Origin of the sequence: Povalibacter sp. (assembly GCF_036520495.1) — a bacterium.
Classification (GTDB): domain Bacteria; phylum Pseudomonadota; class Gammaproteobacteria; order Steroidobacterales; family Steroidobacteraceae; genus Steroidobacter.
In genome coordinates this window covers 56,989-147,433 of the sequence record NZ_DATDJO010000055.1, presented here as the reverse complement: position 1 = coordinate 147,433, position 90,445 = coordinate 56,989, and the positions used below count along the sequence as shown (strand labels likewise).

Genomic DNA, 90,445 nt, shown 5'->3' with positions numbered 1-90,445 from the left:
ATGCACGTGCAGGCATTCCAAATCTTAACGACGCGAGAAACCGCCGCCGCCACCGCCGCGAGGCTTGTCCTGTGCCTCGTTGACCTTGAGCGGGCGACCGCCCATGTCATGGCCATTGAGGTTCTGCATCGCGCGCGCCGCATCGGAGTTCGGCATTTCCACGAAGCCGAAGCCGCGGGGCTGGCCGGTGTCACGATCCATGATCAGGGCCACGGAATCGACGGTGCCGTGCTGTGCGAACAGCTCGCGAACTGCATCTTCGGTAGCGGAAAAAGGCAGGTTGCCAACGTAAAGCTTACTCATTAAATCTCACTCACTGGTAAACGCGAAACGCGATGTGATCGCGACGTGTAACGCGTATGAAAGGCAGCAGCGAACACACGCTGTTCGCCTGGTGCGGAAACGATTCGGTTTACTTGAGTTGGACCGGATGTCGCAGAACGCGGCCGGTCAAAAAAAAGAAAAGGGAAAGGTTCAGACCGGAGGCAGTGTACTGCTTCCAGAGCAGCTCTGCTTGCCTTTATTGAGCGCGGCTACTTTGCGCTTGTTTCCGCGCTGTCGGTTACTGGGCGATATGCCGCTTATTCCTTGCTCGCAGCGGCCTGCGTTCTTGCGATTGCGTAGTCCACTGCATGGCCGAGACCGAGCTGTGTCGCCTTCGCGCGAATGTCGTGCGGATTGCGATGCAGCTGCGCTGCAATTCCCATCAGGATTTCATCCGCGTGCTGCCAGCCGCGAGCGACTTTACGTTCGAGCATGGACTCCAGGCGCGTCTCGTCCTCCGGCTGCCATGGCTGTGGCGCCTGATCAGCGTTCCTGAGCCGAACCTCGGCAGCGTCCGCTTCACGCAGCGCCCGTGTCAGTACGTCGATGAGGACGCGCTTGTGCTCGGATGGAACGTCACTGACGACGATGAATCGCAGCGCCGCATGCATGGCCGTTGATTCAGGTGTGTTTGACATGGCCTCTTGTAGCACGACCTGCCAATTGCTGGCGGTCTTCGTTGCCGTCACTGCCCTAGTCTCCGCCTGGCCTGAAGATGAACTGATCATCAGGAGAAACGGCATCGGGAGTCTCATTGAAAGTGGCATTGATGCGCGATTATTCAAGGGCCGCGGCGGATTGACGGTCCTGCTGTCGCAGCCGCAGCATGGCGGCACGAATTTCCATGGCCGGGGCGACTGCTGTCCATCGCTGTGACCGGGCAGCGCTTCCGATGCCGGAGCAATCATCATGAGATCACTTGAGGGATGGCGCGCGATGCGTCGCGGGCTGTGCGTCATTGCGCTCGTCGCTTGCGCTGCCGCACAGGCGAGGGAGGAGCGAATCGGGCTGGTGCTGGGCGGCGGCGGAGCGCGCGGCGCGGCGCATATCGGCGTACTGAAAGTTCTGGAGCGGGAGCGCATCCCCGTGCACGCCATTGCCGGCACCAGCGTCGGAGCCATCATCGGCGGTCTGTACTCGGCCGGTTACTCTCCGGACGAGATCGAACAGATGATCGGCTCCATCGACTGGATCGACATCTTTCACGACGACACTGCCCGCGCCGATCAACCGATGCGTCAGAAGGAGACCGATCTCGGTTCAGTGGCCAGCCTCGAAATCGGCATCGTGAATGGCCAATTGGCGATCCCGACGACGCTGGTGCGTGGGCAGAAGCTGGGCTTGTTGCTGCGGCGAATGTTTCTTGGCCGCAGCAATGTCGAGACCTTCGACGACCTGCCGATTCCGTTTCGCTGTGTTGCGACGGATATCGGAGTCGTGAAGCCCGTTGTGTTCAGTTCGGGCGATCTCGCGCTTGCCGTGCGGGCGAGCATGGCAGTACCTGGCGCGTTCGCGCCCGTCAGACACGACGGGAAGGTGCTCGTGGACGGCGGGATCGTCGACAACTTGCCCATCGACGTGGCGCGGCAGATGGGTGTCGATCGTCTGATCGTCGTCGATGTCGGGCAGCCCCTCGCGCCCGCAGATTCGGTCAATTCAGGATTCCAGGTGATGCTGCAGATGATCGGCGGCATGATGCGCGATCGCACCGAGGAGCGTCTCGCCACGCTGACCGAGCGCGATATTTTTCTGCGACCGGAGATCAAGGATGTTTCGTCGGCGAGCTTTCCGCGTGCCATAGACGCTGTCGGGCCGGGTGAGCTGGCAGCGCTCGCGGTGGTCGACAAGCTGCGGAGCTTTTCCGTTTCCGAAACGCAGTACCAGGCGTGGCGAACGAAACAGCATCTCCCCCGCAGCGCGCCCCCCGAGATATCGTTCGTAAACGTCGATTCATCGCGCAGTGCGACGGCGGAGTTCGTCCGCGATCGCATTTCGGTGGAACCCGGTCAGACCCTGGATATCGAGGTGCTGGAGAAAGACATCAAAGGTGCGTTTGGACGCGGCACTTACGATGCCATTACCTATCACCTGGCCACCAACGAGCACGGTGAGACCGGACTCGATGTCATCCCTGTCGATACGTCGCTGGGCCGCACGATCTTCAGGACGGGTTTGCAGATTCACGACGACTTTCAAGGCAACGACGACTATCAGCTGAACATCGAAAGTCGCGTTACCGGGCTGACCGAGAAAGGAGCGGAATGGCGCAGCTTCGTGGGAATGGGGCGCATCACGGCGCTCGAAACCGACTTTTATCTGCCGTTTGCTCGACGGGGCAACTGGTTTGTCACACCGCTGGTCAGCTACTACGCGCTGAATCAGCCGTTGGTGGGCGAGCAGGCGCCCTATCTGGATCGGACCATCGCGCAATACCGGGTCGAAACCTGGTACGGCGAATTCCGCATCGGCCGTGATTTCAGCGATCGTTTCCGTATGTCTGTCGCTGCGCTGCGCGGCCAGGATCACGCTGAACTCGAAGTGGGCTTACCCGACTTCTTTCCGCCCTCACTCGTGGTCGACGTCGGCGGCGTCAACGCGACGCTGCTCTGGGACAGTCTGGACAATGTCCGTTTCCCGCGGCACGGCATGCGAGCCGAGGTGAGCTACACCTCCTATGGCAAGCACATGGGCTCGGATGAGGACGGCAATCTGCTGCGCGTGAGCATCGACAAGGCGTTCACGAGCGGCCGCAATACACTCATGCTCGGTGGCCGGGCGTCGATTGCCAAAGACTCGGTCGGCGCACAGCAGTCCTCGTCCACACTCGGTGGTCTGACCTACCTTTCCGGTCTGCACGATCGCCAGTTGCTGGGCGACCAGATGCTGCTGTTGCGATCTATCTACTATCGACGACTGACCCAGCAAGGTCTGCTGTTCGATATGCCGCTGTATCTCGCGGGCAGTCTCGAGGGCGGCAATGTGTGGGACGAATACGATGATGTTGCAGTCGACGACCTGATCGGTGCTGCCAGCGTGTTCCTGGGCGTGGATCTGCCGATCGGGCCACTGCAGTTCGGCTACGGACGTACCTTCGACGGACGCAGCGCGATCTACCTTACCTTCGGCTCATTGGTGTTGCCGGGCTATCGCTGATCTGCCTAATCGTCTTTCGTCATGCGGGCCAGGCGCTGAGTGGCGTCGCGTGTCACGTCCGGACTGCGTTCGGGCGGTGCGAATGAGTGAATGCCGGCCGCTCCGATCGGAGTCACCAGGATTTTTGTGCCCGGATAGCTGATGCATGCGCTCAGCAGCACTGCGCCAATGCCGATTCCCATGCTTCGAATTCGTTTCATGCCCGCACCTCACGCTTGCTGTCTCAAGCATTCAACGCGCGAAAGCGGCAAGGGGTCGGGCGAAAAGGTGACAAAGCGCCGGCAGATTTCGGCGCCCGGCGACGTGGCCGGATCGACCACATAGAGCTGTGAGCAGGAACCGGAGAAAGTTACGGGGGACACGGGGATCACGGGAAGTCCTCTCCATTCTGAACCCTGTGTTCCCCGTGTCCCCCGTGGAGATCTCTCTTCTGATCTTTGCGCGTGAGATGTCCGTCAGATCGTGAATCCCTCGCGCGATAACGGCAGTGAGCGGACTCGGTGTCCTGTCGCCGCGAAGATCGCGTTGCAGACGGCGGGGGCGAGGGGCGGCAAGGCGGGTTCGCCTACGCCCGTCGGTGAGAAGTCACTCTGAATGAAGTGCACATCGACCTTCGGCGCCGAAGGCATGCGCAGAATCGGATAGCGGTCGAAGTTGGTCTGCTGGATGCGGCCGTTCTCGATGCCGATCTCCAGTCCCATCGCCGTGCTGAGTCCGTCGATCACCGAGCCTTCGCACTGGTTCTCGGCGCCGCTCATATTGATGACCGGTCCGATGTCGCCCGCGACCACGACGCGGTGGACGGTGATTTTCTTCTTTGCATCGACGCTCACATCCGCGACTTCGGCGAAGTGGCCTGCATGGCTGAAGTGGAAGGCGAGGCCGAGGCCGCGGCCTTGCGGCTGTGCTTTCCCCCAGCCTGCTTTCTCGGCGGCGAGCTTCAGTACGGCGATGGCGCGTCCCGTGTTCAGTGAGTACTCATTGCCTGGCGGCAGCCAGCGCGGCTCTCCCATCAGCTCGATGAGGAATTCCAGATGATCGCGTTTCGCGGCGGTGGATAGTTCATGCAGGAAGCTTTGAATCGGGAACGCAATGCCGCACGAACGTGGCGCGCGCCATGGACCGCACGGAATCTGCAGGGGCAGCTTGGTCTGGGTCAGTCGGAAGTTGGGAACCAGCAGCGCGGGAAATTCCTCTGCCCCGATGTCGCCGCCGCTGACTGGCCGCTCGCCATCGGCAGAGAACGTAATGAAATGATCCTGCCACGCCACGAGCTTGCCCGATTTGTCGACGCCGCCCTTGAATGAATGGAAACCGCCGACGCGAAAGAAGTCGTGCTGCATGTCGTCTTCGCGCGTCCACTGCAGCTTCACCGGCACGCCGGCCTGTTTCGAGATCTGTGCGGCTTCGCACATGTAGTCGTTCATCAGTCGACGACCGAAGCCGCCGCCGACGCGCGTCTGGTGCAGCGTGACTTTCTCTGGCGCAATGCCGAGGACGCCGGCCACCAGCCGTAGTGCGCCGTCGGGTGTCTGACTCGGCGACCAGATTTCCACCGCACCGTCGCGGAACCATGCCGTGGTGTTCTGCGGCTCCAGCGGCGCATGCGAAAGGAACGGATACGAGTAGAAGGCTTCGACGCTGTTGCTGTCGGCAATGGCCTTGTCGAAGTCGCCAATCGTTTTCAACGTCTCCGCGCCAGCCTGTGCCGAAAGCTTCTTTGCTTCTGCGGACGCACCGGTCCAGCTGTCCTTCGACGCATTGGATTCGTCCCACTCGACCTTGAGCTGACGACGTGCGCTGATTGCTGCCCAGGTGGAGTTGGCGAGAATGGCAACGCCGGGCATCACTTCCGTCGGCTTGCCCGTGCCTTCGACCACGAATGCGTTGGTCACGCCCGGCAGTTTTCTGATCTCGTCGAGATTGGCCGAGCGAACCTTGCCGCCGACGGCGGGGCATTTCTCGAAGACCGCGAACTGCATGTTCGGCACGACCTGGTCGATACCGAACAGCGGCTGACCCGTGACGATCTGCAGGTTGTCGACGCCGGTGATGCGCTTGCCGAGCAGCTTGTAGTCTTTGCGATCCTTGAGCTTCAGTGTTTTCTCATCGGGCACCGGCAGTTCGGCCGCCTTCGTCGTGAGTTCGCCATACGTGAGCGACTTGCCGCTGGGCTTGTGAGTGACCACGCTGTTGGCTGTGGTGATCTCGGCCTCGGGCACGTTCCATTCTTTGGCTGCCGCCGCGACGAGCATCGCCCGGCCTGCGGCGCCGGCGCGACGCAGCTGATCCCAACCCGTCGGAATCGATCGCGAACCGCCCGCGCTCTGGCGACCGAACACCGCGGGATTGATCGCGGCCTGCTCGACGCGCACCTTCGACCAGTCCGCGTCGAGTTCTTCGGCGATGATCATGGGAAAGGCGGTCTTGATGCCCTGACCGATTTCCGGGCTCTTCGATACGATGACGATCGTGCCGTCCGGTGCAATGCGCAGAAATGCGTTAGGCACGAAGCCCTTCGTGCCGTCGCCGTTCGCGAGCGCCGTCGCCTTGTCGCCGATATAGAAGGCGAGGGCAAGGCCGCCGCCCGCCATGCCGGCGAGCTTCAGGAACGAGCGGCGATTGACGGTGATCGATGCGACCGGCTGCGCTTCGATGCTGCGCATGAGATCGCGCACATACGCATCGGCAGACAGTGCGGATTGTTCCACTGCGCTCATGGGGCACCTCACTCGTGGGTCGTGCCGGCGGCGGCGTGAATGGCTTTGCGAATGCGCTGATACGTGCCGCAGCGGCACAGGTTGCCGCTCATCGCAGCGTCGATATCGGCGTCGGTGGGTTTGGGCGTGCGCTGTAGCAGCGCGGTGGCCGACATGATCTGTCCGGCCTGGCAGTAGCCGCACTGGGCGACGTCGTGGTCGATCCACGCCTTCTGCACTGCATTCAGTTTGCTGCCGTCAGCAAGGCCTTCGATGGTGGTGACCTTCTGGCCCGCGACCGCCGAGACAGGCAGCACGCACGAACGAGTCGGTGTGCCGTTCAGATGCACGGTGCATGCGCCGCACTGTGCGACGCCACAGCCAAACTTGGTTCCGACCAGATTCAGTTGATCGCGCAGAACCCAGAGCAGCGGCGTCGATCCATCGACGTTGCCGAGGTCGTGTTCTCTGCCATTTACGTTGACTCGCATAGCGGTACCTGCGGGCTGGTGTTGTCGATGTCGGCGCGCGTGGATTGTTCCACGGTGGCGCGACGCTAACAACGCCGGTCGTCGGGCGTCGCGCGTATCCGGCCGCAAATGACTGGTGGCGTGATTGTGCCGCAATGATGTTACGAATCGGGGCCGCAGCGTTCGCGGGTATTCGCGTCACGGCACTGTGTGCAGAATTGCCATGAATTCGCGATGCGCGGATAGCATGGCTGGTGGGGCGTAAGTCTGCGGATGGCAGTCACTTGAGTCTGTCGGAGTCATTCGCTTTGTGGGGCCGGCTTCCCCGTGGGATTCCCTCCGGTCACAGCCGGACATCTGAAATGCAGAGCTCGACCATGACCGACAGGCAATCCCGCGGGAAAGCCCGATCCACAGGAAGGCCCGATCCACAGGAAGGCCAGGAAAATCCGGATATCGAGCCGGCAATCGCCATCGTCTGCAAGTCCCAATTCCCCTCGAGGGCGCAGTAGAATCGTCTTGCGTCGCAAAGCTCGCGCGTGATGGAGATGTTCGTGAACGAAAGCGCCCCTTCGGCCGCCATCGACGGCGCCATCCAGGCTGACGCCGTCATCGTCGGCGCCGGTCCCTGCGGACTGTTCCAGATTTTCGAACTTGGCCTGCTGGGCATTCACGCGCATATCGTGGATTCGCTCAAGCATCCCGGCGGCCAGTGCAGCGAGCTGTATCCGGAGAAGCCGATTTACGACATCCCCGCGCTGCCGGTGTGCGGCGCTCAGGAACTGGTCGACCGGTTGCTGCAGCAGGCGAAGCCGTTCAACGCGCAGTTTCATCTCGGCCAGGAAGTCACCGAGCTGACGGTGCTCGAGGATCACACCTTCCTGCTGCGTACGTCGCTCGATACCCGCTTCCACACGCGCACCGTCATCATCGCGGGTGGGCTGGGTTCGTTTCAGCCGCGGCGACTGAGCGTGGAAGGCGCGGAAGCGTTCGAAGGCAGTCGCATTCATTACAAGGTGAAGAGCGCCGCCGAGTTCACCGACAAGCGGCTGGTGATTTTCGGTGGCGGCGATTCGGCGCTCGACTGGACGCTCGAGTTCGCGGGCAAGGCGCGCAGTGTCACGCTCGTCCACCGTCGTTCGGAGTTTCGTGCCGCACCGGCGTCGGTCGCACGCATGCGCGATCTGGTCCAGCATCGCAGCATCCAGTATGTCGAGGCGATCGCGCAGTCCGCCATTACGGAGAACGGTGAGTTTCGCGGTGTGAGAGTGAAGCGCACCGACGGTCAGCTCGAAGAGCTGGAAGCGGATCACGTGCTGGTGTTTTTCGGCCTGCACCCCAAGCTGGGCCCGATCGCGGAATGGGGACTCGGCATCGACAAGCGCGCCATCAACGTCGACACCGAAAAATTCCAGACCAACATTCCCGGCGTGTTCGCGGTGGGCGACATCAATACATATCCCGGCAAGAAGAAGCTCATTCTGTCGGGCTTTCATGAGGCGGCGCTGGCGGCTTTCGCCGTGGCCTCGCACCTGAACCCGGCCAAGAAAGTGCCGCTGCAGTACACGACCACCAGCCCGATCATGCACAAGCGGCTGGGAGTGCCGGACTGAATGAATCCGTTGCTGGCCGATCTGTTGCAGGTGCTGCAGCTGGAGCGGCTGGAGTTGAACCTGTTCCGCGGCGAAAGTCGCGATCCGGGCCATCACCGCGTATTCGGTGGACAGGTGCTGGGGCAGGCGCTGGCGGCTGCCTGCGCGACCGTCGAGGACCGAACAGTGCATTCGCTGCATGCGTACTTCCTGCGTGCAGGCGATCCGGATCATCCCATCATCTATGACGTCGACCGCAGTCGTGACGGCACCAGTTTCACGAGCCGCCGCGTCGTGGCCATTCAGCACGGCCAGCAGATCTTCCACATGTCGGCCTCCTTCCAGGCACACGAGCGGGGAGGAATGGATCGACAGGTCGGGATGCCGGAGGTGCCTGACCCGGACTCGCTGCCGGATCTCGCGACCGCCATCGAGGAGATGGCCAGGAAGGCACCGGACAGTCCCCGGCCGTTCGTCGCCCGCGACCTGCCGATCGAATTCCGGCCGGCCTATCTGCCCGATCCGCTCGAGGGGGTGCCGAAGGACCCGATGATGCGGATCTGGTTCCGGACGGTTGATCGCCTGCCCTGCGATGGCGTCCTGCACCAGGCGCTGCTGGCGTATGCCTCCGACTACTATCTGCTGGGCACCGCGATCCTCGATGAGCGGTTGACCGTCGGTCACGACAACCTGCAGGTGGCCAGTATCGACCACGCGATGTGGTTCCATCGTCCCGCCCGCGCGGACGAGTGGCTGCTGTACGTCCTCGACAGCCCCAACGCCAACGGTTCGAGGGGTTTTGCGCGAGGTAGTATTTTCAGCAGGGACGGGATGTTGGTGGCCTCGACCGCCCAGGAAGGTCTCGTCAGGCGGCGTAGGGGGAAGGCTTAAAGCCAGGCCGGAAATTGCATAAACGACCACCCGGCCGCGACGTTGACGCCGGCCAGGTTCCAAACCGGTGATATCCCGGTATCAGCACATATCCAAACCATATTTCTACGCCCGCGGGGCGGAGGGCTACAGTCCGCGCCATGTATCAGTACGACCAGATCGATCAACAACTTGTAAACCAGCGGGTTGAGCAGTATCGCGATCAGACGCGGCGCTACCTGGCCGGTGAGTTGAGCGAGGAGGATTTCCGTTCCCTGCGCCTGCGCAACGGGCTCTATATCCAGAAGCATGCGCCGATGCTGCGCGTTTCCGTTCCTTATGGCCTGTTGTCGTCGCGTCAGGTGCGCATGTTCGCGCGCATCGCCCGCGAGTTCGACAAGGGCTACGGTCACTTCACCACGCGCCAGAACCTGCAGTACAACTGGCCGAAGCTGGAACAGGTGCCGGACATCCTCGCCCTGCTGGCGAGCGTCGAGATGCATGCGATCCAGACCAGCGGCAACTGCATCCGCAACGTGACGGCCGATCATCTGGCCGGCATCGCGCCCGATGAGTCCGAAGATCCCCGTCCGTGGTGCGAATACATCCGTCAGTGGGCGACGCTACATCCGGAATTTTCGTACCTGCCGCGCAAGTTCAAGATCGCGGTGACCGGCTCGCCGCAGGATCGCGCTGCGTCCAAGGTTCACGACATCGGACTGCACCTCGTGCGCAATGCCGCCGGTGAAGTCGGTTTCGAAGTGCTGGTCGGTGGCGGTCTCGGCCGCATGCCGATGATCGGCCACGTCATCCGTGAATTCCTGCCGAAGCAGGATCTGCTCAGCTACCTCGAAGCCATCCTGCGCGTGTACAACCTCGAAGGTCGGCGCGACAACATCCACAAGGCGCGCATCAAGGTGCTGGTGAAGGCGGTGGGTCCGCAGAAATTCCGCGAGATGGTCGAAGCGGAATGGCAGGCATCGCGCGACCACGCGCCGACTCACGATGCTGTGGGCTTCGCGCGCATCGCTGCTTTCTTCACACCGCCGGCCTACGAAACGCTGCACGACCACGACGTGCTGTCGGGCAGGCCGACCGAATTCCGTAACTGGTATCAGCGCAATACGAAGCGCCACAAGGTGCAGGGTTATCGCGCCGTGTTCCTGTCGCTCAAGTCGCCGCAGCGCCCGCCGGGCGACATCACCGACAGCGAAATGGATCGCGTGGCCGATCTCGCCGATCGTTACTCGCTTGGACTGGTGCGTTCGACGCACGACCAGAACCTGATCTTCGCCGACGTGCGCCAGCGCGATCTGTTCGAGCTGTGGCAGTCGTTGAATGCGATCGATCTGGCAACGCCGAACATCGGCACTCTGACTGACATGATCTGCTGCCCCGGCCTGGACTTCTGCTCGCTGGCGAATGCGACGTCGATCCCCATCGCCAGGCAGATCAACGAGCGCTTCGACAACTTCGACTATCTCTACGATCTCGGCGACATCGAACTGAAGATGTCGGGCTGCATGAATGCATGCGGTCATCACCACGTCGGCCACATCGGCATTCTCGGCGTCGACAAGGGCGGCGAGGAGTGGTACCAGATCACGCTCGGCGGCTCGGCCAGCGGCCAGGATGCTGCGCTCGGCCAGGTGATCGGACCGTCCGTCCCTCACGCGGAGGTGGCTGAAACCATCGACCGCATTCTCAATGTCTACATAGCCGAACGCGAAGAAGGCGAGCGTTTCATCGATACCTTCCGCCGCATCGGCATCAAACCTTTCAAGGCCCGTGTGTATGCGCCGTCTCATCAAGCAGCGTGAAATCGTCGTCGATGACTGGCGCTACGCGGATGAAGATCCCGTCGGCAGTCAGCGTGCATTGATCCTGCCGTTCGCCCGTTGGAAGGAAGAACGCGATCGCTGGTGGCTGTGGGATGGCCGCCTCGGCGTGCGACTTGGTCCGACCGATCAGGTCGCTGCGCTCGAAGCGGATTTCCTGCGCGTGTCGCTGGTCGCCATCGAATTCGGCGGGCTCGCCGAAGGTCGCGGTTACAGCCAGGCACAGTTGCTGCGCAAACGGCACAAGTTCACTGGCGAGCTGCGGGCCGTCGGCAAGATCCAGCGTGATCAGTTGTTCTACATGGCGCGTTGCGGCTTCGATGCATTCGAGCTGCCCGAGACCGCAAACCTCGAAGAAGCCATCCATTCGTTCGATGACTTCTCAGTGGCCTACCAAGGCGCGTCCGATTCTGGCCTGAGCTTGCAGCGTCGAGCTGTCTGAAATTAGTCATCCGCACTGGCTCCCGGTGGCTGATGCTGATTTCGACCGGGTGCCGTAAGGCATTCTTCAAAGAGGCCATTGCGTCAGCGCGCTCTTCGCGACCGGAAGAATAGGGGGAGGGGCTTGGCGGACCCAGCACGTGCCGGGAAAGGCAACGCAGGTGGGCACTCCCAGTCAGAATGGCACCAGGTCGCCGCGGTATGCGACAGCGAATCGGTGCACGACGCCGGCACGGACCCAATGTTGCGGCGACTGTCTTCGACGCTGCGATGAACCAACGGAAGGTCTCGCCAAGACACTCGCCCTGTTCTCACCGGTCGCACGGCCGACAGGCGCGCGCGGTGATCGTGCTGCAGACGGAGTTACCGGTGATCCCTCGGAAGGACCGCAGATGAATTCCTGTGCGGTTTGTGGGCGTCGGTTTCAGCTGACCCGCCTTTCCCGCCGATCTGCGATGATGCGCCGAGCCCACATGAGGAAGTGCGCATGCCGCGGTTGCTCGACACATCGCTCGATGGCTTCCAGGTTCCGGCCGCTGTGCCAGCAGCGGCACTCATCATCGTTCATGGTCTTGCGGAGTATGCCGACCGCTATCGCGCCATCGCCGCGGAGTGGGCGGCGAGAGGCATCTCGACGTTCGCCTACGATCAACGGGGACACGGCGCAACGCCAGGCACCCGAACACATGTCGATCGCTTTTCCCGCTTCGTCGATGATCTGAATGAACTGCTGAGCGCGGTTCATGCGGCCTATCCGCAGCTGTCGGTGTTCATCTGGGGTCACAGCATGGGCTCGATCGTGGCGGTGCTGTCGGCAGCAACGCTGCACCCCGCAATACATGGGGTGATCACCACCAGCAACTCGCTGGAGATATTCCGGCGCGGCACCAATCCACTGAATCCGTTCTTTCGCGTGCTGTCGCGACTGGCGCCGCGCATGCGGATCCCGCTCGGCCTCGACAGCAGGAAAATTTCGAGCGACGAGTCGGTGCAGCACGCCTACGCGACTGATTCGCGCATCCCATCGACGGCCAGTGTGCGACTGATCGTGGAGTTTGCAGCCGCCTGCGAGGCAGCGCGCAAGGTCGCGCCGGGAATTTCGCTGCCTTGGCTCAACGTGCATGGAGCAGAGGATCGGATTGCCCCGGTTGCCGGCTCGAACGCGCTGCACGAACTCCTGGGTTCGAGCGACAAGCGTCTGCAGATTTATCCGGGCCTGCGCCATGAAGTTCACAACGAAGTGCCCGCGGCGCGCAGGGCCTTCGTGCAATTGATCACGCAGTGGATTCTCGATCACGCGGGACGTTCGCCGCAGCGTTAGTGTTTACCCGTATGGGTTCATCCCGTTGGCCGGAACCTTGCGCTCGGTCACACGCTTACCTGACATCGTCAGTCAGAAGCCTTTGGCCGTATGGCAACTCTCGTTCTCAGGCGCAATCAACTGCCATCGCTGGTCGTCTTCATCCTGGTGGTGGCCGCAATAGCGTTCTTTGGCGCGCAGTTCCAGCCGGGCTTCTGGTTCGAACAGCTCGCCAAGCCATCATGGAATCCTCCGGGTGCGCTGTTCGGCCCTGTCTGGACCGTGCTCTACATCGCAATCGCAGTGGCGGGATGGCTGGTATGGCGGTCCGCCGGACGGATCGTGCTGTCACTGCAGATCTGGTTCGCGCAGCTGGTGTTGAACGGGCTGTGGTCGTTTCTGTTCTTCGGTCTGCATCGCCCGGATCTGGCGCTGGTCGATATCCTGCTCCTGCTGGCGCTGATCGTTGCATTCATCGTGACCGCCCGGCATCGCAGCCCGATGGCGAGTTGGCTGTTCGTCCCTTACGCTGCGTGGGTCAGCTTTGCGACCGCGCTGAACTTCGCGATCTGGCGACTCAACAGCGCCTGACTTCGGCCCGGCTCATTCGTGCTCGTGTGTGTAGCGGTCTTATGCTGTCTTTGCTTCGGTCGGTGACACAGCCAGGTCGGTGAACTGCAGCGCTGCGAGCCGTGCGTACAGCTCGTTGCTCGCCAGCAGTTCGGAGTGAGTGCCGATCGCTGCTATGCGACCGTGATCGAGGACGACGATGCGGTCGGCCTTGAGGATGGTGGCGAGGCGGTGCGCGATGATGATGGTGGTGCGGCCCTCCATCAGTTTCTCCAGCGCCTGTTGCACGAAGCGTTCGCTTTCAGCGTCCAGCGAACTGGTGGCTTCATCCAGCAACAGGATCGGCGGATCTTTCAGCAATGCACGCGCGATGGCGATGCGCTGGCGCTGGCCGCCGGACAGGCGTGTACCGCGTTCACCCAGGAACGTGTCGTAGCCTTCGGGCATCTGGCGAATGAAAGTATCCGCGCCGGCTGCGCGCGCGGCGGCCTCGATCTCGGCATCCGATGCCGTGGGGCGACCGTAGCGAATGTTCTCGCGGGCGCTCGCGCCGAACAGCACCGTTTCCTGCGGCACGAGGCCGATGCGCTGGCGCACGTCTTCGGGACGTGCGCGTGTGATGTCGACTCCATCGATCACGATGCGACCGGATACAGGATCGTAGAAGCGCAGCAGCAATTGAAACGTGGTGCTCTTGCCGGCGCCCGACGGACCCACGAAGGCGACGGTTTCGCCCGGGCGGATATCGAGCGCGAAGCCGTGCAGTGCCTGCGTGTCGGGGCGCGAGGGATAGCGGAACGATACCTGGTCGAATTGGATGTGGCCTTGCGCCGGCATCGGAAAGGACTGCGGATCGTCCGGTGCGACGATGGCCGGCTTCGCGTTACGCAGTTCAACCAGGCGTTCCATCGCACCGGCTGCGCGCTGGATCTCGCCCCACATTTCGCTCAAGGAAGCCGCGGCGATTCCGACGTAGACGGCATAGATGAGGAACTGGCTGAGTTCGCCGCCTGTCATCGTGTTGGCGAGAACGCGATGCGCTCCCTGCCACAGAACGAACGTGACGGCGCCGAAAATCATCATCGTGCCTAGAGCCGTCATCAAGGCCCGCGCCTTGGTGCGTTTCACCGCAACGACGAACGATTCTTCGACGACCTTGCCATAACGTTCGGTGTTCAGCCGTTCCAGTGTGAAGGCCTGCACCGTCTGGATCGCGTTGAGTGTTTCGCCTGCCAGGCCGCTGGTGTCGGCGATCTTGTCCTGGGCCTCGCGCGACAGCCTGCGCAGCTTTCTGCCCACCACGATCAGGGGCACGATCACCAGCGGAATCAGCACCAGGATCATGCCCGCCAGCGACGGGCTGGTGGCGATGAGCATGATGAGCGCGCCGATGAGCTGAATGCTCGAGCGCAGCGTGATCGACAGGTTCACGCCGGCGATCGACTGCACCAGCGTCGTGTCCGTCGTCAGGCGCGACAGCACTTCGCCGGTCCGCGTGACTTCGAAAAAGGTCGGATCCATGCGGATGACGCGTTCGTAGATGTCCGCGCGCAAGTCCGCCACGACACGTTCGCCGAGCCAGGTCACGAGATAGAACCGCAATGCGGCGAACAGGCCGAACGCGACGGCGGCAGCAAGGAACGCACCGAAGTACAGATCGATGGTGGCCGTGTCCTGCACCGCCATACCCTGGTCGATCACGCCGCGAAACGCGATCGGGATGATCAGCATCGCACCCGATGCGATCAGCAGCGCCACCAGCGCCAGCGCCAGCGTGCCTTTGTAATGACGCAGGTACGGCCACAACGAACGCAGCGGTTTCAGCGAGCGGGACTTGGGACGGTCAGCAACTTGGTCGGGCATGAGAGGGAGCGAATGAGAAGGCCGGTACACAAAGGAGCACAAAGGAACACAAAAATACTGGGCTCATCGATCTCTTCGTGATCGTTTGTGCTCCTTTGTGTACCTGTGCGTTCCTGCTTCGTTTTTTCTGTTGCCTGATCGTTATCTGTACACGGGCAACTCCACATCGGCGAACAACGCCTCGACGTCCGTCTGCGTCGCGGCATTGCCGGAGCGATCGACGAGACGCTTCGTCAGGTGCGGCGCGAACAGTTGCAGAAAGTCGTACATGTAGCCGCGCAGCAGTGCGCCCTGGTGGAAGCCTATCCAGGTGGAGTGCGAGGGAAACAGGTGCGAGGCGTCGATGGAGACGAGGTCGGAATCCTCACGGGCATCGACTGCCATGCTGGCAACGATACCCACGCCGAAGCCCAGCCGCACATAGGTCTTGATCACGTCGGCGTCGCGCGCGGTCAGCGCCACCTGCGGTGTGATTCCGGCACGGGCAAAAATCTGTTGCAGCGATGATGGGCCGCTGAAACCGAAGACGTAAGTGACGATGGGATATTTGCCCAGTGTCTCGATCGTGATCTTCGACTCGTTGGCCAGCGGGTGCCCGTACGGCACGACGATGCGGCGGTGCCAGCTGTAGCAGGGGAGCAGCACCATGTTGTCGAACAGCTCGCGCGAGCCGGTATTGATGGCGAAGTCGATACGGTCGCGCGCGGCCATGTCGGCGATCTGTTCGGAAGTGCCCTGATGCAGGTGCAGCTCCACGTCGGGGTAACGCTCGCGGAACTTGCGGATGACCGGCGGCAGCACGTATCGCGCCTGCGTATGAGTGGTGCCGAGCGACAGTGAACCGCGGTCATCGCCTTTCTGCTCGTCCGCCAGGCGCTTGATGCTCTGGACCTCTTTGAGGATGCGCTGCGCCCGCTCGATGACCCGCTTTCCGGCCGGCGTGACGCGCGTCAGGTTGCGTCCCTGGCGCAGAAAAATCGGAAATCCCAGTTCGTCCTCGAGCTGCTTGAGCTGTTTGGAAACGCCGGGTTGCGACGTGTGTAGCCGTTCCGCCGCCGCCGTGATGTTCAGGTCGTTTTCGGCTATCGCAGCGAGATAGCGCAATTGCTGTAATTTCATGGACTTGAATCTACCCGATGAACCTCGGGAAAGTCATAACGCGGCCGCATCATGACAGAACAAAAGGGTCTTTCCCCGGTTATAAGCCGGTTAGATACAGTCCCTCACACCTGATACCGGAACAACCCGGTTTCGCCAGCGATCGGATTCGGCCCGAAGAAGAAGGTTCATGACCACTGCCAGCTCCTCTCCCCAGCTTGTCGGCGATGCAGCCGGCAACGCCGATCTGTCCCCAAGGCTGCAGGCCCTGGTCGCAGGTACGTGTGAATTGCTGGACCGTGCGGTGCGCGAGTACAAGGATGTCGTGTACTCGAACAGTCTGGGTGCCGAAGCGATGGTCCTGACCGATCTGATCGCGACCCACGTGCCCGAGATCGAGATTTTCACGCTCGACACCGGTCGCCTGCACGAAGAGACGCTGGCCCTGCTCGATCGCATCGAGCGCCGCTATCAGCGCCGGATCCCCGTGTTCTCGCCGGACTCCGCACAGATCGAGCAGTACGTGCGCGAGAATGGCATCAATGGTTTCTATCTCGGACTGGACGAACGCCAGTCCTGCTGCCATATCCGCAAGATCGAGCCGTTCAAACGTGCCATCGCGGGCCGCAAAGCCTGGGTGACGGGCGTGCGCCGCGAGCAGTCCCCCGAGCGTGCCAGCAATGATTCGATTGCGTGGGACGACCGTTACGATCTCTGGAAGGTCAGCCCGATGCTCGACTGGAAGGAAGAAGACGTCTGGGCGTACATCAAGGCACGCAACCTTCCGTACAACCCGCTGCACGACAAAGGCTTCCCCAGCATCGGTTGCGCACCGTGCACCCGCGCTGTCGAGCCTGGCACCGATGCGCGCTCGGGTCGCTGGTGGTGGGAAAGCCCCGAATCGCGCGAATGCGGCCTGCAGCCGCGTCGTCGTGTCATTCCGATCAAGGTGGAATCGCGCCGCGCGGCTGCGCAATAACGCGCCGGCCGGCGCGCAAGTCCATGGACTACTTTCCAATCTTCCTCAAATTGACCGATCAGCCCGTGCTGGTCGTGGGCGGTGGGGAAGTGGCTGCGCGCAAGATCGACCTGCTGCTGCGCGCGGGTGCGCAGGTCACCGTCGTCGCACCTGAACTGATCGAGTCGCTGATCACACTCGCAAACCAGGGAACGATCCGCTATCTGCAGGGTGAATTCGCACCGGCCCAGCTGACCGGCATGTGTCTGGCGATCGCCGCGACGGACAGACAGCCCGTCAATGCCTGGGTCGCACGCCACGCCGAGCAGCTCAACATTCCCGTCAACGTCGTTGATGACCGCGAACTGTCGCGCTTCATCGTGCCCGCCATCGTCGATCGTTCGCCCGTCATCGTGGCGATCGCCAGCAGCGGCGATGCGCCGGTGCTGACGCGTCGCCTGCGTGAAAAACTGGAAGCTTTCCTGCCGCAGCGCCTGGGTGTACTGGCCGGACTCGCCGGCAGGTTCCGTTCGCTGGTGAAGGCGCGTATCGAAGTGCCTGCCGCGCGACGTCGTTTCTGGGAGAACTTCTTCGATGGTCCGATTGCCGCCGACGTGCTGGCCGGGCGCAGCGGGCCGACGTCCGTCGAGGCGCAGATCGACGCATCGCTGCAAGCAGTGAATGCGACGGATCGTCCTGCCGGCGAAGTCGCGCTGGTGGGCGCCGGACCCGGCGATCCGGGCTTGCTGACACTGCGTGCGCTGCGGGCTTTGCAGAACGCCGACGTCGTGCTGCACGACCGGCTGGTGTCGCCGCAGATCGTCGATCTGGCACGTCGGGACGCCGAGCGCGTCTACGTGGGCAAAGCGCCTGGCGCAACGCACGTCACCCAGGAAAACATCAATGCATTGCTGGTGAAGCTGGCTTTGCAGGGCAAGCGTGTCTGCCGGCTCAAGGGCGGCGACCCCTTCATCTTCGGTCGCGGCGGCGAGGAACTGGAAGCGCTGGCGGCCGCCGGCATCCGCTTCGAAGTGGTGCCCGGAATCACCGCGGCCGCCGGATGCGCGGCGTATGCCGGCATTCCGCTCACGCATCGCGACTACGCCCAGTCACTGACGCTCGTCACCGGCCATTGCAAGGGCGAGACAGACCAGGTCGATTGGGATCTGCTGGCTCGACCGGGCCAGACCGTCGTGTTCTACATGGGTCTGGGACATCTCGACGATATCGTCACCCGCCTGCGTGAGCGCGGCGTTCCGGCCGAGCGGGCTGCGGCCGTCATCGAACACGGCACACAAAGCACCCAACGCGTCATCACCGGAACCCTGGCGGATCTTGCGCAGAAGGTGACGCAGGCACAGGTGACATCGCCTGCGCTATTGATCGTCGGCGAGGTCACTCGCCTGCATGACACGCTGCACTGGTTCAATACGACGGCGCCGCGCGCTGACGAAATCAGCGCGTTCGCTTTTTCCAACGAGGGGAGGCTTTCGGCATGAGCATCCGGAACGGATTCGCCGACGCCATCGGCAACACACCATTGATTCGTCTCAACAAGCTCAGCGATGAGACGGGCTGCGAAATTCTCGGCAAGGCCGAGTTCATGAACCCCGGCGGTTCCGTCAAGGATCGCGCGGCACGCGCCATCATCGACGAAGCCGAGCACAGTGGCCGGCTCCAGCCGGGTGGCACGATCGTCGAAGGCACGGCAGGTAATACCGGCATCGGCCTTGCCCATGTCTGCAATACGCGCGGTTATCGTTGCATCATCGTGATGCCGGACAACCAGGCGAGCGAGAAGTACCAGATGATCGAAACGCTCGGCGCTGAAGTGCTGCGCGTGAAGACGGTCCCGTACTCCGATCCCAATCACTATCAGAAGGTCGCTGCGCAGCTGGCGGCGGAAATGCCGGATGCGATCTGGACCAACCAGTTCGACAACACGGCCAACCGCAATGCGCACGAACAGACGACGGGTCCCGAGATCTGGCAGCAGACCGCAGGACGCCTCGACGCGTTCGTGGCGGCGACTGGCACGGGCGGCACGCTGGGTGGAATCTCGCGCTTCCTGAAGCGTCAGCTCAACGATCGCGGCCGCAAGGTGCACGTGGCGCTGGCCGATCCCCAGGGCAGCTCGCTGTATCACTGGCTGCGGCACGGTGAACTGAAGGCCACCGGCCCCGGCTCCATCACGGAAGGCATCGGCATTGGTCGCGTGACCGCAAATCTCGAAGGTTCGCCCATCGACGACGCCCTGCATGTCACCGATGTCGAATGCGTGCGCATGGTGTATCGGCTGTTGCGCGAGGAAGGTCTGTTCCTCGGCAGCACCAGCGGCGTGAACGTTGCCGCGGCAGTGCAGATCGCAAAGCGGCTCGGGCCAGGTCACACCATCGTCACCATCCTCTGCGACAACGGGGCGAAGTATCAGTCGCGACTGTTCAACCGGAAGTGGCTCGCGGAGAAGGATCTGCTCGATGCCGCCGGTTTCGGACCGTCGGTGGGACAGCCTGCGCTGCACGCGCCCGCTGGAGTGCCCAGCATGCCGCGTCCCGGTGATGACTATCCACAGCGACTGCGGGCCTGATGCGGGAGAGCAGAATTTCACACGGAGAACACGGCGGTTCAGAACGGAAAAAAGAAGTTCTCTCTCCGTGCCCTCGTCCCGCGGGATTTCCGTTGGTCATGAACTCCGTGTGAAATTCCGTATTCCGGGCCCTGTGCAGGATCTTCATCCGCTCAAGTCAGTGCCGTTGGGCTTTGGCCGGACAATCGACGGCACGATTCGATCCCTTGTCATTGGGTCGACGCGGTCCGCAGATCCGAGCTTCAATTCCCGGCGTGACGCGGCGTAGTATCGCGGGATCTGATTCGGAGGGTCCCGCATGGCTTCTCGTCCACGTCTGATCCGTAGCCACCTCCTGCGGCTCGTTTCCCTGTTGAGTCTGGGGGCGTTGTCCGCGTGCCAGACCTCCCAGCGCCTGCAGCCTGAAGTGCCGCCATCGCCCTTGCGTCTGCTCGAATCGCGCGCCCTCGAGCTGCCCGATTCGTGTCAGCCCCAGGGCAGTGTCGTCGTCGATTTCATCGTCCTCGCCAGCGGACAGACTGACGCCATTCGTCCGGCGGCGGCGCCCGAGTGCGTGCAGCAGGCGCTGACGGCCTGGGTCGCTTCCTTCCGTTATTCCCCGATTGGCGCGACCTTCCCAGCGACGGTGGAGTGGTTGCTGGTCGAGGCGAAGAAGGGCTCCTGATCGGATTCTGCGACCTTGCGTTTAGCCACGACGCTGAGGACATGCAGGGTGCGTGACGCATGAAAAGAAAGATTCTCTGGGTGCTGGTTGCGGTGCTGCTGGTCGGTGGCCTCATCGCCTATCTCAAATCACGACCGGAGCCTGCCGACACGCGCTACAGCGGCGCCTACGTGCTCCACGATGGCTTGTTCGTGTTCGTCGCGCCTCGCGAAGGTCGGGCGCTGCGATTCCGGACCATGGCGGGCGAGAGCGGCGCACTGTGGCCGACGGGCGCAAACCGTTTCGAGGGCGGGAAGGGCTGGGCGGAGCGCGGCCCCGCGTACAACACGTTCACGTTCGAGATGGACGCGAGCGGCAAGCCCGTCGCGCTCGTGTGGGAGCAGACCGGTCTCGAGCCGCGTCGCGCGTCGATCGTGAAGTTGCCTGAGCAAATGGCGACGTTTCAAAGCGGCGAGCTGACCTTGCACGGTAAATTGGTGATGCCCGCGACACCGTGCCCCTGTCCGTCGGTTGTCGTCGTGCACGGCTCGGAGAGTTACAGCGCCGTCGAACACTACGCCGAGCCGTACATCTATGCCGCCAATGGCTTCGCCACGCTGGTGTATGACAAGCGCGGCACCGGCAAATCGACCGGCAAATACAGCCAGAATTTTCGCGTGCTTGCCGGCGATGTGCTTGCGGCCGTGAACTGGCTGCGCGATCAGCCGGGAATCGACGCGAACCGCGTGCACCTCGCGGGCTTCAGTCAGGGCGGCTGGATCGCGCCGCTGGCAGCCGCACGCGATGCGAATATCAAGAGCGTGCTGATCGGCTACGGTCCGATGGTGCCCGTCACCGGCGAGGATCGCTGGGGCTATGTCTACGCGCTGCATGAGAAAGGGTTCGGTGACGAGGCCGTTGCCCAGGCAGATCAGATCAACGACGTCATCTCCGATATCTTCGATCTAGGCGCGAATCGCTGGAATGAACTCGCAGCGATGCTGGATGAGTCGCGCGACGAACCGTGGTTCGCAGCGGTCAAGGGCAGCGACTCCTTGCTGGGGATGGTCGCGGATAGCAGGATGCCGTTGTGGATGGCCCGGACCTACCTGTGGTGGAAGCACGGCCGCGACAATCCACCGTTCATCGATCGCCTGTACGATCCTGTGCCCACGCTCGCGGCGCTCAACTCACCGAGCTACTGGATCCTGGGCGGCGCCGATTCGAGCATGCCGACCGAGTGGACCATCGAGCAGCTGGAAAAGCTGCAGAAGCGCGGCAAGCCCATCGACTACCTGGTGTATCCCGATGCGGATCACGGCATCCTGCGCTTCGAAACGGGCAAGGATGGCTCGCGCACGATCATTGGCTACGAGCCGGATTATTTCCGGCGCCAGATCGATTGGTTGAAACGGACGGACCTGTAATACGGCTGCAGCGTCCGGCCGCTATGCTGCTGCGTTTCACGACAGTACTGCGGAATCATGACATCACCCACTTTCGGCGATCTTCTCGAACAACGTTTGTCCCGCCGCCAGGTGCTCAGCGCAGGGGCTGCGCTCGCGCCTCTGGCGGCAGTTCCGGCACTTTTCAATGCGGGCGTGGCGTTCGCGGATTCGCCGAAGCTCGGGTTCACCGCGATCGCCGCCAGCGGCAAAGACGCGATCGCGCTGCCGCCCGGTTACACATACGACATCGTCGCGCGCTGGGGCGACAGCCTGTTTTCCAAAGTGCCGGACCTCGATGCATCGAAGCTCGCGCAGGGTGTGCTGTTGGAAGCGAACGCGGCCGAACTGCAGCGCTCGTGGTTCGGTCAGAACTGCGATGCCATCCACTTCTTTCCGTTCGACGGCAAGGGCGATCGCGGCATCCTCTGTGTCAACAACGAATACACCGACGACGCGCTGATGTATCCGGGTCATCCGGGATTCGACGGCGCGGTGAGTGGCAAGGGCCGTGAATATGTCCGGCAGCATCCGCAGCTGGTCAACGTGTCGATTGCGGCGACCGGCGTCTCGGTGATCGAAGTGGCGTGCGAGCAGGGGCGCTGGCGAATGGTGAAGGATTCGCGCTTCAACCGGCGCATCACTGCCGACACGCCGATGCAGATCCGTGGTCCCGCGCGGGGCGCGGCATTGATGCGGACTCATGCAGATCCCGACGGCATTGCTGCATTGGGCACATTCGGCAATTGCGCGGGCGGCGAAACGCCGTGGGGCACCTACCTGACCGCCGAGGAAAACATTCAGGATTACTTCGGCAACTTCGCGGCGCTGCAGGCCCGCAAGGACGTGGATGCGCATATCGTCGAAGCGCATCGCTGCTGGCGCTTGTGGAAACAGCATTCGCTGTATGGTTGGGAGAACGTGCATGCGCGATTCGATCTGGCGCAGGAACCCTGTGAGCCGTTTCGTTTTGGCTGGATCGTGGAAATCGATCCCCGTGATCCGACGCGCGCACCGGTGAAGCGCACTGCGCTTGGCCGGTTTGCCCACGAAGGCGCGAGCCCCGTGGTCGCGCCCGATGGCCGCATTGCCGTGTACATGGGCGACGACGACAAGTTCGAGTACGTCTACAAGTTCATTTCATCCGGACGGTTCGATGCGAAAAACCCGGGCGCGAATCGCGATCTGCTGGATGCGGGCACATTGCACGTCGCGCGTTTCGACGCCAGCGGCAGCGGACAGTGGTTGCCGCTCGTGTACGACGAGAAGGGCCCGCTGAATGCAGCGGCGGGCTTTCGCAATCAGGCCGAGGTTCTGATCAAGGCGCGTGCGGCTGCGTATGTGCTGGGAGCCACGCCGATGGATCGCCCGGAGGATGTCGAAGCGAATCCAACGACGGGGCGCATTTACATCGCCTGCACGCGCAATGACTCGCGCGAGCCGCAGGCCACGCCACGTGCGTATTCCGGGCGCGAGATCGACCGCGGCCCCAATGCGGCGAACCCGCGCGGCAGGAATCTCTATGGCCACATCATCGAGATCCGGGAAGCGGGCGACGATCACACCTCGCTCGGGTTTTCGTGGGAGGTGTTCATTCTGGCCGGCGATCCGCGCCGCGGCCGGCTGATCACCAGCATTGCCGAGTTGCAGTCGGGCAAGGTCGGCTCGGAAGACACCTATTTTGCCGGCTACACCAAGGCCGCAGACATCAGCGCCATCGGTTCACCCGACAACATCGGCTTCGATATCGCCGGCAATCTGTGGATCGTCACGGATGGCACGCAGCCGCAGGAACTCAACGATGGCTGCTGGGCCTGCCCGACGACGGGACCCGAGCGCGGCAAGCTGCAGCGGTTCATGAGCGCACCGGTGGGTGCCGAAGTGTGCGGCGTGCAGTTCACACCCGACAACACCACACTGTTCTTCAGCATCCAGCATCCCGGCGAAAACGGCAGCGTCGACGCACCGAAGAGTCACTGGCCCGACGGAGGTAATTCGCAACCTCGCTCGAGCGTCATCGCGGTGCGCAGAACGGATGGAGGGAAGGTCGGAAGCTGAGTAGTTGATAGTGAGGGCGAAGCGGAGGACCGGCATCTTCGCTATCAACTTTCAACTATCCACTGCCTAAAGGACTTTCCCCGGATTCATGATCCCCTTCGGATCGAGCGCGTGCTTGATCGATTTCATGACGGACAGCGCGACGGGATTCTTGTAGCGCTGCAGTTCCCCACGCTTGAGCTGGCCGATGCCGTGTTCGGCGCTGAAGCTGCCGCCGTATCTCGCCACCAGATCGTGGACTGCGCGGTTGATGCGCGGGGCGAGTGCTTCGAACGATGCGGCATCGCCCTGCGTGGGCTGGCTCGCGTTGAAATGCAGGTTGCCGTCGCCGAGGTGGCCGTAGGCGACGATGCGTGCTTCCGGTGCGATCTGCTGAATCGCGTCCGACCCTTCGACGATGAAGCGCGGCAACTCGCTGCTGCTCACCGAGATGTCGTGCTTGATGCTGGCGCCTTCGCGACGCTGGCCCTCGGGAATGGATTCACGCAGCCGCCAGAATTTTTCGCGCTGCGCATCGCTGGAGGCGAGTGCGGCGTTGGCGATCAGCCCTTCGTCCATCGCCTTCGACAGTTCCGCTTCGATGCTCTCGTGCAGTCCGGTGTCGTAGCCGCCGCTGCCGATCTCGAGCAGCACGTACCAGTTGTAGCGTGTGTCGAACGGATCGGTCGTATCGCTGATGTTTTTCAGCACCATGTCGAGCGCCAGGCGCGGCATGAGTTCGAACGTGCTGACACAGTCGCAACTCGCGACGCGCAGGCGTGAGAGCAGCTTGACTGCGGCGGCCGGTTCCGGGATCGCGAGGATCGCAGTCAGGATGGAAGCCGGTCGGGAGAACAGTTTGCACACGGCGGCGGTGATGATGCCGAGCGTGCCTTCCGCGCCGATGAACAGATCGCGCAGGTCGTAGCCGGTGTTGTCCTTGCGCAGCGAGCTCAGGCTATCGAGGATGCGGCCGTCGGGCAGCACCACTTCGAGTCCCAGAACCAGGTCACGCATCATTCCGTAACGCAGTACCGCGGTGCCGCCCGCGTTGGTCGACAGATTGCCGCCGATCTGACACGAGCCCTCCGAGCCGAGACTCAGCGGAAACAGACGTCCGACCTCGCTGGCCGCTGCCTGCGCCTGCGCCAGCACGCAGCCTGCCTCGACCACCATCGTGTAGTTGAGTGGATCCACGGCACGGACGCGCCGCATGCGCGACAGAGAGATGACGATCTGCGAGCCATCGGCACTCGGCGTGGCTCCGCCGCAATAGCTGGTATTGCCGCCGACGGGGACGACGCCGATGCCGGACTCGTTACATAAGCGCAGGATGGCTGCGACCTGGTCGGTGCTGTCGGGCCGCAGGACCAGCGGTGTCGCGCCGCGATACAGCTTGCGATGATCGGTGAGGAACGGTTCGACGTCGCCGGCCTGATCGAGGAAGCCTTGCGGGCCGACGATGGCGCGCAGGCGATCCAGCGCTTCGGCAGAGGGTGTGGGTCGGGCGTTCATTGGGGGATTCTAGTCGCCTGTCGACGGGCGTGCGTTGCGGTCTGCACCGACGCTGGCGCGAGATAAGTCAGTAGTGCAGCGCATGACAGTCAGGGCAGGTCCGTCTGCATTCCAGCTCTCAGTTATCAATGTCGACCGTCAACTCCTCATACTCTTCCTGCCCGATGCGCTGCGCCTCGGTCACTTTCAGCGCGCTCATTGCGCAGACGAAGTAGCTGACATTCCCGTCAGCTGTTGCGGTGCCCGCCAGCAGGCGCTGTCCATCGTCGCGGGGCGTATCGATGGTCATTTCGAACGCGGCCTGCAGGGGCGCCTGCTTCGCATCGAGCAATGCTTTCTGGCAGAACAGGACGGGACATTGCTGTTGCGCTTCGTTCGAGTCGAGGGAATCGCAACCCTTCACCACGGTGGCCTTGTCGGTGCGCAACAGCCCCGGTTCCTTGAGCGAGTCGAGCAGCGAAAACAATCCCCACAGGCACAGAGCAGCCACGCCGACGAAGATCCCGAGCCGGAAGGGCAGCACGATCAGCGAACCCGCGCGATGGGCTTCATGTCCGGGAGCCTAGCAAAACAGGGGCGCACTGGAACGAGCGTGGGAGCAATGGCGCTGACTTGAGCTGTTTCGTCGGTTCTTCTGTGGGTCCGGCTTCCCCGTGGCATTCCCTCCAGTCGCAGCCCAGTGCCGCTTACCTGGCGTGTGTGACGGGATTCCGAATCCTGAGAAGAGAATCTCCCCGTGTACCCCGTGGAAATCTTCGATTCTTCTTCGCTGACGCCACTGCGATGCTTGAGTAAGTGCCGTTGGCCTAGGGGGAGTCCGAGGACTGCTTCATGACCTGGTAGGCAGTCAGCGCGTCGTCACGGCTTTGTCGCAGGTCGATCACGGGTCGCGGATAGGTCTTGCCGAGCACGATTCCGGCGCGGCTCAGGAGGTCGTCGGGTGCTTCCCAGGGACGATGAATCCACTTGTCGGGGAGTGTTGCCAGTTCCGGTAGCCACTGGCGGATATAGGCGCGCTGGGGATCGAACTTCTCCGCCTGCAGCACCGGATTGAAGATCCGGTAGTACGGCGCGGCGTCGGCGCCACAGCCTGCTGTCCATTGCCAGCCCAGCGTATTGCTGGCGAGATCGGCGTCGACCAGCGTGTCCCAGAACCAGCGCGCGCCCTGCAGCCAGTGGATCTGCAGGTTCTTGGTCAGGAACGACGCGGCGATCATGCGCACACGATTGTGCATCCAGCCCCTGTGCCACAACTCGCGCATGCCGGCATCGACGAGCGGGTAGCCGGTCATGCCACGCTGCCAGGCACGCAGCAGGCTCTTGCTGCGCCCCCACTGCCAGTGTTCGAAGCGCGTATCGAGCGGCTTGTCGGTGGTATGCGGAAAGTGAAAGAGCAGGTGATGCGCGAACTCGCGCCAGCCCAGTTCCTTCGCGTACGTGGCCAGCGAATTCGAACTGGCGGCCTGCAGATGCAGACGCGCGAAGATCTGCCGCGGGCCGATCTCGCCGAAGTGCAGGTGGGGCGACAGCGAAGACGTGCCAGTGAGGTCGGGTCGATCGCGTGCGTGGGCGTAGTCGGATGCCGCCTTCGCAAAGCGCTCGAGCTGTCGATGTGCACCGGCTTCGCCCGGTTCCCAATGCTGCGCGATGCCTTCGTCCCAGTGAATGTCGGGCAGCAGCGCGAGGTCGGCGATGGTGAGCGAATCGAGTTTGTTGCTGGTGGTCGCGAGGCGCCGCGGTGCGGGCTGCGGCGCCGGCAGGCGATCGATCTGCGTCAGCGCGCTACGCCAGAACGGCGTGAACACCCGATAGGGCAACTGCTGACCGTTGCGGATCGTCCAGGGTTCGAACAGCAGGGCCGCGTTGTGACTCTCGACGTCGATATCGTTCTGGGCGAGCCGGGTCTTGATCGCTGCATCGCGGGCGACGATCGCCGGTTCATACAATCGATTCCACGTGACCAGCGTCGCGCCCGACTCGCGCACGAGTTGCGGCAGCACGGACAGCGCAGCCCCGCGACGCACTATCATTCGACTGCCGCGATCGAGAAGCTGTGATTCGAGTGCGGTGAGGCTGTGATGCAGCCACCAGTTGCTGGCGGCTCCCGGTGCCCAGGTTCCCTCGTCCTGCGGGCTGTGGATGAACACCGGCAGGATCTGTCCGGCGTTGGCAAGGGCATAGGCCAGCGCCGGGTTGTCGGCGAGTCGCAGATCGCGACGCAACCAGACCAGGGCGAGCCGATGCGAGGTCATGCGATCAGGAGTCTCAAATGAAAAGGCCCGGATTCAGCAAGCCGAATCCGGGCCCGGGAAGCTCACTGCGTGGCGATCAGGTCGCGTTACGCAGCGCTGCGATGCGCTCTTCGAGCGGCGGGTGCGTCATGAACAGGCGCTTGAGTCCGCTGCCGATTCCGCCGCTGATGCCGAACGCGGCCATCTTGTCCGGCAGGGGCTGCGGATGCGACTGACGCAGGCGCTCGAGCGCGCCGATCATCGACTGGCGGCCCGCCAGGGTTGCGCCGCCGCTGTCGGCACGGAACTCACGCTGCCGCGAGAACCACATGACGATCATGCTGGCGAGAATCCCGAGCACCAGCTGCGCCACGATGGTCGTGATCATGAACGCCGGACCATGGCCGCGTTCCGTCTTGAACACGACGCGATCCACGACATAGCCGACGATCCGCGACAGGAAAATGACGAACGTGTTCACCACGCCCTGGATGAGGGTCAGGGTGACCATGTCGCCGTTCGCGACATGGCTGACTTCGTGCGCCAGCACGGCCTCGGCTTCCTGTCGCGACATGCCTCGCAACAAGCCGGTGCTGACTGCGACCAGTGCGTTGTTGCGATTGGCCCCCGTGGCGAAGGCATTCATTTCCGGTGTATCGAAGATGCCTACTTCAGGCATGCCGATGCCGGCGGCCTGCGCCTGGCGGCGCACGGTTTCGACCAGCCACTGTTCATCCGCGGTGCGCGGCTGTTCGATGACCTGCACACCCATGGACCGCTTGGCGCTCCACTTGGAGATGGCGAGCGAGATCAGCGAACCGGTGAAACCGAGGACGGCGGAATAGATGAGCAGGTTGTTGTAATTGAGCCCGGTGCCCTGCTCATCGAGGATACGGTCCACCCCGAGCAGCCGCAGCGTCACGCTGAGCACCAGCAGAATGGCGATGTTGGTCGCCAGGAACAGGAAAATACGCTTCATTCGAGGCCCCGACTGATCTCATCCCGCGAAGAATGCGGGTTGCTGGTGCATGTGGGGATTCGGCGGACGCTTTTCAAGCAAGGGAAGGTCGCGACCCGCTACCGCTCGGGAGGTCACGACCCACGCGTCAGTTGTCGTTACGATCGCTGTAGTCGTCGTCCATGTCCTCATCGTCGTCCTCATCCCAGTCGTCCTCGTCCTCGTCTTCGTCCCAGTCGTCGTCTTCTTCGTCGTCCAGGTCTTCTGCTTCCTCAGCGTCGACGGCGACGTCACTGGCCCAGCCTTCGGGCTCAGAGCTGCGCTCGAGGTCGAGTTCGTGCCAGGTGTCGAGATCGATTTCCTCGATGTCACCATTCTCGTACTGGATCTCGACGAGCTCCGCATCCGGATCGACGGACAAGACCAGGAAAATCTCGTTCTCTTCGAGATCTTCGAACCACTGCCCCTTGATCGGGTCGTAGTCTCTACCCACGTGACACCTCAAAACGACGACATGAAAAGGAAGGAAGGAATGTCTGCAGTACGACCGAAAGTCTGCAGCTGACCAGCGGCAGGATATTAGGGGGTCCGGCCGGTGGCAGGCAACAGAACAAGCACGTTGTATCAGGCACACATGTTGCCATCATCGCCATCCGTGACTCTCGCATCGCATGGCCACGCGCAGGCATCTGCTAAACTGCTGCGCGCCGCGAAAAGCCGACATCAATCCACACCGACCCTGCCTCGATGCATGCCTCTGCCTCGAGCATCCTTGCGCGGTATGCACCGGTCTGTTTTTTGCCGCAACACCGGCCTCCGGAAGACCGCGGACAACACACAACACTGAAACGTCAGCCCTCTGCATCTTTCAACCATGACCACGAAGGAACGCAAAACGGCGTCCGGACCACTTACCCGGGCGAGACGCGTGGTAATCAAGATCGGTTCCGCATTGCTGGTCGAAGCCGCCTCGGGACGCCTCAATCGCACCTGGCTCGAGACCCTCGCCGCCGACATCGCGACCCTGCGTGAGCGCGGCCAGGACGTGCTGCTGGTCTCCTCCGGGGCCATTGCCCTGGGCCGTCGCCACCTGGGACTCGAACCCGGCAAGTTGAAGCTGGAGGAAAGCCAGGCCGCTGCCGCCGTCGGCCAGATCCGCCTCGCGCATGCATGGAAGGAAGTGCTCGATCAGCACGGGCTGACCGTGGCACAGATCCTGCTGACGTTCGGCGACACCGAGGAACGTCGTCGTTATCTGAATGCACGCAGCACCCTCGGCACCTTGCTCAGGCTCGGCGCCATTCCAGTCATCAATGAAAACGACACGGTCGCGACAGCGGAAATCCGCTACGGCGACAACGATCGTCTGGCGGCCCGTGTGGCGCAGATGATGAGCGCCGACTGCCTGGTGCTGCTGTCGGACGTGGATGGCCTGTACACCGCGGATCCCACGCGAGACCCGTCGGCACAGTTCATTCCCGAGGTGCGGCGGATCACGCCCGACATCGAACGCATGGCCGGCGGCGCCGCCTCCGCAGTCGGGTCGGGCGGCATGGCGACGAAAATCGCGGCTGCGAAGATCGCGGTGACGGCGGGATGCCACATGTGTGTCGCGGCCGGGCGTGAGATGCATCCACTCAGGAGAATCGAGACCGGCGCACGCTGCAGCTGGTTCTATCCGTCGGCGAGCCCGGCGACCGTGCGCAAGCAATGGATCGCCGGTGCGCTCAAGGCCGCCGGTGAAGTGTTCGTGGATGCCGGCGCTGCGGCCGCGCTGCGGCGAGGCAAAAGCCTGTTGCCCGCGGGCGTAACGCGCATCGAGGGCCGGTTCGACCGCGGCGATGCACTGTTGGTGCGCGATGCCGAGGGACTGGAGATCGCCCGTGGCCTGTCCGCCTATTCAAGCGCCGATGCCGAACGGCTGCGCGGTCGCAAGTCCGCCGAAATCGAAGCGCTGCTGGGTTTTCGCGGGCGTGATGAGATCATCCATCGCGATGATCTGGTGATCACCGTCGAGGCCCAGGCCGATGGCGTTTGAATTGAGGGCTGCCGGGCGCTGCCGGTGATCATCGATCCGCCGCGTACTCCTTAGAACGGAATCGTCCACGCACCATTGCGAGACCGCATGCAGGATCTGGGAAAGAAATCCGCACGCATCAGCCGCGCGCTGCTGATCACAGTGACGCTGTGCTTCATGACGCTCTTCGTCTCGACCGTCGTGCTGATCGGCATTTCGCGCACGGCCGTACGCACTGACGAGTGGATCGCGCGCACCCTCGAGGTACAGGACGCCCTCGATTCGCTCCTGATGAACGTCACCGATGCGGAGGCGGGTCAGCGCGGCTACCTCATCACCCGCGATGAGCAGTTTCTCGCAACCGTCGCCGCCGCGGACGAATCGCTGCAGGCGCAGTTACTGCGGCTGCGCAGCCTGGTGGCGGACTACCCCCTGCAGCAGCAACGCATCGAGAAGTTGGCGCCATTGCTGGCCGAGCGACTGGCAGCCATCCACCAGACCCTCGAACTCGCGCAGCACAACCAGCCCCAGGACATGAACCAGATCGTGAGCGGGCGCGGTGCGCAGATGACGCAGGAAATCCGGGACAGCATCGCCGCCATGAACGATAGCGAGGCGGGTCGACTCATCGACCGGCGTCGCGAGGCAGCGGTGATCCGGGAACAGTTCATTGCGACGATCAGCGGGCTCGTCATCGTCGCCGGCGTATTCGCGGCGTTCGCGCTATTGAGCGTGCGGGCGTACCTGCGCGGTCTGGAAGAAAGTCGTCAGCGCGTGGTGGCGCATCAGGCGGAACTCGAGGCCCGGGTGGCCGAACGCACGGCGGAACTCACGCGCACGACGGAGCTGGCGCAGCGGGAGCGCAGTCGCGCCGAGACGCTGCTGACGGACGTCAATCATCGGGTCGGCAACAATCTCGCGCTCGTCTCGTCATTCCTCACCATGCAACAGCGCGCCGTGACCAATCCGGAGGCCGTGAAGGCGCTGTCTGCCGCCAGGGCCCGCGTCCAGGCGGTGGCATCCTCACATCGCAAGCTGCGGCTCGGCGCAGACTTCGCCACCGTCAAGGCGAACGAAGTTCTCGGCGCCGTGCTCGACGACATCGGCGCCGGATTGCCGCCGGACGGCAGGATCCATATCGACTACGACCTGCTGCCGCTCGAAATCCACGCGCGCGATGCAGTGTCGCTGGGCGTGCTGACGAGCGAGCTGGTCATGAATGCGATCAAGCATGGCTTCACGGGCGGTGAAGCAGGCGACGTCAGAGTAATCTTCGGCGTAACGGCCGATGGACCTCCCTTTTTGGAAGTGAGTGACGACGGGGTGGGGTATGACAGCAACAACAACGAGAACATCGAGCCGCACGACCCGCTGTTGGCACCGGCGCGCGGCGGTGGCCTGGGTGCCCGCATCATCGACATGCTGGCGCGCCAGTTCGGTGGCGAAACGCACCGCGCGCCGCTGCGTGAAGGTGCGCGGCCTGGAACCTGTGTACGCGTGGAACTGGCCAGGCTCGAGCTCATGCAGCAGCCCTGAGGGCGACTCGCCGCGGATTGCCGCGTCACCCGTGCATGCAACTGCAGGAGAGGGCAGTGATGCAGGCACGGCAGGCGCAGGCGATAGCGACCTGCTGCGGGGTCTGAAGATCCTGCTGGTCGAAGATGACTTCATCGTCGCCTTCGACATGCAGGGGCTGCTGCAGGACTATGGCGCCGAGGTTCTCGGTCCTGTCTCGAGCGTGGCCGAAGGCCAAGCGATCGTGGCGAGCCAGCAAGCGGATGCCGCCGTGCTGGACGTCAATCTCAATGGCGAGTTCGTCTTCGCACTGGCGGGGCAGTTACGCCAGCAGGGTGTACCGCTGCTCTTCGCGACCGCACATGCCGATGACGACGCCTTGTTTCCTGCCCCCGAGCGGACTGCGCCGCGAGTCGCGAAGCCCGTGCTGCCGAGCGTGCTGATTGCGCAGTTGCGAAAGCTGGTGGGCCGATAAGGCGTTCTCTTGAAGCTTCCCTGACCGGCGCCTGGTTACTGCCGCTATTGCGGGTCCTTGCGGTTCTCCGGAATGTCGACGAAGCGACCGGACGGCGGATCGCTTGCGGGGAACGTGTCGTCCAGGGATTCGTCCACCGCAGCCTCGCTGGCGGCCTGTGGATTTCGCAGGCGCCAACGGTAGGCAATGCCCTTGAGCGCCGGTGCGACGATCAACCCGAGTGCACCGACCAGCGCCAGTGTTTCCAGGGCATCGAAGGCGGCAGAACGCTGGCGTTGCGGCATACAGGAACTCCAGAAGGTTAGATTCTCGGTGGCACGACCGGATGCGAGGCCGATAGCCCGCCGTCGACCGGAAATGCCTGCCCGTTCACGTAAGACGAATCGTCCGACGCCAGGAAGAGCGCCATCTGCGCGATTTCCACAGGTGCACCCGCCCGACGCAATGGATTCAACTGTCCAATCTTGTGATCGGTTCCACGCGCCCGCGCCTGATCGAAGATCGGTCGTGTCATACCGGTTTCGATGAGACCAGGACAGATCGCATTGATGCGTACGCCGCTGCCGAGCAGCTGCCATGCCGTCGTCTGCACCAGGCTGATGACGCCGGCCTTGCTGGCGCTGTAAGGCGAGCCGCCGGCGCCCGAGCGCAGTCCGGCCACCGATGCGGTGCAGATGATGGAGCCGCCGCGGCGCGCCGTCATGACACGGGCCGCGTGCTTCACGGCAAGGAAGGTGCCGATGAGATTGATCTTGAGGATCTCGGTCCAGTGCTCGGCGGTCTGTTCCTGCAGCGGCACGAGACCGCCGCTCACGCCGGCATTGGCAAAGCACACATCCAGCGCGCCGAATTCGCGGACTGCCGTATCGATCGCGAGTGTGACGTTGGCTTCGTCCGCAGAGTCCTTCACGAGCGCGACGACTTTGCCGCCGGCGTTGCGGACCATCGAGGCCGTTTCTTCGACGGCCGGTGCACGGTCGAGCACGACGAGGTTGGCGCCCTCGGCTGCGAACAGCAGGGCGCTGGCGCGGCCGATGCCGCTGGCTGCGCCGCTGATCAATGCTGTCTTGCCTTCGAGTCGTTGCATCACGATCCCTCGCTAGTGGAGTGAATTCAGCGGGTGACGCTCACGTCGGCGCGCTTCGCAATGCTGACGATCGCATCGACGATCTGTTCCTGAAATTTCGGCGGCAGGTCGTGACCCATGCCGGGAATGATGCGCAGTTCGGCGCCTGCGATGGCGTCGGCCGTGTCGCGGCCGCCTGCCACCGGAACCAGCGGATCGTCGGCGCCGTGGATCACCATCGTCGGTGCGGTGATGCGGCGCAATTTCTCGCGACGATCGCCGTTGGCCGTGACGGCGGCCATCTGACGTCCGAAGCCGGCCGGGTTGTAGTTGCGTTGCACTTCTGCGATCAGGCGTTCACGCGCCGCCGCTTCGTCGAGCGGCGCGCCGGGGCTGCCGATGACCCGCAGCGTGTTCAGGCCGTGCAGGACATACGCCTCGAGATCGCTGGGGTGCGGCGCGCGTGCCATCAGTACGGCAGAGGCCGCTCGCGCCGGCGGCGGCAGTGTCGGATTGCCGGTGGTCGACATGATCGAGGTCAGGGACAGAACACGCGATGGATAGTTCGCAGCGACGAGCTGCGCGATCATGCCGCCCATCGATGCGCCGACGATGTGGGCCTTGTCGATTTTCAGCGCGTCCATCAGGCCGACCGTGTCGGCGGCCATGTCTTCCAGCGTGTACGGTACCTGGGCCGGTAGTCCCGCCATGCGGGCTGCAATGAGCGTGGCCAGTTCCGGTACCGGCGCGCCGTCCATCTTCGCCGACAGGCCGATATCGCGATTGTCGAAACGGATCACGCGAAAACCGCGTTCCACGAGTTTGTCGCAGAAGCGCAGGGGCCAGCGGACGAGCTGGGCGCCGAGGCCCATGATGAGAATCACGGTCGGATGGGCGGCCGAACCGAAGGATTCGTATTCGAACTGCAGACCGTTGACGCTGATCTGGGGCACGGGTCTGTCTCAGGCTGTTGCTGGGGCGGCGAAGGTGCAGGCGCCCACGCCATGGCTGCATTGCCGCGCAGCTCAATAGGCAAGGTGCTCAAGCGCCAACTATATGGGTGTTCCAGAGGAAGAGGGTAAGAATTTCACACGCAGTTCACGCAGTTCACGCAGTTCAATCCGATCAGGATTTTTCTTCCGGCCTCCGTGCTTCATATGAAATTTTTCCGGCTCACGTCGCAATGATATTGCTCTTGTCCGCGAGCCGCGCGATGGGAATGCCGACAGTCGCATAGAACCGCGAAGGCGAGACCGCCGGGCGACGCGCGAGGTGGAATCACGGGAAAAGCAGTTGCTGCAGCGATTCGAATTGATTTCGACGGGGTTGTCTGACAATTCTTTACTGTGTGCGACTCGTTGCTAGAATGCCCTGCATGAACGTCAATGCGCCGAGTCCCGATTCCCGCACGCAGGATATTGCGAGCCTCATGAACGCCATTGGGCACGCGGCCGTCGACGCCGCGCGCGAATTGGCGAACACCACTACCGCGCAGCGCAATGCAGCGCTGCTTGCCGTTGCCGCCGCAGTTCGCGAAAACCGCGCGGCGATCCTCGATGCGAATCGTCAGGATCTGCAGAGCGCGCGTGAGCGCGATCTCTCCGCAGCGCTGCTGGATCGCCTGATGCTGGATGAGAAGCGCATCGAGAGCATGGCGGCCGGTCTCGAAGCCATCGTGAGTCTGGCTGATCCGCTCGGCGTGGTGACGGCGGAGTGGACGCGTCCCAATGGCATGCGCATTCAGCGTGTGCGTGTGCCGCTCGGCGTAATCGGCATCATCTACGAGAGCCGCCCCAACGTCACCGCCGATGCAGGTGCTCTGTGTCTCAAGTCAGGCAACGCGGTGATCCTGCGTGGCGGCTCCGAGAGCATCCGGTCGAATCGCGCCATTCATCAATGTCTGGTGGCGGGGCTGCGCGCCGCGTCGCTGCCGGAAGCGGCCGTTCAGCTCGTGCCGACAACAGACCGCGCGGCCGTGGGTCACATGCTGGGTTCGATGACCGACTTCATCGACGTGATCGTGCCGCGCGGCGGCAAGAGCCTGGTGTCGCGTGTGCAGCAGGAAGCGCGTGTGCCGGTGATCGGTCACCTGGAAGGCGTGTGCCATGTGTATGTCGATCGCGATGCCGATCTCGAGATGGCGCGCAGCATCGTCCTCAATGCCAAGCTGCGTCGCACCGGTGTATGCGGAGCTGCAGAAACGCTGCTGATCGATCGCGCGGCAGGCGCGCTGCTCGCGCCGATCGTGACTGCATTACTCGATGCCGGCTGTGAAGTGCGCGGCGACGATGCAATTCGCGGTATCGATCGTCGCGTCGTGTCGGCCAGCGAAGAAGACTGGTATGCCGAATACCTCGACAGCATCATCGCGGCGCGACTCGTGGATGGTGTGGATGGCGCTGTCCAGCACATAGCGAAGTACGGTTCGGGGCATACCGAATCGATCGTGACGGGCAACGCCGAAACGGCCGAACGTTTCCTGTCGACCGTCGACAGCGCCATCGTGCTCCACAACGCATCCACGCAGTTCGCGGATGGGGGCGAGTTCGGCATGGGAGCCGAGATCGGAATTTCGACCGACAAGTTCCACGCCCGCGGTCCGGTGGGCGTCGAGCAATTGACCAGCTACAAGTACGTCGTGCGGGGCAGCGGTCAGACACGCCCATAAGCGCGTCGCAATCGCCCGTTCCGGCGCTGCGTCACAATTCCCCGTGATTCCCCGCCTATATACTTGACCGTCGTCTTCTGTCGGGCTCTCTGCGCGTATGCCAACACTGATGAGATCGTTCCTGCTGTTGCTCCTGGCCGCAACGGCCGTGGCGCAAAGTGGCAGTCCCACCTTGAGCGAATTGTCGGTCGCCATCGACAAGGCACGGCAGCAACAGGTCGATGCCCTCGCTCCCGTGAGCTTTCGAGCCGCAGTCACCGCCCGCGACGTGGCAGCGCGCGATGCTGAGCGAGGGCGCGACGCGGATCGCATCCGTGCCGCTCTCAGTGAGGGGCTTGCTGCGCTCAGTCAGGCGACTGCCGCCGCTGCTGCGGCGCGCGACACGCTACGGTCCGTGGTTGCCACGCGCACCGAAGCCGTCAGCGCCAATGCGCCCAGGCTTGCAGTCGAGTCATGGACCAAGGCAGACGAACGGTTTCGCGAGGCAACCACGGCACTCGAACGAAAGGATGTGAAGAGTGCACAGCGCTACGCGGCGGAGGCCGAAGTGTTGTTGCGGGACGTGGAGCTCACGGCGATCCGCAACGGTGTCGTAAACGACGCGCGTGGCTTGATTGCCCAGGCCGATGCGGCCAGGGTCGAGAAGTTCGCACCGCGCAGTATCGCGGCCGCGAAGCGTTATCTCGCGCAGGCTGAGCAGGAGATCAATCGCAATCGCTATGATTCCACCATCGCGGTGAATCTGGCAGCGCAGGCCAGCTACGAGGCCCGTCATTCGCTGTATCTCGCGAAGCTCATCGAGGCCACGCTGAACAAGAAGGGCGAGCAGGCCGGGCTCGAAGAACTGATTCTCTCCCTGGAGTCGCAGCTGCGAGAGATCGCGACGGCAGTGGACCTGCAGGCCAGCTTCGATAACGGTATGCAGCCGGTGATGCAGAAGCTGCAGAAGCTGACCCAGGAGCAGCAGCGCGAAACACAGCGGCTGAATCGCGAGCTGGCGGATCGCAACGAGCAGATCGCCGCCATGAATCGGGAGATGGAAAAGCTCGAAGCCCGGCTCGGCGGCGTTTCGCAGGAACGCATCGCCCTGCAGCGGCGTGTCGATGCGCAGGAACGTCTGCGCAGCAACGTCCTTCGCATCGAAAGCTCATTCACCGCGAATGAAGCGCGCGTCTATCGCCAGGGCGAGGACGTCGTCCTGTCCCTGCTCGGCATCCGCTTCGCCTCGGGACGCAGCAACATCGATGCGGCCAATGCATCCCTGATGAGCAAGGTACGCGATGCGCTCGCGCTGTTTCCGGATGCATCGATGGTCGTCGAGGGTCACACCGATGCCAACGGCACCGACTCCGCCAACCTGATCCTGTCGCAGGATCGCGCCGACGCCGTGCGGCAGTACCTGGTGTCCAACTTCGGCATCAATGCCGAGAAAATCACTTCGATCGGCTACGGCGAAACCCGTCCCGTGGCCACCAACGAAACCGCCGAAGGCCGCGCGCGCAACCGCCGCATCGATCTGATCATTCACGTGGAGTGAAGCGAGAGGATGAGGAGTAACCGCATAGAACGCATAGAACGCATACGAACACGAAGATGATTTCTTTCTATGCGATGTTTGCGTTCTTTGCGGTTACTCCCGTTCTTGGATTCCAGTGAGTCCGCCACGCAGTGAGTAGGCAAGCGGGAAGCCGTGCGAGCGCAGGTGCTCGGCAGCGGCCTTGCTGCGTGCGCCGCGTGCACAGATGAGCAGGTACTTCTGATCGGGATCGAGCTGGCTGCTGTCCGCCAGCAGCACGGCCAGCGGTATGTGCAGCGATGGGGCGGCGATCGGCTCGTCGCTGACTTCGCGCAGTTCGCGCACATCGAGCAATGCGTAGCCCGCGTCCGTCGCCGCCGTGAGCGTCGGCAGGTTCACTTCCAGATCTGCCGGTGTTTCGATGACCCGCGTCGCATCGTGACGGCAGTCAGGACGATGGGAGGTTTTCAGCTTCCGCTGATCCAGCGACAGCAGATCGACCAACAGCATTTCATGGCCGAGCTGGCCCGGCAGATTCAGCAGCAGTTTCAGGGTTTCGAGTGCCTGCAGCGTGCCGAGCACGCCGGGGACCGGGCCGAGCACGCCGGCTTCTGCGCAGTTGCCGACCAGGCCGTCGCGCGTGGCTTCAGGCCACAGGCAGCGCAGACAGGCGTTGTCGAGATCGGGTCGATAGACCTGGAGCTGTCCCTCGTACTGATACACGCTGGCGAATATCGCCGCTTTGCAGGTAATGACCGCCGCGTCGTTGACCAGGAACTTGGTTGCGAAGTTGTCGCTGCATTCCACCACGACGTCGTACTGCGCTATCAGCGCCACCGCGTTGTCGGGTTCGATGCGTTCATGGGTGTGGATGTGAACGGACGGATTCAGCTGTCGCAGCCGTTGCGCCGCGAGCTGGGCTTTCGGTTGCCCGACATCGCTCAACGCATACAGCGGCTGCCGATGCAGATTGCTCGCATCCAGCACATCGGACTCGGCAATGCCGATCGTGCCGATGCCTGCGCCGGCGAGGTAGTTCAGCACCGGCACACCGAGCCCCCCGGCGCCGATGACCAGTACGCGCGCAGCGGCGAGTTTCGCCTGTCCTGCAGCGCCGACGTCGCGCAGGGTCATCTGACGGGAGTAGTCGGGCACCAAGAGAGGGCTGCTGGATGCTGGGCGCTGGGCTCTGGTCAGAGCGGGAGCCGGAGCCAACGGCGACACGGCGCAACTCTCCTGTTCTTTATTCTGGCCAGAGCCCAGTGCCCAGCGCCCAGCAGCCCCATGCTCATGACCATGGTCATGGTCATGAGCATGTTCCGCGCATCGCTCGCAGTTCACCCAGCCGGAGTCGCCGTTGACGTAGTGCTCTTTCTTCCAGATCGGGACCCGGTGTTTCACTTCGTCGATGATGAAGCGGCACGCGGCGAATGCTTCGGCCCGATGACGCGAACTGACGCCAACCCACACGGCGAGATCGCCGATGGCGAGTGAGCCCACGCGATGCACGCAGGCCGCCTTGACTACGCCGAAGCGGTGAATGGCCTCGGCGACGATGCGCTCGCCCTCGTTGTTGGCCAGGGCTTCGAATGCCTCGTATTCGAGTCGGGTGACCGCGAGACCTTCGTTGTGATTGCGCACCCAGCCTTCGAACGCGGCATAGCCGCCCGCCGTGGGATCGGCGAGTTCGCGCTGATACGCGGCGACGTCGAGTGGCGAGCTGCTGAAGCGGAACGTGTTCATCCGCCGGCCACCGGAGGAATGAATACGACGGTCTCGCCGCCGCGCAATGGCGTCTGCCAGTCGGCGAACTCCGAGTCGATTGCAACCTTCAGCTGCTCGGGTGCCAGGTGGAACGGATAACGCTGGCGCAGTTCAGCGTACAGCTGCGCGGGCGTTGCTGCGGCCGTCTCGAGCGATTCGTCGCTACGGCCGGCCTGCTCGCGGAACAGCGCGAAGTACTGGACGCGAATCGTTCTGCGCGGCGCCGACCCCTGATCCGGCGAGTGAGTGCCAGGGGTCAATACCGCGTTCGCCGCTGCGAGTTCCTGCTGCGTGTTCACGTTGTCCAGCGCTCGTGCATCGGGAAGGTCGAGCAGCAGCGTGTTGGCATTGATCAGGAATTTTCGTGGGCAGTGCTTGCCCGCATCGACGAAGGCCTGCAGCGGCTCACGTGCCGCGGGTTCCCAGATGGCGCACAGCGGTTCGGGCAGTGAATCGTGCGCGCTGCGGAACGCGGTTGCGATGTGCTGCGGGTCGCGGCGTTCGATCAGGTGCTGCAACGTTTCTCTGGTGAGAAAGGGCAAATCGCACGCGATCACCAGCCACGCCGCTTTCGGATGCTGATTCATCGCCGCAGTAATGCCGGCAATGGGTCCGATGCCCGGCTGCCGATCGACGATCTGCGGGAACGCGGCGCGGGTCGGCTCATCGCGCTGATCGGGACGCACGGACACGAACGTTGCGGCACACACCTGCGACACCAGGTCGTAGGCCCACTGCAATTGCGATTGGCCGTGATACGAAATCGCCGCCTTGTCGCGCTGCATGCGTGTACTGGCGCCACCGGCGAGGATCAGGCCGAAAAGAGATGGGGCTGTCATGGTCGTCAATTCAAGATGAGAAATGTCACAAGGGTCCCGGAACGCCGCCTGCCCGATTTTGCAGAGAAGAATTTCGTCCGATTGCCGGCTCTGTGACCTCTGTGCGCTCTGTCTGACATTCCGGAATCCGCAATCAGCCGATGTCGCTCTTGCCGCCGCGCTTCTCCACCAGCTTCGTCTGCACGATGGCGATGTCGTGTGACAGCGCCTTGCACATGTCGTACACGGTCAGCGCAGCAATGGAGGCGCCCGTCAGTGCCTCCATTTCGACGCCCGTCTTGTGACGGACCGACACCGTGCAATGAATGAGTGCGTCATCGCCATCCATGTCGATGTGGATCTTGCAGTTCTCGATGCCCAGCGGATGACAGAACGGGATCAGTTCATGCGTACGTTTCGCGGCCATCACACCCGCGATGATCGCGGTCTGGAACACTGGCCCCTTTGCAGTGCTGAAGCCCCGCGCCCGCAAGGCATGCGCAACGTCTGCAGGAAAACGCACGCGCGTCTCCGCCGTGGCCGTCCGTTTGGTGACGGTCTTGTTGCCGACATCGACCATGGTCGGGCGGTTGGCGGAGTCGATGTGGGAGAACATGGGCATGAAGAGGGCTGCTCGGTATTGGGCTCTGGGCTGCTGGCCAGAGAAAGAATAGCGCGAAGCAAAGCGAAGTGTTTGCGCGAACGGCGGGTTCCGGTTCCGGACAGAGCCCAGCGCCCGGCAGCCCATCCGCGGCACTAGCCGCCGATGTAGTACATCTCGATCTTCCGCAGCGCATGTTCCTTGCTGCTCAGTGTCGCGCGCTGTTCGCTGTAGCGGTCGCCGCGGTGTTGCCAGGTTGTTGCAATCAACGCACGCAGTTCGTCGTCGCTGGCGCCCGAGCGCAGAGGGCCGCGCAGATCCGTGCCTTGCGTCGCGAAAAGGCAGGTGTACAGGACGCCTTCGGACGACAGGCGTGCGCGGCTGCAGGCGCCGCAGAAGGGATTCGTCACGGAGGAGATGAAGCCGATTTCGCCGGCGCCATCGTCGAAGGCATAACGCTCGGCGACTTCGCCGCGATAGTTTTCTTCCACGGGATGCAGCGGCCAGCGGGTTGCAATGCGCTCGACCAGTTCGCGCGAGGGGACGACGCGATCCAGGCTCCAGTGATTGCGGTTGCCGACATCCATGTATTCGATGAAGCGCACGATGACCGGCGTGCCGCGAAAGCGCTCGACCATATCGAGCACGGTGTGATCGTTGAGGCCGCGCTGGACCACCGCGTTGATCTTGATGGGCGTGAGTCCGGCATCGAGTGCCGCCTGGATGCCCTCCAGTACGCGCTCGCGCTCCGCGAAGCCGCCGCTCATCTGGCGGAAGATATCCGGATCGAGCGAATCCAGGCTGACGGTGATCCGCTGCAGTCCGTTCGCTTTCAGTTGTGCGGCGTGCTGTGCGAGCAGCACCGCATTGGTGGTGAGGGCCACGTCCTGAACGCCTTCCAGCGCCGTGAGCTCGCCGATGAGTTCCGCCAGGTTCGGCCGCAGCAGCGGCTCGCCGCCGGTCAGGCGCACCTTCCTGACGCCTAGTTCGACGAACAGCCGGGTCAGGCGTGAGATTTCTTCGAAGGACAGGCGCTCGCTGGTCTTCAGGAATCGATAGTGCTCGTGGAAGGTTTCCTTCGGCATGCAGTACGGGCAGCGGAAGTTGCACCGATCCATCACTGAAATGCGCAGGTCGTGCAGCGGCCGGCCCAGCGTGTCGTGCGGGCGGGCGGTGAGCGGTATGTTGACGATCTGCGCCATGCAACGATTACCAACGATAGAACGGAACGATCATACCCGCCGGCACGACGGTCGGTCCTGGGGGTAACTCCACGAACCCATCGGTGCCGATCAGGGACGTGAAATCGCCGGAGCCCTTGGTGGGGCGCGGCCTGGCCAGTACCTGACCGGCGGCAGCGCTCAGGCATTGCACGGGCATGAAGAGCGTCAGCGCCACCTTCACATCGACCGGTTCGGCCAGGGCAATGTGTTCCGGAGCATTCTGCGACGCTCCCATGGCCGCTGCCAGCCCCGGTAATACGTAGCGGCCGAGGCAGACCAGGGTCGATACAGGGTTTCCCGGCAATGCATAGATGGTCCGCCCCTCCGTCGCGGGCGTCCTGCCGACACCGAACCACATCGGCTTGCCGGGCCGTTGCGCGATCTTGTGGAACACCGCGGCGATGCCCAGTTCGGTGAGCACCTGCGGTATGAAGTCGAATTTACCCATCGACACGCCGCCGCTCAGGATCAAGACGTCGTGGGTCTCGAGGTGCCTGGCCAGTCGCTCACGCAGGATGTCGAGATCGTCGGGCAGATGGTCCAGCGCGACGTGCGTGTAGCCGCGACGTTGCAGCGATGCCAGGACGCCGTAGGCATTGGAGCGATAGATCTGCCACTCGCGTACCGGTTCGCCCGGCTCGACCAGTTCGTCGCCGGTCGAGATCACCGCGATGCGCGGTGAGCGGCTCGCCTGTGCGTGCGACAGCCCCGAGGCGGCGATGACGGCAACTTCCGGTGGCCCCAGGCGCGTGCCCGGCTCCAGCAGCGGTTCCCCGGCGCGACAGTCGAATCCGCGCGGGTGAATGTTCATGCCTGCGGCGAGGGGCACATCGTCATGCACGGTGGCGGCACCGTCCGCGATCGAGATTCGTTCCACCGGAACGACGCAATCGCAGCCCGTCGGCACCGCGGCGCCGGTCATGACTTCGAAGCAGGCGTCGGTGCTCGCCAGGACCATGCGCGGTGCGCCGGCAGCCTGGGTACCGGCAATGCGAAACGTGCGTTGCCCGGCGCTGCTCGCGAACGCAATGCCATCCATGGTGACCCGATCGAAGGGTGGCTGGTCACGCGATGCGACGATCGCCTCACGTAGCACGGTGCCCACCAGATGGGTGAGTGGCAGGGAGTCCGCTGCCAGCGGTGTGGCGTGTTCCGCAATCGCGGCGGCGGCTTGGGCGGGTGACAGCATGGGTCGATTGTGGCAGATCGACTCCGGCAAACGAAAACGCCCGGCGGGTGCCGGGCGTCGGGAGCTTCTGAGGATTTTCTGGAGTCGTGGGATCAGGCGTCAGCCTGATGAGCGCCAGCTGGTCGCCGGCTCCACGAAACGAGATGCGTCGTTCAGCCGCGCGCCTTGAATACACGCACCTGCTCGTTGAACTCCCTCGCCTTGGACTGCAGTTCCTCGACGGCTGCGTTCAGCTTCTTCGACTGCATGGTCTTGATCTGCATGAGCTGCGCGGTGCCCGTGGCCTTCTGCTTGGTCTCCTCGTCGAGGCAGGCGCCGAACGCCTTCACATCGGCGTCATAGGCCTTGAAGGCCGACATGGCGCTGATCATTTCCGCTTCGCTGGCTGTTTTGCCGTCGGGAATGCTGGCCGGGGCCTTGGGATACACGCAATCGGCCTGTGCCGACAGCGGCAGGGCGGCGACCGCCAGGATGGCCAGGAATCGAGTCTTCGTCAGCGTCATCGCTTTCTTCTCCAATGCAGGGTCGATAATCGGTTCGGCCACGAAATGCGCGGCACAGCCAGTGCATCGGCAAGACGGGAAGTGTCTTGATGCGAGCGGCGCATGATTTTGTGCAACTGCGACATGAGTCGCAGGGTGACCGCCTACAGCGCGACAGAACCTTCCAATGGGGTCAGCTGCGTGCCTTGAAGGCGCGGACCTGCTCGTTGAATTGCCTGGCTTTGGTTTCCAGCTCGGCGATGGCGGCATTGAGCTTCTTCGTCTTCATGGTCTTCATCTGCATGAGCTGCGCACTGCCCGGGGATTTGCTGTCGATTTCGTCATCCAGGCAGGTACCGAACGCCGTCACTTCTTCGTTGTATGCCTTGAACGCATTCATGGCGGCGACCATTTCCTGCTCCGAGGCTGTATTGCCATCGGGAATGCTGGCGGGCGCCCTGGGGAACGTGCACTCGGCCCGCGCCGACGCTGCGAAGCCGGCGAGCGCAACGGTGAACACAATCGCGACGATCCCGTTCTTCATCTTCATCTCCATGCGACACAGGACAAAACCCCCACGGTGGGGTGTCTCGATGTCTGCATCGGCCTGGAGGCGGGGTGCTTGAGCGGCAGCAGGCCGGTTCTTCACATAAGCCGGTCTGCGGTACGCAATTCGTGATTCGCTCCACGATTCAGCTGCCCAAATGCAAACGCCCGGCCGCTCACGTGGAGGGGCCGGGCGTCGGTGAGCCCGCAGGTGCGTAACGAGGATCAGCTCTTCTTGCTGCGTCCCTTGTAGACCTTCACCTGCTCGTTGAAGCGGGCGGCGTGAGCTTCCAGTTCTTCCACGGCGGCGTTGTGACGCTTGGCCTGGATTGCCTTGATCTGGGCGATCTGATCGGCGGGGGCTTCGGTGCCGGCCGCGTCGATGCGCGCCTGCATTTCCATGTCGAGGCAGCTCAGGTAGGCGGTGACCTGGTTGTTGTATTCCTTCACGGCCTTCATGCCGTCGACCATCTGCTGCTCGGTCGCGGTGGCGCCATCTGGCATCGATCCCGGCGCCTTGGGATAGAGGCATTCCGCATTGGCGAAGCTGGCGCTCAGCAGGCCTGCCAGCGTCAGGCCGGCGAGAAATCGGATCTTCATTGGATACCCCTCATGTCTTTATTCGCCGCTAGTGACCGCGTCGGCGCGGCGATCTGCCGCGGAGATCGCTGATCGGTGCTCAATATAAGGTGTGGCAGTGCGGCTTGGCTACGGTCGAAACCTGTGCCCTGCCCGTGTCGCGGGTTTCATTGCGCAAAGTTAACTGCGCGGCACTTTATACTGCGCCGCGTCCGCCACCCGGACTGCGATATTCGCTGACGGAACTTCACCGATAACCGATGACTGCTGGCCGATGACCGCCGCTGAACTCGACGCCATACGCCTGAGCCTGTCAGTTGCAACGCGCAGCGTGCTGTTCGCGCTGCCGCTCGCCGTGCTGGTCGCCTGGATACTGGCGCGTCGTCGCGTTACCGGGCGGATCGTGCTGGATGCGTTCGTGCATCTGCCGCTCGTGCTGCCGCCCGTCGTGGTGGGTTACCTGCTGCTGCTGCTCTTCGGCACGCGCGGGCCGATTGGTGGCTGGCTGGATCGTACCTTCGACATTCAGCTCATTTTCACCAGCAGCGGCGCAGCGCTTGCGACGGCGGTCATGACGTTTCCACTCATGGTCCGCGCCATTCGCATTTCCCTCGAAGGGGTCGATGCCGGACTGGAAGAGGCCGCGCGCACCCTGGGCGCCGGCGCGTGGGACCGCTTCTGGACGATCACTCTGCCATTGATGCTGCCCGGGATTCTTGCCGGCGCGATCACCGCGTTCGCGGCAGGCCTCGGCGAGTTCGGCGCCGTGATCACCTTCGTCTCCAACATTCCGGGTGAAACGCGCACGTTGCCGCTCGCGCTGTACACGGCGCTGCAGACGCCGGGTGGCGATGCATTGGCGGCGCGCCTCGCGACGATCTCGTTCTCGTTGGGCCTCGCCGGATTGATCGCCGCCGAATTGATTGCACGGCGCCTGCGCTGGATGCTGGGGCGTTAGGGTGAAGATCTTCGCCCGGCTCCAGCGCAGCGAGTTCACCCTGGACGTCGCGGTCGATGTACCCGCAGCGGGCACCGTCGCGCTGTTCGGACGGTCGGGCTGCGGCAAGACCACGCTCGCCAACATCATCGCCGGCCTGCTCGAACCGCAATCCGCGCACATCGAGATCGCCGGTGTCACGCTCGAAGACACGCACGCCGGCACCCGCATTCCGGCGGAGCGCCGGCGCATCGGCTATGTCTTCCAGGACGCGCGGCTGTTTCCTCATTTCAACGTGCTGCGCAACCTGCGCTACGGCGAGCGACGTGCACCACCGTCGCAGCGACAGATCAGTCTCGATCACGTCGTGGGATTGCTCGGTCTTGGCCATCTGCTGCGACGACGACCGCGCGATCTCTCCGGTGGCGAACGCCAGCGTGTCGCCCTCGGCCGCGCGCTGCTGTCGCAACCGCGCCTGCTGCTTCTCGACGAGCCGCTGGCGTCGCTGGATGCGGCGCGTCGCGAAGAAGTGCTGCCGTATCTCGAGAAACTGCGCGATGAGCTGTCCATCCCCATCGTCTTCGTCAGCCACCAGTTCGATGAAGTGCTGCGCCTCGCCACGCATGTCGTGCTGATGAGCGAGGGTCGCATCGTGGCGCAGGGCGCCGTGGAGCAGATGAGCCTGCATCCGGAGTTGCGCGCCATCGTCGGCGCCGAAGCCGTCGGCTCCGTGGTCAGCGGCGCCATCGTCGCGGCCGATCCGCAGACCGGTCTCGCAGCCGTGCAGGTTGGCGACGGCACACTAAGCGTAACGCTCCGCGATGCACGCCCCGGCGCCCAGGTCCGCGTCCAGGTGCTCGCTCGCGATGTCATTCTCGCAACCTTCCCGCCGGAAGGCCTCAGCGTGCGCAACATCCTCGCCGGCCGCATTGCCGCCATCGCACCCGACGATATCGACACCGATCTGGTCAGCGTCGACATTGGCGGCTCGATCGTCCTCGCGCGCGTGACACGCGCAGCACTCCAGTCGCTGGCACTGCGCATCGGCATGCCGATCTGGGTGCTGATCAAGGCAGTGTCGATCCGCGGACATGCGTTCCTTGCGCCTCGTTCGGCGGAGTAATGAAGAGGGAGTAACCGAAAAGAACGCATAGAACGCAAAAAATGAACAAGGATTGTGCGGCTGATACCCGCGTCGAATCGTCGTGCACTCCATCGCCTTCGCGGTTAGTCGGATCCGATTGATCTGCGTCTCGCGGGATTCAGAGCGAACTTCCTGATCTCGAAGCGATAAGAACCGAAGTTGATAAGCAGTCCATGCTCGATTCTTGTGGACTTCAAATAGGCGAGCATCTGTGCCGCGTGCTCCGGTCTGAGCGTGCGCACAGCTTTCAGTTCGACGATCAGAGTCTGTTCTGCCAGCAGGTCGGCAATGTAATCGCCCAACAGCGTGCCGTCCTCATCGAACACGCGGATCGGGTGCTGCTGCACCACGCGCACTCCGCTCCTGGTCAGTCGATGAGCTAGCGCGTTACCGTAGACCCGCTCCAGGTGTCCGTTGCCATGGAATGCGTGAATGTCGAACGCGGTCTGGCGAACGAGATTACTGATGTCCCTGATATCCCTGATATCCACCCGGACCTCCCTTGTCCAGTGACGTCTGTCCGTAACGTCGTTCAGACTTCTGTCTATGCGCTCTTTGCGTTCTATGCGGTTACTTTGTTCTTCTCCGGATCTTACCTGATCGGCAGTTCCTTCGACTTCTGCACGGTGCGCAGGGCGAAGCTGGAATGCACGCGGGCGACGCCAGGTAATCGCGTCAGGTGTTTGCTGTGAACGCGTTCGAAGTCGGCGGTGTCGGCGACGACGACGCGGACGGTGTAGTCGTAGTCGCCGGTCATGAGGTAGCACTCCATGACTTCGGGGATCTTGCGCACGGCTTCTTCGAACTTGCGCAGGTCGACTTCATCCTGGCGATCCAGCGTAATGTTCACGAATACGTTCACCGGGCAGCCCGCGCGCTGTTGATTGATGCGTGCGGTGTAACCCTCGATCAGGCCTGATTCTTCGAGCGCGCGGACGCGGCGCAGGCAGGCGGACTCGGAAAGACTGACTCGCTCGGCCAGTTCGCTGTTGGTCATGCGGCCATCGAGTTGCAGCGCCTGCAGGATGGCGCGGTCGAAGCGGTCCAGTGGCATGCGCAAGAATCCTTCGTCAAAGGTCGGGATCGTGGCGGATTCTGCCACAAAACCCGTCGTTCGCGCCTGACTGTGCAAGTTACTCGCGCCGGTCGACGCCTACTGTGGCCCTCTCAACAGCCGCTTCGGGCGAGGTCGCATGCGTATCGGCGTTCCCAGGGAAATCAAAAATCACGAATATCGCGTCGGCCTCGTGCCGGCGGGAGTGCGCGAACTGGTCGAGGCAGGTCACGACGTATTGATCCAGAGCGCCGCAGGGGCGGGCATCGGTGTGGACGATGGTGTCTATCAGGCGGCGGGCGCGACGATCGTCGCCCACGCGTCCGATGTGTTCGGCGCTGCGGATCTCGTCGTCAAGGTCAAAGAACCGCAACTTTCAGAGTGCAGGATGCTGCGTCGTGGCCAGACACTGTTCACGTACCTGCATCTCGCGGCCGATGCCGCGCAGGCGAAGGCGTTGATGACATCCGGTGCGACGGCCATGGCCTATGAAACAGTGACGGCGCCCGATGGCTCGCTGCCGCTGTTGACGCCAATGAGCGAAGTTGCGGGCCGCATGTCGGTGCAGGTCGGCGCGGTGTCTCTGCAGAAGGCGAATGGCGGTTTCGGCGTGCTTCTTGGTGGCGTGCCGGGCGTCGCGCCAGCGAAGGTCGTGATTCTCGGTGGTGGCGTGTCCGGTTCGTGTGCCGCAGAAATGGCCGTGGGTCTGCGTGCGGATGTGACCATCGTCGACAAGTCGCTGCAGCGTTTGCGCACTCTCGACGCGATCTTCGGCGGCAAGCTCAAAACCGTGGCGTCGACGGCGGAGGCGATCGAATCCCTCGTTACCCGGGCTGATCTCGTGATCGGGGCAGTGCTCGTCCCGGGTGCTGCGGCTCCCAAGCTCGTGACGCGGGCCATGGTCAGCAAGATGAAACCGGGGGCGGTGATGGTAGATATTTCCATCGACCAGGGCGGCTGCTTTGCCACCAGCCGGCCGACGACGCATGCCGACCCGACCTTCGTCGTCGACGGCGTCGTGCACTACTGTGTGACGAACATGCCCGGCGCCGTGCCGCGCACATCGACGTTCGCGCTGACCAACGCGACGCTGCCCTATGTGAAGGCGCTGGCTGCCCACGGTACGCAGAAGGCGCTGGCGCTCGACCCGCATCTCGCCAATGGCCTGAATGTCTTCGACGGTGCGATCACGCACGAAGCGGTCGCGCGCGATCTCGGATTGCCCTGGCGTCCGTATCACGCGGCTCCGGCACACGCTGCCTGAACAATTCAGTTGTTGATTCGCGTTGTTTCGACCCCTGATTGCCCGCTCCCTGAGCGGGCATTTTTTTAAGAGCAGGTCACGGGTCCCTTGGGCCTGTGCTGCCGAGATTCGGTTTGAATTGTGGACGGGCACCCGCATACTCATGCGATGTTCGAACGCCTCACGCCCGTCAACAAAGCCCTCATCCTTGCGAACATTGTTGTGTTCGGCCTGCAGTACCTGCTGGGGCCGTTCATGCAATATTACTTTGCATTGTGGCCGCCCCAGTTGGAACGGCCACCGTTTCAGATCTGGCAGTTGCTGACCTATGGCTTCATGCATGGCGGCTTCACGCACCTGTTCTTCAACATGTTCGCGCTATTCATGTTCGGCTCCGAGGTGGAGCGATTGTTCGGTGCCAGGCGCTATCTGACGTACTACCTCGTGTGCGTCGTCGGCGCGGCGCTGATGCACATGATCGTCGTGAGCTTCGGCAACCTGCCTCCGGCCCCGGTCGTGGGTGCGTCAGGCGCGGTGTTCGGAATTCTGCTGGCCTTCGGTATGGCCTGGCCGCATCGCAAGCTGATCATGATCCCCATTCCCATCCCGCTGCCGGCATGGCTGTTCGTTACGCTGTACGGCCTGCTGGAGCTCTACCTCGGCATCACGCAGACAGCGCAGGGCGTTGCCCACTTCGCCCACCTCGGCGGCATGGCCACGGGCTTCGTGCTGATTCGCTACTGGCAGGCGCAGGGGAGACGCAGAAGAGAGTAACCGCAAAGAACGCATAGAACGCATAAAGCAAGGACGCCAGTGGTCTTCTTCCAATCTATGCGCTCTTTGCGTTCTATGCGGTTACTCCCCGTTCCTCATGGTTTCGGTCCGCGCAGTTCGGCGACCCGCTGACGCATCAATTCGAGATTTGCTTCCTGCGGCGCGATGGGTTCACCGACGCGCAGCGTGATGCGAGCCCAGATGCGGCGGGGCCAGCGATTCCATAGCGGACCGTACTTGCGCGAGAACATCGAATTCCACAGGCCGCTGAGCGCCATCGGAATCACCGGGACTGGCGTTGCCTCGAGGATGCGCAGCATGCCGGGCCGGAAGGGAGCGATTTCGCCGTCGGCTGTCAGGCGGCCTTCCGGGAAGATGCAGACGAGATTACCTGCGCGTAGCTCGCGTGCGACCAGATCGAAGGCGCGTTCATAGACCTCAGGATCTTCCCTGGCAGGTGCGACGGGGATCGCCTTCATCCCGCGGAAAATGGTGCTGAGGACGGGGATCCTGAAAATGCTGCTCTCCATGATGAATCGCACCGGTCGGCGCGATGCGGCGGCGATGACGATGGCGTCGACGAAGCCCACGTGATTGCAGATCAGCAGGGCGGGGCCTTCATCCGGAATGTTCTGCAGTCCCTCCGTCTTCAGCCGGTACATGACATGCACGAGCAGCCAGGCGAGGAAGCGCAGCAGGAATTCGGGCACCAGGCTGTAGATGTAGATCGCAACGAATGCATTGAGCACGCCGGTTGCCAGCAACAGCTGTGGAATGGTCAGTCCGGCTTCGAGCGCGACGGCGCCGAAGACTGCCGCGACGACCATGAAGGCGGCGTTGAGAATGCTGTTCGCGCCGATGATGCGTGACAGGGATTCGCGCCGGGCGCGCTGCTGTACCAGCGCATTCAGTGGCACGATGAAGAAGCCGCCGAAGACGCCGATCAGGCCCAGGTCGAGCAGTACGCGCCAGATACCAGGTTGTTCGAGGAAGGCCCGCGGCGCGAGGAGTGCGGTTCCGAACGTGGTCGGCGCAGCGAAGTACAGATCGACGGCGAACACAGTGAGGCCGATCGAACCGAACGGCACCAGGCCGATTTCCACCTTGTGTCCCGAGAGTCGCTCGCACAGCAGCGAGCCGATGCCGATGCCTGCGGAGAACACCACCAGCAGCAGGGTGACTACTGCTTCGTTGCCGCCGAGGATGTCCCTGGAATACAGCGGCAACTGCGCGAGCACCAGCGCGCCGTAGAACCAGAACCAGGAAATGCCCAGGATCGACAGGAAGACCGTACGCGATTCGCGTGCCGCGCTGATGTTGTCCCAGGCCGATGTCCACGGACGCCAGTCGATGCGCAGGCTGGGATCGGCGGGCCGGAGTTTGGGAATCGCGAGGCTGGCGACGAAGCCCGCGACGGCGATGGCGATCAGCGCCGTCGAGATCACGTCGATGTTGCCGTGACTGGCGAGAATGCCGGCGAACAGCGTACCGAGCAGAATCGCCAGGAACGTACCCATCTGGATCAGCGCGTTGCCGCCGACCAACTCGGTTTCATGCAGCACCTCCGGCATCAGGCCGTACTTTGCTGGCGCAAAGAACGTCGAGTGCGCACCCATCATGAACAGCGCCGCGAGCAGGATGCCGATGTGCTGACGCGCGAGCCCGATGGCCGCGGTTGCCATGATGAGAATCTCGAAGGCCTTCACTGCCTTCAGCACCAGCGTCTTGTCGTAACGGGTGGCGAGCTGTCCGGCGATTCCCGAGAACAGGACGAACGGCAGAATGAACAGGCCGCCGGCGAGATTGGTCAGGACCTGTGGTTCGATGCTCGTGAACGTGGTGGCCTGATACGTCGCCAGGATCAGCAGCAGGTTCTTGTAGACGTTGTCATTGAAGGCACCCAGCGCCTGCGCACTGAAGAAAGGCAGGAAGCGGCGCTGTGCGAACAATCGGAACTGGCTGGTCTGGCTCATGCGCGTCCGGTGATCGGTTGTTGATTTTCTTGCGGCGACGTCCGTGGCGTGAGCGATCGGTCTGCGATACGCCATGTGCCATGATACCCGCCGCGAAGTGCGCGACACGACCGGAGAGGGTCCTTGGCCAACATGCAGAGCGAGAGTGCTGATCGCACGCCTTCGGCGGCACCGCGCAAGCCTCATATCGTCGGGATTGGCGGCACCACCAAGCCGGGCTCGTCGACCGAGCGGGCGCTGGCCGCCACGCTGCAGGCCGCGGAACGCATCGGTGCGAAGACCACGCTGCTGGCGGGCCCGCTGCTGGCGAAATTGCCGCTGTACTCACCCGAGGATGCGTTGCGCTCGGAGTTTCAACAGCAGTTCGTGGACATCGTCCGGCATGCGGATGGGTTGGTGCTGGCGACGCCGGCTTATCACGCAGGCATCTCCGGGCTGCTCAAGAACGCGATCGATCTGCTCGAAGACCTGCGCGGCGATCCACGTCCCTACCTGCACGACCGGGCCGTCGGTTGCATCGTGACGGCGCATGGCTGGCAGGGTGCGGGCACGACGCTGACCTCGGTGCGCACCATCGTTCACGCGCTGCGTGGCTGGCCGACGCCGCTCGGCATCACGCTCAACACCGCCGAACGGCTGTTCGACGAGGCCGGCAATTGCCTCGACGAAAAAGTGCAGGTTCAGTTTGCGATGCTGGCGGCGCAGGTAGTCAGCTTCGCCAATCGAATGCGTTATTGATCGGCAGGGGGCGCGCGCAATGCCTCGCGTACCTCGACGGGCGTGAGTGAGCGATCGCCGGCATCGCGCGCGATGGCACAAAGCAAGGTCAGTCCCGGCGCCGCCTGTCCCCTGGCGATCGCGGTGGACCACTTCAGCTTGTGATGTTCGAACGTGGCCTTGAGCGCGTCCGCGGCAATGCGCACGGCCTTGCTCGCGTCCGGCTTCGCGGCCAGGTCATCGATGGCCTGCGACGCCGAGCGGGTCACGCGCTCCGCCCACGCCTGGACGATCGCGTTGTCGCCGCCCTGTTCACCGATCAGCTGCAGCGCAGTCCGTTCTGTCGGGATGCCCCGGCCGGCCTGTGCCTCACCGAGCCAGGCAGCGATGGCTTCGGCATGGCGTTGCAGCAACTTGAGCGTGCCGCGCAACTCCCTTCGCTGATCCGTTCCCTCGAGGTCGCGCTCGCGGCGATACAGCGCTGCGACGCCGGCTGCATGGGCGACGAATTCGTCCGAGTCGCAGATGGCGCGCGCAGCGTTTTCCAGGGCCTTGCTGGCCTTTCTGCGTTTCATGAATTCTGGAGCTCCCGAGTATGAGGGTGACGATGCCGGTATCGCGTGAGCGACGTGGCGTCAAGGCCGGGAGTGTGCCGAGTGCAGGACGCGTTCGTCCAGATTTGTGCTCGGGCGCTCAGAGGACGGGGGATTCATCCAGCGCCGGGATCAGTGCCTGAACTTCGATGTCTGGCTGGATGCGCGATGCAGAACCGCTGCAGTTGATGCGGTCGCGCACGATGCGCACAGCGATACGCGGAAAAATCTGTTCGCGCAGACTGCGCCACAGGCCGCAATCACCGCTATCGAGCATCCGGCCTCGGCCGCGACTCAGCGATACCGTTTGCCATGACGCCTGAAATCGGGCGAGGTCCCTCGGCGTCGGCAGGGTGACCTTGCGCAGGTGGGCGACCAGTCGGGCTTCCGGGCTGAACGTGGTGGCCTGCGCGATGTTCTCGTCGGTGGCTTCGACAGGAGTCGCTACGGCGATGCTGGCCGAGATCTGCGACGTGGGGCGGCCGGAACAGCGGGTCGTGACCTGCACCGACCGATGCGCACCGACCTGTTGCAGGATGTTCTGGACCTTCTGGCGCAGCGAATCGCAGGCGTAGAACGTCTGGGCACTGCTGTATTCGAACGGCAGTTGCTGGACGCGCCAGATCGCGAGCGCCGGTGGCGGGTCGTCGGTGTGGGCGGCGGCAGTCACGACATCGATCAGCCCGACCAGGGCCGCAGCAAGCATCGCCATCCGTTTGTCGCGCACAGTTCGCTCCGCGTCCAGAACGATGGCGCGATTCTGCGCGCGCTGAGTGCATGCGAGTGTTGCCCAGAGTGCTTGTTTGTTCTCTTGTCACGTCGTCGCGCGGGATTAGCGATTCGCGCGATTCAGCGGCTTCAATGTACGCCGATGCTGCGATAGAGCGCCGCCGGGTCGTATACGTTGCCATCCTTGATGACCAGTGACGTGCGGCGAATGTCGCTGATGGTGCGAGCCGGGTCGCCATCGACCAGCACCAGATCGGCAAGCTTGCCGACGCTGACGGATCCGTTGTCGCGGTCGCGCTTCATTGCCTGCGCGGCGCCCAGCGTTGCAATGCGCAGCACTTCTGGCGCCGGGATGCCTGCTGCGACGTACAGTTCGAGCTCCCGATGCAACGTGAAACCCGGCAGCGAATCGGTGCCTGGCACGAGCGGAATTCCCGCGTCGTGGAGCAGCTTGATCATGCGCAGCAGCGCCTGCGCCGAGTCGCGAAAGCGCTGATCCTTGCCTGCCGGTACGGGTAGTCCGCCGGCGAGCAGCGGTCGTCGCACCTGGGGCGGCAGTCGAGCGGCGATCGCGGCATAGTCCGCCGAGATCGTCCCCGGTCGATCGGTGAACATGCCGTGAAATACGCTTACCGTGGGGTCGATCACGGTGCCGCGATCCTTCAGCAGTTGCACGAAATCGCGCACGGACTTCGAGTCGAGATCGAGCGTGGCGGCGCGATCGGCGACCGCCGTGAAGCGCGCGGGCGAGCGCGTGTCCTGCACGTCGTCGAAGAAGTTCAGGAACACGAAGTTGATGTGCTGCAGTTCATCGGCGCCAGCCTCCACGAACTCGCGCGCAGTCATGTACGCAGGCACGTGTCCGTCGACGCGCAGGCCCTTGCCGTGTGCGTAGCGGATCAAGTCCGGCACCAGAGCCTTCTTGACCGAGCTGTAGATCTTGATGCCTTCGTAACCCCACTGTTTGTATGTGTCGACGGCGGCGTGGGCTTCCTGCGGATTGTCGATCAGCATTTTCGTCGGGCCTGCCAGCGGGCCGCGTCCATCGATGATGCCGAGCCGCATGATGCGCGGACCGATCATGTCGCCGGCATCGATGTTGCGTCGAATCGCCTGCAGCTGATCGGGATCGTTGGCGAGATCCCGCACGGTCGTCACGCCGGCGGCGATGTGCTGAATTCCTTCTTCGGACTGGATGTGCACGTGCATGTCCCAGAGTCCGGGCAGCACGGCTTTGCCGCGTGCATCGATGATCTCGGCGTTGGCCGGTACCTGCACCTGGTTGCGCGGTCCCACCGCCTTGATGCGATTGCCTTCGATAACGATGGTCGTGTCGGGGAGCGACTGCGTCGCGACGGCGTCGAACAGGTTCGCATTGACGATAGCGAGTGGTCCCGCGGGTTTTTGCGTCAGCTGGTGTGCGGTTTCACGCGTGCGCTGCGCATCCACGTTGTCCTGCTGCTCCAGAAGTTGCGCAGCCGTCGACGCCCAGCCTTCACGAATCACGCTGACCCAGCTGCTGACGCTGGCGAAGAAGCTGCCGTCGTCGTCCAGCCAGACACCCGTGGGCGAGAACCCCAGTCCGGACACTTCATATGCGGTCACATGCCGCTTGCGTCCGCCTTCCTCGAGTGTCGCCTCGCCGGTACGCTGCACGCTCGCTGTGCCGGCAGGCAGCAATGGCAGTGATCGTCCGGGTGCGCGCAACAGCGCATTGGCGAGCAGAGCGATTTCTTCGGGGATGGCCTGCAGGCTGACGTAGAACGCTTTGCCGGTCAGCTGCTGCTCGTCGTTCTCGGCGCCATTGTTCCAGCGCGCCAGACCCTTCTCGACGGTGAACGACTCCTGCACCGGCGCCTTCAGATAATCGTTGCCCTGCGTATCGATGAAGATCGGCGTGCCGTCGGCCGCAAGTCGCACCCGTGAGTTGAGTTTCGGGCCGCGGCCGCGATCGTTGTATTCGAACGTGAACTCGCGCACGCCGTCCGCATGCACGGTGCTCGTTTGTGAGCCCGCGTTCGTGCCAGCGATCAGGACGGTGTAACGGACGGGCGCCTGTGCCAACACCGTCTGTGCGACAAGGCAGGCAAGCGCCGTCGCAATGCGAATCCACCGAAGCGAGGACATGGAGGTTCTCCGGGCCGCCGATGCCCGGAGATTATCAGCAAGGACTCAACGGCGGATGCTTCGTGCTGATGGTTGAGTGATCGAATCGCCGTGCGCGTCTGGACGTGTATGCGGTCGCATCAGCGTGCTCTTGCCGAACAGCGATTCGACCAGATCGACGGCCAGTGTCGCCGTCCGGTTGCGCACATCCAGTGCAGGATTGAGTTCCATGATGTCGAGCGAGGCGAGTCGTCCGGTGTCCGCGATCATTTCCATGCACAGCTGTGCTTCGCGGTACGAGGGGCCGCCGGGCACTGTCGTGCCGACGCCGGGAGCGATCTCCGGGTCGAGAAAATCCACATCGAAGCTGACGTGCAGATGCGTGTCGTCATCGAGGTCGGCCAGCGCCATGTTCATGGTTTCGCGCACGCCCACTTCGTCGATGAAGCGCATGTCGAAGACTTCCAGTCCCTGTTCGTGTACGAAGCGCTTTTCGCCGGCATCGACACTGCGGATGCCGATCTGGCGAATCCATGCTGGCTCGATCGCGGGAACGACGCCGCCGATCCCGATCAGCTCCGGTGGGCCGAAGCCACACAGACACGCGACCGGCATGCCATGGATATTGCCGCTCGGCGACAGTTCGCTGGTATTGAAGTCCGCGTGCGCATCGAGCCACAGCACGCGCAGCTTGCGATTCGTCTCGCGACAATAGCGCGCCGCGGCGCTGATGGTGCCGATGCCCAGGCAGTGATCGCCACCGAGCAGGATCGGTAGCCGCGCAGCGGCCAATTCCGCATGCACGGCTTCGTGAACGCGGCGATTCCAGTCGATGACCTCGCGCAGATGCCGATAGCCATCGACCGGCGACAGCCAGGGATTGCCGGGTCCCGCGAGATTGCCGCGATCGATCACCTTGAGTCCGCGATTGGTCAGCGCCTGATACAGGCCGGCTACGCGCAATGCCTCCGGACCCATCGAAGAGCCGCGATCCGCGGCGCCGACATCGGTCGGCGCGCCGATCAGCGCGACGTGGCGTCGTGAGGGCAGGCTCATACGACGGCCTCGCTCGCGCGGCGCACTTCCACCGGGGAGGGGGGGATGGCCGGCGGTCGCATCGTGCCGAACAGGTCCTTCGGATCGTGCAGATCCGGCACGAGATCGAGCTTCGGCTGCTTGCCGCGCTGCGCGTGATGCAGGCGCTGCAGGTAACGCAGCGCCGAGAAGTCTTCGAGAGCGAAGCCCACCGAATCGAAAATCGTGACTTCACGTTCGCTGCTGCGACCGGTCGCTCTGCGGCTCACCACATCGCTGAATTCGGTGACGGGAAAAGCCGGATCGAGTTGCTGGATCTCGCCTTCGATCCGCGACTGCGGTTCGAACTCGACGACCACGCGCGCATCGGGTCGCCGCAGGATGTCGGCATGCAATTCGGTTTTCCCGGGGCAATCGCCGCCCACTGCATTGATGTGCATGCCAGGTTCGATCATGTCCGGCGTGAGGATCGTGGCATTGCGCTTGTCGGCCGTCACCGTGGTGACGATGTCGGATCCGCGCACCGCCGCTGCGATGGAGTCGCATACGACCAGGCGCAACCCGGCCAGCGGCAACGCGGCGAGATTGCGAACCAGCTTCGCTGTCGCCTGCACGTCGGTGTCATAAAGCCGCAATTCGCGAATGCCGAGCAGATGATGGAAGGCGATGGCCTGAAACTCGCTTTGCGCGCCGTTGCCGATGAGCGCCATGACGCGGCTGTCGCGACGGGCCATCCAGCGAGCCGCCAGCGCAGACATGGCCGCGGTGCGCAGAGCCGTCGTGTAAGTCAGTTCGGCCAACAGCAGCGGGTAGCCCGTGGCGACGTCGGCCATGACGCCGAAGGCGGTCACCGTGAGCAGGCCGCTGGCCGTGTTCTTCGGATGACCGTTCACATACTTGAAGGCGTAGAGCTTGCCGTCGCTTGCGGGCATCAGCTCGATCACGCCGACTTCCGAATGCGTCGCGTGGCGCGGCGACTTGTCGAATTCGTCCCAGCGCCGGTAATCCGCCTCGATCTCGTGCGCAAGCTGTTCAATGAACTGCGGCAAGCCGACCTGTCGAATGAGTTCGTGAATACGCTCGATGCCGATGTAATCGACCATGGAATTCCCCAGAAATTGCCGCCTGGGCCTAGTCTTCCGTCAGTCCCAGCCAGTGAGAAGCCAGAAAACTGATCAAAAGGAGCGGCCGATTGGGCAAAATGCCAGAATGTCGTGTCATTTTGACCAAGACGGCGTGGCGAGGTGCCCATGGACAACATCGATCGTCAGCTCATCGGTCTGCTTCGGGACGACGCCCGAGTCTCTGTCGCGTCGCTGGCAAAGCAGCTCAAGGTTGCCCGCGGAACCGTACAGAACCGCCTGAGCCGAATGGAGGCGGACGGCACGATCGTCGGTTACACCGTGCGCGTGCGGCCGCAGGTCGAATCTCAGCAGATCCGTGCCTTCATGACCGTGGCGGTGGAAGGCAACCGGACCGAGCAGGTGTTACGCGCTCTGCGCGGTCATCCGAACGTCGTGGCGCTGCACACCACCAACGGGCGATGGGACCTGGTCGCGGAACTGCGCACGGACAACCTCGAAGAATTCGACCGCGTGCTGCGGCAGATCGGCTTGCTCGACGGCATCGCGAATACGGAGACGAGCCTGCTGCTGTCCACGCAGAAGCTCTGACGGCGAGGGGAGGAAATGGCCACAGAGGCGAAAAAATCGCAAAAACAGATCCGCGATACAGGGTCTGCTTCTTGGTGATTCTTGTGCCTTTCTGCAGCCATCAATATTCATGCGCTCTTTGCGAAGACTTCCATCGCCGCAAGCGCGAAGCCTTCATCGATCCAGCCGGTGATGCCGCCGATCATTAGTTTCACGGGCCGGCCGAGCTTGGCGAGGCGGATGGCGCCGCGATGTGCGCCGTTGCAGTGGGGGCCGGCGCAGTAGACGACGAATGTCGTGCCGTCCGGATACGCGTTCATGGTCGACTCGATGATCTTCCGATGCGGCAGGCTGATGGCGCCGGGCACATGACCGCGCGCATACAGCTCATGACTGCGGACATCGAGCAGCACGAAATCCTGCTGGCCGGAGCTCATCGCATCGTGGACATCCCAGCAATCGGTTTCGAAGCGCAAAGCGGATTCGAAATGCTGCAAGGCGCTGGCACTGTCGGCGGCGGAGACCTGGGTGACGGAAGAGGACATGAATGTGCACTCCGGATGGGGAGAAAGTACTAGGCCCTAGGCCCTAGCGGGAAAAAGACCTGACGCTCTTTCTGATCTGGTGCCTAGAGCCTAGCGCCTGGGGCCTTACCCCGCCTCTGGCGCTATCGCCAACCTACGGTAACATCGCGCCATGGCGAAAAACGCTGTCAAAGCCGCTCCCCTGGTCGTTGCGGTGGCGTATGACCGGCTCTGCACTTTCGAGTTCGGGTGCGTGGTCGAGATGTTCGCATTGCAACGCCCCGAACTTGGGGTGCCCTGGTATCGCTTCGCAGTCTGCTCGGCGGAGCGGGGCAGATTGCGCGCGGCGGGCGGGATCACGGTGTCGGCGCCGTATTCGCTGACGATTCTGGAACGGGCGGACACCATCATCGTTCCTGGTTGGCGCGACGCCGATGAACCGCCGCCGGCTGACCTGGTGCGCCGGATTCGCGCCGCATACGACCGTGGCGCTCGCATCTGTTCGATCTGCTCGGGAGTTTTTGTGCTCGCGGCCGCCGGAATTCTGGACGGCAAGACGGTGACGACGCACTGGCGCTACACGCAACGGCTGCAGCAGCGCTATCCCTCCCTGCGGATCGAGTCCAACGCTCTCTACGTCGATGAAGGGCAGGTGATGACGTCAGCGGGGTCCGCGGCCGGTCTCGACATGCTCGTGCATCTCGTGCGTCGCGATCACGGTCCGCGCGTCGCCAATATGGTCGCGCAACGACTGGTCATTCCTCCGCATCGCGACGGGGATCAGGCCCAGTTCGTGCCGCGACCGGTGGCGCCGGAAGACGAAGGTCGTCTCTCGCGTCTGCTCGACTGGGTGCGCCAGCACCTGGACGTACCGCACTCGATCGCCTCCCTGTCGAAGCGGGCGAGCATGAGTCCCCGAACGTTGCTGCGTCACTTCCGTGATGTCACTGGGCTCGCGCCCGGCGAGTGGTTGCTGCGCGAGCGGGTGGCGCTGGCGCGTGACATGCTGGAGTCCGGGCGCATTCCGATCGGACAGGTGGCCAATCGCGCTGGCTTCGGCTCCGCCGAATCCTTCCGCCGCCATTTTCGCTTGCAGGTGGGTGCGTCGCCTGCGGCGTACCGGCAGCGCTTCCTGCAGCGCTAGGTACGGAGATTGGGGACTGGGAGTAACCGCATAGAACGCATAGAACGCATGGAACGAACGAGACGATGAATGGCTATAAAAATGCAAAAGGCGGCAATTGATCTTTGGACCTTTGGACCCCTTGTAGGCTTTTGTCCTTGTCCGTCTATGTGTTCTATGCGTTCTTTGCGGATACTTCCTTCGCCGCTTCTTCAGGTCTCTCCCCAGACATCGCGTGCGACTTCGACGATCAATTCCATTTTGCGTTTCTGGTCGTCCTGCGTCAGCGGATGGCCCGATCCGGGCACCGAGCTGAAGCCGCACTGTGGCGACAGGCCGAGTTGTGCCAGGGGAATGTGCTTCGCCGCTGCATCGATGCGACGCTTGAGGTCGTCGGCGTCTTCCAGCGTCGGAATCTTGGAGCTGACCAGTCCGAGCACGACTTTCTTGTGGGGCGGGACGAAGCGCAACGGCCGGAAATCACCGGCGCGGTCCGTGTCGAACTCGAGCAGGAATGCATCGACGTTCAGGTCGCCGAAGACTTTTTCTGCGATGGCCTCGTAACCGCCTTCCGCCATCCACGCGCCCTTGAGATTGCCGCGGCACATGTGAGTCGCCTTGGCCATGCCCGCCGGACAGGCGGTGAGGACGTCATTCACGAGCTGCACGTACCGGGCGGTGAGCGCGTCCGGATCTTCGCCGCGTCGGCGCACGTCATCGCGTACGTGGTCATCGCAGTTGCAGGGTAACGCGGTGTTGTCGAGCTGCAGGTAACGACACCCGAGGGCAGCGAGGTCGCGAATCTCGTCGTGATAGATCTGCACCAGGCCGGCGTAGTAGTGCTCGGTGTCCGGATAGGCGGCGACATCGAAGCTCTGCGGTCCGAGAAAAAAATGCATGACGTCGGGAGACGGGATGGTGGTCTTGGGAATTCCCGTGCGTGCAACGCTGTGGAGGAAGCGAAATTCGTCAGTCGCAATCCCGTGCCTGCGCTGCAGGCGTTCTTTCGCGAACGGTGAGGGCAACACGCCCTTCTCGCCGTGCTCATCCCGAAAGCCGAGCGTTCCGTCGCGCATGCCGAAGCCCTGCACCGCGTCGATGAATCCGGCGCTCCAGCCGCGCCGACGGAATTCGCCATCGGTCACGCTGCTCATGCCGACGGATTCCTGCAGCGTGACCAGTTCGCGGATGCAGTCATCCTGAACCTGGTGCAGATGGTCGGTGGTGGTGGTGCCGCTCTTGATGCCGCGCGCGGCCTGCAGCAGGCGTTCCGGACGAAGGTAACTGCCGACGTGCTCGGCGCGAAAGGTCGGTCGGTGCGGAGTCGTTGCAGTCATGCGGAGCTCCCGATCGCCGGCATTGGCGGAATAGTTCTACTCTATAACGATGGGCCGGACGAGGGGAAGGCGGCTGTCAGCAACGCAGGCCGGACAGCCTGTTAACATCAGCACATGACAACGACATTCGAGACGACCCCCGCCGCCGACGGCTTTCGCATGCCCGCCGAGTTCGAACCGCATTCCGGCTGCTGGATGCTCTGGCCGGAACGGCCTTCCAACTGGCGCCTCGGCGCCAAGCCCGCTCAGCGTGCGTTCGCGGCGGTAGCTACAGCCGTCGCGGTCGGTGAGCCGGTCAGCGTCGGCGTTTCGAGCGCTCAATACATTCAGGCACGTTCGATGCTTCCCGATGCCATCCGTGTCGTGGAGATGTCGAGCGATGATGCGTGGATGCGCGATGTGGGCCCGACGTTCGTGGTCAATCGGCGCGGCCAGGTGCGTGGCGTCGACTGGACGTTCAATGGCTGGGGCGGATTGAACGGCGGGCTCTACTTTCCCTGGGACCAGGACGATCTGGTGGCGCGCAAGGTGCTGGAGGTCGAAGGACGCGATCGCTATCGCGCGCCCCTGATCCTCGAAGGCGGCGCAATCCATGTCGACGGCGAGGGTACGCTGCTGACAACGGAAGAATGCCTGATGAATCCCAATCGCAATCCGCATCTGGACAAGGGCCAGATCGAAATCCTGTTGCACGAATACCTGGGCGTAACCAGCGTCATCTGGCTCGGCAAGGGCGTGGTCGACGACGAGACCAATGGACACGTCGACAACCTGTGCTGCTTCGTGCGGCCGGGCGAAGTGGCGTTGACGTGGACCGACAACAAGCGCGATCCACAGTACCGGATATCGCTGGATGCCTACGAGCGGCTGAGCGAAGCGCGCGATGCGAAGGGACGCAAACTGAAGATTCACAAGCTGCATCAGCCGGGTCCGTTGCACCGGACCCGCGCGGAGTCGGAAGACATCGACGTGGTGGATGGCGGTGCACCGCGCCGGATTTACGAACGGCTCGCGGCCTCCTATGTGAATTTCTACATCGGCAATTCCGTGATCGTCATGCCACTGCTCGACCCGAAGCGGGACAAGCAGACAGCCCGGCAACTGCAGAAACTGTTCCCGGAGCGCCGGCTCATTGGCGTGCAGGCGCGCGAGATCCTGCTCGGCGGCGGCAACATTCACTGCATTACTCAGCAGGTGCCGCGCGAAGGGCGCGGGGCGCGAAGTGCGGTACGTGAAAAGAAGGCGAAGCGCGCCTGATGTAGCACTGGTCGTTCTACCCAGGCGACAACCCGACCTTCAAGGAGCTCTCATGACTCGCAAGGTTGTTCGACGAATCGTGAGGCCAGTGGGTTCGCGCCGCATGAGCAGGACGCAATACGAGAAGGTCATCCCCTCGTTGCGCGATGCCTTGCTTGCGGCGCAGAAGCGGCTGCACGACGAGAAGCCCTTCGCGCTCGCGGTCGTCGTCACCGGCCTGCCGGCCGCGGGGCGCAGCGAGATCGTCAACGAATTCCTCGAGTGGCTCGATCCCAAGCACATCCAGGTACGCGCGTTGCAGAAGCTGCGGCGATCGTCGCGGGCGTGGCCAGCGATGTGGCGCTACTGGAATGCGTTGCCGGCGCGGGGCGAGATCGCCTTCTTTTTCATGGGCTGGTACGAAGATCTGATGCGCCCGGCGCTGCGACGGTCGAAAGGGACGCGGCAGGATCTGGCACGCGCGGTGCAACGCATCCGTCAGTTCGAGTCGATGCTGCCTCGCGATGGCGTGCGAATCCTGAAGCTGCATCTCACGGTCGACGAGGCAGTGCAGAAGGACCGTATCCGCAAGTTGCGCGAAGACAAGCTGACCCGCTGGCGGGTCACGCATGAAGAGCGATGGCTCGCGCGGCACTATGACCAGGTGCAGGCGGCAGCGCAGTCCTGTATGGAGGCAACGAATCAACCGGGCGTCGAGTGGTGTGTGGTCGATGGCACCGATCCGCAGAGCCGATCGTTCGCTGCCGGAAAACTACTCCTCGACGCGCTGGAGGAAGGATTCAGTGGGCAGCTGCCGAAATTTGCGAAACGCAAGGCAATGTCAGTATCCGGACAGGTGTTGTCTGGAAGTCATCCCGGCGAGCGCCTGGATGACGACGCATACGATGAGGAACTGGAGCGACTGCGCGGACGATTCGCATTGCTTACTCGTCGCAGCCGTTTCCGTCAGCACGGCGCAGTTCTGGCATTCGAAGGTATGGATGCGGCAGGCAAGGGCGGCGCGATCCGGCGTCTCACCAGCGCGCTCGATGCGCGTCAGTACAGCGTCGTGCCGATTTCTGCGCCGACACCCGAAGAACGTTCCTATCCCTATCTGTGGCGTTTCTGGCGTCGCGTTCCGCAGCAGGGCGAAATCGCGATCTTCGATCGCTCCTGGTATGGGCGCGTGTTGGTGGAGCGCGTGCGAGGCTTCGCATCGCCACCCGACTGGCAGCGTGCGTATGACGAGATCAACGAATTCGAGCAGCAGCTGGTCGAGCACGGGCTCATCGTCCACAAATTCTGGCTGCAGGTCAGCAAGGATGAACAGCTGCAGCGCTTTCAGGAGCGTGACCACGACACATTGAAGCGCTACAAGGTCGATCCCGAGGACTGGAAGAACCGTCGTCACTACGACGACTACCAGATCGCTGCACGAGAGATGATCCGTCGCACGAGCGTCGCCGCCGCCGCACCCTGGACGGTGGTGGAAGCCGACGACAAGAAGTACGCGCGGCTGAAAGTGTTGCGAACGGTGTGTGAGGCGATCGAGAGAGCGTTGGATTGAGGTCCGGCGCTGCCAGCGCCCGGTACTAGGCTCTGGGTATTAGGCTCCAGGTTGACTCGGACTAGTGCCCAGGGGCTAGCGCCTTCCTATTCCAATCACAAACACAATATCCGGCGACGCCTCGACCACGATGTCCTCGCTGATGCCGAAGTCGACCTGCCAGCAGTTCCTGAATTTCCACGCACCGCCGACCGTCAGGATGAATGCGTCGCCGATGTAGTCGAGGTGCGTATCGTCAAAGACGACACTGTGTCCGTCGAACTGCAGTTTGAATTCCAGGCCGCGCCAGGCGGCGACGCTGACTCCGGCGAGACCGCTCCACGCGATGCTGCGTTGCTGGGCCGGTAACAGATCGCCATCGCCGAGAAAACTCACCGCCAGCTGGCCGAAGGCGGACCAGCGATCGCCGAAGCGATGCTCCGCGGCCATGACGAGCGAAGCATCGAGTGCGCCGCTTCCCATCAGTTCGTCGGCATCGCCGGTCGGCAGCTCGAGGCTCGCCCATGCGGCGACCGACGTGGTGTCGTTGGCGATCCACTGATAGCCCATATCTGCGGAGATATCGCCAAGGCCTTGGCCCGATGCAGTTCTGTCGATGAGCAGATCGCCGTCGCGCTCATATGCAATCCGGAACTGATCGCGCGGCAGGTGCGGTCGTTCACCCTCCGGCAAGTCGAAGAAGTCATGCCAGCTGTCGATGAGGTTGTCGAGGTTGCCGGCGCCGGTGTGGCGATACGGCAGTTGCAGTTGCACCGTCCAGCGATCGTTGAGTGGCCGACCGAACGTCAGTCGCAGTTCGCGGGATTCGGCATCCACCAGCAGGCTTTCGGCGCCTTCGTTCTGAACGAGTGCGGTGCTCGCCCAATTGAGGTCTGCCGACCACTGCCACTCGGTGACGGTCGCGAGACGCGATGACATCGGCATGGGCAGGCCGTAGCCCGCGAGCAGTGGGTTCTGATCGCGAGTAGGGAAGGGGGAGGCTGCGGCGAGGGAAGAGATGAACAGCGCGGCAATGGTGCCGTAGCTGAGCCGGTTCATTGGGTGCATCCGTCAGTCCTTTTCGTCAGTCCTTTTCTTGTGGGCTCGATTTCCCCTCGGGGACGTCGAACCCACGGGGCAGCGCGAGATGCCGACATCTCTGGCCAATAGACCAGTTAGCCAGTTAGCCAGTCTGCCAGTCAGCCGCGCGTCCGCGCGTCCGCGCTAGAACCACACCGAAATGAACGCCTGGATGACGTTCGCGCCGAATGAATAGAACTGCTCGGTGCCGGCGGCGCGAAAATTGGGATCGTCGGTCGGCAGCAGCGAGTACCTGGCATCGCGATAGTCGTCGTAGTCGAATTGCATGCGATCGTACGAAAGATTCAGCGTGCCCTTCTTGATGAATCTCCAGCCGCTCGGAACGAACTCGTAGGTCGCGGCGACGTGGAACGTGTTGCTCACGAACGTGGAGAGTTCCTTGTCGCGGCCCATGAAGTTCTGCTGATCCACGCGATCGAAAATATCCGCGTAGAAATCCGCATGATCCTGGTTGTAGTGGCGGATGCTGGCCTCGAAGGTCCAGCGAGTGCCTTTCAACGGGTGCATGTAACCGAGTTCGAAGGTGCCGGCGTCGATACCCCAGGTGTCCGTGAAGTATCGATAGCCGCCAAACGCCGCGGCACGCCACGGCAGGAAGTACCGGGCATTGACGCCGGCGGCGTTGCTGGTGCGGGTGTGTGGATAGATTTCCGTTGCCAGCCGGAAGCGCAGATCGTCATCCGGATCGACGTAGCGGAAGGAGCGATACGGGTTGTTGAGGTAACCTTCGTCCGTGATCACTTCGAGCTGTAGCCCGAGGATCATGTTGCGTGTCAGGATCTGCGAGACGCCGACGCGGTAACTCCAGCGGTCGACATCCTGTTTGAATCCGGGATCCACGATACGTCGCTCGGCGTCGTTCGGATCGGCGATCGTGCGACGCACTGTATCGTCGCCCTTCGAAAAGCCCATGCTGATGGTGGTCAGATCGCCGAACAGATCCTGGCTGATGCCGAAACTGGTCGTGCTCGCCTGGTAGTCATTCTCGTCGCTGTTCGTGTAGCCGAGGCTGTAGGTCGTCTTGCCGCGCAGGTAGTCGAAGCCGAGGCTGTACTGATTGCGCTCTTCCTTGTATTCACTGGCGCCGCTGACCTCGACGTCGATGGACGCGCTGGTCACCATGTCCATGTAGTAGTTGGCGCTGGCCGAATACTTCTCGGCCATGGTCTTGCGCACCAGCACCGAAGGACCGTGAATCGTCACGCCACCGCCGTCGTAACGGTGGTAGAGCACGTCGGCGCGGTCTTCGGGGAGGACACCGGCGGAAGAGGCAAGAGGATAGGCCGCCGCCGTCAAGCCCAGCAGCGCAATCGACAGCCAGCGCCGGGCGCAGGCGATGGCGTGGCTGGCCAACTGGCCAACTGGCCATCGGCCAGAGTGCGGGTCCACCCGTTTCGATGCTGTCGTCATCATCTTGCCAGTAGACCAGTTTGCCAGTGAGCCAGTTTGCCGATCGAACGCACGCGTTCGATCAATTACATCCGCAGCCGCCGCCAGCGCCGCCCAGTGCGCCGCGGGCGCCTTCGCGTGCTTCGTAAACGTGGTCCATGTAGGACGACGAAATCGGATTCAGGTCGAACGACATCACCGGGTCGGCGAGATTCTGACGCTCGTACGGTTTGACCCACGGCTCGATGTTGCCGCAGGCGGAGAGCGCGAACATCGCCACCAAGGCGGCGACGCGCGCGCAGACCCTGGGCTGTAGCCAGTAGGCTGTCGCCAGAAATGGATCTCTGCTGCTCTGCCTACAGCCTTCGTTCACGATCACTCCTTCAACAGCGCCCGAATCTGATTCAGGTATTCGCTTTCATCGCCGGGCTTGTAGCCGCGATGCAGGTAACGCACGTTGCCCTTGCGGTCGATGAACACGGTGCTCGGCATCGCATTCACGTCGTACAACTTGCTGACCTTGTTGTCCTTGTCGAACAGGACGGGGAAGGTCACCGGGGTCTGTGCGAGCCACTTCTCGGCATCCTGCGTGTTCGCTTCGACGTTCACGCCGATCATGGTGAAGCCGAGCGCGCTGTAGCGCTTGTGCATCTGGTCGAGCAGCGGCATTTCCTGACGGCACGGCCCGCACCAGCTGGCCCAGAAATTCAGCATCACGACCTGGCCCTTGAGTTCGTCGAGCGATACCGCTGCGCCGCTGCGCGACGGCAGGGTGAACGAGGGTGCCAGCGCCGAACTCGCGCCGACCAGTGAGGATACGGCCAGCGTCGCTGCCAGCGCAGTTGCACGCAATAGGGTCAACATCCGTGGGGGTAACTTGGGTGAGTGCATGGATTCAAGACCTCGTCAGTCGAACTGTCCCAGGGTCATCCTCCCTCAGAAGAAGATCGACAAACCGAGATGCGCTTCCAGATTATTGACGATCTTTTTTTCACCGAGCAGGTCCGTGTCGTAGACGTGGTCACGTACGTCGAAATGCACGGCCATCCAGTCGTTGGGCAGGACCCGATAGCCGAATCCGCCGCTGACGGTGAACAGGTCATCGCCTGCAAACCGCGTACTGCCAATGCCAGCCACCAGGTAGAAGGCCGTGTTGTATGCGCGATTCTTGCCGATGAAAACTTCACCTGGCAAAGCGTTCCATCCTGCCGACAGTGCGTAGTAGGTGTAGTCGCGTTCGTCGTCGGTCAGAAGCTCTGCCGCGCCTGACAAGTTCTCATAGCTGGTGCGGCCTGCACGCGACTGCCCTACGGTGGCTTCGAGGAAGAAGTCTTCCGTCAGGTGATACGCGAAGCGCGCGCCGTACACGGGATTACTCTCGAAATCCTCGATGCTGAGAATGCCGCCGTACACGCCGATTTCGAAATCTTCGGTGTCGATGGAGGCGCGCTTGATCTGACGGCGCTCGACCCGCGGATCGATGATGGGCTGCTCGCCCGATTCACCCGTGGGTGCTGCGGCAGCCGCGACTGCTTCGGGCGCAGTATCGCGATCGCGGCCGAACCACGCGCAACCGGGCAGAACGCTCGCCAGCGCCAGCGTCAGAAAAAGAATGCGAAGCCGATGTACTTCCATTCGTCCACTTCCTCGTTATCGTCGCGGCTCGTGAAAATGATGTCTTTGCGGTATTCGGTGCGCAGCATGAAGCGCCGCGTCAGATAGAACTGCACACCACCGCCGACATAGCCGATCTGGTCGGTGCGGTCTTCCGCCTCGACCAGGGTTGTTCTGGGTTCGATATGAATGACGCCCGTGCCGAGCGTGAAGTACGGCGACGCGCGCCATTCCGGTACGAACACATGCATGAGGCCGAGCGTCGCGCTATAGGCGCTGGTGAACTCGCCGGGCATGTGATTGAGCGTCAGCTCGATCGACAGATTGTCGCTGAATGCATAGCCGCCGAAGACCGAGATCAGGCTCGCGCCGCTGAAATCGCCGGCCATCACGCCACCCTGCCAGCGGCGACTCATGTAGTTCTCGCGGGCGGGTTCGTCGAGATCGAGCGATTCGCCGGTGGGCGCCAGCGTCGCGAGCATCTGTTCGCGCGGCACCCAGCCTTCGACGCCGCGGCTGGTGCGGACCATGAACCAGTCCGTGCGACGCTTGATGATCTCGACTTCCTGGCCGCGCTCGGACACGTGGAACACGGGATAGCCGCGACCGGGACCCGTATGCAGTTCGATGTACGGGTCAGCGATCAGGATCTTCGGCAGGTTCTCGTCGGCTTGCGCAACTGCTGCAAGGAACAGGACCGGAAGAATGAGCAGGCGCAACCAGCAATGCATCAATCCTCCGGTGCCGCAAATGGATCGTTGTAGTACTGGGCGCCGATGTCGAGCCATTCGGAGAGCAAGCGTAGCTCACTTGGTGACATAAAGTCTGCATGGTTCACGGTGCCGACGGTGCGTCCCTCGAGCGTATCGAAGAAGCGCGTCGAGGCACGTGCACCGCCGCCGCTCATCGGCGCCGGCACCTGGCGGAAGCGGATGCAGATCTCGACCATGGTCACCGGATCGACCGCGGTCTCGGCGCACTCCGGTTCGAGCTGACCCATGGCATTCAGTATCTCGGCCGTATCGGCGAACAGCAGTTCGCGATAGGACCTGAAGTGATCTGCTTCCTCGTCCGACGGACCGTCGGTCAGATCGAGGTTGCCGCCGGGAAGCTGGACTGCATTCGCGGCGCCGACCGGGTTGTGGCAGGTGTTGCACTTGTGATTGATCTCTAGGCCGGTCACGGGATCGAGATCGTTACCCGCCACGCCATCCACGTCCACGAACCGGTCAATACCCCACAGCGGATGAATGTGCTGCTCGTAGCTGATCGTGATGCGGCACAGGCCGTTCCAGGTCGTCGTGCAGGCCGTCGTCGTTGGCGGCAGGGTTCGCAGGGCGCTCGCACAGGCATGGCGCTGCGTCAGGTCATTCGGATTCGACAGCACGCTCGAGGCGGTGCCGTAGCACATGTCGAAACTGCCGGGCGTGGTTGCCGGATCGAATCCTGGCTGCCAGTAGTCGTCGTAGGCGATATCGACGCTCGGCGCGCAAGCGGCCGTCGGTCCGCACATCGCGCGACCGCGTGCCTGTGCCATGGTCTCACCCGTATCGAATGGAGCGAGCACGGGGTTCGTGCCGGGGAATGCGCCACCCGTCGACGTCGCGCCGGCATTCGCCGAATTCGTCAGGCCCTTGCGTCCATGGGCGATCGGCGTGGTCGTGCCTGGGTTGTGGCAGCCATTGCACTCCAATGTTTCGCCTGGCATCAGTTGCAGCCAGTTCGAATGCCGCTGACCGAGCGTGCCGTTCAGGCGACGGCCTTTCGCGTCGAGAATGCTGATGGCGAACGCCACGTTGGCGGGCACCTTCACCTTGACCGAACCATCGGGTTCGATCGGCGCATACCCCAGGATGTCGCGCATGCCGAGGCGGCGACCCGCCACGCCGAAGGCGGTGTTCGGCACGTCGCGCGTATCGTCATCGGGCTGCGAAACCACTTTCTCGATGCGCAGGAAACGAGCAGGGCGCATCGCATAGGCAGCATTGCCGGGATTGCCGACAGCCGCGAGGCCACCAGCCACGCCCGGTACGGCGATCGTGCCGTCGATGTCGTACACGCTGCGGATGTGCAGGATGCCAACGCCTTCGGTTGCCAGGTCCTGCGGGAAATCCACGCCGGGCGCGCGACTCAGGATCACCGGCGGCAGCGTGCGCGCCGAGCCTGCGACCACCTCCGTATAAATGAAACCTTCCTGCGGCGCGACGATGGGCTTCTGCGTGTTGTCGCGCACGTCATAGATGTAGACGCCGTAGAGCGGCGGCGCTTCGACCGGTGGAGTCGTGGTGTTGTTGAGGCGATCTGCCGTGCACGGCACGATGCGGCCCGCTTCGACGAGGCGGCACGCAGACCAGCTCACCAGCAGACGGCCCGTGCCATCGAACAGCGGCGATGCCGAGCGGAAACGACCGCCGGGCGAGGGCCCGGGAATGGTTCGCACGTCGGTCGGCAGCGCACGTGTTTGCGCGGGGCCGGACAGGCCTGAATTCGCGGGGCTCGAGCCGCGGGCGTTGTCCACGTAGTTGGCGGTGTCGATCAGGATCAGGTCGCCGCCTTCGTTAGTGCCGGTGAACGGGCGAATGAGCGCCAGTGTGCGGTTGTCGGCCATTGCGCGCGGCTGCAGAAACTGAATGACCGATGGCTGATTCGTCGTCGGATTGGTCGTGCCGGTCGCATGGCTGTGCGCGCCGTACAGCAGTTGCCGGTCGCTGCCATCGGGATTGATCGAGTACAGATCCATCTGGCTGCCGGCCAGCGCCTGTTCCCAGTGCGTGTACAGGATGCGGCCGTCGTTCATGACGGAGGGATCCAGGTCATGACTCTGGTTGTACGTGATCTGATTGATGTTGGTGCCGTCGGCATCCATCACGTGCAGGACGAACGCCGGCTGTTCGGCGCCTGCTTCCACCTGCGCAGCGAACTGCGGCTTGTTTTCGTCGAGCAGGATCGCGCGCGACTGGCGCTGCCGGGTCGACGTGAACACGATGCGGCCGTCCGGCAGGTAGTGCGGCATGATGTCGTGGCCTTCCTCGGCCGTCGTGTCCGACGCCATGACCCGCCGCAACACCTTGCTCTTGGCGTCGTACTCCCAGATGTTCCAGGTGGGTTGATCCTCTTCGTCCGCACCGTCGATGAACTGGGCGCGCATGGAGAAGATGACCTTCGAGCCGTCGTAGTTGACGTCGACGTCGCGGATGTCGCCGAGGTTTTCGGTCTCCGCGGCGGTGATGTTGATTTCGGGTGCTGATGGCGAGGCGCGATCGCGCATGTAGAGATCGGCGCCGATCTCGAAGCGCAGCGGTTCGCGCGCGTCGTTCTCTTCGAAGTCCTCGTCCTCGGGATCGGGGACCGGACGCTTGACGTAGAACACCGGGAATTCGACCGTCACTGGATCCGCGCCCTGACCGCTGCCGATCGTGACATCCGTGCCGCCGCTGCCGCTGCTGCAGGCCGTGAGCACGGTAGCGATCAGCCCCGCGAGCAATGCCCGCGGGGCGTGCCGCCGCAGGTCACCGGCAGGCACCGCATCAGTCGTTACCCGAAGAAGCATTGGGCTGACTCCGCAATTCATCGATCGTCCCTACGCACGTAGATTGTTCATTGCGGCGTTGTTGTTGAGTCAGTGTGGGTCCGGCGTTCACCCGGACGTTGCCGGAGGTCGGTGGTGACCGCAGGGAATCCCACGGGGAAAACCGGACTCGAGCGCATGACCCCATCATCAACGCGACATATTCACGCGATCCGTTAACCGATTCACAGAAGGCATGCCGGAGCGTGCAGATTGAAAAGCTTTTCGACATCGCACGCGTGCATTGCGTGACGCTGCTCACATTCGCACTACCGACAGCGCAGTTGAATGCAGCGCGTGATGCATCGTGGGCGGCGAGCCTACACGCGCGTGCGAAGCGCTCGTTACTGTCTCTGACCCGCGACGTCTTGCGAATGAGACAGTTACTCGGGTGTTGACCGCTGCGTATATTTCCCCCGCAAGTCGGAGGACGGACGACTTCGACGGCCGATTCGAACAAACGATCAAGACAGGTCTGGCACGAAATGAACACAAGCAAGTCGCTGAAGCAGCGTGACAGCGTGTGCGGCACATCGCTCTACAAGGCGGTCGCCGTGGCGCTGACGTTCGCCACGCTCGTTTCCGTACAGCACGATGCTGTGGCGGCAGAGCGCGAACAGGCGAAGCGCATGTACGACCGGCTCACCGGCACACCGCCGTCGCCGGCACTGCTCGATACGCTGACGCAGCGGGTGCAGAACCAGGGTCTCTATCCGACGGCCATGTTCATCATGGACAAGGACCAGGCGCATTCGAGTCCCTTCTATAGCGTCACGCTCAAGAACTTCGCCACACCGTGGACGAATCGCGATCAGACGGTATTTGCGCCGCTCAACGATTACACCGCCACGGTCATCGGCATGGTTCGCGACGACAAGGATTTCCGCAGCCTGCTGTACGCAGACGTCCTCTACGTCGGCGGCAGCGGCGCGTACTCGACGACCGACAACACGATGTACGCGAATCTCGAGAGCAGCAATGCGGACTTGCGCACCGCGCTGCAGGAACGCCAGCAGTCATCGCTCAACGGTCTGCCGGCGTCGGCGACAGCAGGCATCATCACCTCGCGCGCGGCGGCCGAAGCGTTCTTCATCGACGGCACCAATCGCGCGATGTTCCGCTTCACGCTGATGAATCACCTGTGCCGCGACATGGAGCAGGTGCACGACACTTCGCGTCCGCCGGATCGCATCCGGCAGGACGTCACGCGTAGCCCGGGCGGCGACAGCAGCGTGTTCCAGAACAACTGCGTCGGCTGCCACAACGTCATGGATTCCATGGCCCAGGCGTTCGCCTACTACGACTTCGATGAGAACGGCGGTGGCACGGGCCGACTCGTCTACACGCCCGGGCAGGTGCAGCCCAAGTACCTGATCAATTCCGACAACTTCAAGCCCGGTTACGTGACGCCGAACGACCAGTGGGAAAACCGCATGCGTCTGCCGGGCCAGAACACATTGCTTGGCTGGGAAGGCAACAACGACTTCACCGTGCGCCGTGGCGAGGGCGCCAAGAGCCTGGGCCAGGAGCTCGCCCACAGCGATGCCTTCGCGCAGTGCCAGGTCGACAAAGTCTTTCGCACCGTCTGTTTCCGTTCTCCCGAGAGCAGCGTCGATCGCAGCAAGCGCAACGACATCGTCGCGGCGTTCCGGAACAGCAACTACAACATGAAGACCGTGTTCGCGGAGACCGCCGCGTACTGTGCGGGCCAGTGAGGAGCAATCGAGCATGAAGCGCGCATTCAACTTCGGCCTCATCCGCTTCGCAGCGGTCGCACTGCTGGGTGCGATAGCGCTCGGCGGTTGCAGCGGCGGAGCCTCCACGGAAGCAAATCCGGTGACCGGTGGTCCCAATGCCGGGCCCAACTACGCAGGCCCACCGCCCGCGACCGACGACATCCAGTCGTTCCGCGTCGAATTCTGGGAGAACGTCCGCGGCACCAATCGCTGCGGCAACTGCCACAACGCCACGGGACAGGCTCCTGCGTTCGCACGGTCGGATGACGTCAACGCGGCCTATCAGCAGGCGGGCAGCATCGTCGATCGCAACAGCCCATCGCAGTCGCCGCTGGTGCTGAAGGTTGCCGGCGGCCACAACTGCTGGCTCGCAGACGCCGGGTCATGCGCCACGATCCTCACCCGCTGGATCACGGCATGGGTGGGCGCCACCGACGGTGGCGGCAAGCAGATCGAACTGGTTGCACCGACACCAAAGGATCCCGGCAGCAGCCGACGCTTCGCTGCTACTGCTGCCGAAGCGGGCTTCGGTCCGCTGCATACGCTGCTGGTCCAGCATTGTTCGAATTGCCATACGGGCGATTCGGCTACCAAGCAGCAGCCGTACTTCGCTTCGTCGAACATCGAAGAGGCGTATCTCGCGGCGATGCCGAAGATCAATCTCGATCGTCCGGCGGATTCGCGCTTCGTGATCCGTCTCGGACGCGAATCGCATCAATGCTGGGCGAGCGGCGGTTCGTGCCAGAACAACGCCGATACCGTGCAGGCACTGATACAGCAGATGGCCAATGCGGTGACACCCACGGGTGTCGATCCGACCCTGGTCGTCAGCAAGGCGCTCACCTTGTATGACGGTACGGTCGCCGCAGGCGGCAATCGGTATGACAACAACGTCATCGCCATGTACGAATTCAAGACCGGCTCCGGCAACACCGTGTTCGACACGAGCGGTGTCGATCCGGCGGCGGACCTGACGCTCGCCGGTTCGCGGGGCACCGATTTCGACTGGGTCGGCGGCTGGGGCGTGCTCTTCAAAACACCGATGGCGAAGGCACAGGCCTCCACCACGACGAGCCGCAAGTTCCATCAGCTCATCACGGCGACCGGCGAGTACTCGGTGGAGGCCTGGGTCATTCCTGGCAACGTGACGCAGGAAGATTCGCGCATCGTCAGCTACTCCGGCAGCACCACGGCCCGCAATTTCACGATGGGCCAGACGCTGTACAACTACGACTTCTACGGCCGCAGCACGGCGACGGGCGCCAATGGCACGCCGCAACTCTCGACCGACGACGATGACGAGCGACTGCAGGCAGCGCTGCAGCACGTCGTGATGACGTTCGATCCCGTGCAGGGACGGCGCATCTATGTGAACGGTCAGTTCACCGGCGACACCGACGGCGCGGGCGGCGGCACGCTGGGCGACTGGGACAACAGCTTTGCCTTCGTGCTGGGTAACGAAGTCAGCAACAACCGTCCATGGGCCGGCGTCGTGCGCCTGGTGGCGATTCACAATCGCGTACTTACCGCTGCACAGATCCAGCAGAACTTCGAAGCCGGCGTCGGCGAGAAGTACTTCCTGCTGTTCGGCGTCGAGCACATCACTGGCGTCGCCGACTCGTACATCCTGTTCGAGGCGGCGCAGTACGACAGCTACGGCTACCTGTTCACGAATCCCAAGTTCGTGAGCCTCGATGCGAATGCACGTCCAGGCAGCATCGCCATCCGGGGCATGCGTATCGGTGTGAACGGCGCGGAGCCGCATGTAGGCCAGGCGTATCGTCTGCTCGACACGACGATCACCGATGCGGGCTACACGCCGGCGGAGGGCTTCCCGCTCTCGTCGGTCGGCACCATCATCGGCCTGGAGCGCGGCCCGGCGCAGGATGAGTTCTTCCTGTGCTTCGATCAGCTGGGCGATCGCGCCAACGTCTGCTCTGCCTTTGCGAGCGCGCAGACGCCGGTGTTCGGTCCCGATCAGCCCCGCCCGTCGGATATCGGCGTGCGTACGTTCGACGGCATCAACGCCACGATGGCAGCGATGACGGGCGTCGACCCGAACACGACCACCGTCAGGAACGCCTTCGACAGCGTGCGTCAGTCACTGCCGGCCGTGGTCGACATCAACGCGTTCCTGTCATCGCACCAGACGTCGATTGCGCAGCTGGCGATCACCTACTGCGCCGCGCTGGTCGATAACACGACCGCACGCAGCGCTTACTTCCCCGGACTCAACTGGTCCGCCGACATCAGCGGTCAGCGTGCATTGCTGGTGAATCCGCTCGTGGACAGGGTGGTCGGCAATGCGGCGACGCAGCCGGCGGCGCAGGCCGACACCGAGCTGAACGATCTGGTCACGAAGCTCTGTGCCAGCGGCAGCTGCGGCAGCAACGCAGCTACACGCACACCGACAGTGGTCAAGGCAGTGTGCGGCGCCGCGGTCGGCAATGCGGCCATGCTGGTCCGTTAACAGAAACGAGAAACGAACGAAAGGTCGCTGAGGCAGCTATGTTCATCATCAAGTCTCAAAGGAAGCGTGCACTGAAGCTCGACGAGCCGTTGAAACACGGGTCGCACAAGCGTCCGGTCACGCGTCGCGATTTTCTCGCGCAGGGATTTCTGACCGGCTCGGCGACGCTCATCGCGCCGACGATGCTCGGCTCCGTGTTGAGCTCGCGCGCGCATGCGGCACTCTCGTCTGACATGCAGCAGGTTGCGACTCAGATCTGCAACATCACTGCGGGTCGCGGCAAAATTCCGTTCATCTGTTTCGATCTCGCCGGCGGCGCCAACATCGTCGGTTCGAACGTGCTGGTGGGCAAGGAAGGCGGCCAGCTCGATTTCCTGTCGACGCAAGGCTACGTGAAGCAGGGCCTCGCACCCGGCATGTTGCCGAACAATGCCACCACCAACTTCATCAACACCGAACTGGGCCTGGCATTCCATTCGGACAGTGCCTTCCTGCGCGGTATCCTCGAGAAAACGTCGGCAACGACCCGCGCCAACATCAACGGTTGCGTGATCGCCGCGCGCTCAGAGAACGATACGGGCAACAATCCTCACAATCCGATGTACGGTCTGGCGAAGGCCGGTCCCAGCGGACTGGGTGTCAAGGGCGAACTGCTGACGCTGATCGGTTCACAGAACTCGGACTCGGGTGGCAACTCGATGGCGCCGGCCATGATGATCGATCCTGTTTACCGTCCCACGAAGATCGATCGCACCAGCGACGTCACGGGTCTCGTCGATACCGGCGAACTCGCCAACCTGCTGAGCCCGGCCGATACGGTCGCCGTCATGGAATCCATGGCGCGCGTCAGCCAGTCGAAGCTGCAGTTGGTGCAGACGCAGCTGGCGGACGACACGGAAGTGAAGACTCGCGTGCGCTGTGGGTACGTGAAAACTGCCGACACCATCGACAAGTTCAGCAGTCCCGCCGCGCTCAATCCCGCTGCCGATCCGGAGATTACGGGTGCCGCCGGCGTGTTCGGGACCAGCTTCGCCAACAACCGCTTTACGGATGGCGAGTTTGAAAAGACTGCTGCCGTCATGAAACTCGTCGTCGAGGGATATGCCGGCGCCGGCACGATCTCGATGGGCGGTTTCGATTACCACACCGGCGAACGCGCCACCGGTGAGAACCGCGATCTGCGTGCCGGCCGCGCGATGGGCGCATGTCTTGAATTTGCAGCGCGCCGCGGCAAACCGCTGATGCTCTATGTATTCAGCGACGGCTCGCTGTCTTCCAACGGCAGGCTCGACATGTCAGCCGATGGCCGCGGCAAGGGCGAATGGACGGGTGACAACCAGCAGGTCGCTGCCGCGTTCTTCCTGGTCTACAGCCCGACCGGTCGTCCGACCCTGTTGAACGAAGGCGGCATCGCCACTGCGCGCCGCCAACAGATTGGTTACTTCAACACGGGCGGCGATGTCGTGACCGCAAGCTCGCCGGTCGCCAACAACGTCAACTTGCTGGTGCAGTCCGTCTTGCTGAATTACATGGCATTGCATGGTGAACGGACCAGCTTCGCGAGCGCCTTCCCGACGCAGGGCCTGGGGGGTGCTGCAGATGGTCTGATTTCGATGAACCCGATCGTGGCGTCGAACGGCAACGGAGGCTACACGCCGATCTGATTCGCTTCTGCGAGGAGAGGGTGGTGGACTTCAAGGCCCGGGTTCGTCCGGGCCTTTTTTGTGCGCTCGACATCGCGCGGGGAACAGAGGTCGAGCAGACTCCGTTGAGAAGATGGCACCGCGTCGATCGTCATCACGACGCACCCGTCCGCCAAGTCCTTACACGCAACGGAGTCCGCCATGAAGAATGAAGCCGAGATCGCCGATAAATTCTGGGACGCGCTGAAGTCCGATCGCACCGTGATGCTCGGTCTCGCTGGCGTCGAGGAAGGCCACAGCCAGCCGATGACGGCGCAATTGGAGGACGATCACCCGGAAGGACCGATATGGTTTTTCGGCGCGAAGGATACGGATCTCGTGAAATCCGTACGCGGACGTCAGGCGGCCGTACTGCACTTCGCCTCGAAGGGGCACGAAGTATTCGCCTCAGTGCATGGCGAACTCGTGCTGGATAACGACCGTGCCGCCATCGATCGTTTGTGGAATCGCTTCGTCGCTGCGTGGTACGAGAAAGGCAAGGATGATCCGAAGCTGCAGTTGATGCGCTTCGAGCCGGCCCGTGCCCAGATCTGGCTGAACGAGAACAGCCTGTTTGCCGGCGTGAAAATGCTGCTGGGAGCGGACCCGAAGGAGTCCTACAAGGACAAGGTGGCGGATGTGCGGCTGCACAGCTAGCAGGGCACTGGGGACTGGGCGGCTGGCCAGATCAGAGCCGCATCTCTTGCGCTGACCAGTAGCCCGGCGGTCCAGTGCCCAGCGGTCCTTCTCGGTCTCACTCCGCCCGATAGTTCACTTCGACGAACACCGTTCGATCGCGACCGGGGAAGTAGCGGTAGTTGCCGAATGCGAAGTCAGCGCGGTCGGCATAGGCGCGATCGGTCAGATTGTTGACGCGCACGATGCCGGTCCAGTTGGCGGTCGCATTCCATGCGAGTCGCAGGTTCAACAGATCGTGGCCTTCGTACTCGTTCGCGTTGCCGGCATCGACGAAGTAGCGGCCGACGCCGATCCATTCGAGTTCCGCGCCGATGGTGTCGATCGGCCGCCAATTGATACGCGCGGTGTTGATGTGGCGCGGCGCGGTATCGACGTCGCGTCCCGCGACGATGGTTTCACCCTGTTCGACGGATCGGTTGAAGTCGTACGTGTGCTTGGCGTACGTGCCGGCGAGCGCCAGGCGGAGCGAGTCGAGCATTACCCAGTTGAATTCATACTCGATGCCGCGGTGCCTGGTGCGGCCATCGCTGACGTTGAAGGCATTGGAGTCACGGAAGATGACGTTGTCCTTGGTCATGTCGAACGCCGCGAGCGAGTAATGCAATGCGGCGAACTCGCCGCGTGCGCCGATTTCGATGCTGTCGAGTTCTTCCGCATCCAGATCGGCGATCGACTGCTGCCGTTGCAGGCGGTACAGCTCGCTGGTGTCCGGTGCGCGGTAGCCATGCGTGGCTGTCGCGTAGATCGCATGCGAGTCGTTGATCGAATAGGTGAGCCCGATCTTGCCGGTGGGGCTCGTGAATTCGTCGCTGCGATCGGCGGGGCGGCTGTACAGGCAGCCCGCGCCGGGACAGGCGGTGCCATCATCGCGCGTGTTGCCGGCGATCATCCGGTTGTCGTACTCGTAGTGCACGTACTCGACGCGCACGCCCGCGCTGAGCTTCCAGCGGCTCGCGAAGGGCTGATCGACTTGTGCGTAGGCGGCGGCGACCGAACTGCCGACGGTGTAGTCGTAGTGCTTGCCCGCCGGACGAATGATGTTGGCGGGGGGCGCGCCATCGGTAGCGGGACCGTCCTGGGTTTCCTTCAGAAAGCCATCGGCGAACTCGATGTCGATGCCGGTGAGGATGCTCGTGTTGGTGAAGGCGTCGATGTGCAGCGAGGACAGCACGCCGATCGAATCCTGGCCGTTCTCCTCGGTCGGTTTGCCGATGAGGAAGTGCTGCAGGAAATCCATGCGCGAGTGGCGCACGTAGGGCCGCAGGTCGAGCTGCAGATTATCGTTGAGATTGCGCTGGTACTGGCCCGTGAGCCGCACGGCATACGCATCCCGATAGGCTTCCGGATTCGGATTGGACTTTGCGATCGCTTCGTCGCGGTACGCATCCTTGCCCTGGATGAATCCTGCCGTTTCCTGATTGAGGTTGGTGGCCGCGAGGCTCAGACCCAGAAGCGCATTGCTGGAGCGATGCACGAGCTGCGCATTGAGCTTCTGCTCCTCGAGTCCGGAACTGTCGCGCCAGCCGCCGTCATGCGATACGAGGCCGACGGCGCCGATGTCCGTATTCTCGCCGACATGAGCGGTGGCGAATTTGCCGCGGTAGAACTCGTCGGGCCCGGCTTCCACGCCGATGCCGAACGAAGGCAGCTGTGCGGGGGTGGCCTGCAGCACATTCACGGCGCCGTGCATGGCTCCGGAGCCGTAAACGACGCCGGCGGGACCGCGCAACACCTCGATCGATCGCGCCTCCTCGGAGTTCACTTCGAAAAGTTCGTTGACGTTGCAGAAGCCGACCGGCCGGATCGGCACGCTGTTCTCGAGGAACAGGAATACGCCGCACGAGCCGGGACCGGAGAGCACGGGCGAGCGGATGGCCGTGAGGCTTTCTTCGCCGCTGTTGCGCTGGATCATCGTGCCAGCGGCGCGATTCATGATTTCCGCGTGATGCGTCGAACCCACCAGCGCGACATCGGCTTCGCCCACGACTGAAATGCTGCCGGCAAAACTGCGCAGTTGCTCCGGACGGCGCGTCGCAGTGACGATCACTTCGTCCAACTGGTCGTCGGCCGCGGTCGCGTGGCCGAGAAACAGAGTTTCCACGGGGGACACGGGAAGCACGGGACAGAGAAGAACCAGTGCCAGCGTCGATGACTTGGGAATTCTGAACATCATTTTTCTGGAGACCTGGACGAACTGCACGGGCCGCATCTTCGTCGGGTGGGTCATCCATGTCTGCAGAATTTTGTTTGCGAACCTTTGCCGCCTGCGCCCCGTCCCGCGGGATTTCCCCGTGGAACTTCCGTTGGCCGCCGTCGATCAGGTTCCCCTGAGGAGATCTTTACTCCTGGGGCAGCGCAAACGCCACCACGTAGTCACCGCGAGTCGTATCCAGCCCGCCGTGGCCACCCGCCGCGATGACCACGAATTGACGTCCGCCGATCTCATATGTCATGGGCGTGGCTTGTCCGCCCGCAGGCAGGCGTCCCTTCCAGAGTTCCTGGCCGGTTTCCACATCGAAAGCACGCAGATAGTTGTCGGTCGCGGCGCCGATGAACGCCAGGCCGCCGGCCGTGACGATCGGGCCGCCCATGTTGGGCATGCCCAGCGTGCCGGAGGGCACGAACCAGGGAGTCCTGTCGCGCGTCGAGCCGAGCATCACCTGCCAGCGGATCGCATTGCGTTTCAGATCGATCGCGGCCAGCGTCCCCCAGGGTGGTGCGGTGCACGGCAGGCCCAGAGGCGACATCAACGCTTCGCGCCGCATGCCGTAAGCAGCGCCTTCCTGTCGCGCGAACTCGGACTGGGGCCAGTCGCCCGATTTACGTTGCGCATCGAAGCGATCCCGTGGAATCAGCGTGACCACCATCGGCACATTGTTGACGGCCGCCAGGATCAGTTGCCGCTCGCTATCGAAGGCGAGGCTGCCCCAGTTGACGCCACCCGCATAGCCCGGCGAGAAGATCGAGCCGCGCAGGCTCGGCGGCGTGAAAATGCCTTCGGAGCGGTAATTCTCGATCAGCTCGCGGCAACGGCCGCGATCGTAGAACGTCAGCCCCCATGCATCCTGCGGCGTGATCGCAGCGTGCGAGACGAGCGCGGGCGTGGCCGGAAAGGGTTGCGTGGGCGAAGTGGCTTCGCCGGGCACGTCGCTGGCGGGCACCGTTCGTTCGACGATTTCGAACACCGGCTCGCCGGTTTCGCGATCGAACACGAACAGCATGCCGGTCTTGGTGGCCTGGATCACCGCGGCGATGGACTTGCCATCGCGCTCGATGTCGATGAGCAGCGGCTGCGCCGCGAGATCGTAGTCCCACAGATCGTGATGGATGAGTTGCCGATGCCAGACGAGTTTGCCGGTGCTGGCGCGCAGGGCGACCAGCGAGTTGGCATAGCGGTTGTCGCCGGAACGCTCGCCGCCGAAGAAATCCGGGCTTGCCGAACCGGTGGGGACGAAGACCAGATCGCGGCCGGCATCCACCGACAGGATCGACCAGGCATTGGCAGCGCCGGTGCGTTGTGCGCCTGACGCGGTCCAGCCGCGATCGGTGAGATCCGTCGACGTGGCAGTGGGGATCGGATCCCACGCCCAGCGCTGCGTACCGCTGCGGGCATCGAAGGCGCGCACGACGCCTCGCTCCAGCTCGACGCCGCGGTTATCGCCAATGGCCGAGCCGGTGATCACGAGGCCGCCGTAGAGCGCAGGCGGGCTGGAGACGAGATAGTCGCCGCGCCCGGTCATGCGCACGCCCTGGGACAGATCGATCGAGCCGCCGACGCCGAAGTCGGCGCAGGGACGGCCGGTCGTGCCGTCGATAGCAATCAGGCGCGCGTCCAGTGTGCCCATGAAAATACGGGACGCACACGGCTCTGCCGGTTCGCGCGTCGTGTCGATCCACCACGAGACACCGCGCGAAGTGTTCTCCGAGTAGTGCCGATCGCGGGGAATTTTCGGGTCGTAACGCCAGCGTTCTCGCCCGGTCGCGGGGTCGAGCGCAATGACGATATTGGTCGGCGTGCTGAGATACAGCGAGCCGTTGACGAGTATGGGCGTGGTCTCGAACGAGAGTTTGCCCGGCCGCAGGAAGCCCGCGCCGAGTTCGCCGGTGCGATAAGTCCACGCGACGCGCAGCTTTCCGACGTTGCCCCGGTCGATCTGCCGCAGGTTCGCGTAACGACTGCCACCGGCGTCGCCCCCGTACCAGCCCCATTGCATGTCGTCGTCGGCTGGTCGCTGCGGTGACGCGGCGAGGGCCGGCACGGCCAGCAGGTAGAAGAACGCAAGGCTGCGTCGGAACGACATGTGGCAAAGCCTAATGGAGCGGCGGCACGCGCGGTAGGTGTTCACTGTGGGGCCGGCTTCAGCCGGCCTGCCGCCCGCCCGCCGGAGCACGATTCAGCGGCTGCGGAGTCGCCTTCGGTCGGCCTCACGAGTCTGCCGATTGAAGCGATTGGGCTACTATCCCGGCAGTTTCCCGCGGCGCGCTATGAACAGAACTATGCACTGCCTGATCACGACGACCCTTCGCGCACTGACCCTGATGCTTCTCGCTTGCGCCCCCCTCATGGCGATGGCGGCCGAGACGGCGCGCCCGCGCGTCGGCCTCGTGCTGAGCGGCGGTGGCGCACGCGGCGCCGCGCACGTGGGTGTTCTCAAAGTGCTGGACGAGATGCGCGTTCCCGTGGACGCGATCGCCGGTACGAGCATGGGCGCGGTCGTGGGCGGTCTGTATGCATCGGGCATGTCCGCTGCAGAGATCGAGACTCTGATCAATTCAGTGAACTGGCAGGATGCATTCCAGGATCGCCCGCCGCGCGCCGAGCTGGGGTTTCGACGCAAGCAGGACGATCGGAATTTTCTGGTGCGGTATGCGCTCGGCGTGCGCGAGGATGGGTTCGTGTTGCCGCAGGGGCTGGTGCAGGGCCAGAAGCTCGAGCAGGTGCTGCGCAATGCGGCGCTGCCCGTGGCGGAAGTGCAGGACTTCGATCGGCTGCCGATCCCGTTCCGCGCGGTGGCGACCGATCTCGAAACGGGCGAGGCGGTGGTGATGAAATCCGGCGATCTCGTGACGGCTTTGCGCGCGAGCATATCGGCGCCGGGTGTGTTCGCGCCGGCGCAGCGCGACGGCCGATTGCTGGTCGATGGGGGTTTGGTGCAGAACCTGCCGGTGGATGCGGCGCACGGCATGGGGGTCGATGTGCTCATCGTCGTCGACGTGAGTTTCCCGCTGTACTCGCGCGATCAGCTGGCCTCGCCGCTCGAAGTCACGAATCAGGCGTTCGCGATCATGATCCGTGCGCGGACGCTGGAAGAGCGGCAGAAGCTCACGGGCAGCGACATCGTCATCGATCCGCCGCTGGGCAAGTTGACGTCCAATGACTTCACGCGCGTGCCTCAGGCATTGAGCGCGGGCAAGCAGGCGGCCGAAGCCGCGAAGGTGCGCTTGAGTGCGCTCGCGCTCGACGAGCAGCAGTACCAGCAATACCTCGCCGACCGCAATCCGCGCGCGACCGAGCGTCCGACGATCGGCTTCGTGCGCGCGGACTCGCGGTCGCAGGACCATGCGCGCCTGGTCGACGCGACCATGCAGGAGGTCGTGGGCAAGCCGCTCGATCCCGAGCTGCTGAAGCGGCAGCTGTCGTCGCTGTATGCGCTCGACCTCTTCGAATCGATCGACTATTCGCTGATCGAAGAGCAGGGCGAAACGGGGCTCGAGATGAGCCTGCGGCGCAAGAGCTGGGGACCGAACTACGCGCGTTTCGGACTCAATCTCGAAGACGATTTCGAGGGCAACAGCCGCTACAACGCCGCCATGCGTTTCATCATGACCGAGCTCAACCAGCTCGGCGCCGAATGGCTCACGGATCTGCAGATCGGCGAGCGCCCGCGCTTCTTCACCGAGTTCTACCAGCCCCTGTCACTGGCGAGTCGCTATTTCGTCGCGCCGCAGTTCGAGTTCGAGGAGCGCAGCGTCTATTCGCTGCTGGGCGAACGGCGCACGGCCGAATACCGCGTGCGAACGATGCAGGGCGCTCTCGACGTCGGTCGCGAACTGTCCAACTGGGGGGAAGTGCGCTTCGGCCTGCGGCGCGGCCAGGGTCATTCGCATGTGCTGATCGGCGATCCGACGCTGCCCGGCGATGACTTCAATCGCGGCGGCGTGTTCGCGCGCTTCTCGTACGACAAGCTCGACAGCATCTACTTTCCCCGCAGAGGGCAGCAGTTCGATTTCGAGTGGCGCGGCGAGCGAACGTCGTTTGGTGCGGATCAGGAGTTCAATGCCTTCGTCACCAACTGGCTGATCGCCCGGTCGATCGACCGGCACACATTCATCTTCTGGACGGACATGGGCACGACCGTCGATGACCTGACGCGGCCGGAGGACTTCTTTTCGCTGGGTGGCTTCTTCAATCTGTCCGGCTTGCCGCCGGGCTTCCTGTCGGGCCCGCACTACGGCATCGCGCGACTCCTCTATTACCGGAAGATCGGTCGCGGTGGGTCCGGCGTCCTCGACTTGCCGGCCTATGTGGGCATTTCCCTGGAAGCGGGCAATGCCTGGCAGCGGCGCGACGAGATCAGCACCGCCGGACTGCGTAGAGACGGCAGCGTGTTCTTCGGCGTGGATACGCCGCTGGGTCCGGTCTATCTGGCGGCGGGATTCGATGAAGGCGGCGACAAGCAGTTCTACCTGTTCCTCGGCCGCTCATTCTAAAAGCGAGAGGGGTACACAAACGAGCGCAAAAGACTCAAAAGAACACAAAGGAAAGCAGTTTGAATCTGCTGAGATCCGCACGGATCTGCCTCTTTACCTCCTGTCCTTATGTGCTCTTTTGTGTACCTGCCTTCTCCTGGCTATCTGTCTATTTTCTTGAATTCCAGCGTCGGCTGGTCGCCGGGGCGGAAGTAGACGTAGCGGCCGCCCATCTCCTGCAGCGCTTCGTCGCGTTCCTCGCGAGTGGCGAACCAGTGCTCGCGATTCCAGTCGCTGCCGACCAGGTTCCGGAACGGATCGGTCGAACGCAGCCGGACGCGGATACCGAAGGAGCACTTGGTAGGCGCAGGCGTGGCGAGATTGTGTTCGTGGCAGATGGGCATGATGGGTGGTATTTGGTGAGACGCTGCGATCATAGCCGTGGATGGACGGCGCCGCCTATGTCCCTCTCCCACTTCTTCGCGCCACTCACATCGACCGGCACACGCATCTGTGCGTGTCGGCAGGAATTGTCCGGATGGACGGCGTCGAGCACGAAGCGCCGGGCTGTCCGCAATCGACCGCCGTGGACGATACGACTGTCACAGTCAGGCTAACAGTCGTACAGCGGACCCCGACGATTGCACGTTGGCATTCGCGTTCGCGCCACGGCGTAACCACGTCACATCTGCGTGCATTCATTATGAATCGTCTCATCTGTCGCTTTTTTGTGTGTTGTTGGCAGCAACCTCGTCTGGCGCCGAAACCTTTCGTCGCATCCGCGTATCTCATAGTCGTAAGTCGCTTGTATACCGATGCATGGCGTTGTCATCTACGACTGCACCACGCGAGACATGGGGAGCATTGAAAGGATGATCGTTCGCAGAACGCAGGAGCTTCAGAGCAGCGTGTCGTCCGCTCGCGCAGGTCACGACGGCAGCGTCATTCTGAATCTCAACACGCAGGCCGCGGACTACGCGCTCGATGGCCGCCGTCTCGCATTGCTCAGCGCATGGAACGGCAATGAGGAGGTCGCTCTCGACGGTCGACGGGTCATCGTCGACGACGACACCTGGTTGTTGGCGTCGGGCGGACCCACATCTGTACGTATTCGTACCTCACACAACGTTCATTCGCTCACCATCCTGTTCCGTCAGGGTATGCCGGAAGAGGTGCTCGGCGCCTTGACGACGTCGGACGATCACATGCTCGAGGACGGTGAGGCGATGAGCGGTGTTCAGTTGCCGTTCACGCCGCACCTGCGTACGCACGATCGCAGTGTCACCCCGGTGCTGCTGTTCATCCGGCGCCATTGCGAAATGGGGCTGGACGATGCGCTGTGGTACGAGGAGCAACTCGCCTTCCTGCTGGAGCGATTGCTGATCAACCACCGGCACTTGCTGACGAGGGCGCGGCAGATTCCGGTACGGCGCGCCTCGACGCGCCGGGAAATTCTGCGGCGCGTGTCGCTGGCGACGGACTTCATCCATTCCAGTTTCGCGAAGCCCCTGATGCTGAGCGACATGGCTGGCGCTGCTTTCCTGTCGCGGCACCATTTCCTGCGCCTCTTCAAGCAGATTCATGACGTCACACCGCACGAATACCTGCAGCGCAAGCGCACATCTGTTGCAGCGCGACTGCTGCGCAGCAGCCAGCGTCAGGTCGATGAGGTGGTAAAGGAAGTCGGCTTCGATTCACGCTCCACCCTGTTCCGCGCCTTGCGCCGCTTCCACGGGCTGACGCCCCGCGAATGCCGGCACGTCGCGGAAGCGCCGGTCTTCATGGGGCACATGATCGCAAGCGCTGCCGGCGGCGCATGGGTGTCGACGGACGAAGCAACCTCGCGAACGGCTGTCGCGCAGCACTAGCCGCGCCCTATCAGGCCGGGCCCGACCCATGGAGCCCGGCCAGCCGCGAGCCCCGGTTTCAAGTAGATGTTCTTGCTGCCGGGCCGCGCTCATTCCCACCTGACCCCTTACGGCGCCCGCGACCACGCCCCCCGTCAGCAGCAAAGCGCCTGCGGCAAAAGACGTGCGATCGGCACGGATGGCGCATAGTCGCCGCATCGAAGGGGGCTGGAAACAAACCCCGGTCGGCCACATCCATAGCGTTCCCGCCGGATCTACCCCTCAGTCTGCGAGGTCGACGGCAGCCGTTGCCGTGACCGAAACATGTTCGTAGTCTGACGCGCCCGGCCGATTCTTCTGCAGCGAGGTGGCCATGTATTCGTTTCGCAAGAAAGCCCAAATGCCCGATCCGACGGACATTCTTCCCGGTCGTCCGGCCGCCATGCCCGTGCCGGTCAAGCACTACGTCAACGGCAATCGCATCGTCGCGCCATTCCCGGAGGGGCTGAAGCGGGCGATGTTCGGGCTGGGGTGTTTCTGGGGCGCGGAACGCAAATTCTGGCAGTTGCCGGGGGTTTACAGCACGGCTGTCGGTTATGCCGCCGGCACCACGCCCAATCCGACGTATGAGGAAGTGTGCAGCGGATACACCGGGCACAACGAGGTCGTGCTCGTCGTGTATGACCCGCGCGACCTCGATTACGCGGATCTGCTGAAAGTGTTCTGGGAATCGCACGACCCGACCCAGGGCATGCGCCAGGGCGGCGACATCGGCACGCAGTATCGATCCGGCATCTACACCTTCGATGCAGAGCAGCGCGCGGCCGCAGAAGCGAGCCTCAGAAGTTATGGCGAGGCCTTGAAGAAAGCAGGCCACGGCGAGATTACGACGGAGATACTGGACGCACCGGTGTTCTATTACGCCGAGGATTATCACCAGCAATACCTGGCGAAGAATCCGCGGGGGTACTGTGGATTGGGCGGAACCGGGGTGTCGTGTCCGATCGGCCTGGACACGGAAGTTGATAGTTGAAGAGTAGTTGATAGTTGACAGGTGGATAGCTGATAGCGGGGAACGGAGATGGTGGTCGATGGCGCAATGAGCGCTATCCACTATCAACTCTCCACGAGTCAGTCGAGCTTTTGCAGCACCGCCGTCCCACCCACCCCACGCATCTGCCCTACGATCCATTGCTGTCGCGAGCGCACATAGCTTGACGGTGCGTTGGCGCGCAGTCGTTTCGGGTTAGGCAACACGGCGGCGAGCAGGGCCGCGTCGTAGGCATTCAAGCGCGCCGCGGGCTTCTTGAAATAAGTGTCGCTGGCCACGCCGACGCCGAAGACGCCTTTGCCGAATTCGGCGACGTTCAGGTACACCTCGAGGATGCGCTGCTTCGGCCACAGCGTTTCGATCAGCAGAGTGAAATACGCCTCGAGTCCTTTGCGAATCCAGCTCTTGCCGGGCCACAGGAACAGATTCTTCGCGACCTGTTGCGAGAGGGTACTGGCGCCGCGCACGCGTCGCCCGCGCTCGCGATCATCGAGCGCCTTGTCGATCGACTTGAAGTCGAACCCGTAGTGATTGGGGAAAGTCTGGTCTTCCGAGGCGATCACCGCGACTTTCATCTGCGGTGAAATCTGCTGCCAATCGACCCAGCGCTGCTTCACCGTGTAGGACGGATTGGCGGCTGCCGCGATCAACCGTTCGCGAAGAATGAATGCGGAGCTCGGTGGATCGATCCAGCGAAAGAGCAGCACGGCGAGGATCGTGACGACGAGCCAGCTCAGCAACAACCAGCCAGAGAAGCGGATCAGGCGACGGAACATGTTGGACGGGCTGATTGGTTCCTGACGGTCATTCCCGCCTGCGCGGGAGTGACCAATGAATACTTACTCCTTGTCTGGGATGACCGTCACCGACTCGATCGTGACCGCTTCGGTCGGCACGTCCTGGTGTCCGCCCTTGCTGCCCGTCTTCACGCCAGCAATGGCCTCGATCACTTCCATGCCGGAATCGATGCGGCCGAACACGGCGTAGCCGAAGTTCGCCTGCGACTTGTGGTCGAGGAAGTCGTTGTCGACGAGATTGACGAAGAACTGCGACGTGGCGCTGTTGATGTCGTTGGTGCGAGCCATCGACAGGGTGCCGCGCTTGTTCTTGAGGCCATTGGTGGCTTCATTCTTGATCGGCGCACGCTGGCCGGATTTGGCCTGCAGGTCAGCTGTCATGCCGCCGCCCTGCACCATGAATCCCGGAATGACCCGATGGAACACGGTGCCGTCGAAGAAGCCGTCTTCGGCGTACTTGCGAAAATTCTCGGTGGTGATCGGCGCCTGCTTGTCGAACAGCTGGACGGTGAAGGTGCCTTTGGAGGTTTTGAATTCGAGCATGGGTGTCACTTGATGAGTTGGGGGCCGCGAAAGACCGTGACCAAAAGGGAATCCCCACGGGGCATGAAGGAACGGTAACGATGGATCACGAACTCGCAAATGGACCGCGGTGCGCTTCCTGCCGGCAGGCCTGAATGCTCCTTTTTGCGGTCTTTTGCAGTCTCAGATGCTTCCTTCCGTAACGCGCTCGTGGCCGGCCAGATCGGCGTGCGAGCGTACGCGACTGAAGCCGGCGCGCACAAGCAGATCTCTGACCGCAGGCGCCTGTTTCCAGCCGTGCTCCAGGATCAGCCAGCCGCCAGCGACCAGATGTAACGGCGCTCCGGCGACGATCTGCTCGATGGCATCGAAGCCGGCGCGGCCGCTGAGCAGCGCGAGGCTGGGTTCGAAACGCCGCACGCTGGGAGAAAGATCCGGATCGTCCACGGCGATGTACGGCGGATTCGAAACGACGACATCGAAACGCTGACCCGCCAGCGGCGAG

81 protein-coding genes (1 of these 81 cut by a window edge) are annotated in these 90,445 nt (G+C 63.1%); 35 read left to right on the top strand and 46 right to left on the bottom strand.

The window, feature by feature from the left end; genetic code table 11:
• Positions 1–24: 24 nt before the first annotated feature.
• On the bottom strand, positions 25–303 hold the full coding sequence (locus VIZ63_RS19180) for an RNA-binding protein (protein WP_331611336.1): 279 nt from the start codon (positions 301–303) through the stop codon (positions 25–27).
• Positions 304–581: 278 nt separating this feature from the next.
• A complete protein-coding gene (locus VIZ63_RS19175) occupies positions 582–935 on the bottom strand; it encodes a hypothetical protein (RefSeq protein WP_331611335.1) in 354 nt (117 codons plus the stop codon).
• Between VIZ63_RS19175 and VIZ63_RS19170 the strand changes: the two genes are divergently transcribed.
• Together VIZ63_RS19170 and VIZ63_RS19165 are read left to right on the top strand one after the other, a co-directional pair.
• Complete coding sequence (locus VIZ63_RS19170) at positions 934–1,200, top strand: hypothetical protein (RefSeq protein ID WP_331611334.1); 267 nt, start codon at positions 934–936, stop codon at positions 1,198–1,200. The two genes, VIZ63_RS19175 and VIZ63_RS19170, sit on opposite strands and share 2 nt — an antisense overlap.
• Positions 1,201–1,233: 33 nt before the next feature.
• On the top strand, positions 1,234–3,477 hold the full coding sequence (locus VIZ63_RS19165) for a patatin-like phospholipase family protein (RefSeq protein WP_331611333.1): 2,244 nt from the start codon (positions 1,234–1,236) through the stop codon (positions 3,475–3,477).
• 5 nt (positions 3,478–3,482) lie between these two features.
• Here VIZ63_RS19165 and VIZ63_RS19160 read toward each other — a convergent pair whose 3' ends face one another.
• The 3 genes from VIZ63_RS19160 to VIZ63_RS19150 form a co-directional block, all read right to left on the bottom strand.
• On the bottom strand, positions 3,483–3,677 hold the full coding sequence (locus VIZ63_RS19160; protein WP_331611332.1) for a hypothetical protein: 195 nt from the start codon (positions 3,675–3,677) through the stop codon (positions 3,483–3,485).
• 255 nt (positions 3,678–3,932) lie between these two features.
• The gene (locus tag VIZ63_RS19155; RefSeq protein WP_331611331.1) at positions 3,933–6,197 is read right to left on the bottom strand and encodes a xanthine dehydrogenase family protein molybdopterin-binding subunit; all 2,265 of its coding nucleotides are present in this window, start codon (positions 6,195–6,197) and stop codon (positions 3,933–3,935) included.
• Between the two features lie 8 nt (positions 6,198–6,205).
• A complete protein-coding gene (locus VIZ63_RS19150) occupies positions 6,206–6,667 on the bottom strand; it encodes a (2Fe-2S)-binding protein (protein ID WP_331611330.1) in 462 nt (153 codons plus the stop codon).
• Between the two features lie 527 nt (positions 6,668–7,194).
• Here VIZ63_RS19150 and VIZ63_RS19145 point away from each other — a divergent pair.
• From VIZ63_RS19145 to VIZ63_RS19120, 6 genes are all read left to right on the top strand, one after another.
• Positions 7,195–8,259, top strand: a complete 1,065-nt coding sequence (locus VIZ63_RS19145) for an NAD(P)/FAD-dependent oxidoreductase (protein ID WP_414703817.1) — start codon at positions 7,195–7,197, stop codon at positions 8,257–8,259.
• Positions 8,260–9,129: an acyl-CoA thioesterase II gene (locus tag VIZ63_RS19140; RefSeq protein WP_331611328.1), complete on the top strand. Its 870-nt coding sequence runs from the start codon at positions 8,260–8,262 to the stop codon at positions 9,127–9,129.
• Between the two features lie 140 nt (positions 9,130–9,269).
• Positions 9,270–10,928 carry a nitrite/sulfite reductase gene (locus tag VIZ63_RS19135; RefSeq protein WP_331611327.1) on the top strand — a complete coding sequence of 553 codons (1,659 nt, stop codon included), beginning with the start codon at positions 9,270–9,272 and terminating at the stop codon, positions 10,926–10,928.
• The gene (locus tag VIZ63_RS19130) at positions 10,903–11,388 is read left to right on the top strand and encodes a DUF934 domain-containing protein (RefSeq protein ID WP_331611326.1); all 486 of its coding nucleotides are present in this window, start codon (positions 10,903–10,905) and stop codon (positions 11,386–11,388) included. Before VIZ63_RS19135 ends, VIZ63_RS19130 begins: the two co-directional genes overlap by 26 nt.
• A gap of 486 nt (positions 11,389–11,874) precedes the next feature.
• On the top strand, positions 11,875–12,708 hold the full coding sequence (locus tag VIZ63_RS19125; RefSeq protein ID WP_331611325.1) for a lysophospholipase: 834 nt from the start codon (positions 11,875–11,877) through the stop codon (positions 12,706–12,708).
• Between the two features lie 90 nt (positions 12,709–12,798).
• On the top strand, positions 12,799–13,278 hold the full coding sequence (locus VIZ63_RS19120) for a TspO/MBR family protein (RefSeq protein WP_331611324.1): 480 nt from the start codon (positions 12,799–12,801) through the stop codon (positions 13,276–13,278).
• A gap of 39 nt (positions 13,279–13,317) precedes the next feature.
• Here VIZ63_RS19120 and VIZ63_RS19115 read toward each other — a convergent pair whose 3' ends face one another.
• Positions 13,318–15,120 (bottom strand): ABC transporter transmembrane domain-containing protein, encoded by a 1,803-nt coding sequence (locus VIZ63_RS19115; RefSeq protein ID WP_331611323.1) that lies wholly within the window; start codon positions 15,118–15,120, stop codon positions 13,318–13,320.
• A 141-nt stretch (positions 15,121–15,261) separates the two neighbouring features.
• On the bottom strand, positions 15,262–16,239 hold the full coding sequence (cysB, locus tag VIZ63_RS19110) for an HTH-type transcriptional regulator CysB (RefSeq protein WP_331611322.1): 978 nt from the start codon (positions 16,237–16,239) through the stop codon (positions 15,262–15,264).
• A gap of 169 nt (positions 16,240–16,408) precedes the next feature.
• On the opposite strand from cysB, the gene VIZ63_RS19105 reads away from it, so the two are divergent.
• The 6 genes from VIZ63_RS19105 to VIZ63_RS19080 all read left to right on the top strand — a co-directional run bounded on the left by VIZ63_RS19105 (position 16,409) and on the right by VIZ63_RS19080 (position 23,909).
• Positions 16,409–17,197 (top strand): phosphoadenylyl-sulfate reductase, encoded by a 789-nt coding sequence (locus VIZ63_RS19105; protein WP_331611321.1) that lies wholly within the window; start codon positions 16,409–16,411, stop codon positions 17,195–17,197.
• A gap of 23 nt (positions 17,198–17,220) precedes the next feature.
• A complete protein-coding gene (cysG, locus tag VIZ63_RS19100; RefSeq protein ID WP_331611320.1) occupies positions 17,221–18,675 on the top strand; it encodes a siroheme synthase CysG in 1,455 nt (484 codons plus the stop codon).
• Positions 18,672–19,763 carry a cysteine synthase A gene (locus VIZ63_RS19095; protein ID WP_331611319.1) on the top strand — a complete coding sequence of 364 codons (1,092 nt, stop codon included), beginning with the start codon at positions 18,672–18,674 and terminating at the stop codon, positions 19,761–19,763. The genes cysG and VIZ63_RS19095 overlap by 4 nt, the downstream gene beginning before the upstream one ends.
• A gap of 298 nt (positions 19,764–20,061) precedes the next feature.
• On the top strand, positions 20,062–20,427 hold the full coding sequence (locus tag VIZ63_RS19090; protein WP_331611318.1) for a hypothetical protein: 366 nt from the start codon (positions 20,062–20,064) through the stop codon (positions 20,425–20,427).
• A 59-nt stretch (positions 20,428–20,486) separates the two neighbouring features.
• Positions 20,487–21,833, top strand: coding sequence for an alpha/beta hydrolase family protein (locus VIZ63_RS19085; protein ID WP_331611317.1), 1,347 nt, complete (start codon positions 20,487–20,489; stop codon positions 21,831–21,833).
• Between the two features lie 57 nt (positions 21,834–21,890).
• Complete coding sequence (locus VIZ63_RS19080; RefSeq protein WP_331611316.1) at positions 21,891–23,909, top strand: PhoX family phosphatase; 2,019 nt, start codon at positions 21,891–21,893, stop codon at positions 23,907–23,909.
• Between the two features lie 66 nt (positions 23,910–23,975).
• Here the strand turns inward: VIZ63_RS19080 and VIZ63_RS19075 are convergent, their stop codons facing one another.
• From VIZ63_RS19075 to VIZ63_RS19055, 5 genes are all read right to left on the bottom strand, one after another.
• Complete coding sequence (locus tag VIZ63_RS19075; protein ID WP_331611315.1) at positions 23,976–25,403, bottom strand: FAD-binding oxidoreductase; 1,428 nt, start codon at positions 25,401–25,403, stop codon at positions 23,976–23,978.
• A 118-nt stretch (positions 25,404–25,521) separates the two neighbouring features.
• Complete coding sequence (locus VIZ63_RS19070; protein ID WP_331611314.1) at positions 25,522–25,926, bottom strand: hypothetical protein; 405 nt, start codon at positions 25,924–25,926, stop codon at positions 25,522–25,524.
• Between the two features lie 283 nt (positions 25,927–26,209).
• Positions 26,210–27,655, bottom strand: coding sequence for a deoxyribodipyrimidine photo-lyase (locus VIZ63_RS19065; protein WP_331611313.1), 1,446 nt, complete (start codon positions 27,653–27,655; stop codon positions 26,210–26,212).
• A 76-nt stretch (positions 27,656–27,731) separates the two neighbouring features.
• A complete protein-coding gene (gene htpX, locus VIZ63_RS19060) occupies positions 27,732–28,613 on the bottom strand; it encodes a protease HtpX (RefSeq protein ID WP_331611312.1) in 882 nt (293 codons plus the stop codon).
• A gap of 127 nt (positions 28,614–28,740) precedes the next feature.
• Positions 28,741–29,085 carry a DUF6763 family protein gene (locus tag VIZ63_RS19055; RefSeq protein WP_331611311.1) on the bottom strand — a complete coding sequence of 115 codons (345 nt, stop codon included), beginning with the start codon at positions 29,083–29,085 and terminating at the stop codon, positions 28,741–28,743.
• Between the two features lie 381 nt (positions 29,086–29,466).
• Here VIZ63_RS19055 and proB point away from each other — a divergent pair, with 381 nt between their 5' ends.
• The 3 genes from proB to VIZ63_RS19040 all read left to right on the top strand — a co-directional run bounded on the left by proB (position 29,467) and on the right by VIZ63_RS19040 (position 32,599).
• Entirely contained in the window at positions 29,467–30,630 is a 1,164-nt protein-coding gene (proB, locus tag VIZ63_RS19050; protein WP_331611310.1) for a glutamate 5-kinase, read from the top strand.
• An 87-nt stretch (positions 30,631–30,717) separates the two neighbouring features.
• Entirely contained in the window at positions 30,718–32,145 is a 1,428-nt protein-coding gene (locus VIZ63_RS19045) for a sensor histidine kinase (RefSeq protein ID WP_331611309.1), read from the top strand.
• Positions 32,146–32,176: 31 nt separating this feature from the next.
• Positions 32,177–32,599 (top strand): response regulator, encoded by a 423-nt coding sequence (locus VIZ63_RS19040; RefSeq protein WP_331611308.1) that lies wholly within the window; start codon positions 32,177–32,179, stop codon positions 32,597–32,599.
• A gap of 44 nt (positions 32,600–32,643) precedes the next feature.
• Here the strand turns inward: VIZ63_RS19040 and VIZ63_RS19035 are convergent, their stop codons facing one another.
• The 3 genes from VIZ63_RS19035 to VIZ63_RS19025 are packed head-to-tail and all read right to left on the bottom strand — an operon-like array spanning position 32,644 to position 34,618.
• Positions 32,644–32,883, bottom strand: coding sequence for a hypothetical protein (locus VIZ63_RS19035; protein ID WP_331611307.1), 240 nt, complete (start codon positions 32,881–32,883; stop codon positions 32,644–32,646).
• Positions 32,884–32,900: 17 nt separating this feature from the next.
• Complete coding sequence (locus VIZ63_RS19030; protein ID WP_331611305.1) at positions 32,901–33,686, bottom strand: SDR family NAD(P)-dependent oxidoreductase; 786 nt, start codon at positions 33,684–33,686, stop codon at positions 32,901–32,903.
• Between the two features lie 26 nt (positions 33,687–33,712).
• Positions 33,713–34,618 carry an alpha/beta hydrolase gene (locus VIZ63_RS19025; protein ID WP_331611304.1) on the bottom strand — a complete coding sequence of 302 codons (906 nt, stop codon included), beginning with the start codon at positions 34,616–34,618 and terminating at the stop codon, positions 33,713–33,715.
• Positions 34,619–35,040: 422 nt separating this feature from the next.
• Between VIZ63_RS19025 and VIZ63_RS19020 the strand changes: the two genes are divergently transcribed.
• A complete protein-coding gene (locus VIZ63_RS19020) occupies positions 35,041–36,333 on the top strand; it encodes a glutamate-5-semialdehyde dehydrogenase (RefSeq protein ID WP_414703816.1) in 1,293 nt (430 codons plus the stop codon).
• Between the two features lie 109 nt (positions 36,334–36,442).
• Positions 36,443–37,870 carry an OmpA family protein gene (locus tag VIZ63_RS19015; RefSeq protein WP_331611301.1) on the top strand — a complete coding sequence of 476 codons (1,428 nt, stop codon included), beginning with the start codon at positions 36,443–36,445 and terminating at the stop codon, positions 37,868–37,870.
• A gap of 93 nt (positions 37,871–37,963) precedes the next feature.
• Here the strand turns inward: VIZ63_RS19015 and VIZ63_RS19010 are convergent, their stop codons facing one another.
• The 8 genes from VIZ63_RS19010 to VIZ63_RS18975 all read right to left on the bottom strand — a co-directional run bounded on the left by VIZ63_RS19010 (position 37,964) and on the right by VIZ63_RS18975 (position 45,072).
• On the bottom strand, positions 37,964–39,592 hold the full coding sequence (locus VIZ63_RS19010) for a ThiF family adenylyltransferase (protein WP_331611300.1): 1,629 nt from the start codon (positions 39,590–39,592) through the stop codon (positions 37,964–37,966).
• On the bottom strand, positions 39,589–40,452 hold the full coding sequence (locus VIZ63_RS19005) for an NTP transferase domain-containing protein (RefSeq protein WP_331611299.1): 864 nt from the start codon (positions 40,450–40,452) through the stop codon (positions 39,589–39,591). Before VIZ63_RS19005 ends, VIZ63_RS19010 begins: the two co-directional genes overlap by 4 nt.
• 133 nt (positions 40,453–40,585) lie before the next feature.
• Entirely contained in the window at positions 40,586–41,053 is a 468-nt protein-coding gene (gene moaC / locus VIZ63_RS19000) for a cyclic pyranopterin monophosphate synthase MoaC (protein ID WP_331611298.1), read from the bottom strand.
• A gap of 134 nt (positions 41,054–41,187) precedes the next feature.
• Positions 41,188–42,234 carry a GTP 3',8-cyclase MoaA gene (moaA, locus tag VIZ63_RS18995; RefSeq protein ID WP_331611297.1) on the bottom strand — a complete coding sequence of 349 codons (1,047 nt, stop codon included), beginning with the start codon at positions 42,232–42,234 and terminating at the stop codon, positions 41,188–41,190.
• Between the two features lie 7 nt (positions 42,235–42,241).
• A complete protein-coding gene (locus VIZ63_RS18990; protein WP_331611296.1) occupies positions 42,242–43,444 on the bottom strand; it encodes a molybdopterin molybdotransferase MoeA in 1,203 nt (400 codons plus the stop codon).
• Positions 43,445–43,596: 152 nt separating this feature from the next.
• Positions 43,597–43,989, bottom strand: a complete 393-nt coding sequence (locus tag VIZ63_RS18985) for a hypothetical protein (protein WP_331611294.1) — start codon at positions 43,987–43,989, stop codon at positions 43,597–43,599.
• 130 nt (positions 43,990–44,119) lie between these two features.
• Positions 44,120–44,470: a hypothetical protein gene (locus VIZ63_RS18980; RefSeq protein ID WP_331611293.1), complete on the bottom strand. Its 351-nt coding sequence runs from the start codon at positions 44,468–44,470 to the stop codon at positions 44,120–44,122.
• A gap of 227 nt (positions 44,471–44,697) precedes the next feature.
• A complete protein-coding gene (locus tag VIZ63_RS18975) occupies positions 44,698–45,072 on the bottom strand; it encodes a hypothetical protein (protein WP_331611292.1) in 375 nt (124 codons plus the stop codon).
• 253 nt (positions 45,073–45,325) lie between these two features.
• Here VIZ63_RS18975 and modB point away from each other — a divergent pair, with 253 nt between their 5' ends.
• On the top strand, positions 45,326–46,009 hold the full coding sequence (gene modB, locus VIZ63_RS18970; RefSeq protein WP_331611291.1) for a molybdate ABC transporter permease subunit: 684 nt from the start codon (positions 45,326–45,328) through the stop codon (positions 46,007–46,009).
• A 1-nt stretch (position 46,010) separates the two neighbouring features.
• Positions 46,011–47,111, top strand: coding sequence for a molybdenum ABC transporter ATP-binding protein (modC, locus tag VIZ63_RS18965; protein ID WP_331611290.1), 1,101 nt, complete (start codon positions 46,011–46,013; stop codon positions 47,109–47,111).
• A gap of 104 nt (positions 47,112–47,215) precedes the next feature.
• Here the strand turns inward: modC and VIZ63_RS18960 are convergent, their stop codons facing one another.
• Positions 47,216–47,623 carry a GxxExxY protein gene (locus VIZ63_RS18960; protein ID WP_331611289.1) on the bottom strand — a complete coding sequence of 136 codons (408 nt, stop codon included), beginning with the start codon at positions 47,621–47,623 and terminating at the stop codon, positions 47,216–47,218.
• A gap of 101 nt (positions 47,624–47,724) precedes the next feature.
• The gene (locus tag VIZ63_RS18955; RefSeq protein WP_331611288.1) at positions 47,725–48,186 is read right to left on the bottom strand and encodes an Lrp/AsnC family transcriptional regulator; all 462 of its coding nucleotides are present in this window, start codon (positions 48,184–48,186) and stop codon (positions 47,725–47,727) included.
• Between the two features lie 139 nt (positions 48,187–48,325).
• Here VIZ63_RS18955 and ald point away from each other — a divergent pair, with 139 nt between their 5' ends.
• Positions 48,326–49,450: an alanine dehydrogenase gene (ald, locus tag VIZ63_RS18950; protein ID WP_331611287.1), complete on the top strand. Its 1,125-nt coding sequence runs from the start codon at positions 48,326–48,328 to the stop codon at positions 49,448–49,450.
• A gap of 147 nt (positions 49,451–49,597) precedes the next feature.
• Positions 49,598–50,203 (top strand): rhomboid family intramembrane serine protease, encoded by a 606-nt coding sequence (locus tag VIZ63_RS18945; protein ID WP_331611286.1) that lies wholly within the window; start codon positions 49,598–49,600, stop codon positions 50,201–50,203.
• Between the two features lie 95 nt (positions 50,204–50,298).
• Here VIZ63_RS18945 and VIZ63_RS18940 read toward each other — a convergent pair whose 3' ends face one another.
• The gene (locus VIZ63_RS18940) at positions 50,299–52,176 is read right to left on the bottom strand and encodes an MFS transporter (protein ID WP_331611284.1); all 1,878 of its coding nucleotides are present in this window, start codon (positions 52,174–52,176) and stop codon (positions 50,299–50,301) included.
• Between the two features lie 132 nt (positions 52,177–52,308).
• Here VIZ63_RS18940 and VIZ63_RS18935 point away from each other — a divergent pair, with 132 nt between their 5' ends.
• On the top strand, positions 52,309–52,914 hold the full coding sequence (locus VIZ63_RS18935) for an NAD(P)H-dependent oxidoreductase (RefSeq protein WP_331611338.1): 606 nt from the start codon (positions 52,309–52,311) through the stop codon (positions 52,912–52,914).
• Here VIZ63_RS18935 and VIZ63_RS18930 read toward each other — a convergent pair.
• The 5 genes from VIZ63_RS18930 to VIZ63_RS18910 form a co-directional block, all read right to left on the bottom strand.
• The gene (locus VIZ63_RS18930) at positions 52,908–53,468 is read right to left on the bottom strand and encodes a hypothetical protein (RefSeq protein WP_331611283.1); all 561 of its coding nucleotides are present in this window, start codon (positions 53,466–53,468) and stop codon (positions 52,908–52,910) included. The genes VIZ63_RS18935 and VIZ63_RS18930 overlap by 7 nt on opposite strands.
• A 118-nt stretch (positions 53,469–53,586) precedes the next feature.
• The gene (locus VIZ63_RS18925) at positions 53,587–54,213 is read right to left on the bottom strand and encodes a hypothetical protein (protein ID WP_331611282.1); all 627 of its coding nucleotides are present in this window, start codon (positions 54,211–54,213) and stop codon (positions 53,587–53,589) included.
• 131 nt (positions 54,214–54,344) lie between these two features.
• Complete coding sequence (locus VIZ63_RS18920; RefSeq protein WP_331611281.1) at positions 54,345–56,342, bottom strand: amidohydrolase family protein; 1,998 nt, start codon at positions 56,340–56,342, stop codon at positions 54,345–54,347.
• A 45-nt stretch (positions 56,343–56,387) separates the two neighbouring features.
• Positions 56,388–57,377 (bottom strand): arginase, encoded by a 990-nt coding sequence (rocF, locus tag VIZ63_RS18915; protein WP_331611279.1) that lies wholly within the window; start codon positions 57,375–57,377, stop codon positions 56,388–56,390.
• A complete protein-coding gene (locus VIZ63_RS18910; protein WP_331611277.1) occupies positions 57,374–58,459 on the bottom strand; it encodes an ornithine cyclodeaminase in 1,086 nt (361 codons plus the stop codon). The genes rocF and VIZ63_RS18910 overlap by 4 nt, the downstream gene beginning before the upstream one ends.
• Before the next feature lie 147 nt (positions 58,460–58,606).
• On the opposite strand from VIZ63_RS18910, the gene VIZ63_RS18905 reads away from it, so the two are divergent.
• Positions 58,607–59,029 (top strand): Lrp/AsnC family transcriptional regulator, encoded by a 423-nt coding sequence (locus VIZ63_RS18905; RefSeq protein WP_331611276.1) that lies wholly within the window; start codon positions 58,607–58,609, stop codon positions 59,027–59,029.
• A gap of 107 nt (positions 59,030–59,136) precedes the next feature.
• Here VIZ63_RS18905 and VIZ63_RS18900 read toward each other — a convergent pair whose 3' ends face one another.
• Entirely contained in the window at positions 59,137–59,553 is a 417-nt protein-coding gene (locus tag VIZ63_RS18900) for a rhodanese-like domain-containing protein (RefSeq protein WP_331611274.1), read from the bottom strand.
• Positions 59,554–59,704: 151 nt separating this feature from the next.
• On the opposite strand from VIZ63_RS18900, the gene ftrA reads away from it, so the two are divergent.
• Entirely contained in the window at positions 59,705–60,676 is a 972-nt protein-coding gene (ftrA, locus tag VIZ63_RS18895; RefSeq protein WP_331611272.1) for a transcriptional regulator FtrA, read from the top strand.
• A gap of 191 nt (positions 60,677–60,867) precedes the next feature.
• Here ftrA and VIZ63_RS18890 read toward each other — a convergent pair whose 3' ends face one another.
• Positions 60,868–61,992 (bottom strand): 5-methyltetrahydropteroyltriglutamate--homocysteine S-methyltransferase, encoded by a 1,125-nt coding sequence (locus tag VIZ63_RS18890; protein WP_331611271.1) that lies wholly within the window; start codon positions 61,990–61,992, stop codon positions 60,868–60,870.
• Between the two features lie 114 nt (positions 61,993–62,106).
• Between VIZ63_RS18890 and aguA the strand changes: the two genes are divergently transcribed.
• The gene (gene aguA, locus VIZ63_RS18885; protein ID WP_331611270.1) at positions 62,107–63,249 is read left to right on the top strand and encodes an agmatine deiminase; all 1,143 of its coding nucleotides are present in this window, start codon (positions 62,107–62,109) and stop codon (positions 63,247–63,249) included.
• Positions 63,250–63,352: 103 nt separating this feature from the next.
• On the top strand, positions 63,353–64,795 hold the full coding sequence (gene pap, locus VIZ63_RS18880) for a polyphosphate:AMP phosphotransferase (RefSeq protein WP_331611269.1): 1,443 nt from the start codon (positions 63,353–63,355) through the stop codon (positions 64,793–64,795).
• 75 nt (positions 64,796–64,870) lie between these two features.
• On the opposite strand, the gene VIZ63_RS18875 is transcribed toward pap, so the two are convergent.
• The 7 genes from VIZ63_RS18875 to VIZ63_RS18845 all read right to left on the bottom strand — a co-directional run bounded on the left by VIZ63_RS18875 (position 64,871) and on the right by VIZ63_RS18845 (position 72,428).
• Complete coding sequence (locus VIZ63_RS18875) at positions 64,871–65,833, bottom strand: DUF3187 family protein (RefSeq protein WP_331611268.1); 963 nt, start codon at positions 65,831–65,833, stop codon at positions 64,871–64,873.
• 165 nt (positions 65,834–65,998) lie between these two features.
• Positions 65,999–67,228 carry a DUF3570 domain-containing protein gene (locus tag VIZ63_RS18870; protein ID WP_331611267.1) on the bottom strand — a complete coding sequence of 410 codons (1,230 nt, stop codon included), beginning with the start codon at positions 67,226–67,228 and terminating at the stop codon, positions 65,999–66,001.
• Positions 67,229–67,346: 118 nt separating this feature from the next.
• Positions 67,347–67,538, bottom strand: coding sequence for a DUF4266 domain-containing protein (locus VIZ63_RS18865; protein ID WP_349261229.1), 192 nt, complete (start codon positions 67,536–67,538; stop codon positions 67,347–67,349).
• Positions 67,539–67,639: 101 nt separating this feature from the next.
• Positions 67,640–68,155, bottom strand: a complete 516-nt coding sequence (locus tag VIZ63_RS18860; protein ID WP_331611265.1) for a TlpA disulfide reductase family protein — start codon at positions 68,153–68,155, stop codon at positions 67,640–67,642.
• Between the two features lie 45 nt (positions 68,156–68,200).
• Positions 68,201–68,899 carry an outer membrane beta-barrel domain-containing protein gene (locus tag VIZ63_RS18855; protein WP_331611263.1) on the bottom strand — a complete coding sequence of 233 codons (699 nt, stop codon included), beginning with the start codon at positions 68,897–68,899 and terminating at the stop codon, positions 68,201–68,203.
• Positions 68,866–69,609: an outer membrane beta-barrel protein gene (locus VIZ63_RS18850; protein WP_331611262.1), complete on the bottom strand. Its 744-nt coding sequence runs from the start codon at positions 69,607–69,609 to the stop codon at positions 68,866–68,868. Before VIZ63_RS18850 ends, VIZ63_RS18855 begins: the two co-directional genes overlap by 34 nt.
• On the bottom strand, positions 69,609–72,428 hold the full coding sequence (locus VIZ63_RS18845) for a hypothetical protein (RefSeq protein WP_331611260.1): 2,820 nt from the start codon (positions 72,426–72,428) through the stop codon (positions 69,609–69,611). Before VIZ63_RS18845 ends, VIZ63_RS18850 begins: the two co-directional genes overlap by 1 nt.
• 503 nt (positions 72,429–72,931) lie before the next feature.
• Between VIZ63_RS18845 and VIZ63_RS18840 the strand changes: the two genes are divergently transcribed.
• From VIZ63_RS18840 to VIZ63_RS18825, 4 genes are all read left to right on the top strand, one after another.
• On the top strand, positions 72,932–74,161 hold the full coding sequence (locus tag VIZ63_RS18840; protein WP_331611259.1) for a hypothetical protein: 1,230 nt from the start codon (positions 72,932–72,934) through the stop codon (positions 74,159–74,161).
• A gap of 13 nt (positions 74,162–74,174) precedes the next feature.
• Positions 74,175–76,652, top strand: a complete 2,478-nt coding sequence (locus VIZ63_RS18835) for a LamG domain-containing protein (protein WP_331611258.1) — start codon at positions 74,175–74,177, stop codon at positions 76,650–76,652.
• A 38-nt stretch (positions 76,653–76,690) separates the two neighbouring features.
• Positions 76,691–78,316 carry a hypothetical protein gene (locus VIZ63_RS18830; RefSeq protein WP_331611257.1) on the top strand — a complete coding sequence of 542 codons (1,626 nt, stop codon included), beginning with the start codon at positions 76,691–76,693 and terminating at the stop codon, positions 78,314–78,316.
• A 180-nt stretch (positions 78,317–78,496) separates the two neighbouring features.
• Complete coding sequence (locus VIZ63_RS18825) at positions 78,497–78,991, top strand: pyridoxamine 5'-phosphate oxidase family protein (protein ID WP_331611256.1); 495 nt, start codon at positions 78,497–78,499, stop codon at positions 78,989–78,991.
• A 97-nt stretch (positions 78,992–79,088) separates the two neighbouring features.
• Here VIZ63_RS18825 and VIZ63_RS18820 read toward each other — a convergent pair whose 3' ends face one another.
• Both VIZ63_RS18820 and VIZ63_RS18815 read right to left on the bottom strand, forming a co-directional pair.
• Positions 79,089–81,260, bottom strand: coding sequence for a TonB-dependent receptor (locus tag VIZ63_RS18820; protein ID WP_331611255.1), 2,172 nt, complete (start codon positions 81,258–81,260; stop codon positions 79,089–79,091).
• A 112-nt stretch (positions 81,261–81,372) separates the two neighbouring features.
• On the bottom strand, positions 81,373–83,334 hold the full coding sequence (locus VIZ63_RS18815) for a pyrroloquinoline quinone-dependent dehydrogenase (RefSeq protein WP_331611254.1): 1,962 nt from the start codon (positions 83,332–83,334) through the stop codon (positions 81,373–81,375).
• A 184-nt stretch (positions 83,335–83,518) separates the two neighbouring features.
• Between VIZ63_RS18815 and VIZ63_RS18810 the strand changes: the two genes are divergently transcribed.
• The gene (locus VIZ63_RS18810) at positions 83,519–85,744 is read left to right on the top strand and encodes a patatin-like phospholipase family protein (RefSeq protein ID WP_331611253.1); all 2,226 of its coding nucleotides are present in this window, start codon (positions 83,519–83,521) and stop codon (positions 85,742–85,744) included.
• 140 nt (positions 85,745–85,884) lie between these two features.
• Here VIZ63_RS18810 and VIZ63_RS18805 read toward each other — a convergent pair whose 3' ends face one another.
• Positions 85,885–86,127, bottom strand: coding sequence for a hypothetical protein (locus VIZ63_RS18805; protein ID WP_331611252.1), 243 nt, complete (start codon positions 86,125–86,127; stop codon positions 85,885–85,887).
• Positions 86,128–86,595: 468 nt separating this feature from the next.
• Here VIZ63_RS18805 and VIZ63_RS18800 point away from each other — a divergent pair, with 468 nt between their 5' ends.
• Both VIZ63_RS18800 and msrA read left to right on the top strand, forming a co-directional pair.
• On the top strand, positions 86,596–87,591 hold the full coding sequence (locus VIZ63_RS18800) for an AraC family transcriptional regulator (RefSeq protein ID WP_331611251.1): 996 nt from the start codon (positions 86,596–86,598) through the stop codon (positions 87,589–87,591).
• Between the two features lie 352 nt (positions 87,592–87,943).
• Positions 87,944–88,603, top strand: a complete 660-nt coding sequence (gene msrA, locus VIZ63_RS18795) for a peptide-methionine (S)-S-oxide reductase MsrA (protein WP_331611250.1) — start codon at positions 87,944–87,946, stop codon at positions 88,601–88,603.
• A 98-nt stretch (positions 88,604–88,701) separates the two neighbouring features.
• Here the strand turns inward: msrA and mtgA are convergent, their stop codons facing one another.
• The 3 genes from mtgA to prmC form a co-directional block, all read right to left on the bottom strand.
• On the bottom strand, positions 88,702–89,397 hold the full coding sequence (gene mtgA, locus VIZ63_RS18790; protein WP_331611248.1) for a monofunctional biosynthetic peptidoglycan transglycosylase: 696 nt from the start codon (positions 89,395–89,397) through the stop codon (positions 88,702–88,704).
• Positions 89,398–89,460: 63 nt separating this feature from the next.
• The gene (locus VIZ63_RS18785) at positions 89,461–89,961 is read right to left on the bottom strand and encodes a peptidylprolyl isomerase (RefSeq protein ID WP_331611247.1); all 501 of its coding nucleotides are present in this window, start codon (positions 89,959–89,961) and stop codon (positions 89,461–89,463) included.
• Positions 89,962–90,123: 162 nt separating this feature from the next.
• Positions 90,124–90,445 carry the final stretch of a peptide chain release factor N(5)-glutamine methyltransferase gene (prmC, locus tag VIZ63_RS18780; RefSeq protein WP_414703815.1) on the bottom strand. Its footprint extends 563 nt past the window's final position, so only the last 322 of its 885 coding nucleotides appear in the window; its start codon lies off the right edge, out of view — the gene reads right to left on this strand; it ends in the stop codon at positions 90,124–90,126.

Bases quoted from the DNA above. Each gene is read 5' to 3' on its own strand.
- VIZ63_RS19010 (WP_331611300.1), bottom strand. From the start codon at position 39,592: ATGAACACGTTCCGCTTCAGCAGCTCGCCACTCGACGTCGCCGCGTAT.
- VIZ63_RS19160 (WP_331611332.1), bottom strand. From the start codon at position 3,677: ATGAAACGAATTCGAAGCATGGGAATCGGCATTGGCGCAGTGCTGCTG.
- modB (WP_331611291.1), top strand. From the start codon at position 45,326: ATGACCGCCGCTGAACTCGACGCCATACGCCTGAGCCTGTCAGTTGCA.
- mtgA (WP_331611248.1), bottom strand. From the start codon at position 89,397: ATGTTCCGTCGCCTGATCCGCTTCTCTGGCTGGTTGTTGCTGAGCTGG.
- VIZ63_RS19035 (WP_331611307.1), bottom strand. From the start codon at position 32,883: ATGCCGCAACGCCAGCGTTCTGCCGCCTTCGATGCCCTGGAAACACTG.
- ald (WP_331611287.1), top strand. From the start codon at position 48,326: ATGCGTATCGGCGTTCCCAGGGAAATCAAAAATCACGAATATCGCGTC.
- VIZ63_RS19005 (WP_331611299.1), bottom strand. From the start codon at position 40,452: ATGACAGCCCCATCTCTTTTCGGCCTGATCCTCGCCGGTGGCGCCAGT.
- VIZ63_RS19090 (WP_331611318.1), top strand. From the start codon at position 20,062: ATGGCTTCTCGTCCACGTCTGATCCGTAGCCACCTCCTGCGGCTCGTT.
- VIZ63_RS19130 (WP_331611326.1), top strand. From the start codon at position 10,903: ATGCGCCGTCTCATCAAGCAGCGTGAAATCGTCGTCGATGACTGGCGC.
- VIZ63_RS19065 (WP_331611313.1), bottom strand. From the start codon at position 27,655: ATGACCTCGCATCGGCTCGCCCTGGTCTGGTTGCGTCGCGATCTGCGA.
- VIZ63_RS18955 (WP_331611288.1), bottom strand. From the start codon at position 48,186: ATGCCACTGGACCGCTTCGACCGCGCCATCCTGCAGGCGCTGCAACTC.
- VIZ63_RS18920 (WP_331611281.1), bottom strand. From the start codon at position 56,342: ATGTCCTCGCTTCGGTGGATTCGCATTGCGACGGCGCTTGCCTGCCTT.
- VIZ63_RS18890 (WP_331611271.1), bottom strand. From the start codon at position 61,992: ATGACTGCAACGACTCCGCACCGACCGACCTTTCGCGCCGAGCACGTC.
- cysG (WP_331611320.1), top strand. From the start codon at position 17,221: ATGGACTACTTTCCAATCTTCCTCAAATTGACCGATCAGCCCGTGCTG.
- VIZ63_RS18905 (WP_331611276.1), top strand. From the start codon at position 58,607: ATGGACAACATCGATCGTCAGCTCATCGGTCTGCTTCGGGACGACGCC.
- VIZ63_RS19080 (WP_331611316.1), top strand. From the start codon at position 21,891: ATGACATCACCCACTTTCGGCGATCTTCTCGAACAACGTTTGTCCCGC.
- VIZ63_RS18840 (WP_331611259.1), top strand. From the start codon at position 72,932: ATGAACACAAGCAAGTCGCTGAAGCAGCGTGACAGCGTGTGCGGCACA.
- ftrA (WP_331611272.1), top strand. From the start codon at position 59,705: ATGGCGAAAAACGCTGTCAAAGCCGCTCCCCTGGTCGTTGCGGTGGCG.
- moaC (WP_331611298.1), bottom strand. From the start codon at position 41,053: ATGCCCATGTTCTCCCACATCGACTCCGCCAACCGCCCGACCATGGTC.
- VIZ63_RS18815 (WP_331611254.1), bottom strand. From the start codon at position 83,334: ATGTCGTTCCGACGCAGCCTTGCGTTCTTCTACCTGCTGGCCGTGCCG.
- VIZ63_RS19115 (WP_331611323.1), bottom strand. From the start codon at position 15,120: ATGCCCGACCAAGTTGCTGACCGTCCCAAGTCCCGCTCGCTGAAACCG.
- htpX (WP_331611312.1), bottom strand. From the start codon at position 28,613: ATGAAGCGTATTTTCCTGTTCCTGGCGACCAACATCGCCATTCTGCTG.
- VIZ63_RS18785 (WP_331611247.1), bottom strand. From the start codon at position 89,961: ATGCTCGAATTCAAAACCTCCAAAGGCACCTTCACCGTCCAGCTGTTC.
- VIZ63_RS18975 (WP_331611292.1), bottom strand. From the start codon at position 45,072: ATGAAGATCCGATTTCTCGCCGGCCTGACGCTGGCAGGCCTGCTGAGC.
- VIZ63_RS18825 (WP_331611256.1), top strand. From the start codon at position 78,497: ATGAAGAATGAAGCCGAGATCGCCGATAAATTCTGGGACGCGCTGAAG.
- VIZ63_RS18805 (WP_331611252.1), bottom strand. From the start codon at position 86,127: ATGCCCATCTGCCACGAACACAATCTCGCCACGCCTGCGCCTACCAAG.
- VIZ63_RS18830 (WP_331611257.1), top strand. From the start codon at position 76,691: ATGTTCATCATCAAGTCTCAAAGGAAGCGTGCACTGAAGCTCGACGAG.
- VIZ63_RS18935 (WP_331611338.1), top strand. From the start codon at position 52,309: ATGCAGAGCGAGAGTGCTGATCGCACGCCTTCGGCGGCACCGCGCAAG.
- VIZ63_RS19120 (WP_331611324.1), top strand. From the start codon at position 12,799: ATGGCAACTCTCGTTCTCAGGCGCAATCAACTGCCATCGCTGGTCGTC.
- VIZ63_RS18820 (WP_331611255.1), bottom strand. From the start codon at position 81,260: ATGACCCACCCGACGAAGATGCGGCCCGTGCAGTTCGTCCAGGTCTCC.
- VIZ63_RS19075 (WP_331611315.1), bottom strand. From the start codon at position 25,403: ATGAACGCCCGACCCACACCCTCTGCCGAAGCGCTGGATCGCCTGCGC.
- VIZ63_RS18855 (WP_331611263.1), bottom strand. From the start codon at position 68,899: ATGGAAGTACATCGGCTTCGCATTCTTTTTCTGACGCTGGCGCTGGCG.
- VIZ63_RS18990 (WP_331611296.1), bottom strand. From the start codon at position 43,444: ATGCTGTCACCCGCCCAAGCCGCCGCCGCGATTGCGGAACACGCCACA.
- VIZ63_RS19170 (WP_331611334.1), top strand. From the start codon at position 934: ATGGCCGTTGATTCAGGTGTGTTTGACATGGCCTCTTGTAGCACGACC.
- VIZ63_RS19030 (WP_331611305.1), bottom strand. From the start codon at position 33,686: ATGCAACGACTCGAAGGCAAGACAGCATTGATCAGCGGCGCAGCCAGC.
- proB (WP_331611310.1), top strand. From the start codon at position 29,467: ATGACCACGAAGGAACGCAAAACGGCGTCCGGACCACTTACCCGGGCG.
- VIZ63_RS18940 (WP_331611284.1), bottom strand. From the start codon at position 52,176: ATGAGCCAGACCAGCCAGTTCCGATTGTTCGCACAGCGCCGCTTCCTG.
- VIZ63_RS18860 (WP_331611265.1), bottom strand. From the start codon at position 68,155: ATGCACTCACCCAAGTTACCCCCACGGATGTTGACCCTATTGCGTGCA.
- cysB (WP_331611322.1), bottom strand. From the start codon at position 16,239: ATGAAATTACAGCAATTGCGCTATCTCGCTGCGATAGCCGAAAACGAC.
- VIZ63_RS18945 (WP_331611286.1), top strand. From the start codon at position 49,598: ATGTTCGAACGCCTCACGCCCGTCAACAAAGCCCTCATCCTTGCGAAC.
- VIZ63_RS18810 (WP_331611253.1), top strand. From the start codon at position 83,519: ATGAACAGAACTATGCACTGCCTGATCACGACGACCCTTCGCGCACTG.
- VIZ63_RS19175 (WP_331611335.1), bottom strand. From the start codon at position 935: ATGCATGCGGCGCTGCGATTCATCGTCGTCAGTGACGTTCCATCCGAG.
- VIZ63_RS18845 (WP_331611260.1), bottom strand. From the start codon at position 72,428: ATGCTTCTTCGGGTAACGACTGATGCGGTGCCTGCCGGTGACCTGCGG.
- VIZ63_RS18875 (WP_331611268.1), bottom strand. From the start codon at position 65,833: ATGAACCGGCTCAGCTACGGCACCATTGCCGCGCTGTTCATCTCTTCC.
- VIZ63_RS18980 (WP_331611293.1), bottom strand. From the start codon at position 44,470: ATGAAGAACGGGATCGTCGCGATTGTGTTCACCGTTGCGCTCGCCGGC.
- VIZ63_RS18930 (WP_331611283.1), bottom strand. From the start codon at position 53,468: ATGAAACGCAGAAAGGCCAGCAAGGCCCTGGAAAACGCTGCGCGCGCC.
- VIZ63_RS19015 (WP_331611301.1), top strand. From the start codon at position 36,443: ATGAGATCGTTCCTGCTGTTGCTCCTGGCCGCAACGGCCGTGGCGCAA.
- VIZ63_RS19045 (WP_331611309.1), top strand. From the start codon at position 30,718: ATGCAGGATCTGGGAAAGAAATCCGCACGCATCAGCCGCGCGCTGCTG.
- VIZ63_RS18865 (WP_349261229.1), bottom strand. From the start codon at position 67,538: ATGTTCGCGCTCTCCGCCTGCGGCAACATCGAGCCGTGGGTCAAACCG.
- VIZ63_RS19020 (WP_414703816.1), top strand. From the start codon at position 35,041: ATGAACGTCAATGCGCCGAGTCCCGATTCCCGCACGCAGGATATTGCG.
- VIZ63_RS18910 (WP_331611277.1), bottom strand. From the start codon at position 58,459: ATGGTCGATTACATCGGCATCGAGCGTATTCACGAACTCATTCGACAG.
- VIZ63_RS19085 (WP_331611317.1), top strand. From the start codon at position 20,487: ATGAAAAGAAAGATTCTCTGGGTGCTGGTTGCGGTGCTGCTGGTCGGT.
- VIZ63_RS18900 (WP_331611274.1), bottom strand. From the start codon at position 59,553: ATGTCCTCTTCCGTCACCCAGGTCTCCGCCGCCGACAGTGCCAGCGCC.
- VIZ63_RS19180 (WP_331611336.1), bottom strand. From the start codon at position 303: ATGAGTAAGCTTTACGTTGGCAACCTGCCTTTTTCCGCTACCGAAGAT.
- VIZ63_RS19155 (WP_331611331.1), bottom strand. From the start codon at position 6,197: ATGAGCGCAGTGGAACAATCCGCACTGTCTGCCGATGCGTATGTGCGC.
- VIZ63_RS19135 (WP_331611327.1), top strand. From the start codon at position 9,270: ATGTATCAGTACGACCAGATCGATCAACAACTTGTAAACCAGCGGGTT.
- aguA (WP_331611270.1), top strand. From the start codon at position 62,107: ATGACAACGACATTCGAGACGACCCCCGCCGCCGACGGCTTTCGCATG.
- VIZ63_RS19145 (WP_414703817.1), top strand. From the start codon at position 7,195: ATGTTCGTGAACGAAAGCGCCCCTTCGGCCGCCATCGACGGCGCCATC.
- VIZ63_RS19150 (WP_331611330.1), bottom strand. From the start codon at position 6,667: ATGCGAGTCAACGTAAATGGCAGAGAACACGACCTCGGCAACGTCGAT.
- VIZ63_RS19125 (WP_331611325.1), top strand. From the start codon at position 11,875: ATGCCGCGGTTGCTCGACACATCGCTCGATGGCTTCCAGGTTCCGGCC.
- VIZ63_RS19140 (WP_331611328.1), top strand. From the start codon at position 8,260: ATGAATCCGTTGCTGGCCGATCTGTTGCAGGTGCTGCAGCTGGAGCGG.
- pap (WP_331611269.1), top strand. From the start codon at position 63,353: ATGAGCAGGACGCAATACGAGAAGGTCATCCCCTCGTTGCGCGATGCC.
- VIZ63_RS19095 (WP_331611319.1), top strand. From the start codon at position 18,672: ATGAGCATCCGGAACGGATTCGCCGACGCCATCGGCAACACACCATTG.
- msrA (WP_331611250.1), top strand. From the start codon at position 87,944: ATGTATTCGTTTCGCAAGAAAGCCCAAATGCCCGATCCGACGGACATT.
- VIZ63_RS19105 (WP_331611321.1), top strand. From the start codon at position 16,409: ATGACCACTGCCAGCTCCTCTCCCCAGCTTGTCGGCGATGCAGCCGGC.
- rocF (WP_331611279.1), bottom strand. From the start codon at position 57,377: ATGAGCCTGCCCTCACGACGCCACGTCGCGCTGATCGGCGCGCCGACC.
- VIZ63_RS19165 (WP_331611333.1), top strand. From the start codon at position 1,234: ATGAGATCACTTGAGGGATGGCGCGCGATGCGTCGCGGGCTGTGCGTC.
- VIZ63_RS18800 (WP_331611251.1), top strand. From the start codon at position 86,596: ATGATCGTTCGCAGAACGCAGGAGCTTCAGAGCAGCGTGTCGTCCGCT.
- moaA (WP_331611297.1), bottom strand. From the start codon at position 42,234: ATGGCGCAGATCGTCAACATACCGCTCACCGCCCGCCCGCACGACACG.
- VIZ63_RS18835 (WP_331611258.1), top strand. From the start codon at position 74,175: ATGAAGCGCGCATTCAACTTCGGCCTCATCCGCTTCGCAGCGGTCGCA.
- VIZ63_RS18850 (WP_331611262.1), bottom strand. From the start codon at position 69,609: ATGCATTGCTGGTTGCGCCTGCTCATTCTTCCGGTCCTGTTCCTTGCA.